The following is a 115,343-nucleotide window of genomic DNA, read 5'->3' on the forward strand; positions in this document are numbered from 1 at the left end:
AATACCGGAGGACCAGATCACATTTACAGTTTATTACGCTTACCTTAAATCAGCTACACCGTCATCAGAAGTACAAGATTTATTTAATTTTATTAAATCATACAAACAAAAAGAACTTTAGCTCGCATCCCCAATAGCTAAAGTTCTTTTTAATATAGAGAGTCTTGTCTACAAAATACAGTAATTAGAAATGAGAACTTAGAAATTCATCTTTTCAAATAATTTATACTGTTTCCAATTGTAATTATTTTTCACCAGTGTTACTTCTTCTTTTCTTCTGCAAATACCGCTTCCCCTTGTTCATATTTTAAAAGCGCTTTTCTTTTTCCGACTTATAAAGTGAAAGAATAATGATTCCTAAAACTAGACTAACTAGCCAAATGGCCATTGCCTGTATGTATTTTTCTAATAGGGCTGACAGGATTGCACCGATAATAAAGCTTGTTACTATAATCGTGTAGTTAATAGCTTGTCTGAAAAAATGAGATTCTCCTTTAATGAACTGATACCACGAAGTTAACATCTTACGATAGTTTCCAGAAGTCATCATAATGGTATAGGGGTAATTTTCAATTTTTGTATCAGAGAAAGTAAACATTAAAAGCCCTGTACAAAAAGATAAGAGAGGGACAATTAACAAAGGAATAGGTGGGAGGAAGGGGATGAGACAAGTTACATAAAATAGTGGAAGAAGATTGTGGATTTCCCAATAGCTTGAGTAAATACGATTTTTTAGAGAGTTGGCAACTAAGAAACCTATAGAAAAAAATAAAATAGACAGGATCCGTAGAACGCTAGAGGATAAATGAGAATCTCTAAAATCAGATATTAAGAGAACAATATTTCCGGTCTGAGTTGCAACTAGAGTTTTATATTGTAAATGGCAGAAGACATCAATTGCCCCGCCAGTAAATCCTAATAAAGCAGAAATAAAACGGGTATCTCTGGGTCGAATTGCATTAGATTTCATTACATTTCCACTTTCCTTATCATTTATTTTTTAAGTTATTATAACATAAATATGTATTATCTTGTATGTTGTTCATTGGATAAACTAATTATTAGATTCGGTCTAATCTCTCCCAAAATGTGTCCAAGATATTTACGGAAATCCAAGATTCAAATATTTGGGGGAAACAGAAAAAGCATCCCGTATTTTTGATACGAAATGCTTTCAATAAATGTAAATAAGTTTTAACGTTTACTAAATTGTGACGCTTTACGAGCTTTCTTAAGACCTGGTTTGGAAAGTATGGATTTCAGTTGGACTAAAAACAGCGTAATATCAAGGATTTTCTGAACAATATCTACTTTTTAATTTCATAAAATCTGAATCAATATTTTTAAAATAGGGGAATAGTTTAGGTCTCTAAGCATTAAAATAATACACCTAACTTTGGTCACCGTTTTTTAGTTATTCACTCTTTTTTCGGATAGTGTTTTTAAAGTTATGATGTAAAATGCCGCAATTAAAACACTATACATCATAATCGGAGGATAGACAATTAAAGATAGAATCAATCCCACTCCTTTAATTATTAGGTCAGGTATCAATAACTTTCTATATTGTGCGGTAGCTTCAAGTAATTCTTTCTGATCTATATTGGGTTTATCAATTACTTTATGTAAAAACCAGTTTGCTACCGTTGAAACAATAACGATCAGTCCATAAAAGAGCTGTGCCGTGTGATTCATGAAATGACTACTAACTATTCCAGTAGCATAGGGCATAAATGAAACAAAAAATAAAAGATACAAATTCTTTCAAATTCCTCCCTTTTCAACTTGGCTAACTTGACCTGCATTACCTAGGTCGCTTTGCTTTAAATTATACTTTTTTCTTAAACATTTGATACGAGCAGGTATTTCTTGTGAGTAATTTTCATCAAAAAATTTCATATATAATCTCCCTATAATCATGGAAAAGTAGTAAAAATAGTTGTTATCCTAGTTGATTAAAAAAATCTCTGATTTCCTCATCTTTTATAAAATAATATATAATTTTCCCCTCTCTTCTAGTGTCCAAGATGTTTTGATTGGCTAGTTTACGAAGATGGTGGGAGGCAGATGCCATACTGAGATTTAATAAACAGGCTATATCGCAGACACAGAGTTCTTCGACGGCAAGGAGATAAAAGATGATATTTATCTGTTTATTATCGGTAAATTTTGATAAAATGCGAAGTGATTTTTGGACTTTTTCCTTTTCAAGGTAGTTCGTTGCGGTTGTAACATTTTGTTGATTTATAACATCCACTTGACAGATACTATCTTTTTTCATAATTTTTTCTCCTAGCCTAACACAGCCCATAGCATGTCAAAGCTGTTGTTTTCAATCAGGATATACATCCCCAATCCTAAATAGACAACGGCAATAAACCATCTGCTATATTTTTCCAAAGTTTCTCCAACAGAAGGGACTTGTGCTAATTTTTGGGCAGAAAAAACCAAGAGATAAATCATGACTAGAAAAGTAAGTAAAGTCACTATCATATTCGCTAAATTTAAGGTGGTAAAATATGGGACAAAGACACCAATATTGTCAGCGCCACAACTTGCAAAAGTAATCATAGCGACTAGAAAAATCAGGTTTTTATTGTCTTTTCGCAAACCATCTTTTGCAATAGCTTCTCCATCAGAATCTCCTAAAAGCAAAACTTTGACGCCTAGGAAAATTGGAATCAAACCGAGTAAACCTAAAATCTCTTTACTAGGAATATAATTTAAGACAAATGCAAAAAGCAAACTTAGGAATATTAGACTAACAGAGCCTAGAAATTGTCCTAAATAGATGTTAATGATGTCCTTTCTGCTTTTTCTTTTGGCAAAAAATAACATTAGGATAATAAGTAAGTCTACGGCTGTCCCAGAATACAGGATTATTGAAGTAACAATATTTTGAATCATAAAACACCTCATTCAAATATATTTTTGAATGTATTCTAACATTAACCTTTGTAGATGTCAACTTAAAATCCACCAATTAATAATTGCATGTCAATATTTGTATTGTGAAACTAGTTTCAGAAATATATAGTCTTAAAGTATGTCCACTGCGAATGGTTTTTTCAATATTTAAGAGGAGATTTATAATGGTTCATTTCTATAAATTTATAAACGAGTTATATATTTTGTTTAACCAATTATTAACTATTTTTATCAATAATCACTTCATTAATTTGTACTTTTTAATTTTGATTTATTTTTCGTGCATATTTTATATGAATTTAATTCTAATACATTTTAAATAAAAAATACGCAATTTTAATTGGCACTGACCCCCGTAAATGAGAATTAAATAAAAACACCTCCAAGTTGGATTTGGTACAATATAATCAAATGCTCATGGAGGTGGCTTTTTATGGTTTAAAAACGTGTGGAGACGGTGGTATTATTGTCAAGAAAATAGAATAACAAGCTATAAAACTGTCGAAATAGGTGGCTTTTAGGATTTTAAAAGAAATCAGTTCTATAATAAATTAAAAATCGTGTTGGTAGAAAAATCCTCTACTTCTACCAACACGATTTTACAAAGAACCAGTACTTACATCTCTTTTTCTCCTGTAAAACTATTGTATCTTGATACTTTATGGAGTTTCAATCATTCGATCTGTTAACCGTTATTTTTTGGATCTAAACTTAATAACATAGCATTAATGGCGACGATGACTGTTGACACAGACATTAGGATTGCTCCTAATGCAGGGCTTAATGTGATACCAATAGGAGCCAAAATTCCTGCAGCTAGAGGGATAGCTATAAAGTTATAACCAGCTCCCCAAAATAGGTTTTGTTTCATTTTACGAGTTGTTTTGTGTGCTAATTCAATGAATGATTCAATATCTCCTGGATCGGATTGAGTCAATATGACATCAGCTGAATCCAATGCAACTTGAGTTCCAGCACCTATAGCTATACCAACATCTGCTAAGGCAAGAGAAGGAGCATCATTTACACCATCACCTACCATGATAACTTTCTTTCCTTCATCTTTAAGTGTTTTAACTAACTCATATTTGTCTTGTGGAGATTGATTTGATCTATATTCAATCCCTAAATCTACTGCCGCGCCTTGAGCCGCTTTTTCATTATCACCTGTTGCCATAATTGGTTGAATATTGTTCTTTTTAAGAGCTTTAATTAACTCTTTACTCGTTGGTTTTAATTCGTCCCCTAAAGCTACAGCACCAATGGCATCATCGTTTTCTACTAAGACACTAAGAGTTGCTCCTTTTGGAATATCCATATCAAGATTACGTCCATAGGCTTTTTGACTGATTAATTGGTAACGGTGCCCACCTGCTTTACCCTCTACTCCAGCACCGGAAATCACATCAATCGAATCAAAAGATGCTGGACGTATATTTTGCTGCTCGGCGAAACTTATAATTGATTGAGCAATTGGGTGGCTAGATCCTCCTTCAATACCTGCCAATAAGGCAATGATTTCCTCTTTTGTATATTTGTCATTAAGAAGTTTTACATCTAATACTTTAAATTCACCAGTTGTTAAAGTACCCGTTTTATCTAAAATCATCACATCTGCATCTTGAGCTATTTCTAAGGCTTGGCGGTCTTTTACTAGTAAGCCACGGCTAGCTCCTAAGCTTGTGCTACGGGCGGTTACCAATGGAATAGCCAGACCCAATGCGTGCGGACAAGCAATAACTAATGTAGTAATAGTAAATATAACTGCCGTTGGGATATCTCCAATAATCATCCACACTACAAAAGCAATTAGCGCGACAATAACAGCAATATAGAAGAGCCACCCTGCAACCTTTTGCGCAATACTTTCTGCCCTGGAAGGCTGACTTTGAGCTTGGCTAATTAAAGTCTGTACTTGAGAGATAAAGGATTGATCACCTGTCTCAAGCACTTTAATATAAAGTACCCCTTCTCCATTTGTTGAGCCCCCGATTACTTCATCGCCAGGGCCTTTTTTAACTGCTTTTGATTCTCCAGTCAAAAGAGCTTCATTTAAACGTGATTCGCCACGCTCGATAATCCCGTCTGCTGGCACATTTTCTCCGGCTTGAACACGAATTAAATCACCTACCTTTAAGTCAGCAACTGGTCGTGTTTCAATTGAATCGTCTTCTAATACAACGTGAGCATCTTTCGGCACTAACTTAGCCAATTCTGCTTGTGCGTCTCCTGCTTCTCCAATAGCTTTCATCTCAATCCAGTGACCTAATAGCATGATTAATAGTAATGAAGCAAATTCAAAGAAAAAGTCCATCACGTGTTCACCCGTTACGTAGGTAATGATCACAGCATAAATACTGTATAAATATGAAACACTTAAACCTAAAGAAACGAGTGCCATCATTCCAGGTTTTTTTTGTTTAAATTCGTCAACTGCACCTTGATAGAATGGACGTCCACCATAAATAATTAATATAGTAGATAAAATAGCTACTACAATATCATAATATGGAAAAGTAAACTGGAATGGTAGTTTAAATCCATGTATAGGGGATAAGAGCATAATAATGATTCCTAGTGGCAATGACTTTAAGAAAAGTTCCTTAAAGCTTCCGTGATGATGGTGGTCATGCCCACTGTGCCCGCAGTGATCATGCCCAGCATGATGTACTTGATGTTGATCCTTATGGTATCCATGTTCATCTGTGATTCCATGCTCGTGTTTTAACTTATCCATGTCGTCATAATCATGGTGATTATGGGACGAATATTTGTTGTCATTATTCATTTTAAATTCCTCCTTATGCTTAATGATGATGTAAATGACATTCGCATTGTCCTTCTGGACAATTGCAATCCACTTCTTCTACTGCGAAAGATTTTTTCATCTCTAATATTTTTTCTAGTCGATCTATATCATCGAAGCTTAAAACATGATCTTCAATGATGCTTCCTATTACATTTCCGACTTTCTTATTGCAAATACGGTTAAAAATATCTTCTGCATAATCCCTTACGGCTTCTGTCTCTTCAATATTGGCAGTGTAAATAAACTTTCTACCTTCATGCTCTGTATTTAGTACGCCTTTTCCAACTAATCGACCTAAGATCGTTTTGATAGTGGATTGTGTCCAGTCCATTTTTTCTTGCAATACGGAAATGACTTTTTTACTAGTTACTCGATCATTTGCCCAAACTACACGCATGACTTCCCATTCTGCATCTGTGATATAAGTATTAAATTCTATTGTGCTCATTCTCCTTCCCCCTAGTTGTCTACAGATGTAAACAAATATATTTAAAATAAGTTTACCATTGTAAACGAATTATGTCAAGTCTTTTTATTAAATTCTCACTTTTTGGGGTCAGTCCCTTAAAACATGCTATTTTTATCATTGATAAATATTAATAGCTAACTTTCCGAAAAATAAGTATTTTGCGACTAAAGTCGTTAGAGCTAGCCTAATTGTGTACCGCCAGTTCTCATACAAAAAATACCTTGCAAGTTGCAAAGTATTTTCGTTTGTATTGTGCTTCCCAGCAACGAATTAACGTTTTGAGAATTGTGAAGCTTTACGAGCTTTCTTAAGACCTGGTTTCTTACGTTCTACCATACGGGCATCACGAGTAAGAAGGCCTGCGCGTTTCAATGAATCGCGGAAGTCTGGGTCTACTTGAAGAAGGGCACGAGCGATACCGTGACGGATAGCGCCTGATTGACCAGCGTAGCCACCACCATCAACGTTTACGAAAACGTCGTATTGACCAACAGTTGAAGTAACTGCGAATGGTTGGTTGATAACCAAACGAAGGTCAGCGTGTGGGATGTACTCTTCAACATCTTTTTTGTTTACAGTGATTTTACCAGTTCCTGGAACAAGGCGAACGCGTGCAACAGCGTTTTTACGACGTCCAGTACCTGCATATTGTGCTTGTGACATAGCTTATTTGTTCCTTTCCTTAGATAAGTCCTGAAATATCAAGAACTTCTGGTTGTTGTGCAGCGTGAGTGTGCTCAGCGCCTACAAATACTTTCAATTTCATACCTTGAGCACGGCCAAGAGTATTGTGTGGAAGCATACCTTTAACTGATTTTTCGATCAAACGAACAGCGTTCTTAGAGCGAAGTTCACCTGCTGAGATTTGTTTCAATCCACCTGGGTACATAGAGTGAGTGTAGTAGATCTTATCAGTAGCTTTTTTACCAGTCAATTTTACTTTTTCAGCGTTGATAACGATTACGAAGTCACCTGTATCAGTGTGTGGTGTAAAGGTTGGTTTGTTTTTTCCGCGAAGTACGCTTGCTACAACAGCAGAAAGGCGTCCAAGAGGGACATCAGTAGCGTCCACTACATACCATTTGCGTTCAACTTCACCTGGCTTAGCCATGTATGTTGTTTTGTTCATGATTTCTCCTATGAATATCGTTTTTGTTTACAGGGCGGATGTTCCGGTCCGCGAGTTATTTGAAAGGTTCCGGGGCCTTACAAATGGGGTAAACAATACCGCCTACTATCATATCAAAAATAGTAGGCAAAAGCAATAGATTTGAAGCAATTATTTATGAAATAGCGATTTCATGTTTTCTTAGTCTTGAATGTCTTGGGCGATACTAAAGAGTCCCAAAGTTCCAGGACCGGTATGGGTAGAAATGACAGGTCCCAAAGGCATGAGGAGAACTTCCTCCACTTGGTCGCTTTCCAGCAGCTGGGCTTTTAGACTCTCAGCCACTTCTTCAGCTCCTGCATAGGCGATAACCACCCGCGGGTCAGCAACTCCCTCCAAAGTCATACGGACTACTTCTGCCTGCGCCTTTTTCTTGCCGCGAACCTTAGCGACCGAGTCCAGAGTCCCATCTCCCTTGACAGCGATAATCGGCTTGATATTGACCAAGCTCCCCATAAGCGCAGCAGTTTTGGAAATCCGACCGCCCCGCATGAGGTGATTGAGGTCATCAACCAGAAAATATGTCTTGACCTTAGGCACCAAGCTCTCAATCAAGTCTGCTGTCTGCTCCAAGGTCTGGCCAGCCGCTCTAGCCTCTGCCGCCTTCATGACTAAAAGTCCTTCACCCATAGAAGCTGCTTTGGTATCAATGATGTGAATCAGTGCATCTGGAAAATCTTCCAAGACTATCTCCCGCGCCATGACAGCACTCTGATAAGTACCTGATAGGGCCGAAGCAAAGGCTACATAGAGAACTGGCGTCCCTTCCTTGGCATAGGTTCGAAAAACATCTTCAAACTGGCCGACATTGATCTGACTAGTAGTCGGCTTGCTGCCGGACTCCATCTTATCCAAAAGTTCTTGGCTGGTCAGCTTGCCTGCGCCAACTGTCTCATAAGTTTGGCCATCTAGCTGAATGGTAAGGCCTAGGACCTGCACATCATTTTCCTGAGTCCAGTTTTCTGGCAGGTCTGCTGTTGAATCGGTTAAAATTTTAAAGGTCATCTTTTTTCTCCATCATTTTTTGTAAATCGCGCAAAGATTGGCTGTCCATCGGTCGCAAGGGCGGTCTTTGCAGGTTGATTTGTCCGCTCAGTTTATTGAGGTCTGATTTGGTAATAGCCACTCGCTTCTCTAGCTCTCTAGCGGATACTCTCAAAGCCCCTTGGGCAAAGACAGTCCACTGCTCATTGAGATCGCTAGTCGCAACCGACACCTGATTTTTGGGTGTGTTAAGTTCAGCTGCCAAGCGCTCGATATAGTCATCCGCCGTTTCCTCCTCCTCGGTGAAAACGACTTTTACATTAAACTCTTCATAGGTCTGCCGAACTCCCGGCATATACTGGGCATCAAAGACGCAGATAACTTCCAGTCCTTCAAAGCTGGCATAATTACTGAGTTTCTGGAGCAGAATCGTTCGTGCAGCATCTAACTCTCCGCGGTTAAAGTAAGGACGAGTCTCCCGCCAAAAGGCTGTCATATTGTAGCCGTCCACCAGTAAGATTTTTCTTTTCATAGGCGATTGCGAAAGACTTCATACATGAGAATAGCCGCTGCGACACTGGCATTGAGGCTCTGGACATGGCCATTCATGGGAATGGAAATCATCTCGTCCACTTGTTTTTTAATATTGCTGGAGATTCCCTTACCTTCGTTGCCGATAATGAGGGCCAGCTTGCCTGCTGTATTCCACTTATGAGAAGGCGTCCCCTGCATATCCGTCCCGAAAATCCAGAAACCAGCTTCCTTGAGCTTATCTAGAGTCTGGCTGAGATTGGTCACACGCGCAATTGGAATATGCTCAATGGCACCCGTTGAGGTCTTGGCTACGACTGGTGTCACACCGACTGCCCTGTGCTTGGGAATGATGACTCCAGTCACATTGGTCGCGTCAGCCGTCCTCAAGATAGAACCCAGATTGTGCGGATCAGTCAGTCCGTCCAAAATCAATAAGAGCGGATTGTCTTCCTGCTCTGCTTTTTTCAAAAGCACCTCGAAGTCAGTATAGGCAAACTCCGCCACTCGCAGAACAAATCCCTGGTGAACTGCCCCGTCGGTCATCTCCTGCAAGGTCTTCTTAGGTGTCCAAGATATGGAGACCTTTTTTTCCGCTGCTAAATCTTTGATTTTATCGACCTTTTTACCACGCAGGTCGTCTTGAATGTAGAGTTTATTTCCAGTGTTAGCTGCGAGAGCCTCTGTCACCGCATGCACACCGTAGACAATATCGTTTTTTCCATAGGACTAGTATAACACAAAGGCGAAAAAATGGCGGCAGGATTTACTCGGGCGAGACAGAATTCTGCTCTGATAAAAAGCAATCAGCAGGCCCTAAGATTCCCCGCTAGTCATGCTATAATAGAAAGAAGTCTAAAAAAGGAAACTCTTACTCATGTCTCTCCTCCAACGCACCATCAAGCTAGTATTAGCTACCTGTCTCGCTGCTTGGCTGGCTGACTTTTTAGGTCTGACCTACTCAACTTCAGCCGGAATTATTGCCATCCTCAGCGTGACTGATACCCGCCGCAGCACTGCAAAGCTAGCAGGCAATCGCTTTTTATCTACCCTGCTGGCTCTTGCTATCGGAAGCCTGGCCTTTCACTTTCTAGGTTTTCATCTCGGAGCATTGGCCATCTATATCGCACTCTATGTGCCTCTGGCCTTTCGCCTTGGCTGGGAAATAGGCATTACACCCAGCACCGTCCTGGTCACCCATCTGCTCTTAGAAAAATCTACTTCCTGGTCTCTGCTTGGAAATGAGCTAGCTCTATTTCTTATTGGAACTAGCTTTGCACTCCTAGCCAATCTCTATATGCCCTCGCGTCAGCAAGAGATTGACAGCTACCACGAGCAAGTGGAAGAACAGCTGAAAAAAATTCTCCTGCGCTTTGAGTATTTCTTAAAAGCTGGAGACGGCCGAAATGATGCAGCTCTGATCAAGGAGCTGGACAAGATTTTGCAGCAGGCCTTGCAGCTGGTCTATCTGGACCACTCCAACCACCTCTTTCACCAGACCAACTACCATATCCACTATTTTGAAATGCGGCAGGCCCAAAATCGTATCCTGCAAGACATGGCCAGCAATATCAACAACTGCCAGCTAGCAGCCAGTGAAAGCTTGATTTTAGCCCGCCTCTTCTCCCAGACCGCTAAGCAACTGAGCCAAGAAAATCCCGCCCGAGACCTCTTGGACGAGATTGAAAACTATCTAGCCGTTTTTCGCGAGCGACCACTCCCTAAGACCCGCCAAGAATTTGAAACCCGCGCCATGCTCCTGCAGCTCCTGCGAGACTTGGAAAACTTTATTAGAATTAAGGTAGAATTTTACGAAAATTACCAAAAGGTGCAAGCAAATTAGCTCTGCGCTATTTCCAATAAATAATAAAAGGAGTTGAAAAATCTTCAACTCTTTTTCTCATTAATCAAAAGCGATCGCTCATTCTTTTAAGTGATAAGAATAGCTTGCAACCACAACATCCTCATACCATTTCAGATAGTATTTCAATTTCAAGCTCATCTGGTTATGCAGGACATTTTGCCATCTCTTTTTAGGTATAAATTGAGGTACTAGGACCGTCACTGTTCGGCCTTCTTTTTTGGCTCGCTTGGCCACCTTAATCACATACTGAACTGTCGGACTGATAATATTGCGGTAGCTAGTCGTGACTGTCTCAAAGCGAATATCTGGGAAGTACTCAGCAAATTCCTTGGCGACTTCAGCATCTTTTTCAGCAGTTTCTGCTGTTGAAACATGCATTGCTACGACTTCATCTCCGATACTACGAGCATAGCTCATCGCACCAACACTGACTCGGGTGACATTCCCGACCAGGACAATTACTGTATTACCAGTGTAGTTCTGACGCTCGATATGGTCATGCAATCTCAACTGTTTAGCGACTCTATTATAATGCTGCTTGATAGATAAAAACAGCCAAGTCAAGACAATGATAATAGGGAAGAAAGGCCAAATATCTTGAAGGCGGAACAAGAGTAAGATAAGGACAATCCCGTAACAAATAATCGCTCCAAGGATATTCGCAATCGAATGCTTCAAGAAATTATTTCCATATTTTTTCTTCCAATGGACAACCATACCGGTCTGGGAGAGAGCAAAGGGTACGAACACACCAATCGTGTACAGGGGAATCAAGCGTTCTGTATTTCCCTTAAAGATGAACAAAAGAGCAATGGCACCAAAAGCCAAAGTGAAAATGCCATTAGAATAGCTGAGACGATCTCCTTTTTCCATGTACATATGTGGCATGTATTTATTCTTAGCCATATTGTAGGAGAGCATAGGAAAGGCTGAAAAGCCTGTATTGGCTGCCACTGCTAAGATCAAAGCTGTTGACAATTGGAAAACATAGAACAAGATGCGACCAAGGGGAGTGCTTCCCAAAATCGCTTGTGCCATCTGAGCCAATATCGTTACACCTTTGACAGGCACGATGCCAATCCAATAATTCAAGAAGGTAATGCCCGCAAACATGATGCCTAGGATTAAAGCCATAATCGATAGGGTGGTTGCAGCATTATGGGCTTTTGGTTTCTTGAAAAAGGGAACCGAATTGGAAATAGCTTCCACTCCTGTCAAGGAAGCAGAGCCGCTGGTGAAAGCACGAAGCAGTAAGATCAAACTTACTCCAGCAATCGGACTACCAATCCGCGCGGTTGCGTGATAGTCTAAATTTCCTGTCAGGATTTGCACAAAACCAAAACCAATCAACAATAAGGTGCTGACAATAAAAAGATAGACAGGAATCATCAAGGAAGTGGCCGATTCTTTTAATCCTCGGAGATTCATTAGCATCAACAAGAGAACTAAGAAAATGGAAATATGTAAATTGTAAGGATGTAAGACGGGAATTGCAGAGGTAATTGCGTCCGCTCCAGAAGCGACTGAAACGGCTACTGTCAACATGTAATCTACCAGCAAGCTTCCCCCAGCGATCAAACCTGCCGTTGGAGATAGATTTTCTGTCGTCACCATATAAGCTCCTCCTCCTTGAGGGTAAGCATGGATAACCTGACGGTAAGAAATCGTTAAACTCGCTAATAGAATCAATACGACAATTCCTATGGGAAGCGACCACCAAATGGCACCAATAGAAATAGACGTCAAGACCAAAACAACCTGCTCTGGTCCATAAGCAATAGAAGATAAAGCGTCACTGGAGAGCATAGCCAAGGCTTGCATCTTGGTCAATAAATGACCATCATCGCCCTCTTTCCCAGATTTTAATGGGCGTCCAATAAAAAAGCCTTTTAACTTGGAAAACATAAGTTCCTCCTTTAAAAATATGAGCCATTCTACTCCTTTTTGGAAAACATGTCAATACTTTTCTGAAAATAAATTTTCATAAATTTAAACTTCCTGCTTTTTATCCAAGTGCTTGATGAAAACCATCTCAGTAGATATCAACATCATTCCCCAATCTCACTAGCAAAAATTAAGTTGAAGTCTGGGTGCTCATAGCCTTAACTCAGCATCTATTGAATGCTTTCCCAAAATCGAGCAGAATACCATGCATGATTTAACTAGCAGGTCAGGAACCACGAAAACGGAGATGAGCTAATCCCGAGCAAGGTAGCTGGAAAGAACTCAAACAATATATTTAAAGTTTTAAACACACTCTTCTACAAAATTTACCTGTTTTCTGGAGACATCGTGCTTGTTTATATGGGAATTACCAAGCCAATATACGTATCAAAAAACGGCTCTATAATTCCTACAATGGTTTTACCCACTACAGAGATTATAGAGCCCTTCTTACTATCTGTAATTTATATATTTATAAGGAAACTTTACTCAGATGATGGTTTCGTGAAATTTATAGTAGGTAAAACAACCGCATTTTCATTATCCAATGATGTGATTATAGATACAACGCTTCGTACATAAGGAAAAAGAATAGCTACTCCATTTACGCTCAAGAACTCTTCGGCACGTTCTATATCATGAACAGTAAAAAATCCTGACAATTCTATTATCAATTTTCTGTTATTATTCTCATCATTTACTGTTGTTTTTATAATTAATTGTGCATTTTTTCTATCTTCTGTCAACAAAGACTTAACTTGTAACTTCCCCTTATCTTTGTCTTCACTTAACCCTTCTTCATATATAGAATAATCAATACTATTAATTCTATATCCTTCAAATTCGATAGGTACCCGTTCCATTATTAATCCCTTCATTTTCTATTACTATGCGGCCAAACCAGTATTATGATCTCTCATTTCACAATGTGTCTCAAATTCAGTAACTTGAACAAATTCCGCTTCTAATTTACGATGATTAATTTGGATAGAATTTTCGTACTCTAGAACAGAACCCCTAAGCTCAACAAATGATTTATCAAAAGTATAATCTTGACCAGTGGATGTTTTAAATGTAAGATTTTCTTCAAAACATTCAATTTCTTCATACTGCTCCTCAGAGTATTCCTTAATAAGGCCATCAACGTACTCTTCCGTTATTAAGTCATCCAAGAAGCTTTTATAAGTCTCTTTATCTATAATTTTACTCAATTTTATCATCTTTACCTCTCCACTACATCAACGAGACCGTCTTTAATACCTGATTGTCTCTAATACAATATTCAAAACCATTTGCAACATATGAACGATTTGATCCTTTTATTTGCGAAACAGTCATTGCTTTAACCAATATAGCATGTTGCGAAGTGCTTTGCGCATTGATAACATCCTTAATAAAATGTTCAACAAGCGCCCCTTCTAAGGAAGACTGATTATCATTACGAAAAACTTTTTCTAAATCTTTATAATTAGGCTGAGAAACTATTCTCTCCTTATATTCTAAAAAATAGTCAAGTGTTTCTTCATCAGTTAAATCAAGAATGTACTTTTCCTGATTATCATCCAATACCAAAGAAACGGTCAATATACAAGAACCCTCTGCCGACATTTTTTCTTTTCTATATAATTCTGCAAGAACTTTTGAAGAAAAAAAATAGGAACCATAGCCTAAGCTTCCGGGCTTCTTTTTAACCCTAGAAATCATTCTTGAATTTGCACCTTCTCTTTTTACCAATGGAAATCGAATTTCTGGCTTAGGACAAAATCCCTCATCCTTTATTTTATCAGCATTCACTTTATTTGTTGCATGATACAAAAGATACTCCATATATACTCCTAGCTAAATATAATTTTAGCGTAAAAAAACTTTTTTTACAAGTAGTACACCGTTAAGATTTAAAAATTTGCTAAATATTAAAATTTTCATAGTAATTTTTAAAAAATTTAGCATAGGAAAATTTAGAAATTATTCTTCAATCTCAATTCCTTTGGATTCAAATAAATCACGTACTTCTTTAGAAAATGGAAAGATTGTTCCGTCAATAGTTTTTAAATTCGAAAACTGCGATAGCTCCTTTTCAGTCACATTTTCCAAATCAAATTGATTATCTTCACCATCCCATAAAGGGATTAATTGCGCATAGATATCATTACCTCCATCAAAGAAGAGGCTTTCCACATTCTGCGCATACTCTTTAGGTATTTCCAATCGTTCGAAATAAGCCTCTACTTCAGGAATTGGTGTTTCATCGAAGTCTTCTGGATCTACAGATAATTTCTCAGATTCACAAAAACTGTAAACATTAAAACGTGGCTCAAGCACGTTTTGTTCATACATCAACTCCTGAATAATAGCCAACTTAAAATTAAAATTATCAAATTGTAAGAAATCACTCATAAACTAGTTCCTTTCAAAATCAGAACGAGGTCTCAATCTTCCGAATACACCAGTCAATCAGCTCTTCCAGTCGCTCAATAGATTCGGTCATATGCAGGTAGCCCATAACCGCTTCAAAGCCGGTAGACATGCGATAAGTGACGATATCTGTATTCTTAGCTTTGGTGTGGCTGTTGGCATTGCGGCCACGCTTATAGATATCCTCTTCCTTCTCCGTCAGAATCCCTTCTTCCAGCATGAGAGAGATAAGATTGGCCTGAGCCTTGGCAGAAACGTACTTGGTCGCTTCCCTGTGCAGCTGATTTGGCTTGGTCAGACCTTGAAAAATCAGGTGGCGCCGGATATACATGGAGTAGACAGCATCTCCCTCAAAGGCGAGAGCAATGCCGTTAATCAGGTTGACATCAGTCACGTGTCCACCTCACTCCGTCCTTAGTATCCAAAAGCTTGATGCCCTGAGCGGCCAATTCATCCCGAATACGGTCTGCAGTCGCAAAGTCCCGATTAGCACGCGCCACTTGGCGTTCCTCAATCAAGCGCTCAATGTCCGCATCCAAGACTTCTTCCACAAAGACGATACCAAAAACTTCTAAGAGCTTGGCAAAGGCTGCCTTGACTTCAGCGGTGTAGTTGCCAGAGTTGATCCACTTGGCTAACTCGAAGGCAACCGTGATACCGTTAGCCGCATTGAAATCTTCGTCCATAGCAGCGGTGAACTTATCTAGAAAGACCTGAAGCTGAGCAGAATCTGCCTGACCAGTGAAAGGCTGCTCATAAGTATTCTTCAAGTACTTAAGATTGGTCGCTGCATCATGAACTGCTTTTTCCGTGAAATTAATTGGCTTACGATAATGCTGGGTAGCAAAGAAGAAACGCAGCACCTGACCATCAATGGTCTTGAGGGCATCATGAACGGTTATAAAATTACCTAGAGACTTGGACATCTTAACATCGTCAATGTTGACAAAGCCATTGTGCATCCAGTAGTTGGCAAAAGTCTGACCAGTCTTGGCCTCTGACTGGGCGATTTCATTGGTATGGTGAGGAAACTCTAGGTCTGCCCCACCACCGTGGATATCAATAGTATCACCCAAAATCTCCGTTGACATGACCGAACACTCAATATGCCAGCCCGGACGGCCTGCTCCCCAAGGGCTGTCCCAGGAAATCTCACCTGGCTTAGCTGCCTTCCAGAGAGCAAAGTCCACTGGATTTTCCTTGCGGGCGGTCTCCTCGTCTGTCCGACCAGAAGCACCCAACTCCAAGTCTGCCAAGGTTTTGTTGGCTAGCTTGGCATAATTGTGAGACTTTTCCACTCGGAAATAGACATCGCCCTCTGACTCATAGGCGTAGCCTTTGTCAACCAAAGTCTGCACAAAGTCAATGATTGCCTCCATAAAGTCAATCACACGCGGATGCTGAGTAGCCAGCTTAACACCTAAGGCCGTCACATCCTCACGAAAAGCTGCGATGTACTTGTCCGCCACTTCTTTGGGAGTGATGCCTTCTTCCTTGGCGCGATTGATAATCCTATCATCTACATCTGTAAAATTGGAAATATAGTTGACTTCAAATCCCCGATACTCAAAATAACGGCGAATGGTATCAAAAGCTATTGTTGAGCGGGCATTGCCGACATGGATATAGTTGTATACAGTTGGCCCACAGACATACATCTTAACCTTTCCGCCCTCAATAGGTACAAATTCTCGCAAATCACGAGACATGGTGTCGTAAATTTTAATCATGCGGTCCACTCCCTTCTCTATTTCTGACTTTTTCGGCTGAAAACCAGCTCTGCAAAAGGGCCAAATTGTCTGAGGCTATCCAGTTGGTAAAAGCGCTGCCCTTCCTCTTGGGTAAAGAGGGGAACCCCCTTTCCCAGGATAAGGGGCGCTATCTGAATAATGAGGTGGTCGAAAAGATCCGCATCCAAGAGCGGTCCTACCAAGGAATTACCACCAATCACAAAGACATTTTTGCCTTTGTCAATCTGGTGAACAAAGTCCACCACATCCCCAGCTACTGGCTGGTAATTGCTGACAGGCAGGTGCCTATCATGCGTAAAGACATAGTTTTCCGTAGCTTGATAAAAACTTTCTACATCTTGCAAATCTTGGATTTCCTCAAAGGTCCGCTTGCCCATGATGGTGATATCCATTTGCCTGTAAAAGTCATCATAGCCTGTATCCTCTACAGAACCAAGCTGATGCAGCCAGTCTATCCTGTGCTGGCTGTCTGCCAAGTAGCCATCCATGGTGATACAGCCGTAAAAATATACTGCCATTCTTGTAGTTTCCTTTCTAGTTCTACTCAGTTCCTTTCTAGTTCCTTTGCTATTGTCAAAGCGATAGTGAAAAAAGTCATGGCATCAGCTGTCCGCTCTTCATGGCGGGCATCCCAGATTCGATTATGATGATCCACATAGTCAGCTGTGTAGAAGAACTGATAGACTTTACTCTTGCGAAATTGACTCCAAGCCATGATAGCTGAAGCTTCCATGTCCACCACTTTGGCTCCAGCAGCCAAGCGACGCTTGACCTTATCAGGCGTTTCTCGATAAAAGGCATCAGTCGTCCAAGACTTAGCGCGGATATGCTCGATATCGTGCTTGTCAAAGATAGCTTCCAGCTCGACCAGCAGAGACTCTTCATAGGCGACTTCATCACCTGGTGGGGCATAGTGATAGCTAGTCCCTTCATCTCGCAAAGCAGCAGCTGGCAGGATGATCTTATCCGCCTCAATTGAGCGGTCCAAAACGCCACAGGAACCTAGAATAATGAAATTCTTGAAGCCTCTAGCCGCCAACTCCTCCAGCTGGCCAACTATCATGGGAGCCCCAATCGGAGCCAACATAACTGCTAGCTTACTAGGACCTTGGCGGTAAATATACCATGGATGCTGTCCGTTTATGCTTTTCAAATTGCCTCCTGGATAGACTGCTTCTGACTCAATCAAACGTTTCAGAATTTCCCCGTTAAAGGATAGGATGATGGTTTCACACACTTCACCCTTATCAATAATCTGCCTATCTGTTGGCTCAATAACTCCAGCTACATCTTCAAATTCCTCTAATAGCATAAGTTCTCTTTCTTTAAGGCTCCAGCAAATCCACCTTCATCTTTTCTATGCGGCGCAGCTTGGTCTCATCTTTTTTTGCTTCACTGATATAGCGAGCCCATTCGCGCTGGTGGCTAGGCGGCAGTTTGGTAAAACGCTCCTTGGCAGGGCCGTTCAAACCTTCTTTTAGTTCAAGGACTACCTGGTTCAAAATAGCATCTGATAAATCTGACATGTCGGTTCCTCCTGTCATATTTCACTTCGATAGCTTTGCCAACCTTTTCTATAGACTTGATGAATGGTGGCTGGCTTCACGGGCATGCTCTAGCTTGTCTAGATAATATTCCCGTTTCTCCTCTACCTCATGAATGGTTGGTTCGTCCTTCTCACCGTGAACACGGACAATCTTGGCTGGAACTCCAACCACCGTCACATCACTTGGCACATCAGCCACTACAACTGCACCAGCTCCGACCTTGGCCTTCTCGCCAATCTCAATTGGTCCGATAACTTGGGCATGGGCAGAGACCAAGGCACCCCGACGGACGGTCGGATGGCGTTTGCCTGTATCCTTGCCCGTACCGCCTAGGGTCACACCGTGGTAAAGCATGGCTCCCTTCTCCACAATGGCCGTTTCTCCAATCACCAGTCCACTGCCATGGTCAATGAAGACACCTGACTCAATCTGAGCGCCGGGATGAATCTCAATCTGGGTCCAGAAACGCCAGAATTGACTATGCATGCGCGCCAGCAGCTTAAAGCCGTGCCGCCACAAAAAATGCGAGAGGCGGTGGGCCGCCAAAGCTTTAATACCTGGATAGGTTAGCAAGACTTCCAGCGACGTTCGTGCCGCCGGATCATTTTCCTTTACAATATCAATGGATTCCTTCCACCAACCCATGCTAGCCTCCTTCCTTCTCTAAACAAGGAGAGACGAGAACTAGGCTCGCCTCTGCCGATTTCTGATGAGGTCTACAGGGATAAGCGACCTCTTATTCTTCTGTTTTAGCGCTTTCTTGATGGTCCTTATGACCCTTGTGCTCCTTGCGCGGATGATGCCCCTTGTCATGATGATGTTTTGGCTTATCAGACTTTGGTGGACGAGGCAGCAATACTTTCATAGAAGCATCTACCCGACCTTTGGCATCAATCTTAATCACCTTGACATCCACTTCATCACCGATTTGTACAACATCTTCGACATTATTAGTCCGAGTCCAAGCCAGCTCTGAAATGTGAACCAGGGCATCTGTCTTGTCAAAGAGATTGACAAAGGCACCGAATTTCTCAATTCGAACAACCTTGGCATGGTAAACTTCATCCACTTTTGCTTCGCGGACCAAGCCAGCAATGATTTCCTTAGCACGATTAATCGCATCTTGGTCGCTGGAGTAGATGGATACATTGCCCTCTTCATCAATATCAATCTTAACACCGGTCTCAGCGATGATCTTGTCGATGGTTTCTCCACCTTTTCCGATAACAATCTTAATCTTATCCACATCAATCTTGATGGTGTCGATTTTCGGAGCAGTTGGAGCCAGCTCAGGACGCGGAGCTGGAATCGTCGCTTCAATCAAGTCCAAAATTTCAAAGCGGGCCTTCTTAGCCTGAGCCAGAGCTTCTGTCAGGATTTCTGCTGTAATTCCTTCAATCTTGATATCCATCTGCAGGGCGGTAATCCCTTCACGGGTACCAGCTACCTTAAAGTCCATATCGCCAAAATGGTCTTCCAAACCTTGAATATCGGTCAGAACTGTGTAGTTGCTGCCATCTGAAATCAAGCCCATGGCAATTCCAGCAACCGGCGCCTTGATTGGCACACCACCGGCCATCAGAGCCAAAGTGCCCGCACAGATAGAGGCCTGGGAGGAAGAACCGTTTGACTCCAAGACTTCCGCTACCAGACGAATTGCATACGGAAACTCTTCCAGACTAGGCAAGACTTGCTCCAGAGCACGTTCCCCAAGAGCACCATGTCCGATTTCACGACGGCCAGGAGCCCCATAACGGCCTGTCTCACCGACAGAATATTGCGGGAAGTTATAGTGGTGCATGAAGCGTTTCTTGTATTCTGGATCCAAGCCGTCAATGATTTGCGTTTCTCCCATTGGTGCCAGGGTCAGGACAGACAAGGCTTGGGTTTGCCCGCGAGTAAAGAGACCGGATCCATGCACGCGTGGCAGATAATCCACTTCTGCATCCAGCGGACGGATTTCATCAATCTTACGGCCATCAGGACGGACCTTATCTTCGGTAATCAAACGGCGCACTTCTGCATGCTCCATTTGCTCCAAGATTTCAGCTACATCACGCATGATACGGTCGAATTCTTCGTGGTCCGTATATTTCTCTTCATAAACTGCTGTGACTTGGTCTTTGACAGCCTGAGTTGCGGCTTCACGCGCCAGCTTTTCTTCTACCTGAACAGCCTTTTGCAAGTCGCTGTTGTAGGCTGCGACAATCTCTGCCTGCAGCTCTTCATCAACATGCAGCAATTCCACTTCAGCTTTTTCCTTGCCGACTGCTGCGACAATTTCTTCCTGGAAGGCGATCAATTCTTTAACCGCTTCGTGCCCTTTGAGAAGAGCTTCCAGCATGATATCTTCAGAAAGTTCCTTGGCTCCAGACTCTACCATGTTGATAGCATCTTTGGTACCAGCCACTGTCAGTTCCAAAAGTGAAACTTCTTTTTGTTCCTTGCTAGGGTTGATAATGAATTCACCATCTACATAGCCGACCTGAACTCCTGCGATAGGGCCGTTAAAAGGAATGTCAGAGATAGAGAGAGCCAGAGAGCTACCGAACATAGCAGCCATTTGAGGCGAAGCATCTTCATCATAAGAAAGAACAGTATTGATAACCTGAACTTCATTGCGGAAGCCTTCCGCAAACATAGGACGAATCGGACGATCAATCAAGCGGGCAGTCAAAGTCGCATCTGTTGAAGGACGGCCTTCACGCTTGTTAAAGCCACCAGGGTATTTCCCAGCCGCATACATTTTTTCCTCATAGTTGACCTGCAATGGGAAAAAGTCCCCAGTAGCCATCTTTTTGGACATGGTGGCCGCAGTTAAAACGGTACTTTCTCCATATCGAACAACGGCGCTGCCATTTGCCTGCTTTGCAACCTGACCGGTTTCAACTACCAGCTCACGACCTGCAAAAACGGTTTTAAAAACTTGTTTTGTCATAAAGACTCCTTGCCGAGCACATGCTCAAATTTTTTCATACGCCTTGGCTACAAAGATCAAGATATTAAGACCGTCAAAAGCAAAGTAAAAATAGGAAACTGGTGAAGTCTTCGATGAAGACAAGACAGTTTATCTTTTTTACACAGCTTTTAGGTCGTATTCAGTTCATCAAGATATTAAGCCCTTAAGCAACTCATAGGACGTGTTCAGTTAGCACTTTGACTTTAATATCATGGTCTTAGCAGCTTATTATATCCTCATCTTTGTATCAAGCACGTATAGACCTTATTTTACCACAATTTCAAGCAAAAGAAAAAGGCTGGAAATGGCTTTTTTCTATAAAAGTACTGAAAATCTATTTTTCTTTTCTATAGCTGATTATAGTTGGCTGTCAGAGTTCGTTTTTTCCCTTTCGATTCGTCAAATAGGATGGCGATATAGCCACTATTCACTTTTCAAAGAGGGATTCTTGCTTTATAATAAATACAGTGACTCATTTCAAACATGTAAAGGAGATAATCGTGCCAAATCATCAAACAGTTGAAAAGAAAGATTTTTTCTCACTCCTTGCGACAGCCTTAGTCAGCTTTGCAGGCATCTTATCTGAAACCAGTATGAATGTAACCTTCCCGCATCTAAGCAAGGTCTTTGGATTAGGATTGGGAACGCTGCAATGGATTACGACAGGGTATTTGTTAGCAGTGGCCATTACGATTACTTTAGGAGCAACCTTAGCCCACAATTGGAAAGAAAGAACCATCCTCTTTACCGCTTTGGCCAACTTTTGCTTGGGAACTCTGATTGCCATGTTGGCATCAAGCTTTCCCATCTTGATGATAGGGAGAATCCTGCAAGGAGGAGCTACTGGATTAGCCATTCCTTTGCTCTTTAACTTGATTGTTGAGCGTGTTCCTGAGCAAAAAATTGGAACCTACATGGGCTTGTCTGGGATGGTGGTCAGCCTAGCACCAGCAATTGGGCCGACTTACGGTGGTTTTATGATTAGTCGTTTTGACTGGCATATGATTTATACCTTTATTCTTCCTGTCCCAATCATTTCCTTTATTCTTGGCTTTTTCTTTTTAAAAAATTCCGAGAAGTCTAGGAAACGCGCCTTTGATCTCCTCTCATTTCTCCTCCTAGCAAGCTCACTCGTCTTTGCCATTGTAGCCATCTCCAGCTTAGAAGAAGGACATATCGATTGGCTCTATCTTGTTCTCTGCCTACTACCACTAGCTTGCTTCATCTATCGGAGCTTGAAAATCGATCATCCATTCCTAGATATTCGGATTTTAAAGCAACCAACGGTCTTATTGGCTATTTTACCCTTCTTTATTTTTCAATTTATCAACCTATCGGCTAATTTTCTGATTCCCAACTTCCTGGTCATAGAAAAAGACATTTCAACCGCTCAGGCAGGCTTTGCACTGCTTCCAGGAACCATGCTAGGAGCCTTCCTCTCTCCTCTCTTTGGCAAACTCTATGATAGAAAAGGCCCGAAACCAACCCTATTTACAGGAAATTCTCTTCTTTTCCTTGCTGTACTTTTGCTCCTTATCTTTACAAAAGAACTCACCTTAACAGCTGTTATTGCGATTTATATTTGCTTTACCTTGGGGCGAAACATGGCCTTTAATAATACACTAGCTCTAGCCACGACTCAAGTTGATAAAGGAAAGACTGCAGATACGACTGCGCTGTTTCAGCTGGCCCAGACCTTTGCGGGTGCTATAGGTACCGCAGTAACGGCCGTCATCGCTAATCAAGCTCCCAATATGACAAAAGGAACTCAAAACGTCTTCACCCTGCTATTAGGCCTGGTTATCTTCGTATTCTTGTCTTATTTACTGCTTTTTAAAAGGATTGCAGCAAAGAAACATTGACTTTTATCCTCGATCTGATAAACAGCTAAAAATTACTGACTTATCCTTCTCCCCCAATTAGAAATAGTGGGAATATATTAAAAAAGCCCGTCTAGATGCAAGACATACTCAAAGAGGAATTAAAGAAATTTATTAGTTCGTATGAAGTTGGTTTGAAAAAATAAAATTGGCAGCTCTTTGGTAGCTAAACAGACCAAATCTCTAGTTTTTCTCAAAGAAGTAAAAAAAGAATGTTGATTTATCAGCATTCTTTTTTATTTCAAATGTATTCTTGTAATTAGAATATTTAGGGAATATGAATTAGTTATTTCTATTTATATTCTTTGATAAAATAGCTAAAATTGTATCACTATCATTTGAGGCATCTGTCTTTACTAGTCCTGTTTCAACTTTACCAAATAATGAGTTAATAATTATTAATCGTTCATCTTTAGCAATGTTAGTTCCAGCTTTGGTAAGAGCTTGATAGAATCTTGTCAAAGCAGCTTTTTGTTTATATTCGGTAGCTAAATGATGATTTGACATAACGATTTTTATCAATACTCTAATAATGTAGATAAAAAATGAAATAACTGAAATAAGTATAAACGACTCGGATATAAACGGGAGGTCTTTTTTAATAATATTTAAAGAATAATCATGGATAACGATAACTAATAATACCAAAGCAAATATTAAAGCTAAGACTGCACCAATAAGGAATCGTGTCCATTTTGCAGCTTGTTTTTGATGTTCTTCAGCACGTTCTCTCCAAAGTAGTTCAGGAGCTTCTAAAGAAAGCTTATTTTTATAGGTCTCCTCTAAATCTCTAAAATTGTTGTACTTTTCTTCTTGCCAGTTTTCGATAGATTTTTGAAATTCGGCAAACTCAGAAACTTTTTTATCATATTGTTTCTGTATTTCATTATGCTTATCTTCGACGAAAGACGTAATTTCTCTAAATTGCTTATCTGAGTCTTCCGAAATATCTTTTAACTTGCTAGCTAGAGGAGCGACTATATTTGTTTCAAAATCATCCACATTATCCGTAATGTTTGAAAGTTTTTTTCTAAGTAGATATAGTGCTGGATAAAACATAAATTGAGATGAGCTTGAAAAATAGTTACCAATATCATTGTTGTTCTTATAGAGATAGATAAAATTTTTGATAGCATCATCAAGACTGCTTTGAGACTGTTTAATATAGAAAGAAACAAAGTCCCTTATTTTAATAAAATTTTTATCTTTGTCAATAGGAGATGGTACTGCTAATATGTAAACCATCTTATCTTGTTCTTTTGTTTCACGATTACTTGATAGATCATAATAAATCTTGCTATTTATATCGTCAATATCTAATTCTTTAAATTCAAAAATATAATTTTTAATTGTATTAAACTTATCATTTAAGCCTTTCCAAATTGAACTAAAATTATTTGGAGAGTCATCATAAATTGAATTCCAATAGGCATAGTTACTTTCTATAATTTTTTCAAGCTCTTCAAATGTAAAAATCTCTTCGTAGTCTCTAAAATCAATTATAAATTCGCTAGAAATAGAGAATCTAAAGAGAATCTTATCATTTAGAAAATTTGATACCTGACTTTTAGTTAAACCCATTAAATCCCCCTATTTTAAAAGCAATTATTTATCACTAACTATTATACCACAGAAAGGTTATATAAAATAAATCGTATAAATGTAAAATTGTTGGTAGCATTATTTAATTTGTCAGAAACTCGGTAATAAGATATATCACTATCAATCATATTAAAAATAATTACAAATTTATTGGTAGCCTTTTGGTAGCTAAACAGACAAATTGTTTTATTATTCTTACAGTGAACATAAAAAAATGTTGATTTATCAGCTTTCTTTTTCATTTCAAATCAATTCTCAGAAAGACATTTTAGGGGATTTTTTGCTATACTATTTCTATATACGACAAAAGGAGTAGACTATGGAACAAAAACATCGTTCTGAATTTCCGGAAAATGAACTCTGGGACCTAACGGCCCTTTACCAAGACCAAGAGGACTTCCTGCGGGCCATCGAAAAGGCCAGAGAGGACATCCAGAAATTCGTCCGTGATTACCAAGGCAAGCTCAGCACTTTCGAAGATTTTGAACGGGCTTTTGCTGAGTTAGAGCAGATTTATATCCAAATCAGCCACATCGGTAACTACGGTTTTATGCCACAGACCACTGACTTTGGTGATGAGATCTTTGCGCAGATTGCCCAAGCAGCTATGGAGTTTGAGACGGAAGCCAATGTCGCACTCAGCTTCTTTGACGACGCCCTAGTCGGTGCAGATGAAGCTGTCTTAGAAAAACTAGGTCAAGAGCCCCATCTGACTTCAGCCATTCGCCAGGCTAAAATCAAAAAAGCCCACTATCTGGGAGCGGATGTCGAAAAAGCCTTGACCAATCTGGGCGAGGTCTTTTACAGTCCACAAGATATTTACACCAAGATGCGGGCCGGCGACTTTGCTATGGCTGACTTTGAAGTAGACGGCAAAGTTTACAAAAACAGCTTTGTCACCTATGAGAATTTCTACCAAAACCATGAGAATGCAGAAATCCGCGAAAAAGCTTTCCGCTCTTTCTCTGAAGGGCTTCGTCAGCATCAAAATACTGCTGCAGCTGCCTATCTGGCTCAGGTCAAGTCTGAAAAATTACTGGCTGACATGAAAGGCTATGACTCTGTCTTTGACTACTTACTAGCAGAACAAGAAGTCGATCGCTCTATGTTTGACCGGCAGATTGACTTAATTATGAGCGAATTTGCCCCAGTAGCTCAGAAATATCTCAAGCATGTTGCCAAGGTAAACGGACTTGAAAAAATGACCTTTGCCGACTGGAAGCTGGACTTGGACAGCGAGCTCAATCCTGAAGTCGGCATTGATGATGCCTATGACCTGGTCATGAAGTCAGTCGAGCCACTCGGACAAGAGTATTGTCAAGAAGTTGCCCGCTATAAGGAAGAACGCTGGGTCGACTTTGCCGCCAATGCCGGAAAGGACTCTGGAGGCTATGCCGCTGATCCTTATCGGGTCCACCCTTACGTCCTCATGAGCTGGACCGGTCGCATGAGCGATGTCTACACTCTGATTCACGAGATCGGTCACTCCGGTCAGTTTATCTTCTCAGACAATCACCAAAGCTATTTCAACGCCCACATGTCCACCTACTATGTGGAAGCACCGTCGACCTTTAACGAGCTCTTGCTCAGCGACTATCTGGAACGCCAGTTCGACAATCCACGCCAGAAACGCTTTGCCCTGGCTCACCGTCTGACGGATACTTACTTCCACAACTTCATCACTCACTTGCTGGAAGCTGCCTTCCAACGCAAGGTCTATACTTTGATTGAAGAAGGCGGAACCTTCGGTGCAAGCAAACTCAACGCTATTATGAAAGAAGTCTTGACAGAATTCTGGGGCGATGCCGTTGAGATTGAGGACGACGCTGCCCTGACTTGGATGCGCCAAGCTCACTACTACATGGGGCTTTACAGCTACACTTACTCCGCAGGCTTGGTCATTTCTACCGCCGGCTACCTACATTTGAAAAATGACGAAAATGGTGCCCAGGACTGGCTAGAACTACTCAAATCCGGCGGCAGCAAGACTCCGCTTGAATCAGCCCTCATCATCGGTGCCGACATTTCCACCGACAAACCACTGCGCGACACCATTCAGTTCTTGTCAGACACAGTTGATCAGATTATTGCTTACAGCGAGGAGTTGGGGGAGTAAAGAAGAAACAAAATCAGCTTGAAGATTTACTTCAAGCTGATTTTTAAGTTTAATAAAAATCAAGCGATCCAAAAAAGCGGAGATAAAGTAAAATATAGGCACTAAAACAAGCGATAAATATAAGCCATCTTGTCCAGTACTGTAACTTAGTATAATTCTTCATTCGCAGCAACCCGATGAAAAACCAAATCAGACTCCAAAAAACCAGACCTAGTATCTGAGGAGCACAATAGGAAATTAAAAGCAAAACAGGGATCAACAAGGCTAATACTAGTATGATTCTTTTTTGCGTTATCTGCTCTCTAGGAATCATCCACCCCACAAAGAAACAAAAAACAGCTGGAGCAACAAATGGTGTAAAAATCATAAAAACAAATAAAAGATGTTTTAGCAACTCAATAATAATCATTACCTCATTCCCATCATTTTTAAATAACCCGGCTCCCTAACGAGACCCATTGAAAAAAAGACTTCTACTTATTATACCTTAAAATGTGAATTTTCGAACAAATTTTTTAAATTGACTTCTTATTGTTACAATCGCAATAAAAAAGACCACTCTATAACCAGAGCAGCCTCAATTTTAAATAGGTCTAATTTAATCTTCCACTCACCTTATCCCAATTCTGCCACAATCGCTTTAATCTGCTGGGCAGTATGAACGCCCGCTAGCTGCTTGACGACTTGTCCGTCTTTTTTAAAGAGCAGGGTCGGGATAGACATGATGCCAAAGGCGCGTGCTGTAGCTGGATTTTCATCCACATCCATCTTGACAATCTTGAGCTCATCTTCTGACAACTCTTCAGACAGTTTGTCCAAGATTGGTCCTTGCATCCGACAAGGTCCGCACCAAGTCGCCCAAAAATCAATCAGCACCAAGCCGCCTTTTGTTTCTTGCTCAAATGTTGCATCTGTGATTGCTTTTACCATTATTTTTCTCCTTTATTCTTAGTCAAACTTTGTCAAATCCTGCTTCATCAGGAAAAAGAAGACATCTCCGTAAGTACCCTGGTAGTTCAAATCATGGCCTTTATAAGTCAATTTTTTAACTGGGTAATAATCCGCCACTCCAATCAGGCAGGCTTGCTGGGACTGCTCAAACTCCTGATAAGACTCAAAGCTCATCTTCCGCTCCTGCTTGACAGCATCCAAATATGTAATTTCAATCATAATTTCTCCTTTTTCAAATTACTCTTGTAATTTTTATTTTATGATTATATTGTAATAGCTTATGTTACATCTGTCAAATAAAACGACTTGGAGAAATCACTTCGCTTTTCAAGCAACTCACCGATTTCCTGACAAACAAAAAAGCCTTCCATCGGAAGACTTTCCCATATAAATAAGAAAAGCCAGGCTCAATGCCCCTTGTGCTTTTTCAACCGTTTTTGCTGTTTGAGTTCAAATTTCCTTTGCTTAGCCAGTTCTTTCTGCTGCTTGCGCTTGACTCGCGCGATTTGCTTTTGCTCTTCAAATTGCAGCTTCAGGGCTTCCTGAGACTTTGAAGACCGTGAAGCCAGCTGCTCTTTTTTAGCCTGTCTCTGCAGGCGTTTAGGACTGACCGACTTAGTCTTTTCCTTCACTCTGATGCTAGGACTAAACTGCAACCGATGATAATAACGGTTTAGAAAATCCAACAATTCCTGCGTACTAGGCTCTGCACCAAAGGTGACTCGGCAAACTCTATAAGATTGAGCATGTTCCTGCTCGAAAAGACCGTGCCAAAATCCCTCTTCAAAATAAACTGTCAGCGTCATTGAAATCTTATCCATGACAGCCCCTCCTTTAAAAATTCCTAAGAATGGACAACCAAGGAGGAAGGTTACTGACAAAAAATGGATTTTTTGCGTCTGGACTACCAACCAGAACTGTGTTTTTATCTTAGTAGCTACAGTTTAGCAAGATTTTCTAAAAAACTCAAGGTTATCGGGATCTCGCTTAGATGACTGAATTAGATTTTCTTGTATGAAATCCAGAAAAATTAAAAAAAGAAAGCTCTCGTATTGTAAAACGCCTTCGTTTTCGCAATAATACTGCAAATAATAAAAGGAGAGAGCTTTGAAATACATTTAGGCATTTTTAGCAGTCCTGAGTTTAGCTACTCTAGCTACTTTCTTCTGGCATTCCCAAAACAGATCTAATCCTACTCTTCCTAGACCAGAAAACACTCAGATAACTTCTAGCGAGAAATCCGTCAATCAGCTGACTCCGACAGAAGACGTTGTATCCGAGGAATCCAGTGTTTCATACGACGGCAAAGTGTTCTACGGTGTGATTACCGCTCCTCGTGACTACAAAAACAAAACATTGCCAACCATTGTCATCGAAGATGGTTTCAACAATACCCTTGAGCAATATGAAAAGTGCAGCCGTCCATGTCACGCAAGAGCAACAGTCCAGACAACATCATGATGGAGTCTTTCTTTGACATTTTGAACTCCGAAATATTTTATGTTTTTGAAAAGGGGTTTCAGTATCTTAAAGAACTTAAGAAGGCGATTGTCAACTACATTAATTACTACAACAAACGAATTAAAGTCAAAATCAAAGGACTTAGCCTATACTTACAGTAGCAAATCCTTTGATGAATGATTTTACAATTTTTTTAAATCTGGAGTTCTTCTGACTACAAAGGTCTCTATTACTTTTTGTCTCTATATTGTGAGATGGTCTGTCCGGTCCACTTTTTAAAGGCCCGTGAGAAGGAAGAGACTTCCGAATACCCTAGTAAATAGCTGACTTCTTCCGTTGTGATTTCTGGGTTTTTAAAATAGCTGAATGCTAGAATCTTTTGGACATTTTGCAATTCTTGATTAAATTTGGTTCCTTCTGCAGTTAGGTTTCGTTGCAAGGTACGACTGCTAATCCCTAATGATGCTGCTATATCTTCAATGGTAAAGAAACCACTTGGAATAGCCTGGTAGAGTTTTTTCTGGACAATACCTGTGAAACTTTCACTGGTCATTACTTCTGCTAAACGTTCCTTGAGCTGAGGCTCTAAGTAGTCTAGCATGACATTATTGGCAGTGAGGAAAGGCTTCTCTAAGTCAGCTTTTTTAAAGACCAGTTCATTCCCTTCCATTACTTCCACTTGGCATCCAAAAATACGAACACTATCTTCCTCATAAGAATAAGGAGTCCCGACATGCACTGGAACAATTTCTTGACCTGTTCCCATCCGAATCAAATCAAGCAACAACAACTGTTCATTGAGGACAGCAAAGCGAGGCAGGTCTAAACCTGGATAATCATAACGGTAACTAACACGGACAAGGTCATCAAAGACTTCCATATTCACAACAATCGGACCTGTAATCTTCTTGTATTTGGCAAAATGCTCTATCGCAGCTAAACCATTTTTAGAGGATAAGGCCGCGAAAAATGGAGGCATAAACATTTGAATATCCTTGATGCGGCTCATGGCTATGATTTGCTCATCATTGGCTGCCTGATCAAAAGCTGTTAAGAGATGATAATAGTCCAGAGTTGAGAGGTTCATCTCCTCTTTCCAGGTGCTATCTGGTAGATTGGCCAATTGTAGGATCATTTTCAGATCCAGCCCCATAAGGCTTAAATTTTCAATATACTGTTGACTGAGACTAAGACGCATAAGCTTTCTCCATTCTATTAACGGAAAGTCATCAACATCATGCGATCAAAGAATTTATCGCCAAAGATGCGACGAATTCCTACCAAGAGCTTGGCTCCACGGCCAACAAGATAGCGAGTTTTAGGGTTACGTGCATTGATGATTTTGAGAACTGTACGTGAGATGACTTCTGGCTTAGACCCTGGTGTTGGGTTGTTCTCCATAGCTTTGATATAAGCGTTCACCAAACGACTATATGCTCCATTTTTAGATTCATGAGAGAAGTTTTGACCAACTGCTGCGTTAAAACCAGTATTGATCGCTCCAGGTTCTAAAACAACCACCTTGATGCCAAACTCCTTGACTTCCATACGGAGACAGTCACTAAAACCTTCAATGGCGTGTTTTGAAGCATGGTACCAAGCACCAAGTGGTGTGTAGATTTTACCACCCATTGATGACGTATTAATGATAAGACCATCCTTTTGCTTACGCATATATGGCAATACTTTTTTAGTCAAGCGGGCTACACCGTAGACATTGACTTCGAACTGTTGTTGCGCTTTTTCCATTGAAAGGTCTTCGACAGGACCATAGAGTCCGTAGCCAGCATTGTTCCAAAGAACATCGATACGACCTTGTTCTTCAATCACTTTTGCAACAACTTTTTCAATATCCTCTTCGTTTGTTACGTCCATTTTCATGATATGGCCACCAAGTGCTTCAAGGTCTTTCATTTTATCGACACTACGAGCAACAGCGTAAACGGTGTGACCAGCTTTGATAAGGTCTTGGGCTGAAAGTTTCCCCATACCTGATGAAGCGCCTGTGACTAAGATAACTTTTTTGTTTGACATGATGATTTCCTCTTTATTTCATTTAATTTATGAGACTATTATACAAGACAGAAGCCGACAAGTACATGACAAAAGAAGACAAGACATTGACAATTTCCGCCACATAAAGGCATTAAAGAATATCCTTCTCTTTCATTGCTATTTTCTGTTATAATAAATTGTACATCTTAACTAGAAGGAACCTACTATGACAAACCTTATCAAACACAAACGGGTAGAATTTTCAGAGCTATTTTATGACCTGGTTCTTGTTTTTGCCATTTCAAAAACAACTGCCCTCATCCACCATCTTCATAATGGTATTTTGACTTGGAATTCTCTCTTTGATTTTTTCATGTCTCTCTTGGTGCTTGTCAATTCCTGGATGATCCAGACCGTTTATACCAATCGCTATGGGAAGAACTCTTTATTTAACATGGTGATCATGTTTATCAATATGGGTCTCTTGTTCTTTATATCTAATATGATTGGCCATGATTGGCAAGTATATTTCCACTCTTTTTGTTGGGCCGTTGGTACCTTAACCCTCACCCTTTTCTTCCAATATCTAGTTGAATATTATCGAAAATCAACAGATGCTAGCAATCGAAAAAGTATCAAGGGTTTTCTCCGGATGACAGGGCTTCGCACATTTGGTGTCTACCTAGCAGCCCTGCTTCCCATTAATTTTGGTATCTATGCCTTCGTTCTTAGTATCCTACTTACCTTTATTATGCCCATTATCATGACTCGTAGGACCAAGCACTTCCAAATTAATCTACCCCATTTAATCGAACGCATCTCACTTCTAGTCATTATTACTTTTGGGGAGATGATTATGGGGCTAGCTGACTTCTTTACCGTCGAGAATTTCTCGATTTATTCCCTTCTTTATTTTATCATCATGCTTTCTCTATTCATGTTTTATTTTGGTCAATTCGACCATGCTATTGATGAAGCATCTAATCAAAAGGGAATTTTTCTGATTTACAGTCACTATCCTATTTTCATTGGACTGATTATGATCACTGTTTCGATGAGTTTTCTTCTAAGTCCTGAAGCCAATCATCTCTTTGTGACCAGCTTCTTTTATATCGGACTTGGCCTCTTCCAAGCAGCTGTACTAGCAAATGGCCCCTATAACAAACACTATCTTCGCTTTTCGAAACGTTTCTACTTCATCCAGGCTGCACTCTATCTGACCGCCTTAATTCTCTCTTTAATCTTTGCTTCTAATCCTATGAAAGTAGTGAGTATTGCAACCATTTTGACCCTAGCTATAGAAATTCATTTTGCTTATTTTTATATTAAACAGACTAAAAAGTTTTCAACAGTTGACTGGGATTTATTCTAAGCGACAAAAAGACTCCTTTCCCGAAAGAGAAAGGAGTCTTTCTTTTATAAGATTGAGACCTTTATTGCCAATCTTTCTCCTTGTAAAACAGTTTCGTTTCCGCTATAATACTACAAATACTGAAAGGAGAGAACGATGAAATATATTTGGGCTTTTCTAGCCATCCTGAGTTTGTCTGCTCTAGCTATTTTCTTCTGGTATTCCCAAAACAGAGCCAATTCTACCCCTCCTAAGCCAGAAACCACACAGACAGCTTCTAGCGAGAAGAGCGATAAGCAGCCGACTCCGACAGAAGACATCGTATCCGAAGAGTACAGAATTTCATACGATGACAAACAGCTTTATGGAAAGATTACTGCTCCTCGTGACTACAAGAGTAAAAAATTGCCGACTATTGTTATCGCGCATGGATTGAACAACACCCTTGAGCAATATGAAATGTACAGCCAGCTGCTGGCAAAGCAAGGTTATCTGGTTTACAGCTTTGATTTCTACGGTGGCAGCCGCCAATCGAAAAGCGGTGGACAAGATATGCTGAATATGTCGGTCAAGACCGAACTCACAGACTTGACTCAAGTCATGGAAAAGCTTAGTTCTGAGGCCTTTGTAGATAAGAGCAAAATGAGTTTATTCGGTGCTAGCCAAGGTGGGGTTGTGGCCAGTCTCTATGCTGCTGCTTATCCGGACCGCGTGCACAAACTCATGCTTATCTTTCCAGCTTTCGTTCTTTTTGACGATGCCCAGGAGACCTACCGCGAGCTGGGAAGTCCCGACTTCGATCAACTTCCAGACAGCCTGACACACCACAATACTACTCTGGGCAAGATTTATCTGATCGATGCCTTAAACATTGACATCCAAGCAGAGCAGGCCAAAATCACGGCTCCAACCCTCATTATCCACGGCACTGATGATGCAGTCGTGCCCTACCAGTATGCGGTCGAAGCCAGCCAGATTATTCCAAATGCAAAGCTGGTCACTGTAGAAGGTGGGGAACATCGCATTGACGAAAGATTTGCTATCACTGCCGCTCCTGCCATCCAAAAATTCTTGAAAGAGTAAAGCCTCTGATAGAAAAAAGTTCTTCCAAAATCATAGAAGAGCTTTTTATTTGGAAAAATTAGAAGAATTAGACTAGGAAACGATATTTGAATATCTTGAAATATACTAAGAGGAGCGATGAATAAAAATGCCTCCAAAACCAGAGAGCTAACTTGAGCTCGGACTAAAATTCTCGTAAAAAATTAAAAATCTCCCCGAAGGGAGAAGATCTGGTTTGTTTTACCTTACAGTACTAGGTACCGTAACCGAATATAATACTTGAGTATATCGAGGTAAGGTGACGGAACAGAAAAAGCTCCCTGAAGTCAGAGAGCCGATTTGAGCTCAGGCTAAAATCCTAGCAAAAAAGATGAAACTCCTTGTGTTCATCGAACACGGTGTCGTTTCCTTATTTTCATACGGATTTTTGACGCCCTTAGCATCATGATTCTTGCTGGATAAAACGTTTATAAACTAGGCGACGAGGCGAAGATTGTACTAATGGTACATCGAGGCGAAGTCAACGAAGTATAGAAACGTTTTAGACACAAGATTAACGACGAAGTCCAAGAGAGTTAATCAACTCACGGTAACGGTTAACGTCATTCTTACGAAGGTAAGCCAAAAGGTTACGACGGCGACCGATTTTCTTCATCAAACCACGGTAAGTAGCGTGGTCTTTTTTGTGTTGTTTGATGTGTTCGTTGAGGTGGTTGATTTCCCAAGTAAGGACAGCAACTTGTACCTCTACTGAACCAGTGTCACCTTCGTGACGTGCATATTGTGCAATGATTTCATTTTTTTTCTCTTTTGAGATTGCCATGATATACTCCTTTTCTTTACGCTTCATCCGAGTGGCAGGTTTGGCATGGCCTGCAACCAAGAAGAAGTTATTTGTCTTTTAGACATTCTTATTCTACCAAGAAGGGCTACCTTTGTCAAATGATTCTGTTTCAACTCTTTTGTATGAGGAATTCAGGCTCTTTCATTTACAATTCAACCCCAAAAATTTCTAAAGAAAGTATTTCTGCCTCGGTCAGCCTCCGCCATTCTCCAAGAGATAGTGCGGAATCCAACTGTAGGGGACCCATCCTGAGGCGCTGAAGATCTGTAACTTCTTTTCCGCAGGAAGCCACCATGCGCTTGACCTGGTGGAACTTTCCCTCAGCTAGGGTAATTTCTACAAGAGAAGTCTCTTTTGCTTCATCCAGCTCTACAATCTTGAGCTGAGCTGGCTGGCAGATGAAGTCTTTCAGTTCTATTCCTGCAGCAAATCGCTCTACATCTGCTTGGTTCATCAGTCCTGCCACTTGAGCTCGGTAAATTTTTTCTACGTGCTTTTTGGGTGACAGCATGGCATGGGCCAGCTTGCCATTATTGGTCAGAAGGAGCAGGCCATGGGTATCAATATCCAAGCGGCCGACAGGAAAGACTTCTTTCTGACGGGCAGTCTCGTCCAGCAAGTCCAGAACCGTCTTATGACGGTCATCCTCTGTCACCGAAATGACTCCCTGCGGCTTGTTGAGAAGGTAGTAAACGAATTTTTCATAGATCAGCCTTTGGCCAGAAACAATAATCTCATCTGCTGTCTCATCAATCTGGGTCTTAGGTGATTTCTCTGCTCTGCCATTGACCAAAACCAGCCCTTTCTTTAGGAGCTGCTTGACCTGAGCTCGTGAGCCCAGACCATTTTCTGCTAAAAATTTATCCAGACGCATCGTATAACCTCCTAGCTTTTTGGAGCCAATCCGCTCTTTTCTTTGCTAAATCTTAGAACAAAGAGCGAGGTCAGAATCATAGCCAGCCCCAAAACGCTGAAGATAAAGGCTGGAGCGTTAGAGAATCTCCCAATGAAACTGAGGACAAATGTAGTGGCAGTTGCTCCGATACTGCAGCCTAAAATCACGATAGAAGTGGCTTGATTGAGGAGGTGGGCGGAAATGCGCTCGGACAGGGTGTAAAAAATGGTCGTCAGACCGACACTATAGACAAAGCCAGCGCTAATAGTAGCCATGCTGAGTGACAAGAGATTAGGTGAGAAGCCAATGATAATCTGAGTCAGGCCAAAAACCAGACCAGAAAGCATCAGCAGTTTATCTCTAAAATGACGGGTCAAACTAGCAAAGCTGATACCCGCTGCAATCCCAATCAACTGCATCAAGGAAAGAATCATACCTGCAGTCTGGGCCGTCCCCATGCCAGACTTCTCTACAATCCCCGGCACGCGCACATTGATGGCAATATAGGTCAGCACAATGACCCCCGCCACAAAGGCAAAAGCTAGACTCAGCTGCCAATCATGACTGCTTAGCTTAGGAGTCAATTCAGACTGCTCGTGCTGCTTTTCAGAGGCCTTGTCATAAGGGACAAAAAGCAAATAAAGCGCCAAAACCACCAGTCCAAAGGTGTAGACCAGAAAAGCGGCCTGCCAGCCGAGAGGAAGAAGCCGACTGACGCCAAAAGTCAAGAGGGCTGTCCCGACTACTTCTGCTGATCCCCTCAGTCCTAAAAGCCGAACGCGTTCCTGTCCCTTGTAGCGCTCGCTAACAATCGAAATCGCCTTGGCATTGAGCAGACCGATTCCCATTCCAAAGACAAGCCGAGAGGCAAACATAAGCCAGTAAGACTGATTAAGAAGAGGAAGAAGCCCGCAAAGTGAAAAAATCAGAAGCCCGCTCACAATCATCTGACGCTCTGTCAGGTATTTTTCAATGACCCTATTAAACAGCAACATGAGCATAATCCCAGCCGAAGGCAAAGAAACCAGAAGTTCTACCCAACTTTCTGGAATGCCTTTATAAAAAGCAAACATGGCCGACTGGGCACTGGAAATCGAAAAAGCCGTAGTCAGAATCAAAGAAAGCGAGAGGATACTCACCTTTTCCATCAATTTTTTCATTCTATTTTCCTTTAAAATTCACACTACCTCTATCATACAGTTTTTTGGGTCAAGACGCAATTTCTTTGCCAGGAATATTATGGGTCGCTGTGGCTCCATTCAAAAAGCAGGCACCCCCAGCCAGTCAAAACCGCTCCCGCCTTTATTTCTTGGAGGTTTTATGTTATGATGAAGGATAGAAAAAGGAGAGAATCATGTCTGTGAGTGAAAAAAAATCTGTTATTGAACGATTAACCAAACCAGCCCATTTAATTGATATGAAGGACATTATACGCGAAGGCAATCCGACCCTGCGCGCTATCGCTGAGGAAGTCAGCTTCCCTCTGTCTGATCAGGACATCATTCTGGGTGAGAAGATGATGCAATTTCTCAAGCATTCCCAAGATCCAGTCATGGCAGAAAAAATGGGGCTGCGCGGTGGTGTTGGTCTAGCTGCTCCCCAGCTGGATATTTCCAAACGGCTCATCGCTGTTTTAGTTCCCAACCCTGAGGACGAAGAGGGCAATCCGCCTAAGGAAGCTTATAGTTTGCAAACACTGATGTACAATCCTAAGATTGTAGCTCATTCCGTTCAGGATGCAGCCTTAGCTGATGGTGAAGGCTGCCTATCAGTCGATCGAGAAGTACCGGGCTACGTGGTTCGGCATGCGCGAGTCACCGTGGATTACTTTGATAAGGACGGTCAAAAGCATCGTATCAAGCTCAAGGGCTATAACGCCATTGTTGTTCAGCATGAAATCGACCATATCAACGGCATCATGTTCTACGACCGAATCAATGAAAAAGACCCATTTGCAGTCAAAGACGGCATGTTGGTGATTGAGTAAATAACTTGCATATCATTATCAAAAATACCTAGATAGAAACTATCTAGGTATTTTTTCTATTCTAACTATCCCGTCTCCAGAAAATAGCCAAGAGGATAACTGCTCCTAGCACTGATGGAACAATAGCTGTATCAGCAAGCATTGGTCCCCAATGGCCAAAGAGAAATTGACCAATCAAAGAACCAAACCAACCCAAGAGGATTTTTCCGATACAGCCCATGCGCTCCCCGCGGCTGGTAATAGCCCCGGCGATAAGGCCGATGATAAAACCGACAAACATACTACCAATCATATATTCCCCTTCTTTCTATATTTCTAGCAAGGCTTCTCAAGAAGCAAGTGGAAACTATCATTATGGAATGCGCCATTCAAGTCAGCTTGAAATCTTAGATTGCCCAGTCTCCATTTCTAAAGATTGCTACACGGCTGCCGTCTTCACGGATACCGTCAATATCCATCTGATTTGATCCAATCATAAAATCAACATGGACATCCGAGCGGTTGAGACCAGCTGCTTCCAACTCTTCTTCGGATAAATTCTCGCCGCCGACCACACTAGTCGCATAAGCTGCACCGATAGCCAAGTGGTTAGAGGCATTTTCATCAAATAGGGTATTAAAGAAGGTAATGCCTGACTGAGAAATCGGGCTTGGATCTGGTACCAAGGCACACTCACCCAAAGCACGCGCACCAGCATTTTCAAAAACAAGATCCTTCATAACCTGGTCGCCCTTTTCAGCAGTAATGTCCACAATCTGTCCATCCTTGAAGGTCACCTTGATGCCTTCAATGATGTTGCCATTGTAGCTGAGAGGCTTGGTGCTGGTCACATAACCTTCAGCTCGGCGGAAGTCCGGTGCTGTAAAGACTTCTTCTGTCGGCATGTTAGCAATGAAATACTCGCCTTGAGCGTTAAGACTGCCAGCCGACTCCCAGTGGTGGTTCTTGGGCAAGCCCAGTGTCAGGTCTGTTCCCGGAGCTGTGTAGTGCAGGGCAGTAAATTGCTCCTCATTTAGAACCTTAGCTTTTGAGCTGAGCTTTTCTTCATGCGCCTGCCAAGCGGCTACTGGATCATTCTCATAGACACGGCAGGTTTTGAAAATCTGATCCCAAAGCAAGTCTACCGCTTCCTCATCACTGGCTGCGTTTGGAAAGACCTTCTTAGCCCACTCTGTACCGGCTGCTGCAGCGACTGTCCAGCTGACTTTATTGGATTGGGTTGCAATCCGCATCGGCTTCATGGCTATCCCCATAGCCTTAGCAGAAGCCGATAATTTCTCGGCATCCACGCCATTTAAAGCTCCTGGGTCAGATGAACGAACGCCCAAGCGGCTGGCTTTCTTTTCGAGGAGATAGTTCATCTCAGCCACCTTATAGTCTGGAACATTGTCCAAGCGCTCCATCGGTGCATGGAGGAATTTCTCCCGCGTAGTCAAATCATCCGCCCACTGGACGATGACCTCGTGAGCACCCAGAGCATAGGCTTCCTTGACAATCAAGTGAGCCAGCTCACGCTGCTCCACATCAATATTGAGCGCCACCGTGTGACCCGGCTGCACATTAATACCATTGGCAACCAATAGTTTAGCGTATTTTTCTAAGTTTTCTTTAAAATTTGGCAGAACCATGCTGCTTCTCCTTTTCTTTTGTTATTTCTCTTTAAATAAGGACAGCAGGCTAACCGCTGCTACCGTACCACAAATCAAAGCGGTCATTTTCAAAATCGTATCTGGATCAAGATCCAGCTGGTAATCAAACACTTTTTGCGCTGGCTTATCTTCGGCATTTATTCTAAGTTTCATGAGAGAGTCCTTTCCTTTGTTAACCATCTATTGGTTTATGATGCCAGATGACTTTCATATTCCAACCATCCTGAATTAATTTACAGCCTGGCAGCAACTTCCCATAAATCTCTTCATATCCTTTTTTAGAAAGGTAGCGATCTGTTGCTAAATGATTGAGCCAAGATTTGGAGGTGCTATGTTTGAAGATTCTTCTGGCATTTTTCAAGCCGAATCTTTTCCAGTGTCGAGGAAAATCTAAATAGGCACCTACAACATAGGTCCAAGTTGAAGGAGTGGGCTTTTCTGATACATTGTCCATAACAAACAGGATGCCACCTGGCTTTAGTAATTTCTTACATTTTTCCAAAGCTTCAGGGATGTCCAAATGATGAAATGTCGTTCGACTGAAAATAAAATCAAATTGTTTCTCAAAAACAGCGGTTAAAAAATCATCCTGCAGTAATTCTACATTCTGTAAATCTTCTTTTTCTACTTTATCTTTTGCTATCTGCAGAAAATCCACAGAAAGATCTATTCCTGTCACATGTTGAAAATATGAAGACAGAAAAATGCAGGTATTCCCTCCGCCACAACCAATATCCAAAGCGGAAACTCTACGGTCAGGCAAATTATCCAGTAGATAATCGGGCTTGCCTTCCAAAAGAGTAGTTACCCAATCATATTCTAAAGCAACCGCATTAAATTGTTCCGTAATATTTTCCATAAACATCCTTCTTAAAAAAACTCATCAAACAGACTCAACTGGTTATCCTCGGGCATATTTCCTAGAATACCCATGTCGTCCATTTTTTCGACTAGGGTGCTAGAGAGGCCGCCGCGTTTGCGGAGTTCTGTCTTAGAGAGAAATTCGCCTTCTTCCCGCGCTCTGACCACTTGGCGGGCAACGTTATCCCCCAGACCGTCCATGGCAGAGAATGGCGGGATAAGGGTGTCCCCTTCGATGAGAAACTCGGTCGCATGACTCTTGTAGAGATCTAGCTTTCCGAATTTGAAGCCTCGCTCCAGCATTTCATTGACGATTTCCAGAGTCGTATAAAGGTCAATTTCTACATTGGAAGCTTCGTTGTTCTTGCGCTTTTCAGCGATTTCGCTCATCCGGCGTTTGACGGCATCAAGTCCGCCACTCATGGTCTTAATATCAAATGCCTTGGCCCGAATAGAGAAGTAGGCACAGTAGTAATAAATCGGATGATGTACCTTGAAGTAGGCCACCCGCAGGGCCATCATAACGTAGGCTGCCGCATGGGCCTTGGGAAACATGTACTTGATCTTTCCACAGGACTCGATGTACCACTCTGGCACATTGTTTTCCTTCATGGCTGCGATGTAGCCGTTGCGCTCTTCTTCAGAAATCTTCAGCCAAAGGCCCTTCCGCACGCGCTCCATGATCGTAAAGGCCATCTTAGGATCCAAGCCCTTGTGCATGAGGTAAACCATGATGTCGTCCCGACAGCCGATAACGGTAGACAGGTCGGCAATCCCTTGCTTGATCAAGTCCTGAGCATTACCCAGCCAAACATCCGTACCATGAGAGAGACCAGATAGCTGTAAGAGCTCGGCAAATGTCGTCGGATGGGTCTCATCAACCATACCCCGTACAAAGTTGGTCCCAAACTCCGGAATTCCCAGCATACCAGTCGGTGTGCCGATTTGCTCCTGAGTCACACCCAAAATGTCTGTACCAGAAAAGAGGGCCATGACGCCAGCATCATCCATAGGAATGTCATTGGGATCAATGCCAGACAAGTCCTGAAGCTTCCGAATCATGGTCGGATCATCGTGTCCCAGAACGTCTAGCTTGAGGACATTTTCATCGATATCATGGAAGTTAAAGTGGGTGGTTTGCCACTCGGCCGTCACATCGTCAGCTGGATATTGGACTGGTGTAAAGTCATAAACATCCATGTAGTTAGGGATAACAACGATTCCGCCCGGGTGTTGTCCAGTCGTCCGCTTGACTCCGGCAGCTCCCTGCGCCAGACGCTCAACTTCCGCGTCTCGGTAGAATTTCCCGTAGTCGCGCTCATAGCCCTTGACAAATCCATAGGCCGTCTTAGCCGCAACGGTACCAACGGTCCCAGCCCGAAAGGCGTATTCTGAACCAAAGATATCCCGCACGTCCAAATGGGCGCTTGGCTGATCTTCTCCGGAGAAGTTCAAGTCAATATCAGGTACCTTGTCTCCGTCAAATCCAAGGAAGGTCTCAAAAGGAATATCCTGACCGTTCTTACTCAGCTTGTGGCCGCACTCTGGACAGTCCTTATCCGGCATATCAAAGCCAGAACCATAGGAGCCGTCCGTGATGAACTCGCTGTATTGGCATTTGCCACAGACATAGTGGGGCGACAGGGGATTAACCTCGGTAATTCCAATCATGGTCGCGACAAAGCTGGATCCAACAGACCCCCGTGAACCTACAAGATAGCCCCGCTCATTGGAGCGCTGCACCAACATCTGCGAAGCCAGATAAATCACGGCAAAACCATTACCCAAGATGGAGGTCAACTCTTTTTCGATCCGCAAGTCCACGATATCTGGCAGCGGATTGCCATAAATCTCAAAGGCTTTTTGATAGGTCAGCTCAGCAACTGTCTCCTCAGCCTTGTCAATGAAAGGCGTATAGAGGTCGCCCTTGACCACCTCTACCGGCTCAAAGGTCTCCGCCAGCTGATTCGGATTGGTGATAACCAGCTTCTTAGCCAAATCCTCGCCTAGGAAGGCAAATTCGTCCAACATTTCATTGGTGGTCCGGAAGTGAGCCTTAGGGAGCGGCGCAGGCTGGGCATTTTCACCGTGACCAATAGTCCGGTTAATCATGGCTCCCTGACCGAGACTCCGTACGATAATCTCACGATAGATTTCTTCTTCCGGCTCGATATAGTGGACGTTTCCCGTCGCAAGGACAGGCTTGCCCAAGCGATCTCCGACCTCAATCAGATTGCGAATAATGGTCTGCAGTTCTTCCTGGTCCTTGATTTGTTCCTTGGCAATCAGCGGTTCATAGATAGCCGGCGGCATGACCTCGATAAAGTCATAATACTTGGCTACTTCGACAGCCGCATCTACCCCCTGAGAGACAACAGCGTCATAAACTTCGCCCTCTGAGCAGGCCGAGCCTAAAATCAAGCCTTCACGATGGGCATCCAGCACAGTCCGTGGAATCCGCGGGACACCTTCAAAATATTTGGTATTGGACAGACTGACTAACTTGAAAATATTCTTTAGTCCCGTCTGATTTTTCACATAAATAGTCGCATGCTTGACCCGAGCTTTCTTGTAGGAATTCTCATCGACCAGATCCGTATTCAAATCCTTGAGATTGGTCACACCATGCTTTTCAGCCACATCCTTGATAAAGATAAAGAGGAGGCGGCCCGTCGCTTCCGCGTCATAGTTGGCCATGTGGTGGTGCTCCAGAGCAATCTGGAAACGCTTGGTCAAAGGCCCCAGACCATGACGCTTGTACTCTGGATAGAGGTTGCGGGCAAATTCCAGTGTGTCAATGACTGGCTGAGTAATCTTCGGCAAGCCATGACGCTCATAGTTGACATTCATAAAGCCTACGTCAAAGGTAGCATTATGGGCCACGAGCACACTGTCCTTGCAAAATTCCTGAAACTCTTTCAGCACTTGCTCTAGCGGTTTGGCATTGCGGACATGCTCATCTGTAATCCCGGTTAGATCCGTCGTAAAGACCGAAAGAGGATGCCCAGGATTGATAAACTCATCAAACTCAGCGATGATATTGCCCTTGTGCATCTTGCTGGCAGCGACTTGAATCAAGTCATTGTAGACCGCTGAAAGCCCTGTTGTTTCCACGTCAAAGACTACATAGGTCGCATCGCTCAGCTCCATATCTACTTCATTGTAGACGATGGGCACCCGGTCTTCTACAATATTGGCCTCCATGCCGTAAATCAGCTGAATACCAGCCTTCTTGGCAGCCTTATAGCCATGGGGAAAGCTCTGCACATTGCCATGGTCGGTAATGGCGACAGCCTTGTGGCCCCACTTGGCGGCCGTTGCCACGATTTCCTCCACCTCAGGTAGGGCATCCATAGTAGACATATTAGTATGAGCGTGAAACTCAACCCGCTTCTGCCCCTCAGGCATCAAGTCCTTGCGCTCATAGTGGGTGACGGCCTGCACATCCTGCACATTCATGGTCAGGTCGCGGGTGAAGTTGTTCATCTCCACATTTCCCCGCACGCGCAGCCAGGCGCCCTTCTTAATCATGTCAAACTTCTTGGCTTCTTCTTCGTTTTTCATCCATTTTTGCAAGGAGAAGCTGGAAGTATAGTCTGTCATCTTGAAATTGAGCAAGACTCGGCCAGTCCGAGTGACCTTCTGCTCCAGGTCAAAGACCATTCCCTCAAAGACCAGACGGTTTTCCTCAGTCTGAACTTCAATCATAGGGGTAATCTCTGTTTTGTCCAGCTTTGGTTTAGCCACAGCCTTGCGAGCTTGGAAGTCATAGGTCGGCTTTTCCTCTGGCGGTGGTGCCATCTGCTGCAGGGATTCCATGGCTTTGAGTGCTTCTTCATTGGCCGCCTGAACAATCTTGTCATTCTCCGCCTGGAAATTCTCCGCTTGTTGCTGGGTCAGTTCATCGCTGTGCTGAACCTGACAGGTCAGCTGAGGAAAGCCGTACTTGACTAGCTGCTGGCTGAGATTGGGCAGGTGGTTCTTGCGAAAATGCTCCGTATCAATGGTCGAAGCCCCCTCAATCAGCAGCTTGTCTCCATCCAAATGAACCTGCAATTCCTGATAAAGACTCTTAAATCCATGACTGGCACAAGGTCCCTCTTCAAAAGCCTGCTGGTAATAAGCCTGCAAGAGCTCATCCGATAGCTGAGGAGCCTGACAGTGAATTTCAAAAACAGCTTGATTGCCCGTCTTAGAAAACTCTTGAGCTAGGCGCTTCTGCAATTCCCGAAAAATCTCAATAGGCAGAATATTCGCAAAAGAAAAATGAAACTCCCAGACCCGACTGACCTTGTGGACCAGAACCTTCTCTATTTCTGCATTCAAAAAGGCCTCTGAATTTCTCATTTCCAGTGGCATATCCAGCTGATTCATTAAAATTTCAAACTTGTTTGACATGACATTTCCTCGTACAGTAGTGACCCTATTTTACCATAAATCAACACTTTTTTCGACAGAAAAAGAGTAGGGCAAAGCGCGACTCCTACACAATTGTCAATGCATTCTCTTGATACTAAGTTATGATATAATAGAACAGAACATTTATCAAAAGGAGTCTTAATTGTGAAGAAAATTCTATTAGCCAGCGCTTGTCTGCTGACCCTGACTGCCTGCAGTATGCCTAATCAGCATAAGCAAGAAAACAAGCCCAAGCAAAATCAGAGTCAAAACAAAGCCAAAAAAGAAAAGACTGAAAGAAAGACTTTTTCTTACAATATTCCTAACGGTTACAGTAATAAAATTGTTGTTTATTATCAGAAAAATAAGATTCTAGCCTTCGATTTTATGGCTGGTAAACCAACACAAGAGGACGAGCAAAACAAGAGTACTGAAGAAATCAACAACATTTATCAAGAAGAATTGAAAACTGGTGATTTTTATGATAAATTTAGCAAGTTAGACGGAGTCACAGTTGAAGTCAAAGTTTCAGCAGACAGGAAAACTGTTGAACAAATTGCCCACTTTGACCTCAGCAAAGCAAATAAAAAACAAGTGATGGCTGCTTTAGGAGAAACATCTGAAGACAATCTGTTCAAAAAGCTTAAGGAAAAGCCCGAAGATTTCTTCTCTTATCTGCTATCTCAAGGATTCACAGAAGAATAAAAAAGGCTTTCTGAGTGATTTAACTTTACAGTTAATGCTCAGAAGGCTTTTTCTGTCTATCTTAACACTGCTTCTGCCAAAGCCTTTTGAATGGCTATAACGCTGCGGTCGCTGGTAAATTGAAGGACTTCTGCTGGCTCTTGAGCGCTGGAAACCCAGATTTTCAGTTCAGCATCTAGGTCGAAATGACCCGCAGTTTCAACTGAGAAGCGACTGATAGAGCGATAAGGAAAGGACTTATAAGAAGTCTTTTTGCCAGTCATTCCCTGCTTGTCGACCAAGATTAAACGCTTATCTGTAAAAACAATCAAGTCACGAATGAGGCTAAAAGCCAGTTCCACATTCTCTGTTGATGTCAGAATATCCTCCAATTGTCTTTCTGTTTTTTCAATATCTTTCTGAGAGGCATTGCCTAATAAACCGCTGAATAATCCCATCATTCGGTCCTCCAATCTATTTTTTCCTACTATAGCATTTTCAAGACCAATAAGCAAAAGAAAACTGCCAGACAAAACTGGCAGTTTGTTTTATTTTGTCAAAATAGACAAGGTTTCTAGCAGATTATCGGAGTGGACTTCAATGGTATCGCCAGTAGCCTTAATCTTGACTTCGACAATGCCTTCTGCAGCTTTCTTACCAACTGTCACACGGATTGGGAGACCAATCAAATCACTGTCGCTGAACTTAACACCAGCTCGCTCATTGCGATCATCCACCAAGACCTCATAACCAGCACTTAGCAAGTTAGCCTCGATTTGGTCAGTTAGAGCCAAGGCTTCCTCGTCCTTGACATTGACCGGAATCAAGTGCACATCAAATGGTGCCAGCTCTTTCGGGAAGTTGATGCCCCAAGCATAGCGGAATTCACCCTTAGGAGTTTTATTGACAAAGAGACGGGCATGCTGCTCCATAACAGCAGACAAGAGACGGCTGACGCCGATACCGTAACAACCCATAATCATCGGTACTGCTCGGCCATTCTCGTCTAAGACATTGGCGTTCATGCTTTCAGAGTAGCGAGTTCCCAGCTTGAAGATGTGCCCAATCTCAATCCCACGAGCAAACTTGAGAACACCTTGACCGTCCGGCGAAATTTCACCCTCACGAACCTCACGGATATCCACATACTCAGCGGTAAAGTCACGACCTGGATTGACACCAGTCAGGTGGTAACCATCTTCGTTAGCACCAACTACTGCATTAGCTAGATCTTGCACCTTACGGTCAGCAATGATTCTCACACCTTCAGGCAGATTGACTGGCCCTAGTGAGCCAAAACCTGCTCCTAGGAGCTGACGGACTTGATCTTCACTCGCCACATCAAAGAAATCCGCTGCCAAATGATTTTTCAGCTTGACTTCATTAAGCTGGTCATTGCCGACCAGAAGAGCTACGACAGGAGACTCGTCAGCCATGTAAACCAAGGTCTTGATTGTCTGGCTTTCATCCAGTCCAAGGAAGGCAGCAACTTCGTCAATTGTCTTGCAGTCAGGCGTTGAAACGCGGGCTACTTCTTCCTCAGTCACGACACGTCCTGCTGGCTTGTATTCATCTGTCGCCATTTCAAGGTTGGCAGCATAGCTGGACTCACTGGAGTAGGCAATGGTATCCTCACCAGATACCATCCAGCTGGTCAATTCTGTCCGAATAGCTTCCTGAACATCCTCAGGAATTTCATCAAAGCTGGCTACAGACTTGTCCAAGACCACCCAGCGGTTCAAATCCGTCCGGTCCGGCGTAATGGCCATGAATTCTTGGCTGTCCTTACCCCCCATAGCACCGCCATCACCGATAATAGCTTTGAAATCCAGCTCGCTGCGGGTAAAGATTTTCTCATAGGCAGACTTGTATTCATCATAAGCTACATCCAAGCTGTCATAGTTAGCGTGGAAACTGTAGGCATCTTTCATGATAAACTCACGCGTCCGCAAGAGCCCGTTACGAGGACGTTTTTCATCGCGGTATTTAGGCTGAATCTGATAGAGATTGAGCGGCAGCTGTTTGTAGGATTTAACCGAATCATGGACGATAGCCGTAAAGGTTTCCTCATGGGTTGGCCCTAGGATAAAGTCTGATTTCTCACGATTTTTAAGCTTGTAGAGGTCTTCACCATAGGTCTCATAACGGCCAGACTCGCGCCAGAGGTCTGCACTGAGCAGGGCAGGCGCCAGCATCTCAACCGCACCAATCTTGTCAAACTCTTCCCGCATGATTTTTTTTGCTTTTTCAATCACGCGATTGGCCAGCGGCAGATAAGAATAAACTCCGGCTGAAACCTGACGGACATAGCCAGCCCGCAGCATGAGAGCGTGGCTGATAACTTGAGCATCGCTAGGCATCTCACGCAGGGTTGGAATTAACATTTTACTTTGTTTCATAAAAACAAAACTCCTTGACTTTCATTGAATAATTTCTTTTTCATAGTTCTAAGAACTTTAGTTTCCTAGAAGAATAATTTCATAATATCGTTCCAGGTAACGGCAATCATCAAGATGACCATAATAGCCACTCCAGACAGAGTGATATAGGTCTCCGTTTCTCTTTTCAACGGTTTTCTGCGGATAGCCTCCAGAATATTGAGGACGATTTTTCCACCATCCAAGGCTGGAATGGGAATCAGGTTGAAAATACCGATATTGAGCGACAGCATGGCCAAAAGGCTGAGTACTGCTGGCAATCCTTGCTCTGCAGCTTGGCTGCTGAAATTGTAAATAGCGACCGGACCGCCCAGCTTATTGATATTGAAGTTGAAGACGATATCTTTCAGAGCTGACAAAATGCGAACCGTGGTAGACCAAGCTGCAGTAAAACCGCCAATCACCTTGTCCCAGAAGCCTGTCTTGACCGTCGGGGATACACCCAGCAGATAACGATTTCCGTCTTTTTTAGGCTGTACAGTAATCTCTTTCGTTTCGCTGCCGTGTTTGTAGGTAACAGACAAGGTCGGTGCTTCCTTGCTCTTGGCAGTGATTTTTGCCAGAGCGCTGGTTAGATCCGCCCAGTTGCCAATCTCATAGTCATTAATCTTAAGGATTTGGTCATTATTTTGAACCCCAGCAGCTGCTATGGCACTACCATCCATGACTTGAAAATGATTGCTGTTCTCATCGCGAACGCCACCCTGAACAAAGGCCAGCAGCATAAATACCAGCACGCTCAGGATGAAGTTATTCATAGGCCCAGCAAAGTTGGTGATGAGGCGACCCCAGATACTAGCATTCTGATATTGAACATCCAGCGGTGCAATCCGCACCTCAGTGCCATCTTCTTCAACAATCGTTGCATCATGATCTACTGCACAAGTCTTGAACTCGTCAAGGACCAGACCTGTGATTTCCAGCTTTTCCTCAAAGTCAAAGCCGGTCACATTCATAGGCAGAGCTGTCTGGTCAACCTTTTTGCCAGAGAGATTGATGCGAACCACCTTGCCCTCTGCATCCAAGGTCAGACTAGCCGGTGTCCCCACCTTAATGTCAGTGGAATCTTCCCCCCAGCCGGCCATGCGTACATAGCCCCCCAAGGGTAAAATCCGAATCGTATAGGCCGTCCCGTCCTTGCCAATATGGGAGAAAATCTTGGGTCCCATACCGATAGCGAACTCTCTGACCAAAATGCCGGACTTCTTCGCAAAGTAGAAGTGTCCGAACTCATGGACCACCACAATGATCCCAAAAATAATAATAAAGGTTATAAACTGCATGGACTTCTAATTTTACCTTTCCTAGAAATCTTGTTTTTTTCTTTAAATCAAAGAAGGAGCAGAAAACGGCCAAATACCGAGCTTCCCGCCCCTGCATAGCTGACACTTTTGAAAATAGGTTACAAGCTCAACTCAAAATTTTGAACTCTAAATCCTAGTTCCTTCTCAGATTTTGCGGTCTTTGGACAAACTTGCCATCCCCTGCTTTCAGCCATGCACAACTGTCTTAGAACAAGCCGAAGAAATGCATCAGCGGAAAAACGAAGAGAAGGCTGTCAAAACGATCCAAGACACCGCCGTGGCCAGGAATGAATTTACCAGAATCCTTGACCCCGAAATGACGCTTGACTGAGCTTTCGACCAAATCACCTAGCTGGCCTGCAATACTAAAGAGCACTGCCAGAATCAAAAAGACAAAGGCATTATAAGGTGCGTACACTTGCGGTCGAACCAACATGAAGATTCCAGTCACTAGAACGGCTGATAGAATGCCGCCCAAGCTTCCTTCAATAGTCTTATTAGGAGAAACTCTCGGCGCCAGCTTTCTTTTACCGAAACGCACCCCGACCAGATAAGCTCCGCTGTCCGTAGCCCAAACGATAAAGAGAGCTAACAGGACCTTGTCAATATTCATCAAGCGGGCATCAATCAAGGCATTAAAACCAAGACCGACATAAAAACTAGCTGCAATCGGATAGGCCGCATCTTCAAAAGTGTAGTTAGAACCTAGAACAGTCGAAATCAACAGAAGGAAGACGACCAAGCCATAGGCCAAGACATTGCCATCGACCGGCAGAAACTTCAGATAGTTCTCTAGAGGCAGGGTTAGGACAAAGGCTGCCAGCATGGCCAAGACACCCTCGATTGTCGCCGTCGGCAGACCTTTCATTTGGAGAAATTCATGCACCGCCAGCATAGCCAGCAGCCCCACAAAAATCTGAAAGATGACGCCTCCTGTCAATACCAGAGGAATAAAAATAGCAAGAGCGATTCCTCCAAAGATTAGACGTTTTTGTAAATTTTTACTCATACTCTTTTACTTTCTCCCTTAAACACCGCCAAAGCGTCGATTCCGACGGCTGTATTCTGCAATTGCAGCCTTCAAAGCCTTCTCATCAAAGTCAGGCCAGAGGATATCCGTAAAATACAGCTCACTGTAGGCTGACTGCCAAGGCAGAAAATTGCTGAGACGTAGCTCTCCACTAGTCCGAATCACCAGATCCGGGTCACGCAGCATCTTAGGCAAATTGCTGGTATAGAGGTAGTTGCCAATGATGTCCTCAGTAATGTCACCGGGACTGAGTTTGGCATCCAGAACATCCTGAGCAATCTCTTTAACAGCCTGATTGATCTCATATCGGCCACCGTAGTTTAGAGCAAAATTGAGAATCAAGCCTGTATTGAGCTTGGTTAGGCTTTCAGCCTTTTCCAGAGCTTCAAATGTCGCCTTAGGAAGCTTAGCCGTATCACCAATCATCTGGATTTTAACATTGTTTTTGTGCAGCTCCGGCACATAGCGGTCGTAAAATTCAACCGGCAGATTCATGATAAAGGAAACTTCCTTTTCCGGACGAGACCAATTTTCCGTTGAAAAGGCATAGACAGTCAAGACCTGAACACCCATTTCCTTGGCAGCAATCGTCACCTTTTGCAAGGTTTCCATGCCAGCCTTATGGCCGAACACGCGCGGCTGCATCCTTTTTTTGGCCCAACGGCCGTTGCCGTCCATAATAACAGCAATGTGCTTTGGAACATTCAGCGGTGCGTTCAGCTTTTCTTTTTTCTTAAAACTAAACATACTTTTTATCCTATTTAAAGTTTTATCAGTTCATTATATCATAAATCCTTGGAATGTGGGCAATTCATCCGCTTTTTCAAGCCTGAGAGCATAAAATAAGGACAGAATGTCAACCAGAGAATCCAAACTCACCCATCTTGTCCAAACTGCGAGGCAGATAAGGTTGCAATCAAACACCCCTAGCTACATGAACCAAAACAAAAAAAACAGCCCGCAAGCTGTTTCTTTCTTTACTCTTCAATCGCTGATTCTTCCTCGGGAAGGTCAACGCTTCCCTCACCGCCAGCAACAGCAGGAATCCCCTCAGTCAATGGCAGTACAGTCTTAATAGCTGTCAGTTCAAAAGTCAGGTAAACACCGTCCACATCCAGAACGACTGTCTTTTTATCTGTGTCCACTTCATCTACCGTTCCATACAAACCACCGATGGTAATAACTTCATAACCCTTTTGCAGCTTGTTAAGACTTTCCATACGCTGTTGAGCCTGTTTCTTTTGGGCACGCATTTGGAAATAGGTCATCCCTATCAGTACAACTGCAAAGACAATAAGCATAGTTGGATTCATATATTTTCTCCTTCGAATGTCATATATGAACTACTATAGCAGATTTCCCTTATTTTTACAAGACGATTCTGACTTTTCAGGCAAAGTCCGTCTCAAGTCGGAGGAAGCGTGACTGACCTAACGACATTTTCTAAAAAAGCAAAAATCAGGATGACCGACACCCTGATTTTATGTCTTTTTATTTAAGATTTTTAACAACTTCTGCTACGTGCTCAACTGTAAAGCCGTATTCTTCCAGAACCTTGCCTGCTGGAGCAGATGCACCGAACTGGTCGATTCCGATAACTGCACCATCCAGACCCACATACTTGTACCAAGGCTGGCTAGCTGCCATCTCGATCGCTACGCGGCGACGAACTGCATTTGGCAGAATTTCTTCTTTGTAGACTGAATCTTGAGCATCAAAAAGTTCTGTTGATGGCACGCTGACCACGCGGATTTTAGCACCTTCTGCTGCAAGTGCTTTAGCAGCTGCAACAGCCAAATTAACCTCAGAACCAGAAGCCAGCAAGATGGTATCGAAATCTGCTCCTGTTTCGTAAACGACATAAGCACCTTTAGCTACCTTGTCAAAGTCTGTGCCTTCTTCAACTGTCAGATTCTGACGGGTCAAGACCAGAGCAGTCGGAGTAGATTGGCTCTTAAGGGCCAGGTACCAAGCTGCCTGAGTTTCACGCGCATCTGCTGGGCGGAAAACAGTCAGGTTTGGAATGGCACGCAGACCAGCCAAGTGCTCAATCGGCTCATGAGTTGGGCCGTCTTCACCTACTGCAATAGAGTCGTGAGTAAATACATAAGTCACTGGTAAACCTTGTAGGGCAGACAAACGGACAGCTGCCTTGACATAGTCTGAGAAGACGAAGAAGGTACCACCGTAAACGCGAAGACCACCATGAAGCGCCATACCGTTGAGAATTGTTCCCATAGCAAACTCGCGCACACCAAATTGGATATTGCGGTTGAGACGGTGGGCATCATCCTGCAAGCCGTCTTCCTTGATGTAGGTCATATTGGAATGAGCCAAGTCAGCAGAACCACCGAGGAAAGTTGGAAGGACCTTAGCTGCTGCATTAAGGGCATCCTGACTAGAATTACGGGTTGCTTGAGAGAAGCCATTTTCAAGCACTGGGAAGTCTTCTGGTTTGATTTCTACTGGATCCTGACCAGCAATGATAGCTGCTACTTCTGTCGCCAAATCTGGATGGGCTTGCTTGTAGTCCTCTACTAACTGTTTCCAATCATCATATGCTGCTGCACCACGCTCTGCTACATTTGTGCGGTAGTCAGCATAGACTTCCTCAGGAATCTCAAACGGCGCATAGTCCCAGCCCAAGGCTTGACGAGTAGCTTCTGCTTCTTCTGCTCCAAGAGGGGCGCCGTGAACTGCATTAGTTCCTTGCTTGTTTGGAGAACCGTAACCGATAACCGTCTTAACTTCAATCAAAGATGGCTTGCCGGAAGATTTAGCTTCATTGATAGCTGCATCAATCGCTGCAAGATCTGTCCCATCTTCTACCAAGGCAGTATGCCAGCCATAAGCTTCATAGCGGGCACGAACATCTTCTGTAAAGGAATCCTTGGTCTCTCCATCTAGGTTGATATCATTTGAATCATAGAGAACAACCAGCTTGTCCAGCTTTTGCAGACCAGCGTAAGAAGCAGCTTCAGCTGAAACACCCTCCATCAAATCGCCATCACCACAGATGACATAAGTGTAATGGTCAAAAATTGGGAAGCCATCACGGTTGTACTTAGCAGCCAAGAAACGCTCTGCCTGAGCAAATCCAGTAGCTGTAGAAATACCCTGTCCCAGTGGGCCAGTAGTGGCATCAACACCAGCTGTGTGCCCAAACTCTGGGTGACCTGGTGTCTTAGAACCCCATTGGCGGAAGTTTTTAATTTCCTCTATGCTGACATCTTCAAAGCCAGACAGATGAAGCAAGGCATAAAGCAACATAGAGCCATGTCCTGCAGACAGGACGAAGCGGTCGCGGTTAATCCAGTTTGGCTGTTCTGGATTAATACGCAGTTGTTTAGTAAATAAGTCGTAAGCCATCGGCGCAGCGCCCATGACTACACCTGGGTGACCTGACTTAGACTTTTCAATCGCGTCAATCCCTAAAAAGCGAATGGCATTAACTGATAATTGTGACATTGGATACTCCTTATTTTTACTATGACCTGTTCTGACATCAGAACAGGATAAACAACGGTCGTAGAAACGAAAAATTGTCTCATATCTATTATATGAAAATTATCCCTATATCGCAAGATAGGGATAATCTCATCGGATACTTTCTGAAGCCTTTATTCATCTGAACTCATGCCTCATCAAGTAGAAAAAAACATTTTATAATCAATGAAAATCTAAAAGCAAACTAGAAAGCTAACCAAGGACTGAATTTGATCACAGCATGGCAGGGCTGACAAGGTTTAAAGATTTTCAAAGAATTTTAAAGGAGGGCTTTAAATTGAATATTGGACTCTTGCTCGAAACAGTCATCAAAGCCACGAGGATGGTGGTATTCGATTCTATCTTTGTCCAGAGGATAGGTATACTTGCCGCCCACTTCCCAGATGAATGGATGGAACTGATATTGAAGACGCTCTTTGCGCATCTTCCACAAGGCTAAAATCTCATCCGTTGAAGCCATAAAGTTGGACCAGATATCATAATGAACTGGGATGATGACCTTAGCCCGCAGGTTTTCAGCCATACGCAGTAAGTCGATAGACGTCATCTTATCCTGAATACCGACAGGATTGTCACCATAGTTATTGATAGCTACATCAATCTGGAAGTCCTTACCGTGCTTAGCAAAGTAGTTAGAGAAGTGAGAGTCTGCACCGTGATAGATGGTTCCGCCTGGTGTTTCAAAGACATAGTTAACGGCCTTGCGTGCCATTTCTTCATCGGTCACAGCCAGTCCAGCCAGTTCCCCATCTTGAGCTTCAGCACCTTCGACTGGCAGAGTCACCAGACAGGTACGGTCAAATGATTCAACAGCTGTCACCTTGATGTCCTTAAACTCAAAGCTTTCACCTGGCTTGATAACGATGATGCGTTCTTCAGGCACACCCCATTTTTTCCAAATCTCGCCGCACTCATAAGGTCCGACAAACTTAACATGGTCTAAGTTAGGATTGTTCACAATAGCCGCTGCGGTATTGATGTCAATGTGATCGCTATGGAAATGAGAAACCAAATAATAATCTAGTTCATTGATAGCAAAAGGATCAATCACCATAGGCTGCACACGCAGATTGGGCTGAAGCTTGCGGACACCGGCCATATTAGCCATTTGATGCCCTCTGACCATATCTTTGACCTTTTTGGTTGATTTTCCTCGGTTAGACCACAGATCCATGACGACATTGGCACCGCCCGGCGTCTTAATCCAGACACCGCAGTTGCCCAGCCACCACATAGCAAAGTTGCCTTCTGGCACCACTTCTTCTTCAATTTCTTCATTGAGCCAAGTGCCCCATTCTGGAAAAGTTGACAAAATCCAAGATTCTCTGGTAATGTCTTTCACGTTCGGCATATTCCATTCCTCCTCAAAAAATGATTGATTTCTATGCTTCTAGTATAGTCTGCCCCAGGGGATAAAAAAAGACCAAATAAAACACAGGTCTGTGTTCAAAACTGGACTATGAAGCAAGACTTGCTCTTATCCCTTTTTTAGAAAATATTCCTTTTTCAGCTAAAAAGCTAGGACCTATTTCCTAGCTAATATTTTTCATCCAGTCTTCTGTGTCCTCAGCGGAGCTAGTCAGCAGCTTTTCATGGACTAATTTTTGAATTTTTTCTTTTAACTCCTGTGAACGACTGACATCTTTGACATAGCTTGATAGCAGTTTTTCCAAATCATGATTAAAAGTGTTGGCCTGTTCAGGACTCTGAGCCTTGACAAAATGACTGATATTGAGAATATCCTCATGATCCAAAATCGGATGAACTTGAATGACTGGTAGGTCTGTTTCTAGATCTTCATTGGTGGTGATAAGCAGGTCAGCAGTGAGCACATCCTCAACACTTTTGAACTGTTCTGTTGTAAAGACAGCTTCCAAACGCTCATTGGGTAAGTAATAACGGCACTGTTTCAGCAGTAGCTTTGAAAGTCCCACTCCTTCATCACAAACCAGATAGATTTGTCGATTATCCTGCTGCTCTGCTTGGCTATTTTTCAAAGAGCCTCCGATATGGATAGTCAGATAAGCAATATCGTCGTCTGTCAGCGTTACAAACCACGCCTCTCCTAGAATCACAGCAGAGGATTTTGTAAAAGCAAACAAGTCAGCATACTTGGTCTTTATCAGACGCGTGAGCGGATTTTTAGACATAATCCCATAGGTCTTGCGAAAGAGCAGAGCCTTACAATGGGTCAGAAGATTGCGCAGCAAATCATCCCAATTTTCAATCTCATAGGACGAAGCTTCAAAGCGCCAGAGAAAGGCCTCCAGAGCTTCCTGCAGCTGGGCAAAATCCTGACTGGTCGCATGAATATCCTTATCCTTACGATAAGACAGTAAAAGTACGGCTAGAAGTGAGATTTCAATATCACTCAGCCGAATGGCTAGCTTATGCTCCATGCGCTCACTTAAGAGCTTGGCCACCCGATACTCGATCCGCTTGCGAATGAGGCTAAATTCCTGAGAGATGCTGTTCTCTTCTTTCGCTTCCAGCTCCATATTGCGACAGCTGAGCAGCAGATAAGGCAGCACCTCCAGCATAAAGCCAATCTCATGACTGTTGATTTTCTTGCCCAAGTCCTGCTCTACTAAAGGGACTTGCTGACTGAGAAAGCTCTGCAGTTGATGAGACAGGAGCACCTCTCCAGCAAAGAGCTCCTTGAATTTCTTCACTAAAACATCTACGAAAGCTTGGCTACCCTCAATAAAAATATGATAGAGCAACGAGTGTACATACTGAATCTTATTGAGAGGATGACAGTCCAGATAATAGCCTCTGGCCTTGGTAGAGTAAAGATTAACCAGATACTGCTCCGTCGCCAGTTGATTGCGGATATCGTTTAGGTCATTGAGCACGGTATTGCGCGAGACATCTGTCAAATCCATCAGCTTTTCGATGGTTACTCGCTCCTTGGCCGTACAGATATAGAGGGATACGAGCTGCATGCGCTCATTTGCACTCAGGATATAGCTGTGGGTATCCACATGCAGCAACAACTCCCAGCACAGATTCTTCTGCTGCTCAGTCAGCAAAATCCCCACCCGCGGCCGGCTAACGATTTCTTCTTCATAGTCCGCCAGAGCATCATTGATTTTTTCCAAATGATAGTAAACTTTTCTACGCGACTGGCCTAGCTCTCGGGAAATAGTCATAATAGTGGCTGCTTCTTGCAGCCTAATCAGGTAGCGCAAGAGTTCACAACTTGTTTTATCCAGTAAAATCATGATTCCTCCTTTAAAAAAATTTACAGGACATTATAACATTAGGATATTACAATATGATGAACGAGACGTGACAAGCCAACCGAATCCCCTCCCCAGATGACCTACTGCTCAAACGACAAAAGGAGAGAGCATCTGTTCTCTCCAACTTGCCGTAAAAGCATTTCTAGTAAACTTTGCTTAGCCTTTCTGTCCATAATAGGCATTAGGACCGTGTTTGCGCAAATAGTGCTTGTCCATCAGATATTTAGGTGCTGGCTCGACGCGTGGATTAATCTGCTCTGTAAAGCGTGCCATCTTAGCCACTTCTTCCAGCACAACGCTATGATAGACTGCTTCTTCCGGCGACTTACCCCAAGTGAAAGGACCGTGGTTGCGCACGGTGACGCCAGGCACTGCCATTGGGTCAATGTCGCGCTCGCGGAAGGTCTCGATAATCACACTGCCTGTTTCCAACTCATAGGCGCGGTTGATTTCATCCTCAGTCAGAGAACGAGCCGCTGGAATGGGACCATAGAAATAGTCCGCATGAGTCGTCCCGTAAAAAGGAATATCCCGACCAGCCTGAGCCCAGCCAACAGCTTCTGTCGAGTGCGTATGAACAACCCCGCCAATCTTAGGGAAGGCCTTATAGAGTTCCACATGGGTTGGAAGATCAGAGGAAGGATTAAGCTCTCCCTCTACGACACGGCCGTCCAAATCTGTAACTACCATATTTTCTGGCGACAGCTTTTCATAAGGGACTCCGCTAGGCTTAATCACGATGTAGCCTGCCTCTCGGTCAATCGCAGAGACATTGCCCCAGGTAAATTTGACCAAACCATGCTGAGGCAAGGCTAGATTGGCATCATAGACACGTTTTTTCAGTTCTGGTAAGAGCATTACATCAACCCCGCTTTCTCAATGAGTGGATAGAGGAAGTCTTTGGCTTCCTGAATGGCTGCTTTTGTTTCTTCTACTGTCTCACAGTTTTCAGACCACATTTCGATAAGGAAAGGCCCCTGATAATTGGTCTGCTTGAGGACAGCAAACATTTCTTCCCAGTCAACACAGCCCTTGCCAAAAGGCACATCTCTAAACTGGCCTTTGGACTGCTCGGTCACGGCATAGGTATCTTTCAAATGCAGGGCTGCAATGGCTTGATGGCCCAGCAGAAACTCGCTGTAAAGGTCATTGTGCCAGGCAGAGACATTTCCTGTATCCGGATAGACAAAGAGATAAGGCGAATTGATTTCTTTCGCGACAGCCAGATATTTCTCAATGCTGTTGATAAAAGGATCATCCATAATCTCAATCGCCAGCATGACCTGAGCCTGCTCCGCCCAATCACAAGCCAGCCGGAGGTTTTTCAGGAAGCGGGCACGAGTTGCAGGAGATTTCTCCTCATAATAAACATCGTAGCCTGCTAGCTGAATGACCCGTACTCCCAAGTCCTGAGCCAGCTCGATACACTGCTTCATAGTTTCCAGTGACTTAGCTTCCAGCTCTGGATCATTGGAGCCCAGCGGGTAGCGGCGATGCCCGCTAAAGCATATGGTCGGAATGCGGACTCCGCTTTCATAAATGGCCTTTACTAACTCTAGCCTCTGCTCCTTAGACCAGGAAAGGCGAGCTAGACGTTCATCCGACTCATCCACTGACATTTCGACAAAGTCAAATCCTAGTTCTTTGGCAAAAGCTAAACGCTCAGGCCAAGAAAAATGCTTGGGTGTCGCCTTTTCATAAATTCCAATTGGACGTGCCATGGCCTACCCCCAAATTCGCTTGATTTCATCTTTAAAGGCCCGCGCAGCAGCAGCTGGATCTTCAGCTTCAGTAATACCGCGTCCAGCAATGAAGGTGAAGACATCAACTCCTTCAAAGAGTTTGAGCGTATCAATATTCAGACCGCCTGTCACTGATACACGGAAGCCCATCTCAATCAGTTTCTTGACCTTATTAAGATCCTTTTCTCCCCAAGTTTCCCCAGCCAAAAGAGCGTCGCGGGATTGGTGGTAAATAGCCTGCGAAATACCTGCATCCAGCCAAGTCTGAGCCTGTTCATAGGTCCAGTCTCCATAGAGTTCGACCTGAATTTCCCCACGTTGGCCACGCTCTTCCTGAATAGCTTTCAAGGCTGCCTTCATGGTTGGAATGGTGGCTGAGCAAATACAGGTCATCCAGTCTGCACCACGCACTGCATTGTTTTTAGCTACGGTTCCGCCAGCATCCGCACACTTGGTATCCGCCACGATGACTTTCTCTGGAAAGAGACTGCGGAGCACTTCGACGAGCTCGCTTCCCACTTGCAGGAGACAAACCGTTCCTGCCTCAATCACATCCACTTCATGACCGACAGAGACAGCAGCCTTGATAGCTCCCTGCAAATCTGAATGGTCCAACGCCACCTGTAAATTTGGAATCTGTTTTGACATCTTTTTACCTCATTTCTTAGTTTCAGTTGCAATCAATTATCTCTAAGCATGCATTAGGAATCTAAATCCAGACCCTGCAAGTAAGGGCTGTCCTTGGATTCCTCTATCAGAGCCAGCACTTCTTCTTCTGATTGGCAAGCCTTGAGGCGCTCAATGGAATTTTCCAACTCAAACAGAGCAATAATCTGCGGAATGGCCACGCTGGTATGAATCTTGGAACTGGTAGCCGCCAAAGAAAGCAGAATACTAACCTCCTTGCCATCTGAAAAAGTGACTGGTTCTGTCAGTGTAATCAGGGAGAAGGCGTCGCGATTAACCCCTGCTTCTGGTCTGGCATGAGGCATAGCCATGCCTGGCATGAGAATGTAATAAGGTCCATATTCTTCTGTCGACTCGACGATGGCATCGTAGTACTGAGGCTGAACAGCACCGCTCTCAATCAAAGGCTCTACGGCCAGTTTGACTGCTTCCTGCCAAGTTGCGGCTGAAAGACCCAAACGAATAGACTTGTTATCTGTCAATGCTTGTTTTAAATTCATTTCTCTTCCTTTCATTAGATACAAGGGTCATCTTCAATCCTTTCCAGAATTTTATCCCCTGCTCAATCTCACAATAGACAATAATAGGAAGGTGGGGCAGCCTAACCACCCCACCCTAACTGAGAACCCATCTTCATAGATAGAAGTTCTTACAATACCTGACTTAATTTTTCAGTGATTTCCTTATCATCCATCAGGTTGTCCAAGCCGATTAATTTTCCATTGGTTCGGCCTTCCAATTCATTGATTAAATGCAGAGAAGCAATGACAATATCGTAGCCCGAAGCTAAGCTTTTAGCTTCTCCGACACTGCAAGAATTGACTGTAAAGTCTGTTTGTCCCAAATTACGAAGTGCATTTTCCACTTTCATTTTAATCACCATAGATGATCCCATTCCATTTCCACATGCTGTTAATACTTTAACCATTTTAGTTTCCTCCGAAATCTTATTTTATAATCATAGAAGTTTAGTCTTCTGCTTGTACTTGTCCCTTATAGTAGGCTTCCTTATCCTTAGCTCTAGCGAATTGCAGCTGAGGAATGAGTAAGAAGAAGAAGCAAACCAGAGCATAACCGATAATACCCAGATATTTGAAGATGTAGCCAAAACCTAACCATGGAATTTCAAAGTCGATATTACCGTGATAGCCGCCGTAAGATGCCAAGCCCAGCAGAGCCACACAGAGAGCACCAAGAGCTACCTGAAGCACACCTGAAATGAAGGATAGGACAAGGGCTGCTTTCCAACCACCACGTTTATCGGCATAGACTGCAATCGCTGCATTGTCAAAGAAAACAGGAACGAAACCAGTGATAATCAGGATTGGATTTTTGAAAACAATGAGCAACACAATGGTAATCAACTGACCAATTAAACCAAAGGCAAAGCCAGAAAGAACGGCATTTGGTGAGCCAAATCCATAAGAGGCTGCCACATCCACCGCGGGGAAGGAACCTGGCAAGAGCTTGCTTGAAATACCCTGAAAGGCATTAGTCAACTCAGCGACGAACATGCGCACCCCTTGCATGAGGATGAAGAGATAGACAGAGAAGGTAAAGGCTGTCTGAATGATATACATATAGAAGTCTTGCTTGGCAGGGTCAAATGGTGTACCAGTCGTGATAACTTCTTTGTTGGCCATAACATCTGGCCCCAAGACTAAGAGTATGGCACCGAAAAAGACTAGCATCAAAGTTGCAGAAGCAACAACTGTATCATGGAAGATAGACAGGAACTTAGGCAGCTTCAGATTGTCCAGATTTTCTTCTTTTTTACCAAAGAAAGGCGCAACCTTATCAACGAACCAGATGGCAAATTGCTGCTGGTGACCAATGGCGAAACCACCACCACCAGTCAAACGCTGAGTAGCTTCAACAGTCATATTGGAGCTGACAGCCCAATAGAGACCACAGATGAGGCCGATAGCCAAAGTTCCCCAGCTATTGCGCAGCTGCGGTACCAGCAAGAGCACCATCAGTGATACAGTAGCAGCCTGCTGAACCATGATATGACCAGTGATGAAGAGAGTCCGAATCTTAGTGACTTTACGGAAAGCTACTAGTAGGATGTTGAAGCCAAAGCCAATCAAGAGCGCTGTTGTAGCTGTTCCGACAAAGTTTGGAAACTCTTCCGCAATCTTTGTATTCGCCGCTGTCAATCCAAAGTAAGGATCAATCACCGCCGCCCCGATTTTGAACTTAAAGTTCAGGGCCGCTAGAATTGGCCGGAAAGTATTCACCAGACCGGCTGCTCCGGCGTTAAGAATCAAATAGCCGACCGTTGCTTTAATGAAGCCGGCGAACACATCGTGGGCCGGTTTCTTAAGCAATGCATAACCGATTAGCACTAAAAGGCCAACGAAGAAAGCTGGATTTTGCAGAATGTTCTGCGAGAACCAATTTAGAATATTAAGAAGGATATTCATGGTAACTCCCCTTTATTTTTTATTTTTCTTATTCTTATAGATTTATTATAAATCTTGAAAGCGGTAACAAAAAGACCAAGAATTACACAGGTGACTGTTCACTCTTGGACTGTCAAAAAAATCTGCCCCTAAGGACAGAAAAAAGTAAGAAAGTGAGCATCGCTACTCCTAAATTCGACGGCGCCTCTGGCTTCTCTCATCAAGAGGCATAGAAAAACCCAGCTATCCAAATGGTTAGCTGGGTTAGGGTTGAGCTACATCATAGTTTTAGACTATCCTGCGGCCTTGTGATGAATGGTGATGCCATATTTTTCATGGTTTTCTTCATACCAATTAATTAAGGCCATCGCAGTTTGATAAGTAATGTTCTTAATCTTACTGGTCCCTTTAGTTAAGGTCAGGATACTCATCTTGCTGATGTTTGCATCCGTCGCAATCCGATAACTAGTTAAGGTTCCATTAACTAACAACTGAACAACAGCCTCGACTTTCCTGTAGTCAGGCATTGTTGTAATATCCAACTTTTTCATAATTAAATCCTCTCCTAAAATTTAATTTACTAATCCATTATACACTTTTTTTTGACATTTACATATATAAAAACTTGAAAATTACAAAAAAATTAGAACATAATTCATTGAAATGTCAACTTTTCAAATTTTATAGACTTTTGAGAGTCTTTTGCCTCTATTTAATAGAAAAATAAATCAACATTATCGTCTTATATTACTCTGTTAGCTCGACTTTCCATACTCCTGTTTTTTCTCCATTTTCGTATCACTAGACCAACTGTTAAATAAAGAATAGTCGGAATCATCCCCACTGAAAGCGAGAAGAGGAAAGCCTGATTTTTTTCTACCGAGACAAATCCTAGTAATAGTAAAGGACTTATAACTGCATCCTCCATAGTGTGCATAATAACTAGAGGCCAAACAGATTTGGTAATTCTAAAAATCTCTGTATACATGACCGTCCAACATGCAACAGTTATCATCCCTATAAGGAAGAATGTAAACCTTCCAACCGGCAAGGTATTTTGGATTTCTCTCTCAGACAGAAACTTCATAATGTAAGGCAGATGCCAAATCCACCAGATAAAGCCAACAAGTAGATATAATTTTAAGTCGGATAATTTTAATTTGATTAATTGATTGGTAAGATATGCCCTCCAAACAGATTCTTCAAAAATATTTTTTATGAATTGAGTTCCTATCTGTGTGAGCAAGATTCCAAGATAGGCTGTGAACTCAACCTTCACATCTGTCACTCTGATGCCTTGTGTCATCAATCCCAAGAATATCACTATCATCGTAACAAGAGGGTAGACTAAAAAACTAATCAGGTATAATTTTTTGTTATTTTTAAAATTAATGGAGAACCCTGCCTCTTTCCAGCCGTCTCTGCCAAAGCTTCTAAGAAAGATGGTACAGATTAAGGGAGTTACCAGCCAAATCAGCATCCCTAAAGAGCCGCTTCCTATCTCTGTTCCGATATTTTCGTAATGAGCTTGGCCGGTTACTTTATCAACAACATAACCAATCCAGCCACATAGGGTACTGAAGAATGCAAAGATAATGACATTGCGCTTAATTGTAGTTATGGACTGTTTCATAGCAGTCTCCTTTCGTCAAAAAATTATTCATCTCTCTTGTTTTAAATCCTTCTGTCTCTTGACACCGGCCGCAATAGCCCGAAAAATAGTAGGGTAGGGACGTTTTTTTGTCTGGTTGAAGGTACCTGTGACAAAGACATCCTTTTCTGGACAATGAAAGGCAAAACTTCCTGTTATCCCACTATGGCCACGAATTTCATGCGCGCCACCGAAAAAGAGAGACATGAAGGAGCTGATTGTCAGCTGCATCATACCGCTGCCATACTTGAGAGGGCGGAATTGAATAGGGCGAAAAGCCAGCTGCTGAATATGGGACTTTGCAAACAATCTGCCAGTAAAGAAAGCACGGATAAAGGTCATTAACTCCCTGTTAGTCGCCACAATACCGCCTTGGTAGACTTGACTGGAAAGATAGGCTTGAAAAGCTATAGACTGCTTGCCATTGTATAGGGGAGCAAGTTTCTCATAGCCTGTCCCCCAATGGGTCTGACTAAGCTGAAGCGGCTGGCAAATGATGTGCTCTAACAGTTCCTCAGCGGTCTGGCCAGTCACTGTTTCAGCCATTTTACCTAAGAGCATAGCATTGATATCAGCGTAGTAGGCTTTATCTCCGTCCAGACATGATTTAGCAGGTAATTCTGCTATCATTTCCAGGGCTTCTTCAAAAGGTACCCGCCGATCGGCTTTGTACAAGTCATCTATCAAAACCTTTCCATTTATTTGACGGTCCATTTCATAATTCGGAAAGCCGGATATTTGATCCAGCAGATGTCGTACAGTAACCTTCTCCGCTTGAGACAAATGCTTGGTCACTTCTGGCGGTAAAATATCCGTCAATCCTGTATCATAGGTCAGCTTTCCTTGGTCAATCAGCTGGAAAACAATCGCATCAGTATATAACTTGGAAATACTGGCAGTGACAAAAGGCGTGTCACTCGTCATCTGTCCCTTGTTTTCTTCCAAATAGAGTTGTTCCCCCTGATAGGCTAATATACTGGCTTCATAAAGTTGCCTGCTTTTTAGAAAAGTTGTCATTGCTGCTTTCCTCCAAATTGTCTAAATTTTTCCTTGAAAATCCTAAAGCATGCGAGCCTAATATCTTATTTGAGAAAAGCTAGGTTGATTCGAGTCATCGACTGCTTAGGAAATATCAATAGTTTGTTTCATTTTACCAATACTTCCTAATCAATCCTAGCTTTTCATCAGCATCAGATTCCAATGTTTTTATATACCTAATAGTGACATTTCTTTTAGGTGCTGTCAAGAAGGATTAAGTTGAGATTTTGGGATAAATGCTAATTTATTTCCAGAAAGGGGAGATATTTGAATTCCTACTCAACAAAAAAGACCTGCCTTCATCTAAGAAGGAGGTCTTTGAAAACTTAATTAACTTAGTAAGCTTTATTCTGCCTGCTTGTCTTCTTCAGATGCGGCAGCGCCTTTTTCCCGGATAACCAAGACACCATCTTCCAAATCGGCCGTCAAGTGCTTAGCATCTAGATTATCTAAGTGGAAATCAGTCACCTTGTCACGAATTTGCTGCTCGATGACCCGGCGGAGTGGACGAACACCCATGACTTGGTCATAACCAGCATCGCGCAGGAATTCCTTAGCTGCATCAGATACTACCAGATCAATTTCTTTCTTGCTCAAGGTTTGATTTACTTCAATCAGCATGAGATTCACAATCTCCATCAAATCTTCTTTCTTGAGATGAGAGAACTCAATAACTGCATTGAAACGATTGAGGAACTCTGGACGGAAATAAGCTTTGAGTCGATCCATCAGATCAGGCTTTTCTGCATCCTCTTCCAAGCCTGCTTCATAGCCAAATCCGGCATTGGAAGTCGCAATGATAACCGTGTTCTTAAAGTTGACTGTATTCCCTTGACCATCTGTCAAACGACCATCATCCAGAACTTGAAGGAGAAGGGTAATCACCTGTGGATCCGCCTTTTCAATCTCATCCAAGAGGATGATAGAGTAAGGATTGCGGCGCACACGCTCAGTCAAGGTATTGCTGTTATCATCATAGCCGACATAGCCCGCAGTGGTACCAATCAGCTTGGAAACGGCAGTCCGGTCGGAGTATTCTGACATATCCAAACGGATGATGGCTTCCTTGGTACCGAACATATCTAGAGCCAGTTGCTTAGCCAGCTCAGTCTTGCCGACACCTGTCGGACCAACAAATAGGAAGCTTCCGATTGGACGGTTGCCTTCATCAAAGCCCGCACGGTTTCGGCGGATAGCCCTAGCCACAGCTGCTACAGCCTTGTCTTGGCCGATAACTTTGGCTTTGAGACGGTCATTCATGCCCTTGAGGCGCTCAATGTCGCTGGCACCCATCTGAGATACCGGCACTCCCGTCATCCGCTCAACAGACTCTGCTACGTCATTGACCGTAGCAGTCACCTTCATATCCTCGGTGTGGTTTTGAATTTTCTTTTCCAGCTCTTCAATGCGGGTCTTGGCATTCAGAGCTGCTTCATAATCTTCTTTTTCAACAGCTGCTTCCTGCTTGTCTTTCTGTTCAGCAATCTCATGTTCAACCGCATGAACATCGGTTACTGGATGCTGGGCTGCCAGGTGGGCAGCAGTCACGTCGACCAGATCAATGGCCTTGTCTGGCAAGCTCCGCTGTGGAATATACTGGACAGAGTAGTCCACAGCTGCTTTCAGCACTTCATCCGGCAGGATGACATTGTGGTGCTTTTCGTACAGGTCCCGAATACCTCGAAGGATCTGATAAGTATCTTCAGCAGATGGTGCATTGACCTTGACTTCATTGAACCGGCGAGCCAGAGCTGCATTTTTGAGAATGGTGTTACGGTACTCGTCCTGAGTAGTAGCCCCGATAACGGTCAACTCTCCACGAGAAAGTGCTGGTTTGAGAATATCCGCCATGCCCTTAGAGCCACTATCTCCACCGATAGATCCTGCTCCTAGGATTTGATGGATTTCATCAAAGAAGAGGATAATGTTGCCGGCTTCCTTGACTTCATTGACCAAGTTTTGGATATTTTCTTCAAAGCTACCACGATATTGAGTACCAGCTTCCAGACCAGAAATATCAACAGAAATAATTTCCTTGTTCTTGATGGCCGCTGGCACGTCACCATTGACGATAGCCTGAGCCAATCCTTCTACGACAGCGGTCTTTCCGACACCTGCATCTCCGACCAGAACTGGATTATTCTTAGTCCGGCGGGAAAGGATTTCAGCAGTTTCTTGGATTTCCTTATTGCGCCCAATGACTGGATCTAACTTACCATCACGAGCGTCCTGAGTCAGATTGCGACCTAGCTTAGCCAGGATACCATCCTGCTTAGGTCCCTGAGCAGCAGTCTGGCTAGTCTGCTCACCCGCTCCTTGACCGGGGAGCTTGCCAGTAGCACGGTACTGAGCAAACTCTTCCGGTGTGACCTCTCTACCATTAATCAAGTAGCGCCGGTGTTCACTGTTGTAGCCGCCCATGCGCCCCATGAGTTGGTTGAAAAGGTCGTCCATATTGTTAAAATTGTTGTAGTTGTTGTTCATAGCATTGCCTCACTTTTTTATATTTTATTTTACATAATTTTTTATTTTGCTAAAATTTCAGATAAGAAATCTTTTCCTTATCTACTATAAATATTCATTTGGGAGATCTTCTCCTATCTATTATCTTACATAACTTATTTCATTTCCAAAAATTAAGACAAAATTAGTCTTTGTTTTTATGAGTGAATTAGATTTCTTTCAGAAGAAGATGATTTTACATAATTTTTAATCCTCCCAAAAATAAGTGCCTTCCGGCTGTATTCATACCTTCTGATTAAATTTACGTAAACTTTTTTGTTTACAGTTGTAATTTTATCATGACAGAATTTATTTGTCAATATATTTTACATAATTTTTTAAAATAAATTTACAGTTGTAATCAGAATTGCCATCAAGTCCTTTCTCATTCTTATAAAAAAAGCCCTGCAAGCTAGAGTCATGCAGAGCCTTGTTTGTTTCAGCAGAATTTTTTCGTTCTTAGAAGAGTTCTCTATATAAAGCAATCGTTTCTTCTAGAGTCGGCATGAATGGATTGCCTGGCGCGCAAGCATCAATCAAAGCGTTTTTAGATAGGTAGTCAAAGTCAAAGTCTTTTTCTTCGATACCAAGTTCAGTGAGTTTCTTCGGAATACCAACCGTTTCAGACAGTTTTTCGATTTCAGAAATGGCATAAGCTGCACATTCTTCATCAATCTTTCCTTCGATTTGCAGGCCAAGAGCTTTGGCAACATTGCGGAAAGCTTCTGGTACCCGTTTAGCATTTTCACGCTCTACAACTGGCAGGAGCATGGCACAGCAGACACCGTGCGGCAGATTGTAAACTGCCCCAAGCTGGTGAGCCATGGAGTGAACATAACCTAGACCAGCATTGTTAAAGGACATACCGCCAAGGAAGATGGCATTCACCATGCCTTCACGCGCTTCAATATCCTGGCCATTGGCAACCGCACGAGGAAGGTATTCCTTGATAAGTTCAATAGCTCCGATAGATAATTTCTTGGTTACACCGTATGCTCCTGGTGTGACGAGAGCTTCGACTGCGTGAGTCAAAGCATCCATCCCTGTTGCTGCTGTGAGGGCAGCTGGTTTGGATACCATGAGTTCGGGGTCATTGACTGAGATTAGGGCCAAGCTATTCTTGTCCACCATAACCATCTTAACCTTGCGTTCTTCATCTGTGATGACATAGTTAATGGTAATTTCAGCTGAAGTTCCCGCTGTAGTATTGATTGCCACTACTGGCAGACCTTTCTTAGCAGACTTGTGTAAGCCTTCGTAGTCTTGTGGTTTGCCACCATTTGTCGCAATAACTGAAATACAGCTAGCCGCATCCTGTGGTGAACCTCCGCCGACACTGATGATGAAATCACAGTTGTGTTCCTTGAGAGCAGCCACACCATCCATGACATTCTCACAAGTCGGATTTGGCTCAACATCGCTGAAGATCACATACTGGATACCTTCCGCATCTAGTGGTCCTAGGATTTGGGGCAGGATATCACTGCCTTCGATAAATTTATCCGTCACCAGCAAGGCCTTACTATAACCCAGCTCTTTAACATAAGGACCAACTTCCTTGACAACACCTTTGCCAATAAGATTGACAGCGGGTACGTAAAATGTAGACATATATTTTCTCCTTTTGATTTATGTTGTTAATATAATGATACTGCAAAAATCTGCTTTTTGCAAGAATTTTTGTGATTTTTTTAACAAGCAGATTGATAAAAAAAGCAAAGAAAGTCCCAGATAAGGATGAGGAACAAGGACACTCCTTTCCAGAAGCAACCTTGCCCATCTCTTACCTGTTTTTTCATTAGCTGGCAATAACACCTTTTTTCAAAATGATGTTGCCGTACAGAGCTCCCTCACCCGTTTGGATAACCAAATAAGCTTTTTCCGCCTGCTCATAGAAATCAAAGCGTTCAAATTCTTTAATGGCTGTACCTGGATAGTGCTTTTCTAACAAAGCCTTGTAGTCATCCCAGATGACTGGTACGGTCGGATCTCCCGGCACTACCTGCATCAGGCCTGCTTGGTAATCACTATAAGCATCCAAGGGCAGGACAGTCAAGATAGCATCTAGCAGCGCTGGAACTCCGTGACCGTCACAGCGAACAACCCGCTGACCAATCCGATGGGCAGGGAAGTTTGCATCGGCAATGACCACTTCATCTCCGTGCCCCATCTCCATCAGATACTTGACCAATTCTGGACTCAAAATAGTTGGAATATGCTTTAACATCTAGCTTCCTACTTTCATACTTGCTTGAAATTCTTGATAGGACTGAGCCAAGTCTGAACCTTCTTGAGCTTGGTATTGCTTGGTCTTTTCTGAATCCTTGATGAGCTTTTGGGCAGTCTGTCGATCTTGAATCTCACCCAAGGTCAAAAGCTGTGCCAAGATATTTCCCAAAGCGCTGGCTTCAATCGGCCCTGTTAGGACTGGTTTCTGGCTTACATCGGCTGTCAGCTGGCAGAGTAGTTCATTTTGAATACCGCCGCCGACCATGTGAATTTGCTCGATTTTCTGACCGGTCAGGCTCTCAATTTGCTCCACGGTTTGACGGTAGGCAAAAGCGAGACTTTCCAAGATCACTCGGACGACCTCTCCTTTGCTTTGAGGGACAGGCTGGTTGGTCATATGACAACGCTCCTTGACCTTCGCCTCCATGTCTCCCGGAGCTGCAAAAATAGGGTCATTGGGGTTAATCCAAGAGCGATTATTCGTGACGTTTCTTGCCAGATTCACCATTTCAGCAAAGCTGATGTCCTCTCCTTGCAAGCGCCAGTCCCGCTGCAGTTCTTGGATAATCCAGAGACCTGTCGTATTCTTCAAAATCCGATAGCGTCCGTCAAAGCAGCCTTCATTGGTCAGATTGGCCTCTAAAGCTGACTGGCTGGTTACAGGATTCTGAGATTCTAGACCGACCAGAGACCAAGTACCGCAAGAGATAAAAGCTGTTGGCTGCTCACTCGCATAAGGAATAGCCAGAACAGCTGCCGCTGTATCATGACCAGCCCCAGCAATGACATCAAAAGGCTCAATTTTCAGCTCTTGTGTGATCCGTGGCGACAGGCTTCTCAGGACTTTTCCTCCCTGTATCACCTCACCAAACCACTTTTTAGGAATCCCTAGCGTCTCAAAAACGCTGTCAGACCATGTCTGAGAATTGATATTGAGCAGACCGCTACTGCTGGCAATGGTATACTCGCTGGATAAAACACCTGACAAAAGATAGTTAATCAAATCCGGCATGAAGAGCACGCGCTCTGCAACTCTTGCCAAATGGGGCTTTTCCTGCAAATCAGCGAATATTTGTAGAACAGTATTAATGCAGGCAGGCTGTACGCCTGTCTCCTCAAAAAGCGCCTCTTTACTGATTTTCTTATAAAAAGTTTCTTCGTATTGGCCCATACGATTGTCACGATAACAATGCGGCTGGTAGAGCAGATCTCCGTTTTGGTCTAGGTAGGCATAGTCCACACCCCATGTATCAACGGATATGGATCGAATATGAATCCCATCTGCTGAAGCTTTCTTGATCCCAATCTTGATTTCTCCAAACAGATGCAAAATATTCCAATAAAGACCGTCATTCACGTTCATCGGCTCGTTTTTGAAGCGATGAACTTCTGATAGCTGGATACTATGGCCATTGTAAATTGCTTGCATGACACGACCTGAACTAGCACCTAGGTCAATGGCCAGTAATTTCATCAATGTCATTCTCATCTCCTCCAATACACCAATCTTTACAAACAATTTTGATTATTGGTAAAGCAATGGTTTAATTTCATCAGAGTCGATGTTCTTGGCATCATACCATTTTGAGCCTGTGTCTACATCTTTGACTTCTTTCCCTTGAGCCGCTTCAATAGCTAATTTTACAGATTGATAGCCGATTTGAATCGGGTCTTGCGTAACAGATCCTACAAAGAGACCGTTGCGAATCGCATCTTGCTGCAAGGCACCTGAGTCAAAACCGACAGCCAAAATCTTGTCTGCACCGAGCTTAGATTCCTTGAAACTGCCATTTGCGTTGATGATAGCTTTGGCTGCAAATTCATTTGAACCGTAAATAGCGACTGTATCTGATTTTTCAAGCACAGTGGATGCTTCTGTCTTACCAGCTGCATCGTCTACCTGTGCTGGTACACGAACTTCAATGATAGCTTTGGCATCTGATTCAGAGACATTGTTTTTGAATTTATCATGACCAACAACCGCAGTCTTAATGCCTTTCTTTTCTAGCAACTCAACCATCTTATCAATGAAACCGGAAGTCCGTTGTGTGATAGACAGTGAGTTTGCTTCTTGGGAAACTACCCCGATACGAACCGGCTTGTCGCCCAATTTCTTTTCTAACAATGGGAACAAGTGTTCTGCTGCATTGGCTCCAGCAGCATGGTTGTCTGTAGAGGCGGTTGCTTTGATTGCTCCGTCTGGTGCACCTGGAACCCCTGAGTCAAAACCAATCAGTGGGATATTCTTCGCTTGGGCTTGTTTAATAGCATCTAACTCTGATTCGGTATCAAGCGCTGCTAGGGCAATCGCATCTGGATTTTTGTTAATGGCATTGTTCAACTGTTCCAATTGTTCTGCGATAGCGGTTTCATTTTGAGGGCCGACAAAAGTAATCTTAGCGCCAAATTCATCTGCAGCTTGTTCAGCACCCTTATTAACGGCTTTCCAGAAGTCATGTTGGAAACCTTTGGCAATTACTTCCACCCGATAGTCTCCACCCTTGCTGTTTGTAGCTTTATTACTGTCTTTCTTAGAAGAACAAGCAACTAGTCCAATCGCAGCAGCAGCAAGAAGTGCCGCAGTAGCAAATTTAAATGATTTTCTCATGATAAAAGCTCCTATTATGTTTTATACACTCATATATATGATAGCGAGGGCCGTACTTATTTTTTCTTATTCTTGCGAATGAAAATATCAAAGTAAACAGCAATGATAACAACAAAACCAGTAATAAAGAGTTGATAGTGGGGCTGTAGGTCGATATATGGCAAACCAATTTTCAGGACTGACATGATGAAGACCCCGATAATGGTACCAATAACAGATCCGACACCACCAGCTAGAGAAGTTCCCCCTACTACGACACCGGCAATCGCATCCAGCTCCATACCGTTACCAGTACCTGGCAGAATCGTAGAGTAGGTGGCCGCATAAGCAACGGCAGCAAGCCCTGCTGACAGACCGCCTATGACATAGGCCATGCCTTCCCATTTGACAACATTGACCCCAGACAGACGAGTAGCTTCTTTATTGGAGCCAATCGCGAAGATATAGCGGCCAATTTTTGTCTTGTTCAATACTACCGCAGCAAGGACAGCCACAAGCACCAGCACGATTAAGCCTGTCGGGAAATTATCCTGGGTTCGGAATAAATCTTTGTACCAACCTTCACCTGTTCCACGAAGAGGGAAGGTCACACTTTGGACATTTGAGACAATAGAGCTTAAACCGCGGGAAATCATCATCGTACCCAATGTCGCGATAAAAGGCGGCAAACCGAATTTTGCGACCATGATTCCATTTAGCAGGCCGAATAAGCCTCCAATGACTAGAATAGCCAGCAAAGACAGCCAGAGCGGCCAGCCCATCTTGGTATGAAGTACACCCCCGATAATAGCCGAGCACATCATCACTGTACCAATAGAGAGGTCAATACCACCTGTAATGATGACAAATGTGACCCCAATGGCAAGGAAACCAATATAATATGACGCATCTAAGATACTGACTACCGTATCAAACGAACGAAATGATTCGCTGGAGATGGCAAAGAAGGCAAAGATTACCACCAAGGCAATCAAGGCAATCAGCTTTTGTAAACCAACTGTTTTTTCTAATTTCATCCATAAGGATTGTTTCTCTTCCATACGTAAACACCTCTGTTTTCACTTTTAACGGTCAGTCGCTAGCGCCAAGATTCTCTCTTGCGTTGCTTGGCTAATATCCAGCTCACCCGTTTTTCTACCTTCACACATGACTACGATTCGATCGCTCATCCGTAAGATTTCTGTCAGTTCTGACGAAATCATAATAATGGATTTGCCTTGAGCAACCAGATCATTCATCAGTGTGTATATTTCACTTTTTGCTCCGACATCAATCCCTCGTGTCGGCTCATCAAAGATTAAAATATCACTATTTTGTTCAAGCCATTTGGCGATGACCACTTTCTGCTGGTTTCCTCCCGAAAGATTGCGAACCAGCTGTTTGGATGACGGTGTCTTGGTATGTAAAGATTGAACAAACTGATCACTCGCCTTGACAATAGCACCATCATCAATCAAGCCAGCCTTGATATACTTATCAAGATTGGTTATGACCGTATTGTTGGCAATGGTCATGTCCACGATACAGCCAAAGCGCTTGCGGTCTTCAGATAAGTAACCAATCCCTTCCCGAATGGCATCCTGAGGAGAATTGATGCTTACTTCTTTCCCATTTATAACAATGGAACCGCTTTCTTTTTTGTCTGCACCAAACAGCAAACGGGCAACTTCTGTCCGACCGGCTCCCATCAATCCTGAGAAACCTAAAATTTCTCCCTTATGGAGTTTGAAACTCACATCTTTAACGGCCGTTCCTGCACAGAGGTTTTTCACCTCCAGCACCACAGGGGCATCTTCTGCTACTGTTGACGCAGCCTTAGGATCTTCATAAATCGTCCGTCCAACCATCATCGAGATGATTTCATCTTTGGTGGTGTCTTTGGTATTGACTGTGCCTACATACTCGCCGTCCCGCATAACAGTCACGCGGTCTGTGATTCGGGCAATCTCATCCATCCGGTGAGAAATGTAGATAATACCGACACCTTTTGCACGCAGGTCGTCAATGATGACAAAGAGCTCATTGATTTCCGATTCAGTCAGAGCTGCTGTCGGTTCGTCAAAGACTATCACTTTGGCATCCATTGAGAGGGCCTTGGCGATTTCGACCATTTGTTGTTTCCCAACCGTCAGATTTCCTACTTTTTCAGTTGGGTTGATGTCTAGTTTTAAGAGACTAAAGAGTTCTTTGGCTTTCTTAATACTGGATGCATCGTTAATAAAGAAGCTGCCTTGAACTTCTTCCCGTCCAATAAAGATATTTTGAGCCACTGTTAGATGGTTCATCATATTCAATTCTTGGTGAACGATAACGATCCCTGCATCCATTGCTTCCTTGGGCTTGGAATAGACCACCTCTTCTTGATTGTAATGAATGGTACCCTCATTTGCTCCGTAGATACCAGTCAAGACCTTCATCAAAGTGGATTTACCAGCCCCATTTTCACCCATTAGAGCATGCACTTCACCAGCCCGCAAGTCAAAATTGACCCCTTTTAAGGCTCGGACTGGACCGAAACTTTTAACAATGCCCTTCATTTCTAATATGACAGGATGATCCATGCTACTCACCTACCTGTTCCAGTTTTGCAATTCTTGCTTTTAAATCTTCGATTTCTTCTATTTGATTGAGAAATACGGCGGCCAATTCGAGTAATAAATGGCTATTCATAAAATGGTCCTGAGCATGGACCGCCAGCAGGCTTGGAGGATTGGCTTGACCACTCTGTTCAGACTGGATAAGGCTGGTCTGTAAGTTGTGAGCCTCCACGCTGAGTTTTCTCGCTTGTTCCAACTCAGCATTTGCTTCTTCCTTCTGACCTGACTGAGCCAACTCCAAACTCTGCATGACTTGCGCAGTCACTTTACTACTCTTGATAATCAGTCGCATCAGCTCTTGGCTTGAGCCTTTGTCTTGTCCTGTCATAGGCCTAGTCCATCAATACTTCAGCCTGACGAAGCACTTCTTCGCCTCTCATTAATTCGAAATCTTCATCACTAATGACTGCGACCGGCACCTGTAGGCTTGCTTTAGCCTTTTCTTCTAAATAGGCTAATTGCGGGCTGAGCAATAAGACATCGATATTCTTCAAGTTATTCATACCCGTAATCCCAATGGAATAAAAGGAATAATCCAATTGGTCACGATGAATAACTTCATTGATTCGCTCTACCAACATACTGGTTGTTAAGCCACCTACACAGGCTAGAATAATTGTCTTGGTCATCTAAGCTACTCTCTTTCTATTGGGTAGGCTGCGTGCCCAGAAAGAGGCACGCCCACCCAAAATCTTTATTTATGAATTGGCCCTAATAATTGGCAAGCGCGATAGTCGGCTGATTCCAGATCTTCTGTACCAAACAATGACCAGTTTTTCGGACGGAAGACGTCTTCTTCTGGTACATTGTGCATATTGACTGGGATACGCAGCATAGAAGCCAGCGTAATCAAATCCGCTCCGATATGGCCATAGGTAATGGCACCGTGGTTGGCTCCCCAATTATTCATAACATCATAGACAGACTTAAAGGCACCTTTTCCTGTCAAACGCGGTGCAAACCAAGTGGTTGGCCAGCCCGGATCTGTCCGATTATCCAAGGTATGATGCACTTCATCTGGCAATTCCAAGGTATAACCTTCAGCGATTTGTAAGACCGGACCTACGCCTTTCAGGATGTTCAAGCGCACCATGGTCACAGGCATATGACCCTTGGTCAAGAAGCGAGTAGAGAAGCCGCCGCCACGGAAGTATTCGCGATTGGCTGGTGGGAAGTCTGTATTTTCAAGCATCGCATCTACTTCACTCTGCTTCAATTCCCAGAATGGCTTGATGACTGGCTTGCCATCTCGACTGGCTTGCCCCGTTCCATCCAGAGTACAAGAGCCAGAGTTAATCAAGTGCAAGAAGCCATCAGCTGCCTGGCCTTCTAACTTGTGTCCTGTTACACGTTCTACCGCTTCTGGACTCCAATAAGTCCGGACATCTGCGAAGATTTGCGGTGTATTTGTCAAGAGATAGTTAAAGAGCATGGACACACCGTTGAGCGAGTCATTTTCTGTTGCAAAGACATAAGGCTTACGGATACCATTCCAATCAAACTGAGTATTGAGGAAGGTTTCCATGAAGTCCCCGTTCGGGAAGTGGTCAGTCCATTGACGCTGACCTTGGAAGCCAGCAACTAAGGCATGATGCCCAACAGCTTCTTCCTCAAAGCCAAGCTCAGCCAAGCGAGGATTGCCTTGCATGAGGTCCCGGCCAATCATGAACATCTTGACTACAAATTCCCATTGTTTTGCTTTTTCTTCAGGAGAAAGAACCAAGTCTTCGCGGTTGCGATCCACACCCTCTTTGATGTGCTCTTTGACCCAAACCATGGCCCGTTCAAATTCTTCGTGGTCATAAATGCCTCGGTCAATCCGACGAGTAAACTCCGTCATATCAACTGATTCATTGCGCATGCCCAGGTATTCTTGGAAGAAGTCTGGGTTGACAATGGAACCACCAATTCCCATGGAGACGCTGCCCATAGACAAGTAAGCTGTGTCACGCATCAGTCCTGTTGCCAAAGCAGCCCGACTATAACGGAGAATTTTTTCTTTTACATCTTCTGGAATTTCAGTGTCGCTAGCTTCCTGGACATCTCTGCCATAAATACCAAAAGCTGGAATACCTTTTTGAGCATGTGAAGCCAGTACTGCAGCGAGATAAACAGCTCCTGGCCGTTCAGTGCCATTGAAGCCCCAGATTGCATGCGGAATATCTGGTGACATATCCATGGTTTCACTGCCATAGCACCAGCATGGTGTCACTGTGATAGTCGCGCAGACATTTGATTTTTTGAATAATTCATGCGATGCAGCTGCCTCAGGGACACGACCGATGGTAGATGGCGAAATAACACATTCAACAGGCTGACCGTCAGGATATTTCAAGGTTGAGCTAATCAAGTCCGCCACACTTTTAGCCATATTCATGGTTTGTACTTCTAGTGATTCCCGAACACCTTGGCGACGTCCGTCAATGGTTGGACGAATTCCAATACGTGGATGTTGAGTCATAATCATTTCCTCCGATGTTTCTTATTCTTTGATGCTTCCGTCACCATTATATTTACGATAACCAGGGTGACGGCCTGTGACTTTGTAATTGGCCCGCATTGCAAACAAGCGTTCCAAGGTTGGACGAGAAATCTCTTCCTCCTCAACTCCCTTAGTGGAAAGCAACATGCGTCCGTGGAAGGTGGTCTTAGCAACCAGCTCCAAGGTTTCCATCCGATAGTAAGCTGTAATCACATCGCTTCCTACAGTCAAGGCACCATGATTTTCAAGTAACATGACATCATGTTCTGGCAAGTATGGGGTGATGGCATCTGGCACTTCCATGGTAGATGGCACACCAAAGGGAGTGATTGGAATGGCTCCTACTACAATGGCACTCTCAATCAAGGAATAGGTATCAAGCGGAATGTGAGCCAGTGCAAAGCCAGTCGCAATTGGCGGATGCGCGTGGACGACAGCATTCACATCCTCCCGTTCTTCATAGCAGCGAATGTGCATCTTGATTTCACTGGATGGACGATAGCCGTCCTGAGCCTCAATAATCTCCCCTTTTAGATTGAGCTTGACGAGTTTTTCAGGCGTGATAAAGCTCTTACTGATACCTGTTGGCGTTGCAATAATGGTATCTTGGTCTAGACGGACTGAGACATTGCCGTCATTAGCGGCTACCCAGCCTAATTGCCACATCTTGTGGCATACATCACATATTTGTTCGCGGATTATTTCTTCTTGATGATCCATAATCTCACTCCTTTCTGGATTCATCATAATCTTTTTTGTAAACGCATTCAATACCTATACCTCTAATTGATAAATAGCCAACTTTTATATAACAATATAGCCAAAACTGTTCATAATCGTTCAATTTAATGGTTACTATATTGATTTTTTTTCGTTTATTGTGTTATAATGTGACCATAAATGTTCAGCTTTGTTCATCAGTGGAGGTCCCTATGGTTTCTTTGGAACGAATGAGTCGAATTATAGACATTCTCAGCAAGCGAAAGATTATTGCTACCGCCCAACTTGAAGAACTTTTGTACTGTTCTACATCAACACTTCGACGGGACTTGATTGAGCTAGAAAAAGAGGGGAAAATCATCCGCTCTCATGGTGAGGTCATGCTGATTACGACCAACAATGTAGAATATGTGTATTCTGCTCGCGCCCGTGAAGAAGAAAAAAGCAAGCAGCAAATTGCTGAAATTGCTTCAACTTTTATCACTCATAACCAGTCTATCTTCATTGACAGCTCTACGACTGCAGCCATGCTCATTCCGCATTTGGCACCTTTCCAGAACCTACGTGTCATAACCAATGGTATTGAAGCAGCCCGCCAGCTAAATAACTTTGAAAACGTCACCCTCTTCTTATCAGGCGGACACATTGGCTGCGGAACCAATTCCGCGCTGGGCGATTTTGCTGCCAACTTCATCAACAATTTCCATGCAGACTTACTCTTCTTTAGCTGCCGCGGATTGGATCGCTACGCTGCTTACGAAGCCAACCATAATCAGGCACACATCAAGCGGGAAATGATAGCTAATAGTGACAAGGCAATTCTATTGGCCGACCACTCTAAGTTTAACACCAGTCATTATTTCAAACTTTCCAACTACTCTAGTCTGGATTGCATTATCACCGACCAGCCACCAGTTGAATCCTTCCAAAATGCTGTCGGCAGCCAATGCGAAATCCTCTGGTAAGCAACTTTCTTTAAACACAAACTAGACCGAAATAGGCGTATCTCGGTCTAGTTTTTTACTATCTACTCATGCATCCATTATCAAGTCAAAGAATAACAGCTATCTATCAAAAATAAAAATCTGGACACAATCCAGATTTTAAATCATATACTCTACACTATAACTGGCATCCGACAGAATGCGGGACAGAAACTGTTTGGTCCGCTCTTCCTTTGGACTGCTGAAGAATTCCTGAGGAGGATTTTCTTCGACGATATGACCTCCGTCCATAAAGATGACATGGTTGGCCACATCTCGGGCAAAGCTCATCTCGTGGGTCACAACGACCATGGTCACTCCCTCTTGAGCCAGCTGTTTCATGACACTGAGAACTTCCCCGACCAGTTCCGGATCTAGAGCCGAAGTTGGCTCATCCAGCAGGATGACATCTGGCTTGACAGCAATGGCACGGGCAATTCCAATCCGCTGCTGCTGGCCGCCTGATAGCTGAGAAGGATAATAGTCCTTGTAGGCCAAGAGGCCCACGCGCTTCAAGGACTCTTCTGCAATCTCAAGCGCTTCTTCTCTCGGTATCTTACGAGCGATCACTAAGCCCTCTAAGATATTTTCAAGGGCTGTTTTATTGGCAAAGAGATTATAATGCTGAAAGACAAAGGCTGTCTTTCTACGAATTTCCAAAATCTCCTTTTTGCTAAGTTTAGCCAAATCATAGTCCTTACCAGACAAAGTCAGCTGGCCGCCATCCGCTTTTTCTAAGTGATTCAGACAGCGCAGAAATGTTGTTTTCCCAGAGCCTGAGGGTCCCAGAATAACCACAACGTCACCTTGATTGACCTTGAGACTGACATCTGCCAGCACCTGGTGCTCTCCAAATCGTTTGGAGATATGTTTTACTTCTAACATAATCTTTCCTTCCTAAGCAAGAGCGGAGCGCTTTTCCAAGTCCCTAAAAATCCACTGAATCAAGCCACAAATAATGAGATAAATAACAAAAATCACCAGGTAAGACTCTGAATACTGGTAAGAATGGGAGGCCTCTATCTTAGCCAAGGCTGTGATATCCTTGACCGTCATGACAAACACCAGCGAGGTTCCCTTGACTAGATTGATAACCAGATTGGCCAGATTGGGCAGGGCAGAGCGCAATGCCTGAGGAAAAACAATCCTCCGATAAGCTTGAAAATTCGTTAAACCAATCGCTTGAGCCGCCTCCAACTGCCCTTTATCCACTGTCAAAATGGCAGAGCGCAGTATTTCCGACAAACTACCTGTCGTCATTAGGCTATAGATGATGAAAGCATAGTAAAGCGGATTGAACTTAAAGACGTCTACCTGACTACCCAGACTTTTGAATATTTGATTCAGTAAGCTAGGAAAAAGACTGTAGAAAAAGAGAATGAGCAAAATGGGCGGCGTTGCCCGAATAAAGGCCAGATAAACCACCGAAAAGGTCCGCACACCTCGAACTTTATAAATCTGCCCCAGAGCTAGAAGAAGAGCCGGAATAAAGCTGAGCAGAATAGCCACCACCATAATGATCAGGGTTACTGGAATTCCTTTCAACGTTACCAGAAAGGTATTTACAATATAATTCAAATCCATGCTTTACCTCTCCTTGACTGTCAGACTTTTTTCCAGAAGCTGGGAAGCCAGCGAAACCACTAGGGCAATCCCCCAGTAAATCAAGGCCACCGCTGTATAGGTTTCGAGGGAATAATTTCCCAGATTCCGGCTGATGAGATTTTGTCCTGCTCCCATGACATCAACTGCCCCAATCGTATAAGCCAGAGCAGCATCCCGCATGAGATTAAGAAGGGCAGTCGTGAGATTGGGCAGGGCGATGCGAAAAGCCTGTGGCAGGACGATGCGCAGAAAAGTCTGTACCGGTGTCAAGCCAATACTGAGACCTGCCTCGGTCTGTCCCTTGGGAACAGCAAGATAAGCTGCCTTGAAGACTTCCGCAATCATGGCCGCAAAGAGCAAAATCATGGTGATGATGACAAAAACAGTCCGCGACCAATTATTGATATCCAGCCCCAGCCACCATTCTAAAAACTCTGGAATACCATAAAAAACCAAGAAAAGTAAGACAATAGGCGGTGTACATCTAAGAATAAATATATATCCTCTAGCCAGACCAGCAAAAGACTGCTCCTCAGCAATCTGAGCCCAAGCCAACAGACCACCCAGCAAGGAGCCAATCAATGCTGTCACAAACATAATCCATAAAGTGGTCGGCAGAGCCTGCAGCAGACTAGGCAGCAGGCCAAAGACACGGGATAAGTCATACGAGACCATAATTTTCTTCTCCTTCAACAGTGATTAGATAGAATAAGCTTCTCTTGGACGGACACTTTCAGATTGGAGCAGCCTTGCTCTCTCTTTGAAAATTCCTTCAAACAGCATCAAGGTCAGCTTAGAAGCCACCAGCTCTGTATTTAGCTAGTTTCTCAGTCAGCCTTTGATTTTCCATGATCAGCAGACAACAGCCACTAATCCTTGTCCACATAAGAGAAGACATCTTCTCCGAAATACTTCTCCGATAGTTTAGCCAAGGTTCCGTCTTTTTCCAGTTCCTTAATTGCCTTCTCGTATGCCTTGGCAAATTTTTCATTTTTTTCGTTTTTATGAAGCAGGGGATAGGTCGGAATCCCCTTGTAAGGGAACCAAGTTAGTTGATCCGCATACTGATGGTAAGAACCTTCCTTGTCTGTCACAGCTTTTTCAAACGACAGCTTGATGTCAAAAAAAGCATCGTAGCGCCCTTCCAGAACCCAAGCATAAGCATCAGCAACCTTGAAGGTCTCTGCTGCAGTCAAATCAATGGGAGCACCGCTATGCTTTTTGTTATATTCTTCGATAACGGCCCATTGAGCATTCTGCGGAGAGATAGGTACCAGCTTACCCTTTTCCTTGGCAAAATCATCAATGGTCTTAAATTTTGCAGCGTCTTCCTTGCGGATAGTGAAACCGATAATGCTAGCACCGATTGGGCTTTCTGGAATGATGAACTTCTTCGCCCGCTCTTCGGTGTACCATGCTCCCTTGGTTCCAATATCATATTTCCCAGATTCCAGACCGACTAAAAGATCCTCGTCACTAGTACCAGTATATTCAAACTGATAGTCTGGCAGCTTTTCATCAATAGCCTTGAGAACAGCAACCTCATAGCCATCTGATTCTCCCTTTTCATCCACAAAGTCATAAGGAACATAGTTCTGTGTATGTGCCACTTTTAAAGTCGTGACCTTGCCACTGCCAGATGCAGAGCTGCTCGTCTTGCTAGATGAAGCACCTGTCAAGGTCCGCCCCAAATAAGTCGCTGCTACAATAGCAATCACTGCTGCTCCACCAATAATCCATTTTTTCTTGCTCATTCTTTCGTCTCCTTCTTATGCTAAGTTTGCTGCTTGGCGAACCCACTGAATCCGCTCTGTCTTAATATCGCTTGGAATAGTACAGTCAGCCCCGATAATCAAAGCGTCCTTGCCAGCCTCTGCTATCAGCCGCTTGGTCTCGTCTTTAATAGCCGCTTGACTGCCCGTGTAGAGCAGGCCGTCCTTGCCATTTTCAAAACCACCTAGGACAGTGCGGCCGCCAAATAATTTTCGTCCCTCCGCTAGGCTGATGCCTTCTGGCCCCACTGCCCAGTTGATGACTTGAGCTGGATAATCTGTGAAAAGATGAACATCGTTTCGCGCGCCTTCGTAACCGCAAATGTGCAGGATATTCACTCCGCCAGCCGCGTTGGCTGCTTCCAGCACCGCCAATTCACTAGGAGCAATAAAAGTCTTATAGTCTTCAGCTGACACCCGCGCATCCTGAATGCTCTGAACGCTGAGGTAGATTCCATCCGCACCAGCTTCCTTGATAATCCGCTCCGTCAGAGCCGCAATATCTTTAGCAATCACATCCAGCACCCGCTTCGTGAGCACCGCATCCTCTGCCAGGAAATCTGCAATGATATCGTCTCCTCCGGCAACCTTGCCGACCAACCATTTGAAATAGGTCACTGGCGCAAAAATATTGTAAATAGCGACCAAGTCCTCTGTAAAGCTAGCCCTAATCTTCTGAACCAGCTCTACCTGCTCACTAATCCAAGGGTGGTCAGCACCTAGCGGATCAATATCTGCCAACTCCTTGATAGATTGAACTTTTTTCAAGCGCTCGTTAGGATAGGCAAAATAACCATCACTCATCAGCTTGATAAAGTCTGGCTCGACTTCTGCCAGAAAATCTTGATGACCAGCCAGATTTTTATCAATAATGGCCTGATTTCCAAAACCAGCCAGCCACTCATCCTCGCTGGTAAAATGATGCCAGAAGCCAACTGGCACTCGGTCAACAGGCTCTCCTCTGAAAGCCTTCAGTACTAATTCTCTTTTTGAAGTCATCTTCTCTCCTTTTTTATTGTTCCTATCTAGCCAATGAGTTGTTTATTAGCTTTTTAATTAGGCTAATTCATCTTTTTAAGTACAATTCTAATCCGACAAGAGCAGGGCAGCGATATCATTGGGCTGCATCAAGCCAGTTGATTGCTCTGGCAGTTTCTTGAGCACCTGCAAATCATCTTCTTTTTTGTCTGAAGACTGGTGAGCATAAATCTGACTGATGCTCAGAAAGGTGCCTATTATCAAGAATATCAGAGCAAGAGCAGCAAGCCTTTTTTGATACCGATTCATCTATCTTCCTCCTTGAAAGAGTTGAAAATTGCTCTTTAGGGCTTTGGCAAGTCCGTCAGAACTGACTAGCTGCCTGACGAATCCAGTCCAGTCTTTCTATTTCGAAATCATCTGGTACTGTGCAGTCAGCCCCTAGAATCACTCCCTGGCTGCCAGCTGCAGCCAGCAGCCGCTTGGTCTCAGCCTCTAACTCTGCACGACTGCCTGTATTTAGAAGAGCTGCTCTGCCATTTTCAAAGCCTCCTAGGACAGTCTGACCGCCAAAGAGCTTGCGCCCTTCCGCTAAGCTGAGCCCCTCATGATGGGTTGCCCAGTTAAAGACTTGAGCCGGATAGTCTTTGAAAAGCTCCAAATCATTGCTAGCCCCTTCAAAGCCGCAGATGTGGAGAATATTCTGACCGCCAGCCGCATTTGCCGCTTCCAGGACCTTAACCGTACTAGGCTCAATATAACGACGATAACTGGCCGCATCTACCCGACCGTCTTGGACTTGCTGGGTACTGAGATAAATCCCCTCAATGCCCGCTTCCTCAATGATGCGTCTAGTCAAAATAGCAATATCACCGGCAATAACATCTAAAACATGTCCTGTCAGCTCGGGATCCTCTGCCAGAAAATCTGCAATTTCTCTATCTCCTCGTGACCCTTCCCGGCGGAACCAGCGCTTGAGATAGGAGACCGGCGCAAAGATATTGTAGAAGGAAGCGAGGTCCTCTGGATAGCTTTCTTTCACAGCCTTCACCATCTCAATCTGCTGCTCAATCCAAGGATGATGCTCTCCGATAGACTGGATAGCAGCCAAGTCCCGAATGGACTCAATATGATTCGAATAAAGCGTGCTGGGATACTTAAAGAAGCCATCGCTCATAATCTTGACAAAGTCTGGCCGTGCAGCTCGAACATAAGCAGCATGCCCCTCAACACTTTTATTGAAAATCACTGGATTGTCCAGGCCCAGCATCTTTTCCTCTTGGCTTACAAAGTGAAACCAGAATCCAACAGGCACTCGGTCAACTTCTTCACCCCGAAAAGCTCTCAGCACTAATTCTTTCTTGCTGACCATTACTTCCTCCTTCTTTGAATTTGTAATATATCTTACCATCCTCTCCTTCTCCTGGGAAATATATTTTCCCTATCAGCCTGATTAAAAATATTTATCAAAGCAAAATAAAAAAGCTAGACTAAGCTAGCTTTTTCAAGGCTTTTCAGACTCTGCTGAACAACCTTATTTTTTGTACCCTTTTTAGATAATGAGCATATATATTTTCTATGGACGAGATAGGTAATTTTTATAGGCAAATCCTGCTGAGCTTATTCTACAGTGACAGACTTAGCCAGATTACGCGGTTTGTCTACATCCAGACCACGGTGCAAGGTTGCAAAGTAAGCAATGAGCTGTGTCGGTACCACCATAGAGATTGGTGACAGATATGGGTGAACCTGATTGAGTACGATATCGTCACCTTCTTTGGCTACATTCTCTTCAGCAATAGTCAGCACCTTGGCACCCCGAGCTACGACTTCTGAAATATTGCCTCGTGTATGACTAGCCAAGACTTCATCAGAAAGCAGGGCCAAAACTGGTGTTCCGTCTTCAATCAGAGAGATTGTACCGTGTTTGAGCTCACCAGCCGCGAAGCCTTCACACTGGATATAAGAAATTTCTTTGAGTTTTAAGCTAGCTTCCATCGCCACATAGTAGTCTTGACCACGGCCGATATAGAAAGCATTGCGGGTTGTTTCCAGAAGGCCACGGACCTTATTGTCAATCAACTCTTTTTCTGACAAAGTGGACTCAATAGACTGCGCAACTAAGGACAGCTCGTGAACCAAGTCAAAGGCTGCCGCTTTTTCAGAAGCATTGGCATCGCCAACAGCTTTAGCCAAGAAAGCCAAGGTTGCAATTTGAGCTGTATAGGCCTTAGTAGAAGCAACCGCAATCTCAGGACCTGCATGCAACAGCATGGTATGATTGGCTTCCCGAGAAAGCGTAGAACCTGGAACATTGGTCACGGTCAAACTTGGAATACCCATCTGATTCGCCTTGACTAAGACCTGACGGCTATCAGCTGTTTCACCAGATTGGCTGATAAAGATAAAGAGAGGCTTCTTGCTAAGGAGCGGCATAGCATAGCCCCACTCAGAGGCAATTCCCAGCTCAACCGGTGTATCCGTCAGCTCTTCCAGCATACGCTTAGAAGCATAGCCAGCATGGTAAGAAGTTCCAGCTGCAAGGATATAGATACGGTCAGCTTCCTGAACAGCCTTGACAATATCCGCATCAACCGATATTTGCCCCTTATCATCTGTATAAGCGCTGATTAGCTTACGCATCACAGTTGGCTGCTCATCGATTTCTTTGAGCATATAGTATGGATAAGTCCCCTTACCGATATCGGACAGATCTAGCTCAGCAGTATAGCTTTCACGCTCCAGAGTATGCCCGTCATAATCCTGCACTTCCACACTGTCTTTACGGACAATAACCAGCTCTTGATCATGAATTTCCATAAACTGACTTGTCTCACGAATCATGGCCATGGCATCTGAGCAGACCATATTGTATCCCTCACCCAGTCCGACTAAAAGCGGAGATTTATTTTTAGCAACATAGATAACATCAGCATCTTCTGAGTCTACCAAAGCAAAGGCATAAGAACCACGGATAATGTGAAGAGCTTTTTTAAAAGCTTCTAAAACAGACAAGCCTTCTTCTTCAGCAAATTTGCCAATCAGATGCACAGCAATCTCTGTATCTGTCTGCCCCTTGAAGTCATGGCCAGCTAGATAAGTATTCTTAATATCAAGGTAGTTCTCAATCACACCGTTGTGAACCAAGACAAAACGGCCTGTCTGTGAAGTATGAGGATGGGCATTGTTTTCACTTGGTTTTCCATGAGTAGCCCAACGAGTATGTCCGATACCAGTAGTCCCAGAAACATCGATGCCAATTTTAGCATGTAGGTCAGCGATACGACCGACCGACTTGATCAGACTAGAAGTTTTCCCTGTTGTTACAAAAATTCCAGCTGAGTCATAACCTCGGTATTCCAGCTTTTCCAAGCCCTGCATCAAAATATCTGTTGCGTTGCGATTACCGACAACTCCGACAATTCCACACATAACGTTACTTCTGATTTCTAGCCTTAGAAACCAGCCCTTCTTATTAAAAATTGGTATAGTCTTCTTGGAGTCCAAAAACTCCAACAAAGCTAGTATACACACAGTTTTTCACTTTGTCAAGCATTAAATTGGTATAGTTTTCTTTAAGGAAAGTATGCTTGGATTCTCTCCTCACTAAACAGCCCCTTGAAGCATTTAGAAAAATGGACAAATGCAGTAAAAATGACTTTCTATATGACTAAAAATTTGGAAAATAGAAGAACAACATACCACAGCTCTGTCTTTGATGATTCTCACAAAGCAAGGTACAGAAAAAGAGACTCAAATGAGCCTCTTTCTTTTACCATTGAATTATTTAGCGATTTTCGCGAAGTATTCAAGAGTACGTACAAGTTGTGCAGTGTAAGACATTTCGTTGTCGTACCATGATACAACTTTAACCAATTGTTTGCCGTCAACATCAAGAACTTTAGTTTGAGTTGCGTCGAACAATGAACCGTAAGACATACCTACGATATCTGAAGATACGATTGGATCTTCTGTGTAACCGTATGATTCGTTAGCTGCTGCTTTCATAGCTGCGTTTACTTCATCAACTGTTACGTTCTTTTCAAGAACAGCAACCAATTCAGTAACTGATCCAGTTGGAGTTGGAACGCGTTGTGCAGATCCGTCCAATTTACCGTTCAATTCTGGGATAACCAAACCGATAGCTTTAGCAGCACCAGTTGAGTTAGGAACGATGTTTGCAGCACCAGCACGAGCACGACGAAGGTCACCACCACGGTGTGGTCCGTCAAGGATCATTTGGTCACCAGTGTAAGCGTGGATAGTAGTCATCAATCCTTCAACAACACCGAAGTTGTCTTGAAGTGCTTTAGCCATTGGAGCCAAGCAGTTTGTAGTACATGAAGCACCTGAGATAACTGTTTCAGTACCGTCAAGAACGTCGTGGTTAGTGTTAAATACAACTGTCTTAACGTCATTTCCACCAGGAGCAGTGATAACAACTTTCTTAGCACCACCTTTAAGGTGTTTTTCAGCAGCATCTTTCTTAGCAAAGAAACCAGTTGCTTCAAGAACGATTTCTACACCGTCAGTAGCCCAGTCAATTTGTTCTGGGTCACGTTCAGCAGAAACTTTAACGAATTTACCGTTAACTTCGAATCCACCTTCTTTAACTTCAACAGTACCATCGAAACGACCTTGAGTTGTGTCATATTTCAACAGATGTGCAAGCATTACTGGATCTGTAAGGTCGTTGATGCGAGTAACTTCAACACCTTCTACGTTTTGGATACGACGGAAAGCAAGACGACCGATACGACCGAAACCGTTAATACCAACTTTAACTACCATTCGTGATTTCCTCCTTATGAAAATCAAAAAATTTTTATGTGAAAAGAGTAACTTGAGTTGCTACAAATCACCTTTCAACATTTCTATTATATACTTAATTGAGGTAAAATGCAACTGATTTCATTGTTATTAACAAGTATTATGAATTCTTTCACTAACTTTCATTTCGACTTTCATTGATTTGAAAAAGCAAAGCAGTATCTTTTGAAAATGTAGAAATACAACTTACAAAATCAATCATTTCCCCTTTTTATTGAGGGGACAGTTCTCCAAAAATAGAAAAAGCACCCGCAAACGCGAGTGCCTAGGTTCAGCTCAAAGCTTAAGCTTCACCTTTATTTTTCTTAATGATTTCTTCTTGTACTGACTTAGGTACATCTTCGTAGTGGTCAAATACCATCATGAAGGTACCGCGTCCTTGTGATGCTGAACGAAGAACTGTCGCATAACCGAACATTTCAGCAAGTGGAACATAAGCACGAACGATTTGGCTGTTACCATGCGCTTCCATACCATCAACACGTCCACGACGAGCTGTTACGTGCCCCATAACGTCACCAAGGTTTTCTTCAGGAACAGTGATTGTTACCAACATCATTGGCTCAAGGATAGCAGGCTGAGCAGTCTTAGCAGCTTCTTTCAAAGCAAGTGAAGCCGCAACCTTGAAGGCTGTTTCAGATGAGTCGACATCGTGGTATGAACCATCGTAAAGTTTAGCTTTCACGTCAACGATTGGGTAACCAGCAAGGACACCATTTGCCATTGACTCAACCAAACCTTTTTCTACCGCTGGAATGAATTCACGTGGAACCACACCACCGACGATAGCATTTTCAAACTCAAAGCCTTTTCCTTCTTCGTTTGGTGTAAATTCAATCCAAACGTCACCGAACTGACCTTTACCACCAGATTGGCGCTTGAAGAATCCACGAGCTTGAGTAGAAGCGCGGAAAGTTTCACGGTAAGATACTTGAGGTGCACCTACGTTTGCTTCAACCTTGAACTCACGACGCATACGGTCAACAAGGACATCCAAGTGAAGCTCACCCATACCAGAGATAACTGTTTCACCAGTTTCAACGTTTGTTTCAACACGGAATGTTGGATCTTCTTCAGCCAGTTTTTGCAGGGCAACACCCATCTTGTCTTGGTCAGCCTTAGACTTAGGCTCAACCATCAATTGGATAACTGGTTCTGGAACATTGATAGACTCAAGGATGATTTTAGCTTTTTCATCTGTCAATGAGTCACCAGTAGTTGTATCTTTCAAACCTACGGCAGCAGCGATATCACCAGCGTATACTGTTTCGATTTCGTTACGGCTGTTGGCGTGCATTTGCAGGATACGTCCGATACGCTCACGTTTACCTTTAGAAGTGTTCAATACGTATGAACCGCTGTTCAAGACACCTGAGTAGACACGGAAGAAAGTCAAACGACCTACGAATGGGTCAGTCATAATCTTGAAGGCAAGAGCTGCAAATGGCTCTTCATCAGATGCAGGACGAGTTTCTTCTTCATCTGTATCTGGGTTGATACCTTTGATTGCTGGGATATCAAGTGGGCTTGGCAAGTAATCGATAACTGCATCAAGCATCAATTGAACACCCTTGTTCTTGAAGGCTGAACCACACAATACTGGGAAGAATTCAACATTGATAGTTGCTTTACGGATACCAGCTTTCAATTCTTCGTTAGTGATTTCTTCACCTTCAAGGTATTTCATCATCAAGTCTTCATCAGTTTCCGCAACTGCTTCCACCAATTTTTCACGGTATTCTTGAGCTTGCTCAAGGTATTCAGCTGGGATATCTTCTTCCAAAATATCTGTACCAAGGTCGTTAGTATAGATTTCAGCCTTCATCTTGATCAAGTCGATAATTCCGCGGAAGTCATCTTCTGAACCAATTGGCAATTGGATTGGATGAGCGTTTGCTTGAAGACGATCATGCAAAGTGCTTACTGAGTAGAGGAAGTCAGCACCAATCTTGTCCATCTTGTTAGCAAATACGATACGAGGAACTCCGTACTCAGTTGCTTGGCGCCAAACTGTTTCAGTTTGAGGCTCAACACCTGATTGTGAGTCAAGAACGGTTACCGCACCGTCCAAGACACGAAGAGAACGTTGTACTTCGATTGTGAAGTCCACGTGTCCCGGTGTGTCGATGATGTTTACACGGTGGTTGTTCCATTGAGCAGTTGTCGCAGCAGATGTGATAGTGATACCACGCTCTTGCTCTTGCTCCATCCAGTCCATTTGTGACGCACCTTCGTGAGTTTCACCGATTTTGTGGATTTTACCAGTGTAGTAAAGAATACGCTCAGTTGTTGTTGTTTTACCAGCATCGACGTGGGCCATGATACCGATATTACGAGTTTTTTCAAGTGAAAATTCGCGAGCCATTTGGTTATTTCTCCTATTAATTTATTTTACAGTTTATTATAACATTATTTAGCAAAAACGGATAGGCAGGACCTACCCGTTCTCAATGCTTATCTTGTTTTTGTTGGTCTCAACTTGTGAGATGATCAGTTGAATGATAGCTAAGAGCTGACCGAGCTCAATTGAACTCGGGCTAAAAGTCTGGAGAAAAAGATGAATCTCATTGGTTGCAATTGCAACCTGCTTCGATTCCCTATTTTCTCTGGGACTTTCTTAACGCTTTCGCCTCCTATATTACCAACGGAAGTGTGCGAAGGCACGGTTAGCTTCTGCCATACGGTGAGTGTCTTCACGTTTCTTAACAGCTGCACCAGTGTTGTTAGATGCATCCAAGATTTCTTTTGCAAGGCGGTCAACCATTGTGTGCTCACCACGTTGACGAGCAATAGTTACCAACCAGCGAAGGCCAAGTGTTGTGCGGCGTTCTGGACGAACTTCAACCGGAACTTGGTAGTTTGAACCACCGACACGGCGAGCACGAACTTCAAGTACAGGCATGATGTTTTCCATAGCTGTTTCAAATACTTCCAACGCATCGTTTCCAGTTGCTTCTTTGATTTGGTCAAAAGCTCCGTAAACGATAGAAGCCGCTGTACCACGCTTACCATCAAGCATAACGCGGTTGATAAGACGAGTAACTAATTTTGAATTGTAAAGCGGATCTGGCAATACTTCGCGCTTAGGCGCTTGGTTTTTACGACTCATTTATCTTTCTCCCCTTTCCTTATGCTTTTGGTTTTTTAGTACCGTATTTAGAACGGCCTTGTTTACGATCAGTAACACCTGCTGTATCAAGTGCACCGCGGACGATATGGTAACGTACCCCTGGAAGGTCTTTTACACGTCCACCACGAAGAAGCACCACACTGTGCTCTTGCAGGTTGTGTCCGATACCTGGGATGTAAGCTGTAACTTCAATCAGGTTACTCAGACGTACACGGGCAAACTTACGAAGGGCAGAGTTCGGTTTCTTAGGTGTCATAGTTCCGACACGGGTTGCAACTCCACGTTTTTGTGGTGAAGATACGTTTGTTTGAACTTTTTTATGGCTGTTGTAACCAACGTTCAAAGCTGGTGATTTAGATTTTTCTACTTTTGATTTACGCGGTTTGCGAACCAATTGGTTAATTGTAGGCATCTACATTCTCCTGTATTTTTTTAATTTTGGTGATGATACACTTGGTGACAGCTACCATCTACGTGTACTTTTGCAACATTTGTCAGCACGTCTCTGTACACTTTTGAGAGACCAAAAGTAAAAAGTACCGTCTATCATTATAGCACGACGATACTTTTCTGTCAATACATTTTTTCTATTTTAAGCTTATCTCTGCCTCTGAGATTAGCACTAGGTTACTGCTGCGGCTGAGCCACTGCTTCTTCTGATGCAGCAGCTGGATTTTCATAAACACCAGTCTGAGCCCCTTCTGGGTCAATCAGGACAGCTATTGCATGAATACGGCTTTGGAATCTAGCCTTAGTAGCTGCATCCTTGACCTTCTCTGCTGCAGTCTTAGCTAGCTGCAAATCTTCCAAAGTTTGCATGGTTTCAAGCTGTTTAACTGCTTCTTCTGCGGCCTGAACTGCTTTCTCCTCTTCCTGAATTTCTTTTTCCTGTGCTTCTTTTTGCGCAGAAGACAGTTGTAAGGAAGAGCTGCTTGATGCGATGCTCGCAGCTGAACTAACTGAATTCCTATTGGAATTAGACTGTCGCTGCACCAAAATCATGCCAGTAATCAGAATCCCAAATAAAATCGACAATACTCCTAAACGAATCCACAGCGGACTGTGGTCAAACTTTTCTAAAACTGTTTTCATCTATAATCTCCGCCCTTTTCCCTAATCAAATATATTTCCAATTTCCACATCAATGGTATTCGCCTTGACATCAATATTGGTTACTTTCAAGAGCGATTTATAGTCCAGATAATCGCGGTTGGCCTGCGCATTGTCCGCAAAGACAGCTACACCTGCCAACTCAGAGTCAAACTCAGATAAGAGGCTAATCATCCCTGTAATGGTTCCCCCGCCTTTGAGGAAGTCATCCACAATCAAGACGCGACTACCGGCCTTGAGACTTCGCTTGGACAAGAACATCTTTTCGATACGATCTCCGCTGGAGCCCGATACGTAGTTGACACTGACCGTTGATCCTTCTGTAATCTTTAAATCCCGACGAACGATGACAAAAGGTACATTAAGTACGTTGGCTACGGCATTGGCCAAAGGAACCCCCTTAGTCGCAACTGTCATGACTGCATCAATCTGTTGATCTTTAAAGCTTTTGGCAATAATCCGTCCGATATTATTCAAAATGGATGGAGTACTGAGTAGGTCCGATAGGTAAATGTAGCCCCCCGGAAGAATCCGATTGCTTTCAGACAGCTGATCACAAAGACCTTGCACAATGGTCTTAGCTTCTGCATCTGAGATGGACGGGCTGAAAATCACTCCTCCACCGGCACCAGTAATCGTTTCGATGGTCCCAATTTCAATCTCTTCAAAGGCTCGCTTAATAATGACAATATCTTCTGAAATAGAAGATTTGGCAGATTCGTATTTTTCTGCAAATGTATTTAAGCTCGTTAATTCATAAGGATGGTTAATCAAATAATTAGAAATAACCACCATACGCTCACTTCTTCTTAATTTCATTTTTTCACCAATTAAAGTTATTTTATTCATTATACCACAACAGAAACAAAAAAACGAACATTCTTTTCCAAGTAATGTCCATTTTTCGTATTTTACTATTCAAGTTTTGGTTTGTAGAAGGAACGGCCTTCAAGAGCGAATATTTTATTGCTCATTTCACCTGGATCTACAAGTCCTAAGGCAGCAGTCATCATCATCATCTCCGCATCCAGATTATCAATCATGTGCAGAATCTCCGCCTCCATAATCTTAGGCCGGACAGGACTGCCATATTCCAAGAGACCGTGGTGGCTGAGAAGCACATGCCGCAGGACGATTACTTCTTCTTTGCTGTCATCAATTTTCAGCTCCATCAGGGTCTTGGTCAATTCTTCATCAATCAAAGCGATGTGCCCAATCAGATTGCCTCGCACGGTGTACTCGGTATTTTCTGGACCACTGAGCTCAATGACCTTGGCCAAGTCATGAAGCATAATCCCCGCAAAAAGCAAGCTTTTATTAAGCTGAGGATAAATGTCTCCTATAGCATCTGCCAGCTTGACCATAGTAGCTGTATGAAAAGCTAGACCAGACTCAAAAGCATGGTGATTGGTCTTAGCTGCTGGATAAGAATAAAACTCCTTGTCATACTTGCTATAAAGCGAGCGCACCACGCGCTGCCAGACCGAATTCTCAATCTTGAAAATCATTTGAGATAAATAGTCTCGGATTTCTTTCTGGTCTACTGGCGGTTTTTCCTTGAAATCCGCTGGATCATTGGGCTCTCCAGCCTTAGGAAGGCGCAGGGTCAGTTGATTTACCTGAGGCGTGTTATTGTAGACTTCCCGCCGGCCTTGCATGTGTACGACCTTACCAGCTGTGAATTCTTCAACATTATGTGGCTGAGCATCCCAAAGTTTACCCTCGATCACTCCTGTATCGTCTTGGAAAGTGAAGGCCAGATAATTTTTCCCAGCCCTTGTCTGACGGACTTCTGCTGACTTGATCAGATAGAAACCTTCAAACAGTTCATCTTTTTTCATTTGATTAATCTTCATTGTTTTCCCTTTCTTCTGAAAAATCAAGTAAGTTCAAATCGAGGTCTTGGTCAGACAGCTCAATATGGCGTAAGGTTCTTTCGATAGCTCCTGTCCTACGGGTTAAGAGTTCATCAATATTGCCCGAAGCATGCTGCAAGTGCTTTTGTGCCTTGGTCAGAATGCCACCGAACTTGTTAAACTCGGATTTGACAGAACCCAGAACCTTGCTGATGTCGTCCGCACTTTTTTGGATATTGAGCGTTTTAAAGCCGACAGACAGTGAATTGAGCAAGGCAGATAGGGTTGATGGTCCCGCTACCACAATCTGCTCCTCACGTCGCAAACTGTCAAAAAAGGCTGGGTTGCGGACCACTTCCGAATAGAGACCTTCCGTTGGCAGAAACATAATTCCAAAATTGGTCGTAGCTGGTGGTGCCAGATATTTACTCTTAATATCCTTGGCAAAGCGTTTAACACTTGCTAAGAGAGACTTGCGGTAGAGCTCAATCTCTTCCTTGCTGCCAGACTCATAAGCATCTTCCAAACGGTAGTAATCAGCCAGAGGAAACTTAGAATCAATGGGCAGATAGACATATTCATCCTCTGTCTGTCCCGGCAGTTTAATAGCATATTCAACACGCTCACTGGAGCCGGCCACCGTCACAAACTCTCGCTCATACTGACTGGCCGTCATGATGTCCTCGATAATCTGGCCTAGCTGCAACTCCCCAAGAATCCCCCGAGTCTTGGTGTTGGATAAGACCTTATTCAGTGTACCGACATCTCGAGCAACACTCTGCATTTCTCCCAGGCCACGATTGACAGACTCCAACTGCTTAGAGACGGTCTCAAAAGAAGTCTGAAGACGAGTCTGAAGTGTTTTCTCCAGTTTTTCTTCAACAGTCTGTCGCATCTGTTCTAGACGGGTTTCATTTGACTCTTGGATTTGCCGCATACGCTCGTCAGTTTTATCCCGATTCTTGGTCAGGTTGTCACTGATTTCCAAGCGCAGCTCTGTCAAGTTGCGGTGCAAATCTGTCCTGACCTCGCTCAAACGATCTCCCAGAGCTAATTCCAGCTCTTTCTGAGCCGTTTGCTTTTTCTGGCTTTCCTGCTCCAAGCGATAGTCCAACTGATCCGATAGATAATCTGCCTGATTTTCCAAGACTTGCTTTAGCGTCTCAGTCTGCTGACTGAGCTTTTGCCATAGGAGAAAGGTCAGCACTAGGTTTCCTAAAAGAATGAGGATAATTATAAACTCCATATCAGCTCCTGTCTTTGCTGTAAATGACGACTGTATAGCCGCTATCAAAGTTCAAATAAATGGGCTTATCTATAAATTCGTTAGAAGCATACACTTTTTTGAAAAAAAAGTTATCTTTATTGAGCGGATATTTGGCGCCCTCAATCGTTAAGGCAGCATCATCCGACGGCAGAAAGGCCAGATAGCGCATACCAGCTACCGGTTTGATTTCATGGCGACCCTTGGGAACATAGGTCAGCAGATTCTGTTCGTCTTCCAGAAAAATCTTCTCCATATATGGTGCAATTTTTTCATTACTGGGCAGGAAGACATTAGCCAAGGCATGATCCAGACGGCCGCCAAAGGCGCCGAAAATGGTCAAACGGGCATCTGGATACCGTTCAAAACAAGCCAGAACAGCTAACTCCAGGTCTGTATCATCCTTTTCAGGATGGGCCTGAACGACTTCCTTGACACTATCTTTTATGCGCAGCAACTCCTCCTTGGTCACAGAGTCAAAATCCCCGACAGCCAAATCAGGACAAACTCCCTGCTCAAGCAGAAAAAGGCTTCCACGGTCTACTCCGACCAACACATCAAAATCTAAGCTAAAATGCTCCAAGTTTCCGCCAGCAAACAGCGCAACCTTAGTCATGTAGGGCATCCCGTAAGGTTTGGACTTGATGATTGACATCACCTTTGAAGACATAGCTGCCTGCTACGAAGACATTGGCACCAGCTTCCTTAGCAATTCCTATCGTCTTATCGTCAATACCGCCATCCACTTCAATATCAAAATTCAGCTGATTAACTTCGCGCAGAACGACCAATTCGCGAATCTTATCCATGGTTTCTGGCAGAAAGGCCTGGCCGCCAAAGCCTGGATTAACTGTCATCACAAGGACTTGGTCAACCAGATTTAAAACATTTTTGACTGCTTCGACTGGAGTTCCCGGGTTAATCACAACACTAGGCTTGACTCCCGCTGCTCGAATCTTCTGTAGCGCTCCGTGGATATGTGGCGTCGCTTCGGCATGGATGCTAATGATATCTGCACCAGCACGAGCGAATTCTTCGATATGGTGCTCAGGATTGGAAACCATCAGATGGCAGTCAAAGACTAGCTTGCTGTGAGGACGCATACTGGCAACAACCCCAGCTCCAAAGCTGATATTGGGTACAAAATGACCATCCATAATATCAATATGGGCATACTCAGCACCTGTCGCTTCTAACTTTTTCAATTCAGATTCAAAATTAGCATAGTCCGCACTTAAGATTGAAGGGGCGATTTTGAATGATATCATAGTTCTTCTCCTTATTTAGAATTTTTTTTGGCAACTTTTTTATAGGTTTCCCGACGATTCTCGATCTCGCTGAGAAACTGTAGGTAATTATCAAAGCGGAATGAAGCTATCTGGCCGGACTCAACTGCTGGCTTGACAGCACAAGCCGGTTCATGGGTATGGGTACAGGTACGAAACTTACAGGACTGGCTGAACTCAACAATCTCTGGAAAAGCTTGATTGAGATCTTCAGCTGTACTCACCTCGTAATCCAAAGACGAAAATCCTGGCGTATCGGCAATCTTCCCACCGTTTAGATTGTAAAAGCTGACAGCCCGTGTCGTATGGCGACCTCGACCCAGACTTTCAGAAATCTCTCCTGTTTCTAACTCTAAGTCTGGGGCGATTTTATTGAGCAGGGTGGACTTTCCGACCCCAGTCTGTCCCATAAAAACAGTGATTTTTCCTGTCAAAAGCGGCAGCAACTGCTCGGGACTCCTAAGAACTTCATAGCCGATAGCCTGATAGACATCCACATAACTATCCAAGCTCCGCTCGTCCTCTAGCAGGTCTAACTTGCTGATGTAGATAATAGGATGAATCCGCTTATGCTCTAAAAGTACCAGAAAACGATCTAACAGATTGGTATTGAAATCCGGCTCTTTCGCGCTCATGATTACAACCGCCTGGTCAATATTGACAATCGGAGGGCGTACAAGACTGTTCTTTCGCTCTGCTATTTTTAAAATATAGCCTTCCGAGTCTTTTTCAGCTGAAAATTCGACTTCATCACCAACATAAGGCGTCTGTCCTTTTTTGCGAAAATTACCCCGCGCTCTGGTTTGATAAACCTGTCCGTCCGACTCCACATAATAGAAACCAGCCAGAGCCTTAATGATTTTTCCTTGCAAGATTGCTCCTTAAAAGTTAATACACTCATTATAACAAAAAAAGCGAGATTTAGCTTGCTTGTTTTGCATAGAAGACATTTCTTAAGGTTAGGTTCATTTTTCATAGAAAGCAGTTGTTTTAAAATACTTGAGATGAAACTGACATGATAAAAGCGAACAAGCTCAAAAGAACCTGTTCGCTTTTTCATATCGAATGAGATATTTACTGTGCCTTTCAGTAAGTCACAAAACTGATTAGCTGCGTTTCGCCTTAGCCATCAGCATTCCTCCTGCGAGAAGCGCTGCTAGGAAGCCAAGAATAGTAACAAGAAGACTTTCTTCCTGTCCAGTACGAGGAAGAGCTTTTCCTCCGACTTTCGGAGCTTGACCGCCTGGCTTATTAGGTAAAACCTCTCCTTCAACTGCCACTTTCTTAGTAGGGATATGACTGAAGGTCAGCTGAGTACCGTTGATCTCAAGCTTGTAGTCATCTACTGGATCAGCCGCAACGCTATAGACAATTTCCTTACCGTCCTTGTACTTAGGAAGGTTGCTAAAGTTATACTGCCAACCATTTTCTCCTGACACAACCTCTTCTTTGATTGGTTTGCCATCTGCCAAGAGTCGAACAGTAATCTTAGAAGGTCGAACCTTATCTTGATTTTCAGCATCTGACCATACCGCAGTTCCCTTAACAGCAATCTGGGTTGGTTTATAGCTATTAGTCAAAGTGAAGCTGCCATCTGTTGCTTGTTCTTGGCTGCTGCTATAACCCTCAACTGTCACTTCTTCAAGGACTGTATAGTTGATTTTCTTGCCCTTCTTATTCTTAGGCAGATCCTTAGACTCAAACTTCCAGTCAGTAGCAGCTGTTACTTCCAGCTCATCTACCACCTTATCTCCGTCCAAAATCTTGACCTTGATAGATGCTGGGCGCTTGCCATCTTGGTTATTTGCATCATCCCAAACCTTTTGACCAGAGACTTTAACGGTTTCTGGAGTGTAGGAGTTGGTAACGGTGAACTTATCAATCTTAGTTTCATACTGAGCAACGGCATCTTCAGTAAGTGTGTAGACAATCTCTTGACCATTTCTATATTTAGGCAGGTCTTTAGATTCAAACTTCCATCCATTAGCAGCTGTTACTTCAAGTCTATCAACAACTGTGCTTCCATCCATTACTTTAACTGTAATAGATGTTGGGCGTTTGCCGTCTTGATCGTCTGCATCATCCCAGACTTTCTGACCAGAAACTTTAACCTGCTCAGGAGTATGAGAGTTAGTGATTGTCTGACCTTCTACTTTCGGACTATAACCTTTTTCTTTCAAAGCGGCTACTGTTGCATCATCCTCTTTGACAGAGTAGGTGATCTCCTGTCCCTTGTCAAACTGAGGCAGATTGGTGAAGCTTGCTTTCCAAGTGTTAGCAGCTGTCTCATTATCAGCCGTCAAGGTTAATGTCTTACCTGCGACAGCAACTGGCTCTTTACCATTTACTGAGCTATACAGTTGCACTGTGATAGAAGCTGGACGCTTACCGTCTTGGTTATTAGCATCATCCCAGACCTTCGTAACAGCATACTCCGTACTTTGAGGAGTGTAAGAATTAGTAATGGTGAACTTATCAATCTTAGTTTGATATTCCGCAACTGCTTCTTCAGTAACAGTATAGGCAATCTCTTGACCTGCTGCATACTTAGGAAGAGCTTTAGACTCAAACTTCCAATCGTTAGCAGCTGTTACTTCCAGCTCATCTACGACAGTATCGCCATTTTTCACCTTAACCTTAACAGAAGCCGGGCGCTTGCCATCTTGGTTATCAGCGTCATCCCAGACTTTTTGACCGGAAATCTTGATCATCTCTGGAGTGTAAGAGTTGGTAACTGTGAAATCTTTGATTTCTTTAGTGTAGCCAGCCACATCATCTTCCTCGATAGAGTAATCAATCTTCTGACCATTTTCATAGACTGGCAGATTTTCAAATTTGGTTTGCCATTGATCAGCAGCGGTCACTTCCTTGCTAGCGACTTCTGTCTTGACACCGCCGACGGTCTTCATCAGCTTAATGCTAATCTTAGTTGGACGCTTGCCGTCTTGATTGTCGCTGTCATTCCAAGTCTTGCTGGCAGTGATTTCTGTCTTTTCTGGTGTATAAGAGTTAGTGATATTGTAGCCATTGAGACTGGTTGAATAACCTGGTACAGCTTCTTCCGTTACTGTATAGGTAATTCGTTGGCCATCCTTGTAGACTGGCAAGCCAGTAAAGTTGTAAGACCAGCCTTCTGCCTCTCCGACTGTTTGAGTATTGACTTTTTGACCGTCAGCTAGCAGATTAACTGTGATAGAAGCTGGACGTTTGCCATCTTGGTTATCGCCATCTTCCCAAGTCTTGCTTCCAGACACAGTCGTTGTCTCTGGAGTGTAAGAATTAGTGATGTTGTAACCATCTACTTTACTAGTATAACCTGGTACAGCTTCCTCACTTACGGTATAAGTGATTTCTTGACCTGCTGCATACTTAGGCAGAGCCTTGGACTCATACTTCCATTCGTTAGCAGAAGTCACATTTTGCTCATCAACAACCGTATCACCATTCAGAATTTTAACCTTAACAGAAGTTGGACGCTTACCATCTTGGTTGTCCGCATCATCCCACTTCTTCTGACCAGAAATCTTGACCGTTTCTGGAGTGTAAGAGTTGGTGATGTTGTAGCCATCCACTTTGCTTGTGTAGCCTGAGACAGCTTCTTCTGCAACAGTATAAGCAATTTCTTGGCCTGCTGCATATTTAGGAAGAGGATTGGATTCATATTTCCAACCATTAGCAGCCGTCACTTCCTGCACATCGACAACATCTTGGCCTTTCAAGATCTTGACTCTAACAGCATTTGGACGCTTGCCATCTTGGTTTTCCGCATCATCCCACTTCTTCTGACCGGAAATCTTGATGGTTTCTGGCTTGTAAGTGTTGGTCACTACAAAGCCGTCAGCAGCATTGCCAGTTACCTGAGATTGATAGTGAGGGACCGCGTCTTCTTCCAGAGAATAAACAACTTCTTGTCCCTTTTCATATTTGTTCAAGTTGGTGAACTCGGTTGCCCACTGGTCAGCTTCGGTCAGAGTTCGATTCGCAACTTCTGATTTCTGACCGCCGACTTCTTTATAAAGTTTGACAACAACATTGGCAGGACGTTTGCCGTCTTGATTTTCAGCGTCATCCCATTTCTTGCTGGCTTTGATAGCGATTTTCTCTGGCGTACGACTATTGGTAACAGTGAGATTTTCCTGATCTACTTCTGGAGCATCGTAGCCATCAAGCTGATCTTCACCGATTGTATAGGTGATTTTTTGACCGCTTGCATCAAAGATTGGTAAATCAGTTGTCTGAGCTGTCCACTCCGCATCTGTACTGCCACCAGTTACGGTCACTGTCTTATCAGCCAGCTTTTGACCGTTAGCGTAGACATCTACAGCAATAGAAGCTGGACGCTTGCCGTCCTGATTGTTTTCATCTTTCCAAATTTTCTTGACTGTCAGCTTTTTGCTGGCATTTGGATCAACCGTGTTCTTGACTGTCTTAACCGCTCCATCAGCCTTGATAGTCACCTTCATCGGATTGCTGTCCAGTACATAGCCTTCCGGAGCTGTTACTTCTTCTACTGTGAATTGACCTTTCTTGATTTCTTCACTTGAGAAAGGTTGTGTAGAAACCCGACCGTTAGCATCTGTCGGCGGCAGAGTAATCTCTTCACCGCTAGGAGTTGTCACCTTAAAGACAGCACCTTCCAGCATTTTGCCAGTCTTAGAATCTTGCTTGTAGAGAACCAGACTGTTGCTGATATCAGCTGTGATGACACCGCCCTCTGTAATCCGGCTGCTGCGCTCTATCGTAGAACTCGTCTGACTAGGACGATCGTCTCTGAATGGCAGTTTTGTATTATCAACTTCCATCTCAGCCGTATTGGATACTAAAGAACCATCAGCTGGTGAAGTTGTCATATAGTTCAACATAAAGGCACGATTGCCTGGGTTATTGATGGTTAGAGTAAACTCAGTATAAGTGTCATTATAGGCAACCGTATAATCTTGACCTTCTTTCAAGATAACAGAATTCGCAATACTTGATAAACTCTGCGTGTACTCCCCTTGGCGAAGGACAAATTGCTCCGGAACGAATTGCATTGGTGCACTGCTATCTGGAATGACATCCTTGATAACAATCGGAGAGTTATAGGTCTTTTGCTGAGTATTGATACGCACAGTCCAGTTGTGCGAGTAGTCACCGCTCTTACCAAGAATAGCCGAATTATATGGCTTCTTAGCAATGACTCCTCCAATCTTAGCGTAGTTTTCACCGGCTGTTGAAAAACTGCTCTGTTTGCGCTCGTTAATGGTTACCTTATGGCTCATCGCGCCTTGAGTTTCCTCAGGCTTATAATTCCAGTCCTGATCAGCGCCTACTGTCGTCGCCTGAAAGTCAAAGAAGAAACTTCCTCTTACTCCACTGGCAGTCGTCTTCGATCTATAATCTGCCAAATTCTGAATAGTAACCGTGATCAGACCGCCCTTACCTGAACCATTCGATGTCATCTTAGCAGCTCCGAGCTGGACCTGCGTTTCATTATCTGTCAGGGTAAAGGTTGTACCATCAGCAATGGTTGCACCGTTCGGTACTGTAAAGGTAAAGGTATCCCCATCCTTGAGCTTGTTATCGTAAGCAGACAAATCAAAAACTAGCTCATAACGATAATTTCCCCCTTGAACCAAATTGTAAGCACCGTTAACCTTGGTTGCTTCGCGGCCATTAGAGTGGTCCCAGATTTTAATATCTGTGATTGCATTCTTCAAAGCATCCGCTTGAGCAGTTGCTGTAAACAGCTTCAAATCCAGCAAAAACAGAAGGGGCAGCATCAAAAATAGCAGCCATTTTTTCAGTTTCATAACATTCTCCTTTTTTATTTCGTTACCTAAATAAGTAATTAATTTTATTGTAACAAATACTTACTATAATGGCAATATTATAGAACTATTTTAGTAAAGAAAAAATAGAAGCTTTTTCGTAGTATGAAAAAATTTCACATTCTCTATTGGCATTTTCACAAAAATAAGTTATAATAGAGTCTCAAGCGGAGGTGGTGGAACGGCAGACACGCATGCTTCAGGCGCATGTGCCCGTACGGGTGTGAGGGTTCAAATCCCTTCCTCCGCATAAAAAGCAATCCTATCATGATTGATAGGATTTTTTGTTATTATGAAGTAGAATTACACTGCAGAGAAAAGCCAGAAATTTCACTTTCATATGTACCTCATTAGCAAAATAGAAGACCAGCTATATAGAGCAGATCTTCTATTTTTTATAATCCCTCAGACTTCAAAGCGTCTGCCAAGCGAGCAAATTCTTCTAAACTAAGAGCTTCTCCCCGAACACTTGGAGATAAGTCAGCTCGTTCTAAGGCTGCTGACAGTTTGCCTTTAGTCTCCTCTGACTTCCCAAAATAACTGGTTAGGTTATTCCAGAGAGTCTTCCGGCGGTGGACAAAGCTGGCCTTGGAGACCTTGAAAAAGAATTTCTCGTCCTGTACCGCAACTGCAGGCTGGTCTCTGCGAACCATCTTGAGAATAGCTGAATCCACATTTGGCGCTGGCACAAAGACTGTCCGCGGCACGATAAAGGCAACCTTGGCCGTCATGTAATACTGGACCGCAATCGACAAACTACCATAGGCCTTGGTATTCGGCTGAGCCGAAATCCGATCCGCTACTTCTCTCTGCATCATCACGACAAACTCACTAAAAGGAATCCCGCTCTCAATCAAATGCATAAGAATCGGCGTCGTGATGTAGTACGGAAGATTCGCCACTACCTTGATAGGCAGGTCTGGATTTTTAAACTCTGCTATGTACTGGGCCAAATCAACCTTGAGAATATCCTGATTGACCACTGTCACATTGTCAAAATCGCGGAGAGTATCCGCCAAAATGGGCACCAGCCGATCATCAATCTCAAAGGCCATGACTTCAGCGGCACTTTCCGCCAAAAATTCTGTCAAAGCCCCAATACCGGGCCCAATCTCGATGACATTGACCTTTTTGTCAATCTCAGCTGTGTCCACAATCTTCTGGAGGATGTTGGTATCAGTCAGGAAATTCTGACCGAAAGATTTTTTAAAAGTGAAACCGTGACGCTCCAGAATGGCACGGGTCACACTATGGTCTGCAATTCGCATTTTATCTCTTTTCTAATTCGTTATTCATTATCTTTTAAGGAGGTCATTTGCCCTAGCAAGGTGTAAAGTTTTTTCTGCTCCTCTTCCTCGTAAGCAAATGCATTAGCCTTAACTTCTTTGCATTTCTCGTCATACAAAAAGCCCTCATAGCCATCTTCTGTAGATAAAGCTATATAGACTTTCGCCATTTTTCCAGGACTAATCGAAAATCTTGACTTAATTTTATAAAGATTTTTCATAAAAGCGCTGAGGTAATCATAGCGCCGCATATCTACTTTGACATTGGTCACACGGATCGCCTGAACCTTGATACCTTTCCAATGTTTCCGCATATAAAGTGACAACATCAACAAGGCCAGCTTATTCTGATAATAGGTCTTAGCAGGACTGTAATGTTTTTGACCGGATAAATTTTCAAAATCAAGCTTCATGAAAGGATAAAGCACCAGCCCTTGGGAAGAAATATTAATAATCCGACCACTTTCTGACTTTTCCAACAAGCCCTTCAACAAGATAGAAAGTAAAAAGGGAGCAACCACGTTGGTCGCAAACTGCTTTTCTAATCCATCTTTGGTTATCACAGGACTTTTGACCGATAAATCAAAATCGGCTGCATTGTTAATTAAAACATCTAAAGTCTCTTCTTTTTGGATATACTGCTCCACTGCTTTCCTGACACTCTTCATCTCAGATAAATCAGCCAAGATATAATCCACATGCAGATTTCCTGTTTGTTGACGGATTTTCTCACAGGCTTGCTCAGCAGCTTCTTTTCGCCGGCAAAATAAGGTCACTGACCAGCCCTTTTCAGCTAAGTGTTTTGCAGCCTGATAGCCAATACCACTATTTCCGCCCGTAATAATTACTTTTTTCATTTCTTACTCCGTTAGACTGAATATTTGAGCATGGCTTCTTCCACTTCCGCCAAAGTCACCCCAAACAACTCTAAGCGCTTAAGGAGTTGCTTGCCATTACAATAGCCAATACGGAGCTCTTCCCCCAGATACTCTCGGCGCTGACGGCTGTCACTTCCCATAAGTAGTCCCAGTCGTACAAGATCGCTTTTGGTGATGTCAAAATTATCCTCATCATCAAAATATCCGACTAGACCAGCCAATGCCTGTTGTAAATCCTCAAATGATGCATGCTCTACTCCAAGCGATTTACCTTTGTTTTTAGACTTGGGAACCGCCTCATCTCGACGGAGAAAGGCATGCTGAGCAGTAGGCACAGCCTCCATAATCATTCGACGGATACGCTCGCCATTGTAGTCTGGATCAGTAAAGACAATAACACCACGCAGCTGGTGTAGTTTCTCAATCCGCTCTAGGTCTTCTTCATTGATAGCGGAACCTCTCGTCTCGTAAGTGTCAACTTGGTAAAATCGCTGCAGGTTGGCTGTATCATCCTTGCCCTCAACGACGATCACCTGAGGGATTTTTATCTTCTCAGTCAAGCCCAAACACCTTCTTTGCATTATCATAGGTCGCCTGCGCTACTTCGTCGACAGTCAGTCCACGTAGCTCAGCAATTTTCTCTACCACATAGCGAGTATAGGCTGTTTTGTTTTCTCGACCACGCTTGGGAACAGGCGCTAGGTAAGGCGCATCAGTCTCGACGAGAATTTTGTCCAAGGGCAAGTTCTGCGCAGCTTCTTGAATATCCGTCGCTTTTTTAAAGGTAACAACTCCAGAAAAGGAAATCATCATCCCTAGCTCGATAAAGCGCTCTGCCATTTCCAAAGAACCGGAATAAGAGTGCATGATACCGCCCCGAGAACCAACTCCCTCACTCTTGATAATCTCATAGGTATCCTCCAATGCGTCACGTGTGTGAACGACAAAGGGGAGGTTCAGTTCTTTGGAGAGCTGGATTTGGCATCGAAACACCCGCTCCTGAACATCCTTGGGCGCAGTCATCCAGTGATAGTCCAGCCCAATCTCGCCCAGAGCCACCACCTTGGGGTGATGAAGCTTGTCCAGCAGATAGGCTTCCACCGCCTCATCATAAGTCCCAGCCTCAGTCGGATGCCAGCCGATCGTAGCATAAAGCTGATCATAGCTGTCTGCTAACTCCAAGGCGCGCTCAATAGTCGGTCGATCAAAACCGACAATATTTATTTTGCTGATGCCCATTTCTGCAGCCAGCTGCAGCTCCTCTGCTTCTCGACCAGCAAATTCTTCCACATTTAAATGCGTGTGTGTATCAAAAATTTTCATGGTTTACTTCCTTGTATTTCCTGTCCTTTATTATACCAAAAATGACCTGAAAAATCAGAAGTCTCTTCAAAGTAGATAAAATAAGACGACTGCCATTCAACAGCTATCCGAATCCGCCTTCAAGTTCTCCATTGGAATAATTAAGTAGAAAGACAGTGCCAGCATTAACACAAGCGGGAGGAGAATATAAATAACCCCCAAACTGCTAGCAAGAGCTATTAACAGCATGGATAAAACACTCGGAACAGCCATGCTAAATAGATTAATAGCCGACTGGATGGCTCCCATTGCTTCTTCTGGTATTAGGCTGAAGACAGATTTCTGTAATCTAGGACTTAGCAGACCGACTGTAACTGAGCAAGCAAAGCTTGCTATCAGTACAAGTAAAAAGTTTTGCCAGAAAAAACCGCAAAGAATAAAACCTTCACATACTTGGCTTGCATACATAGCAAGCTTAGTCGAAAAGTTTTTCAGCAAACTGCCACTCAAAATGTTCCCTAAGATCAGACCAGCGGAACTTAGAATAATTAAAACGGCAATGGACTGACCGATCTGCAGATTCCAAAAAGGCCTTTTCAGCAATAAAAGAGTCGCTACCGGCGTCAGAATGTTCAGAGTGACTTGCCCAAAGGTTAAAACCAATAATAACCTCACAACGTTTTTCAATCCCAGTAAGACCTTAAGAGAATCCAATAAATGCTGCCAATAATTCTCTTTATTTAGCTCCTTGGCACTGCTAAACTCCGGTTCTAAGTTCTGTAAGCTCTTACTAATATGCCAAAAACCAAGGTAAGCTAGCAAGAATGTCAGAGCATTTAGACCTGCCAAAGCTCCGATACTCATCCAAGCGATGAGAAAACCGCCAGCTAGATTCCCCAAAATATGAACCAGACTCATACTAGCCTGCCGAAAGCCCATAGCAGAGGTCATATCTTGCTCAATAACCTTTACATAAACCGGTGTCAGCATGGCACCTGAAAAATAACTCAGACTATCCGACAGAAAGTTAATCAAGCAAATCACAAGCAGAATCAAGAAAGAGGAATCTTGTCCAAGCAGCAAAAACGTTACCAAGCTATATAAGAGCACCTTACTAAACTGTATAAGCAGGTATTTATGAATGCGATTCTTCTGAAAGTCCGCCGCGACTCCAGTAAAAACTTGAATTAACTGGGGCAGCGTTTCAGAAAGAGAAATCAATAAAACCGCAAGTGGAGCAAAAGAATAAGCGGAGACATAGTTCATCAATGCCAAATAAAAAACAATGTCCCCAAAACCTGAAATCCATTGATTGATGAGCAACTGGCGAAAATTTTTGTTTTTTGTAAAAACAATCATACGACATCTCCTTTACTCTTGTTAGATTTTTGTTTAACAAATCATAACAATAAATTAGATGTTTGTCAATTTTTTGTTAGATTATTGTTGTACAAAAAAGAAGACCTAGAATGAATCTAGGTCTTCTGAAACTATGTTAGGTCTTGTTTGAACTTCTCTATAATCTTTCGAATCAGTTCTTTATTGACCGTGTATTTAACCGAATCATCATCCATCACAAGCTCCAGCAAGCCAGAATTTAGTAGCTTTTGTGTATGGAATGAGATAGAGGCTCTTGTAAGCCCCAGTTTTTTAGCTATATCTTTATTCTTGGCATGCGGTTGAATCAATTCAATCAAGACTTTATAGCGGGTTTCATCTCCAAGAGTTTTTAAGGTCAGAGCTAATGTTTCATCGTTAAGCTCAGATTCCGCCTCTGATAACTGGGAACTTCTCGTCGAAAGGACTAAAGAATAGGAAGTGAAATCAGGGACCTTTTCGAGAAAAGAGTCAATAAACATGGGTGACAGAACAAAGACTTGTGTGTCTTTTTCAAGAAGCTTGGCATTCTGCTCATCATCATTCATCACATCAGATAGGCTAAATTCTTGTTCAAAAGCTAGAACTTCCTTCTCAAACTGCTCATAAATAGGCTGATAGAGCTCGAACACTCTTTCCAGCAAGGAAACTAATTGGTCCCGAAGCTTCTCTGGATGCTGAATAGCTTGGTAGCAGTACCATTTATTTTCCGGAGACTTGTCACTATTTTCTATAAAAGCCAGCAGATCTTCAGGATGTCCCTTGATGATTTCCCCTTTAGAAAGCTTAAGTGATAAACAATAGATGATTTGCTCTGCATCTAGTTTTTTCAGACATTCTAACAAGTCATGCGGATTGGCCGGATCTTCTCCTTTTTCTAGCAAGTAGAGGTAGAGGAGCGGAGCCAGTCCCACCGTAGCTCCTTCAAATAAACTAACCGCAACAAGCTCGTTTTTCAAAGGAAGTAAATCCTGATAGAGCTTATCATAATGCGGCTGTACATCAAGAAGCAGCTCCTTTTGATTCTGCCGTAAATCTTTCCACATATGTTTATCATCCCTTGAAACGATGGCAGGCACCATGAGAAATTCATATAACTTACTACGATAATGAACAAGCTTTACACCCATAGATTCTTCCCTCCTTACACATACTCCGCTTCTAACCAAAAAGAGTATACAATTCCTGTTTTTCATTATACCAAAAATCAGGCGAAATATTCATCGTCTTCTGCTTTGTTCATCTCCAGACAAGAAATCCATCTCTATAAAATAAGAGATTTTTATAAAATTTCATCTAGTTCTTAAGACTGATTTTATCTTTTTTCGATAGTTTTTTATTGGTTATCGATAATATCCGTGTTATAGTTACTAAGAAATGAAACGTTAGTCGGAGGAAATTATGACAGACAAAATGAAAAAGACTGCTGAAGATATGAGCATTACTCTTACAAAAATCAGTATCAGCCTTTTATTTATTGCTTCCATTATCCTGATAGCCCTAGGACCTTGGGTCGTCAATCTAGTTATCGAATTTCCCTCTCCTTTCTTTCAAGGGGAGACGCGCTTTTGGATCTTGCTGCTTCTCGGCTATGTCCTCGGCTGCTTGGCTCTAGCCTGCATTGTCCATCTCTATCAACTTCTTAGCCGCATCGGTAAAAATCAGGTCTTTATCACACAAAATGTTCAGTACATGCGCTATCTCGGCTGGGAAGTCGGCACTGTCGCTCTTATCTCCCTCTTTATGGGGCTGACAGCCTATTTGCCCATGCTCTTAGTCACTGTTTCCTGTAGCATCTTGACCCTGATTATCCGTGTCATCCGTAATGCCTTTGGCAAGGCCATTGAGCTGCAGGATCAAGTGGACTACACTATTTAGGAGGTCTTATGATTCAGATAAATTTAGACCTTGTCATGGCGCAAAAGCGCATCAGTGCTGGCCGTTTAGCAGAGTTGATTGACCTAACACCAGCCAATCTATCTATCTTAAAAAATAATCGAGCCAAAGCCGTCCGCTTTTCAACACTCAACGCTCTCTGCCGTGAACTAGACTGCCAGCCTGGCGATATTTTGGAGTATATCCCTGATGAGGAGGAGAAATAATTATGGAATATCCAGCACAAGAAGAGATGAATGTCCAGCCTTGTCTGCCCGCAGAAGCAGAACGACAGACCATCTTCACAGGTCTAGAGGATAAGCAACTGCGATTCTTTAAAATCAGCTATCTAATCCTCTATCTTTTAACCTATTTTTACTCTGCTGTATTTTTTAATTATCAAACTGCGCCCTTTTTCCCTTTTGCAATCGGTCTTATATTATTAAGCGAAGCCCTAATCAGGAAATTGGCCTATCCATCACTGCAGATAAAAAATCTTGACAGCAAGTTAGAGGCTAGAAGCTTTCTGATCATGACGCTAGCTCAAGCCCTAGCTTTAAGTCTCTGGGGACTTCATCGCCAGCTAGAATTGTTCCAATTTCTAGCCATCCACATCTCATTCGCTTTCTATATTCTGTCCCGCACCGGCTGGTTAAGCCAGGGACGTTTGGGTATCCTGGTCTGGTTTGATGCAATTCAAGCCTTCTGCATCCTGCCCTTTAAAAATTTCATTGCTGCTATTCTAGTCTTTATAGAAGGCAAGCAGCAGGACTCTTCTGACAGCTCTGACAGTATATCTTCAAAGAAAGCCCAACAGCTCGCTATTATTGTCAGTAGCTTCTTTGTCGCGGGAATCTTGGTCTACTTTGTCTGGTCCCAGCTGAGTCAGGTTTCAGACAGCTTTGCCTCTTTCTTCAGCAATACCGCTGATTTCATTGAGAATCTACTTGACTCGCTCTTTTCAAGTCTTGATAGCAGCATGATTCTCTTCAAGACCTGCCTGGCTGTCCCTGTTAGTCTCTACTTGTATGGGCTCCTTGCCGGCAGTCTGTTAGGCAAAAAAGATACTAAACTTAACTACAAAAAATTTCAAGCAAGTATCCGCCCTTTGCGAGTAGCACCCGCTTTCGCAGCCTACATTATCATCGGCAGCCTCTGCCTGACCTATGCTCTCTTCTTCCTGACGGGGCTAGGTGAACTCGGTCAGCTCCTGAGCGACGGAACAGTAGCTCAGTCTATTTCTCCCCAGAATGCTTCAACTGTTGCCGTAGCTGGCTTCTGGCAGCTGGTTAGGGTATCTATTCTTAACTTTGCAGTCCTAGGTATCTTCTATCTGATTGCCAAAAAGCCGCTCTGGGATCAGAAAGGGACGCGATTCGCAGCCACTATCCTCTTTATCTTTACTGGTCTACTGGCCTTGCTAGCTGGCTGGAAATTATTTGGCATCTACATCTACCTTTACGGACCAACACCGCTGCGCTTGATTTCAGCATGGTTCATCCTAGTCCTCTTGTTTTGGTGCCTACTAACCCTGATTCGTTTCTACAAACCTATCCAAGCCATTCGTATCGGTATCTTTTACGCCCTGATAAGCTTTACCTTGCTCTGCTATCTTTATCCAATACTTTTACCAGTGGCAAAATAAGCAACTGTGCTTAACTATACACAAAAAACCAGAAAGAAAATCAGTTTCTTTCTGGTTTTATTCTCTTTTTATATCATTTACCGGCATTCGATAATAGACCGTTCGCCTTTCTCATTCAAAGAAAAATAATTATATTCTAAAATCACAGGTCAGCAAATGATCATTGACCATGCCAATTGACTGCATAAAGGCATATATAGTCGTAGAACCGACAAAAGAAAAACCTTTCTTTTTGAGTTCTTTGCTAATTTTATCGGATAGATCTGTTCGAGCGGGCACCTCTTCAATACTGGACCATGAATTGACAATCGGTTCATTATCTACAAAAGACCAAATATAAGAATCCAAACTACCATATTCTTCTTTTAGCTTTAAATAGGCGTTAGCATTTTTTATAACTGCCTTTATTTTCAGCCTATTTCTTATAACTCTTTCATCCGTCAGCAATTCTTCAATCTTCTGCTCGTCATAATTGGAGAGTCTTTCAGGATTAAAGTTTTCATAAGCCTCTGTCATAGCGTCCATTTTTGACAAAATAGTTTGCCAGCTCAAGCCCGCCTGCTGACCTTCCAAAATCAACATTTTAAAGAGTTTATGCTCGTCATGCACAGGTCGCCCCCATTCATGGTCATGATAATTTCTCTCAAGCTCACTATTTTCAGCCCAACCGCATCTTTTTATCTCCATCTATTTTCTCCTTATAGTTTGATTTTCTCAACTTGATTATTATCTAAGACCAAGAAAGCATCAGAAAAAGAGACTTCAAAAAGTTGCAAAGAGTTTATGTGTTGCTCAACAATATCTTGATAATAAGGATACTTCTGGATAAAAACGCTTCTTATATCCTCAATAGAAAGTTGGCTTTCTTTGACTCTTCCTTGAATCCGGACATACCTCCCATCACCTTTCGGGACTGTTGTAAGAGCAATACGATTATTGATTGCCAACTCTTGGATTTTTTGACTATTTTTAAATGAAATAAAGAACAATTTCTTTGTCTCCTCATCATAATAAAAATTTACAATTCTTACATTTGGGATATCTTTTACAGAAGTAGCTAGAGCCATTTCTGTCTGTTCTGCCAATAAGGCCTTAAAATATTGATTCATATTTGACTCCTTTATTATTTTCTCTAAAACTAGTATAATATAAAAAGGTGTCATTTTTTGAAACCATTTAATAAAAATATGGAGTTTCTCATGAATAAATCTCAAAGAATTAACGATATGCTTATTTTTCTCAATAAGAAAAGACAATTCAACCTAAAAGATATTATAAATCGATATCACATTTCAAAAAGCACTGCCCTTCGTGATATTGCCAGCCTTGAAACGCTAGGCATTCCAATTTATTCTGACTTAGGTCGGAATGGCAGTTATAAAATTCTTAGCAACGACTTATTATCTCCTATTATTTTCTCAATAGATGAAATTTCTGCCTTGTATTTTTCCATGCTGACTCTGGAAAACTACAATATGTGTCCTTTTGATATAGACCTGCAAAAATTAAAAGAAAAATTTGAAAACTCAATTTCAGAACAGCAGTTAAGCAAGATTGCAAAAATTGAAAAAATCCTTCAACCAGAAGTCAGAAAGACAATCAACAACTCTCAGTTGCGAATAATTCTCGATATTCTATTGCACAGGCAGGAAGAATTTTTTCCAATTAAGTATGAAGAGCAGTCTCTTCAAGTTCGATTTATCAAACTATTTAGCCACAAAGGGGATTGGTATGCAGAGGTCATAAATAAAGACACTGGCCAAAAAGAGGAACTTTCCTGCCAGTCTATTAAATTTCACCCATAAATTTAAGACAAAAAAACCAGCGGTCTCGAGTCTCCGCTGGTTTCTTGATAAATCGTTTGGATTAAGCAGCCAAAACTTTGCGTCCTTTACGACGGCGAGCTGCCAATACACGACGACCGTTTTTAGTTGACATACGGTGGCGGAAACCATGTTTACGCGCACGACGGATTTTACTTGGTTGATAAGTACGTTTCACGATGAATACCTCCTCTTAGATTCTTGTATTCGTTTAGCCGGCTAGTTGTGATCAGTTACTAAACATACTTTACTATTCTATATGATTCCGAGGCTTTTGTCAATACTTACTTAAATAACTTTCTCTTTGTAAACGTAATCATAAAGCCCGAGTCGCTTCATAAAAGGGAATCAAGGCTGTCATGGCCTCCTGTAGCTGGGACAGCAACTGCTCTCTTGAAACAGCCTGAGAAAGGGAAACATCGTATTTGACCAAGACCTTACGAACTTGACCGGCCGCTAGCTGCTGAGTAAGAAGCTGACGATTTTCCTCAGTGCCTTCAAAGCGCTGACTCACACCATCTATCTGAGCAAAATAATAAGCTGGCGACTGAATGGGCAACTCCAAGACCCGATTTTGCTTGCTGAGGCTGTACTCATCTTTCTTGCGCTCCATGAAGCTCACTTCCAGCGACACTCCGAAATCTTCTGCACTTCCATACAAGCGCAGAGCAAACATTGGCTCAGTGATTTCCCCATAACCTTTAAGATAATTCCAAAAATGGGGCCTCAGTATCTGCGCCTGATTCATCCACTGGCTGGTTCGCTCCAAGGTCAGCTTAGGATAGAGGCTCTGAAAATCCTTGACCAAGTCAGCAAACTCCTTGCGTGCCGCCTGGCCTTTAGCTCTCAACTCCAACATAGACTCACGCAACTGCCCTGCCTTGTCTGGAGATATATACTTAGCCCCTTGATGAGGCAGATAACTTTCAATAGCTGGAAAAAGTGACATAAAAAATCCTTTCTATATGCAAAAACCAGCATCTCTGCCGGCTTTCTTTTTATTCGCTGTCAATATCCACAACGACATAGCGGTTAGGCTCGTCGCCTTCGGAATAGCTAGTCACGCCATCGATGCGAGAGATGATGCGGTGGATAATTTTGCGCTCGCTGTTAGACATAGGGTCTGTGTGCTGACCGCGTCGGTCTTCCAAGGCCCGCTGAGCCAGTTTCTGCGCATAGCTTTGCAGCACTTCAGCCCGATGCTCAACATAGTCATTGACATTAATGGAAATATAGAAGCTCTTAGAATATTGGTTATAAAGATAGTTTTGTGCCAATAGCTGCAGAGCTTTCAAGACTTTTCCGTGGTAGCCAATCACGCGCCCCGGTTCATTGGTATCAATCTGCATGTTGATAGTTCGGCGGTTGTGACTGCTGGAAATACCCGCTTCAACATCCATCTCATCAACGATTTTCTGAACATAGTTCGTTACGTTTTCAACTACTTCTTCAATATCGTAGTCTGCTTCAACTTGGATGCCTAAATCAGCAAAAGAGCTTTCTTCTGTTTCTGTCGGCTCAGCTTTGTCTTTAGCCGCTTGTTCAAAAGAGATAACCTTGCTATCGTCCGCTTCTGCTTGAGCAACTGCTTCATCAATAGCTTGGTTGGTCTTGAGAAGATCAATGGTGCCAGTCTCTTCTAAAATCGTATTGGCTTGCTTGTCATTTTTGAGAATTTCAGCCTTGACCTCATCTGAGATAACTTCGCCTTCTCCTTCGACCTTCTTGATGGCAGCTACCACACGGCCCAAATCAACCGTCGCTTCACTGACAGACTGCACAGGCTCATTCTGAGCGTTAATCTCTTCGGGAACACCTTTTACAGCCTTTTGATTGGCCTTGACAACTGTCGTCTCAGCAATCGGCTCGACATCCACCTGAGCTGGCTTCTTGCCAAACAGTCCTAAAAAGCCTTTTTTCTCACGTGAAATAACAGTGATATGCGCTCTCATACGTGGAATATCCAACGTTTTCAAACCATTTTGAATGGCTTCTTCAACACTTGCTCCTGTAAAAATAACCATTGCAAGAGTCCTCCTTCTTACTTACTTTTTCTTTTTCTGTGCTTTTTTCAGGGCACGTTTCTTTTTCTGTTCCAATTGACGCTCTGACCGTTCCTTGGCTTCCCGCTCAGCAATGATCTTAAAAGGATTGCTCAGCAGTAAGGTCTGAACCACCTGATAAGCATTTGAGACCGCCCAGTAGAGGGCTACCCCGCTCGCCGCATAAAGGGCAAAAAAGAAAATCACCACTGGCATCAGATACATCATGACTGTCATACCGCCATTTCTCTCAGGCAAGGCCTTGTTTGAAAGCCAAGTACTGAAGAAAGTGAAGAGAGCCGCCAACAGCGGAAGGATAAAGGTCGGATCTGTCGCTCCTAGATTGAGCCAGAGGAAGTGACCTGTTTTCATAAATTCAACCCGAGTCAGGGCTTGAAACAGAGCCAAGAGAACCGGCATCTGGATAAGGAGCGGAATGAATGAGGCGTAGGGATTGACACCCATTTCTTTGTAGAGCTTTTGAGTTTCCTCAGCCAAGGCTGTTCTGCTCTCCATATCCTTACCAGGATACTTTTCCTGCAGGCGCTTGATATGTGGCTGTACTTCCTGCAGCTTGCGCGAAGAAGTCGTCTGGAATTGGAAGACCGGCAGGAGAACTGTCCGGATAATCAAGGTAAAGAGAATAATCCCAATCCCCTTGCTTCCACCAAAGGATAGAAAACGAATGGTGTCGGCAAAGAAATAGACCAGCTTCTCCCAGAAGCCATTTGAATCGGCCGTTACTTGACTGGTGCCACAGGCTGTGAGAAAGAGCAGCGAGGCAACCAGCAAAATCCCTAATTTACTTTTCTGTTTCACAAATGAATCCTTCCTGATAAAGTTTAGCAATTTTTAACACATGTAATAAATTTTGTTCAACTTGGTGGTAGTCCAGCTCTTCCACTCCTTTACGAGCGATAACTACGAAGTCTGCCTGGACTAACTGTTTTTGATGCTGCATCAAGACATGGCGGATTTTTCTTTTAATACGATTACGAACCACTGCATTCCCCAGCTTTTTACTGACTGAAATTCCTACCCGAAAATGCTTTTGCTCTTTTTCTAACATGTAAACGACAAATTTTCGATTAGCAAAACTCTGCCCTTTTTTAAAAATCGCATTAAAATCTTTTTCGCTCTTGACGCGATAGTTTTTTCTCAAAACTCAACTCCATCCACCAAAATTATATCTATTATACCA

At 43.1% G+C, this 115,343-nt stretch carries 113 protein-coding genes, 1 tRNA gene and 2 pseudogenes; 15 read left to right on the forward strand and 101 right to left on the reverse strand.

The window, feature by feature from the left end; translation table 11 throughout:
• Nucleotides 1-307: 307 nt before the first annotated feature.
• The 12 genes from HMPREF9389_RS10215 to rlmB form a co-directional block, all read right to left on the reverse strand.
• Nucleotides 308-970 carry a YoaK family protein gene (locus tag HMPREF9389_RS10215; RefSeq protein ID WP_002927828.1) on the reverse strand — a complete coding sequence of 221 codons (663 nt, stop codon included), beginning with the start codon at nt 968-970 and terminating at the stop codon, nt 308-310.
• Nucleotides 971-1,410: 440 nt separating this feature from the next.
• A complete protein-coding gene (locus HMPREF9389_RS10210) occupies nt 1,411-1,695 on the reverse strand; it encodes a hypothetical protein (RefSeq protein ID WP_225915803.1) in 285 nt (94 codons plus the stop codon).
• A gap of 69 nt (nt 1,696-1,764) precedes the next feature.
• On the reverse strand, nt 1,765-1,899 hold the full coding sequence (locus HMPREF9389_RS12295; RefSeq protein WP_268869284.1) for a hypothetical protein: 135 nt from the start codon (nt 1,897-1,899) through the stop codon (nt 1,765-1,767).
• A 43-nt stretch (nt 1,900-1,942) separates the two neighbouring features.
• A complete protein-coding gene (gene cadX, locus HMPREF9389_RS10205) occupies nt 1,943-2,281 on the reverse strand; it encodes a Cd(II)/Zn(II)-sensing metalloregulatory transcriptional regulator CadX (protein WP_000711078.1) in 339 nt (112 codons plus the stop codon).
• Between the two features lie 11 nt (nt 2,282-2,292).
• A complete protein-coding gene (locus HMPREF9389_RS10200; RefSeq protein ID WP_002927835.1) occupies nt 2,293-2,907 on the reverse strand; it encodes a CadD family cadmium resistance transporter in 615 nt (204 codons plus the stop codon).
• Nucleotides 2,908-3,613: 706 nt separating this feature from the next.
• A complete protein-coding gene (locus tag HMPREF9389_RS10195; RefSeq protein WP_002927837.1) occupies nt 3,614-5,716 on the reverse strand; it encodes a heavy metal translocating P-type ATPase in 2,103 nt (700 codons plus the stop codon).
• Nucleotides 5,717-5,735: 19 nt separating this feature from the next.
• Entirely contained in the window at nt 5,736-6,185 is a 450-nt protein-coding gene (locus tag HMPREF9389_RS10190; protein ID WP_002908710.1) for a CopY/TcrY family copper transport repressor, read from the reverse strand.
• 291 nt (nt 6,186-6,476) lie between these two features.
• A complete protein-coding gene (gene rpsI / locus HMPREF9389_RS10185; RefSeq protein ID WP_002902303.1) occupies nt 6,477-6,869 on the reverse strand; it encodes a 30S ribosomal protein S9 in 393 nt (130 codons plus the stop codon).
• A 19-nt stretch (nt 6,870-6,888) separates the two neighbouring features.
• Nucleotides 6,889-7,335 (reverse strand): 50S ribosomal protein L13, encoded by a 447-nt coding sequence (gene rplM / locus HMPREF9389_RS10180; RefSeq protein ID WP_002893769.1) that lies wholly within the window; start codon nt 7,333-7,335, stop codon nt 6,889-6,891.
• 180 nt (nt 7,336-7,515) lie between these two features.
• Nucleotides 7,516-8,379, reverse strand: a complete 864-nt coding sequence (locus HMPREF9389_RS10175; protein ID WP_002927850.1) for a DegV family protein — start codon at nt 8,377-8,379, stop codon at nt 7,516-7,518.
• Nucleotides 8,369-8,890: an NYN domain-containing protein gene (locus HMPREF9389_RS10170; RefSeq protein WP_002927852.1), complete on the reverse strand. Its 522-nt coding sequence runs from the start codon at nt 8,888-8,890 to the stop codon at nt 8,369-8,371. The genes HMPREF9389_RS10175 and HMPREF9389_RS10170 overlap by 11 nt, the downstream gene beginning before the upstream one ends.
• Entirely contained in the window at nt 8,887-9,600 is a 714-nt protein-coding gene (rlmB, locus tag HMPREF9389_RS10165; RefSeq protein WP_032906152.1) for a 23S rRNA (guanosine(2251)-2'-O)-methyltransferase RlmB, read from the reverse strand. Before rlmB ends, HMPREF9389_RS10170 begins: the two co-directional genes overlap by 4 nt.
• A gap of 166 nt (nt 9,601-9,766) precedes the next feature.
• On the opposite strand from rlmB, the gene HMPREF9389_RS10160 reads away from it, so the two are divergent.
• Entirely contained in the window at nt 9,767-10,732 is a 966-nt protein-coding gene (locus HMPREF9389_RS10160; RefSeq protein ID WP_002927861.1) for an aromatic acid exporter family protein, read from the forward strand.
• 78 nt (nt 10,733-10,810) lie between these two features.
• Here HMPREF9389_RS10160 and HMPREF9389_RS10155 read toward each other — a convergent pair whose 3' ends face one another.
• The 12 genes from HMPREF9389_RS10155 to pnp all read right to left on the reverse strand — a co-directional run bounded on the left by HMPREF9389_RS10155 (nt 10,811) and on the right by pnp (nt 21,348).
• Entirely contained in the window at nt 10,811-12,658 is a 1,848-nt protein-coding gene (locus HMPREF9389_RS10155; RefSeq protein ID WP_002927864.1) for an APC family permease, read from the reverse strand.
• A 524-nt stretch (nt 12,659-13,182) separates the two neighbouring features.
• Nucleotides 13,183-13,575, reverse strand: a complete 393-nt coding sequence (locus HMPREF9389_RS10150; RefSeq protein ID WP_002927867.1) for a protein-export chaperone SecB — start codon at nt 13,573-13,575, stop codon at nt 13,183-13,185.
• 9 nt (nt 13,576-13,584) lie between these two features.
• Nucleotides 13,585-13,917: a hypothetical protein gene (locus tag HMPREF9389_RS10145; RefSeq protein ID WP_002927870.1), complete on the reverse strand. Its 333-nt coding sequence runs from the start codon at nt 13,915-13,917 to the stop codon at nt 13,585-13,587.
• Between the two features lie 13 nt (nt 13,918-13,930).
• Nucleotides 13,931-14,524: a hypothetical protein gene (locus HMPREF9389_RS10140; protein WP_002927872.1), complete on the reverse strand. Its 594-nt coding sequence runs from the start codon at nt 14,522-14,524 to the stop codon at nt 13,931-13,933.
• A gap of 138 nt (nt 14,525-14,662) precedes the next feature.
• Entirely contained in the window at nt 14,663-15,094 is a 432-nt protein-coding gene (locus HMPREF9389_RS10135) for a DUF6892 domain-containing protein (RefSeq protein ID WP_002927875.1), read from the reverse strand.
• Between the two features lie 19 nt (nt 15,095-15,113).
• On the reverse strand, nt 15,114-15,506 hold the full coding sequence (locus HMPREF9389_RS10130; protein WP_002927877.1) for a Mini-ribonuclease 3: 393 nt from the start codon (nt 15,504-15,506) through the stop codon (nt 15,114-15,116).
• Nucleotides 15,499-16,842, reverse strand: coding sequence for a cysteine--tRNA ligase (gene cysS, locus HMPREF9389_RS10125; protein ID WP_002927880.1), 1,344 nt, complete (start codon nt 16,840-16,842; stop codon nt 15,499-15,501). Before cysS ends, HMPREF9389_RS10130 begins: the two co-directional genes overlap by 8 nt.
• A 17-nt stretch (nt 16,843-16,859) precedes the next feature.
• Nucleotides 16,860-17,381, reverse strand: a complete 522-nt coding sequence (locus tag HMPREF9389_RS10120; RefSeq protein WP_000301974.1) for a dihydrofolate reductase family protein — start codon at nt 17,379-17,381, stop codon at nt 16,860-16,862.
• Between the two features lie 26 nt (nt 17,382-17,407).
• Nucleotides 17,408-18,175: a nucleoside phosphorylase gene (locus HMPREF9389_RS10115; protein WP_002927883.1), complete on the reverse strand. Its 768-nt coding sequence runs from the start codon at nt 18,173-18,175 to the stop codon at nt 17,408-17,410.
• Nucleotides 18,176-18,188: 13 nt separating this feature from the next.
• Entirely contained in the window at nt 18,189-18,407 is a 219-nt protein-coding gene (locus HMPREF9389_RS10110; RefSeq protein WP_002927886.1) for a YdeI/OmpD-associated family protein, read from the reverse strand.
• A gap of 30 nt (nt 18,408-18,437) precedes the next feature.
• A complete protein-coding gene (cysE, locus tag HMPREF9389_RS10105) occupies nt 18,438-19,055 on the reverse strand; it encodes a serine O-acetyltransferase (RefSeq protein ID WP_002899011.1) in 618 nt (205 codons plus the stop codon).
• Nucleotides 19,056-19,146: 91 nt separating this feature from the next.
• On the reverse strand, nt 19,147-21,348 hold the full coding sequence (gene pnp / locus HMPREF9389_RS10100; protein WP_002927888.1) for a polyribonucleotide nucleotidyltransferase: 2,202 nt from the start codon (nt 21,346-21,348) through the stop codon (nt 19,147-19,149).
• Nucleotides 21,349-21,869: 521 nt separating this feature from the next.
• Here pnp and HMPREF9389_RS10095 point away from each other — a divergent pair.
• The gene (locus HMPREF9389_RS10095; protein WP_002927889.1) at nt 21,870-23,231 is read left to right on the forward strand and encodes an MFS transporter; all 1,362 of its coding nucleotides are present in this window, start codon (nt 21,870-21,872) and stop codon (nt 23,229-23,231) included.
• A 300-nt stretch (nt 23,232-23,531) separates the two neighbouring features.
• Here HMPREF9389_RS10095 and HMPREF9389_RS10090 read toward each other — a convergent pair whose 3' ends face one another.
• Complete coding sequence (locus HMPREF9389_RS10090) at nt 23,532-24,830, reverse strand: DUF6161 domain-containing protein (RefSeq protein ID WP_002927890.1); 1,299 nt, start codon at nt 24,828-24,830, stop codon at nt 23,532-23,534.
• Between the two features lie 340 nt (nt 24,831-25,170).
• On the opposite strand from HMPREF9389_RS10090, the gene pepF reads away from it, so the two are divergent.
• A complete protein-coding gene (gene pepF, locus HMPREF9389_RS10085; protein WP_002927891.1) occupies nt 25,171-26,967 on the forward strand; it encodes an oligoendopeptidase F in 1,797 nt (598 codons plus the stop codon).
• Between the two features lie 49 nt (nt 26,968-27,016).
• Here the strand turns inward: pepF and HMPREF9389_RS10080 are convergent, their stop codons facing one another.
• The 4 genes from HMPREF9389_RS10080 to HMPREF9389_RS10065 all read right to left on the reverse strand — a co-directional run bounded on the left by HMPREF9389_RS10080 (nt 27,017) and on the right by HMPREF9389_RS10065 (nt 28,739).
• Nucleotides 27,017-27,376, reverse strand: coding sequence for a hypothetical protein (locus HMPREF9389_RS10080; RefSeq protein ID WP_002927892.1), 360 nt, complete (start codon nt 27,374-27,376; stop codon nt 27,017-27,019).
• 206 nt (nt 27,377-27,582) lie between these two features.
• Nucleotides 27,583-27,897 carry a thioredoxin gene (gene trxA, locus HMPREF9389_RS10075; RefSeq protein WP_002927893.1) on the reverse strand — a complete coding sequence of 105 codons (315 nt, stop codon included), beginning with the start codon at nt 27,895-27,897 and terminating at the stop codon, nt 27,583-27,585.
• A gap of 18 nt (nt 27,898-27,915) precedes the next feature.
• On the reverse strand, nt 27,916-28,137 hold the full coding sequence (locus HMPREF9389_RS10070; protein ID WP_002927894.1) for a DUF4649 family protein: 222 nt from the start codon (nt 28,135-28,137) through the stop codon (nt 27,916-27,918).
• A gap of 188 nt (nt 28,138-28,325) precedes the next feature.
• Complete coding sequence (locus HMPREF9389_RS10065; protein WP_032906156.1) at nt 28,326-28,739, reverse strand: YjdF family protein; 414 nt, start codon at nt 28,737-28,739, stop codon at nt 28,326-28,328.
• A 316-nt stretch (nt 28,740-29,055) separates the two neighbouring features.
• On the opposite strand from HMPREF9389_RS10065, the pseudogene HMPREF9389_RS12200 reads away from it, so the two are divergent.
• Both HMPREF9389_RS12200 and HMPREF9389_RS10060 read left to right on the forward strand, forming a co-directional pair.
• Nucleotides 29,056-29,340: pseudogene (locus tag HMPREF9389_RS12200) on the forward strand (cinnamoyl ester hydrolase); the annotation flags it as partial.
• A pseudogene (locus HMPREF9389_RS10060) lies at nt 29,331-29,559 on the forward strand (IS3 family transposase); the annotation flags it as partial. The pseudogenes HMPREF9389_RS12200 and HMPREF9389_RS10060, both read left to right, overlap by 10 nt.
• A 49-nt stretch (nt 29,560-29,608) precedes the next feature.
• Here HMPREF9389_RS10060 and HMPREF9389_RS10055 read toward each other — a convergent pair.
• Complete coding sequence (locus HMPREF9389_RS10055) at nt 29,609-30,577, reverse strand: helix-turn-helix domain-containing protein (protein ID WP_002927900.1); 969 nt, start codon at nt 30,575-30,577, stop codon at nt 29,609-29,611.
• Nucleotides 30,578-30,594: 17 nt separating this feature from the next.
• Complete coding sequence (locus HMPREF9389_RS10050) at nt 30,595-31,413, reverse strand: oxidoreductase (protein ID WP_002927902.1); 819 nt, start codon at nt 31,411-31,413, stop codon at nt 30,595-30,597.
• Between the two features lie 187 nt (nt 31,414-31,600).
• Here HMPREF9389_RS10050 and HMPREF9389_RS10045 point away from each other — a divergent pair, with 187 nt between their 5' ends.
• Together HMPREF9389_RS10045 and HMPREF9389_RS10040 are read left to right on the forward strand one after the other, a co-directional pair.
• Nucleotides 31,601-32,746, forward strand: a complete 1,146-nt coding sequence (locus HMPREF9389_RS10045; protein ID WP_002927904.1) for a low temperature requirement protein A — start codon at nt 31,601-31,603, stop codon at nt 32,744-32,746.
• A 135-nt stretch (nt 32,747-32,881) separates the two neighbouring features.
• On the forward strand, nt 32,882-33,808 hold the full coding sequence (locus tag HMPREF9389_RS10040) for an alpha/beta hydrolase family protein (protein WP_002927906.1): 927 nt from the start codon (nt 32,882-32,884) through the stop codon (nt 33,806-33,808).
• 532 nt (nt 33,809-34,340) lie between these two features.
• On the opposite strand, the gene rpsO is transcribed toward HMPREF9389_RS10040, so the two are convergent.
• The 3 genes from rpsO to HMPREF9389_RS10025 all read right to left on the reverse strand — a co-directional run bounded on the left by rpsO (nt 34,341) and on the right by HMPREF9389_RS10025 (nt 36,686).
• Nucleotides 34,341-34,610: a 30S ribosomal protein S15 gene (rpsO, locus tag HMPREF9389_RS10035; RefSeq protein ID WP_001018251.1), complete on the reverse strand. Its 270-nt coding sequence runs from the start codon at nt 34,608-34,610 to the stop codon at nt 34,341-34,343.
• A gap of 166 nt (nt 34,611-34,776) precedes the next feature.
• On the reverse strand, nt 34,777-35,505 hold the full coding sequence (locus HMPREF9389_RS10030; RefSeq protein ID WP_002927910.1) for a pseudouridine synthase: 729 nt from the start codon (nt 35,503-35,505) through the stop codon (nt 34,777-34,779).
• Between the two features lie 11 nt (nt 35,506-35,516).
• The gene (locus HMPREF9389_RS10025; RefSeq protein ID WP_002927911.1) at nt 35,517-36,686 is read right to left on the reverse strand and encodes an MFS transporter; all 1,170 of its coding nucleotides are present in this window, start codon (nt 36,684-36,686) and stop codon (nt 35,517-35,519) included.
• 194 nt (nt 36,687-36,880) lie between these two features.
• On the opposite strand from HMPREF9389_RS10025, the gene def reads away from it, so the two are divergent.
• Nucleotides 36,881-37,513, forward strand: a complete 633-nt coding sequence (gene def / locus HMPREF9389_RS10020) for a peptide deformylase (RefSeq protein WP_002927912.1) — start codon at nt 36,881-36,883, stop codon at nt 37,511-37,513.
• Between the two features lie 61 nt (nt 37,514-37,574).
• Here def and HMPREF9389_RS10015 read toward each other — a convergent pair whose 3' ends face one another.
• From HMPREF9389_RS10015 to HMPREF9389_RS09995, 5 genes are all read right to left on the reverse strand, one after another.
• Nucleotides 37,575-37,805 (reverse strand): GlsB/YeaQ/YmgE family stress response membrane protein, encoded by a 231-nt coding sequence (locus tag HMPREF9389_RS10015; protein ID WP_002893807.1) that lies wholly within the window; start codon nt 37,803-37,805, stop codon nt 37,575-37,577.
• Between the two features lie 94 nt (nt 37,806-37,899).
• Nucleotides 37,900-39,141 (reverse strand): aminopeptidase, encoded by a 1,242-nt coding sequence (locus HMPREF9389_RS10010; protein WP_002927915.1) that lies wholly within the window; start codon nt 39,139-39,141, stop codon nt 37,900-37,902.
• A gap of 21 nt (nt 39,142-39,162) precedes the next feature.
• Nucleotides 39,163-39,315 carry a hypothetical protein gene (locus tag HMPREF9389_RS12110; RefSeq protein ID WP_002893811.1) on the reverse strand — a complete coding sequence of 51 codons (153 nt, stop codon included), beginning with the start codon at nt 39,313-39,315 and terminating at the stop codon, nt 39,163-39,165.
• A gap of 19 nt (nt 39,316-39,334) precedes the next feature.
• Nucleotides 39,335-40,021 (reverse strand): class I SAM-dependent methyltransferase, encoded by a 687-nt coding sequence (locus HMPREF9389_RS10000; protein ID WP_032906159.1) that lies wholly within the window; start codon nt 40,019-40,021, stop codon nt 39,335-39,337.
• 11 nt (nt 40,022-40,032) lie between these two features.
• Nucleotides 40,033-44,421 (reverse strand): PolC-type DNA polymerase III, encoded by a 4,389-nt coding sequence (locus HMPREF9389_RS09995; RefSeq protein WP_002927917.1) that lies wholly within the window; start codon nt 44,419-44,421, stop codon nt 40,033-40,035.
• 165 nt (nt 44,422-44,586) lie between these two features.
• On the opposite strand from HMPREF9389_RS09995, the gene HMPREF9389_RS09990 reads away from it, so the two are divergent.
• Complete coding sequence (locus HMPREF9389_RS09990; RefSeq protein WP_002927920.1) at nt 44,587-45,126, forward strand: hypothetical protein; 540 nt, start codon at nt 44,587-44,589, stop codon at nt 45,124-45,126.
• A 56-nt stretch (nt 45,127-45,182) separates the two neighbouring features.
• On the opposite strand, the gene HMPREF9389_RS09985 is transcribed toward HMPREF9389_RS09990, so the two are convergent.
• From HMPREF9389_RS09985 to HMPREF9389_RS09845, 29 genes are all read right to left on the reverse strand, one after another.
• Nucleotides 45,183-45,563 carry a PH domain-containing protein gene (locus HMPREF9389_RS09985; RefSeq protein WP_023916976.1) on the reverse strand — a complete coding sequence of 127 codons (381 nt, stop codon included), beginning with the start codon at nt 45,561-45,563 and terminating at the stop codon, nt 45,183-45,185.
• A gap of 90 nt (nt 45,564-45,653) precedes the next feature.
• Nucleotides 45,654-47,504: a proline--tRNA ligase gene (locus tag HMPREF9389_RS09980; protein WP_002927922.1), complete on the reverse strand. Its 1,851-nt coding sequence runs from the start codon at nt 47,502-47,504 to the stop codon at nt 45,654-45,656.
• Nucleotides 47,505-47,569: 65 nt separating this feature from the next.
• Nucleotides 47,570-48,826, reverse strand: coding sequence for an RIP metalloprotease RseP (rseP, locus tag HMPREF9389_RS09975; protein WP_002927926.1), 1,257 nt, complete (start codon nt 48,824-48,826; stop codon nt 47,570-47,572).
• A gap of 226 nt (nt 48,827-49,052) precedes the next feature.
• Entirely contained in the window at nt 49,053-49,856 is an 804-nt protein-coding gene (locus HMPREF9389_RS09970) for a phosphatidate cytidylyltransferase (protein WP_002927931.1), read from the reverse strand.
• An 18-nt stretch (nt 49,857-49,874) separates the two neighbouring features.
• On the reverse strand, nt 49,875-50,624 hold the full coding sequence (locus HMPREF9389_RS09965) for an isoprenyl transferase (RefSeq protein WP_002927938.1): 750 nt from the start codon (nt 50,622-50,624) through the stop codon (nt 49,875-49,877).
• A 230-nt stretch (nt 50,625-50,854) separates the two neighbouring features.
• Nucleotides 50,855-51,190, reverse strand: a complete 336-nt coding sequence (gene yajC, locus HMPREF9389_RS09960) for a preprotein translocase subunit YajC (protein ID WP_002927941.1) — start codon at nt 51,188-51,190, stop codon at nt 50,855-50,857.
• Nucleotides 51,191-51,368: 178 nt separating this feature from the next.
• On the reverse strand, nt 51,369-53,345 hold the full coding sequence (tkt, locus tag HMPREF9389_RS09955; protein ID WP_002927945.1) for a transketolase: 1,977 nt from the start codon (nt 53,343-53,345) through the stop codon (nt 51,369-51,371).
• 298 nt (nt 53,346-53,643) lie between these two features.
• On the reverse strand, nt 53,644-54,735 hold the full coding sequence (gene ulaG, locus HMPREF9389_RS09950; protein WP_002902226.1) for an L-ascorbate 6-phosphate lactonase: 1,092 nt from the start codon (nt 54,733-54,735) through the stop codon (nt 53,644-53,646).
• Nucleotides 54,736-54,916: 181 nt separating this feature from the next.
• On the reverse strand, nt 54,917-56,608 hold the full coding sequence (locus HMPREF9389_RS09945; RefSeq protein ID WP_002927947.1) for a BglG family transcription antiterminator: 1,692 nt from the start codon (nt 56,606-56,608) through the stop codon (nt 54,917-54,919).
• A 177-nt stretch (nt 56,609-56,785) separates the two neighbouring features.
• A complete protein-coding gene (locus HMPREF9389_RS09940) occupies nt 56,786-57,487 on the reverse strand; it encodes an L-ribulose-5-phosphate 4-epimerase (protein ID WP_002927950.1) in 702 nt (233 codons plus the stop codon).
• Nucleotides 57,487-58,350 carry an L-ribulose-5-phosphate 3-epimerase gene (locus HMPREF9389_RS09935; RefSeq protein WP_002927957.1) on the reverse strand — a complete coding sequence of 288 codons (864 nt, stop codon included), beginning with the start codon at nt 58,348-58,350 and terminating at the stop codon, nt 57,487-57,489. Before HMPREF9389_RS09935 ends, HMPREF9389_RS09940 begins: the two co-directional genes overlap by 1 nt.
• Before the next feature lie 3 nt (nt 58,351-58,353).
• The gene (locus HMPREF9389_RS09930) at nt 58,354-59,019 is read right to left on the reverse strand and encodes a 3-keto-L-gulonate-6-phosphate decarboxylase UlaD (RefSeq protein WP_002927959.1); all 666 of its coding nucleotides are present in this window, start codon (nt 59,017-59,019) and stop codon (nt 58,354-58,356) included.
• A gap of 53 nt (nt 59,020-59,072) precedes the next feature.
• On the reverse strand, nt 59,073-59,558 hold the full coding sequence (locus HMPREF9389_RS09925; protein WP_032906161.1) for a PTS sugar transporter subunit IIA: 486 nt from the start codon (nt 59,556-59,558) through the stop codon (nt 59,073-59,075).
• Nucleotides 59,559-59,707: 149 nt separating this feature from the next.
• Complete coding sequence (locus HMPREF9389_RS09920) at nt 59,708-59,986, reverse strand: PTS sugar transporter subunit IIB (RefSeq protein ID WP_002899074.1); 279 nt, start codon at nt 59,984-59,986, stop codon at nt 59,708-59,710.
• A 40-nt stretch (nt 59,987-60,026) separates the two neighbouring features.
• Complete coding sequence (locus tag HMPREF9389_RS09915) at nt 60,027-61,484, reverse strand: PTS ascorbate transporter subunit IIC (RefSeq protein WP_002927963.1); 1,458 nt, start codon at nt 61,482-61,484, stop codon at nt 60,027-60,029.
• Between the two features lie 272 nt (nt 61,485-61,756).
• Nucleotides 61,757-62,014 (reverse strand): hypothetical protein, encoded by a 258-nt coding sequence (locus HMPREF9389_RS09910; protein ID WP_002927965.1) that lies wholly within the window; start codon nt 62,012-62,014, stop codon nt 61,757-61,759.
• A 191-nt stretch (nt 62,015-62,205) separates the two neighbouring features.
• Nucleotides 62,206-63,096, reverse strand: coding sequence for a type II CAAX prenyl endopeptidase Rce1 family protein (locus tag HMPREF9389_RS09905; protein ID WP_002927969.1), 891 nt, complete (start codon nt 63,094-63,096; stop codon nt 62,206-62,208).
• A 27-nt stretch (nt 63,097-63,123) separates the two neighbouring features.
• The gene (locus tag HMPREF9389_RS09900; protein ID WP_002927972.1) at nt 63,124-64,131 is read right to left on the reverse strand and encodes a serine hydrolase domain-containing protein; all 1,008 of its coding nucleotides are present in this window, start codon (nt 64,129-64,131) and stop codon (nt 63,124-63,126) included.
• 366 nt (nt 64,132-64,497) lie between these two features.
• Nucleotides 64,498-66,636, reverse strand: coding sequence for an AAA family ATPase (locus tag HMPREF9389_RS09895; protein ID WP_002927975.1), 2,139 nt, complete (start codon nt 66,634-66,636; stop codon nt 64,498-64,500).
• A 477-nt stretch (nt 66,637-67,113) separates the two neighbouring features.
• Nucleotides 67,114-68,265 (reverse strand): iron-containing alcohol dehydrogenase, encoded by a 1,152-nt coding sequence (locus HMPREF9389_RS09890; protein ID WP_002927978.1) that lies wholly within the window; start codon nt 68,263-68,265, stop codon nt 67,114-67,116.
• A gap of 187 nt (nt 68,266-68,452) precedes the next feature.
• Complete coding sequence (locus HMPREF9389_RS09885; protein WP_002927983.1) at nt 68,453-68,881, reverse strand: RbsD/FucU family protein; 429 nt, start codon at nt 68,879-68,881, stop codon at nt 68,453-68,455.
• Nucleotides 68,882-70,366, reverse strand: coding sequence for a rhamnulokinase (locus HMPREF9389_RS09880; protein ID WP_032906165.1), 1,485 nt, complete (start codon nt 70,364-70,366; stop codon nt 68,882-68,884).
• A gap of 42 nt (nt 70,367-70,408) precedes the next feature.
• Nucleotides 70,409-71,491 carry an ABC transporter substrate-binding protein gene (locus tag HMPREF9389_RS09875; protein ID WP_002927987.1) on the reverse strand — a complete coding sequence of 361 codons (1,083 nt, stop codon included), beginning with the start codon at nt 71,489-71,491 and terminating at the stop codon, nt 70,409-70,411.
• A gap of 56 nt (nt 71,492-71,547) precedes the next feature.
• The gene (locus HMPREF9389_RS09870; RefSeq protein WP_235787851.1) at nt 71,548-72,507 is read right to left on the reverse strand and encodes an ABC transporter permease; all 960 of its coding nucleotides are present in this window, start codon (nt 72,505-72,507) and stop codon (nt 71,548-71,550) included.
• A 48-nt stretch (nt 72,508-72,555) separates the two neighbouring features.
• Nucleotides 72,556-74,052 carry a sugar ABC transporter ATP-binding protein gene (locus tag HMPREF9389_RS09865; RefSeq protein ID WP_002927994.1) on the reverse strand — a complete coding sequence of 499 codons (1,497 nt, stop codon included), beginning with the start codon at nt 74,050-74,052 and terminating at the stop codon, nt 72,556-72,558.
• Nucleotide 74,053: 1 nt separating this feature from the next.
• Nucleotides 74,054-74,416: a PTS lactose/cellobiose transporter subunit IIA gene (locus HMPREF9389_RS09860; protein WP_002927996.1), complete on the reverse strand. Its 363-nt coding sequence runs from the start codon at nt 74,414-74,416 to the stop codon at nt 74,054-74,056.
• A 4-nt stretch (nt 74,417-74,420) separates the two neighbouring features.
• Nucleotides 74,421-74,717, reverse strand: a complete 297-nt coding sequence (locus tag HMPREF9389_RS09855; RefSeq protein WP_002916544.1) for a PTS sugar transporter subunit IIB — start codon at nt 74,715-74,717, stop codon at nt 74,421-74,423.
• A gap of 65 nt (nt 74,718-74,782) precedes the next feature.
• Nucleotides 74,783-76,549, reverse strand: coding sequence for an L-fucose isomerase (locus tag HMPREF9389_RS09850; protein WP_032906168.1), 1,767 nt, complete (start codon nt 76,547-76,549; stop codon nt 74,783-74,785).
• A 21-nt stretch (nt 76,550-76,570) separates the two neighbouring features.
• Entirely contained in the window at nt 76,571-77,290 is a 720-nt protein-coding gene (locus HMPREF9389_RS09845) for a class II aldolase/adducin family protein (RefSeq protein ID WP_032906171.1), read from the reverse strand.
• 212 nt (nt 77,291-77,502) lie between these two features.
• On the opposite strand from HMPREF9389_RS09845, the gene HMPREF9389_RS09840 reads away from it, so the two are divergent.
• Nucleotides 77,503-78,255: a DeoR/GlpR family DNA-binding transcription regulator gene (locus HMPREF9389_RS09840; RefSeq protein ID WP_002928000.1), complete on the forward strand. Its 753-nt coding sequence runs from the start codon at nt 77,503-77,505 to the stop codon at nt 78,253-78,255.
• A 138-nt stretch (nt 78,256-78,393) separates the two neighbouring features.
• Here the strand turns inward: HMPREF9389_RS09840 and HMPREF9389_RS09835 are convergent, their stop codons facing one another.
• The 20 genes from HMPREF9389_RS09835 to HMPREF9389_RS09740 form a co-directional block, all read right to left on the reverse strand.
• A complete protein-coding gene (locus tag HMPREF9389_RS09835) occupies nt 78,394-79,158 on the reverse strand; it encodes an amino acid ABC transporter ATP-binding protein (RefSeq protein WP_002902206.1) in 765 nt (254 codons plus the stop codon).
• Between the two features lie 12 nt (nt 79,159-79,170).
• A complete protein-coding gene (locus HMPREF9389_RS09830; protein ID WP_002928001.1) occupies nt 79,171-79,857 on the reverse strand; it encodes an amino acid ABC transporter permease in 687 nt (228 codons plus the stop codon).
• Between the two features lie 3 nt (nt 79,858-79,860).
• Complete coding sequence (locus HMPREF9389_RS09825) at nt 79,861-80,553, reverse strand: amino acid ABC transporter permease (RefSeq protein WP_002916549.1); 693 nt, start codon at nt 80,551-80,553, stop codon at nt 79,861-79,863.
• A 194-nt stretch (nt 80,554-80,747) separates the two neighbouring features.
• Nucleotides 80,748-81,632 carry a transporter substrate-binding domain-containing protein gene (locus HMPREF9389_RS09820; RefSeq protein WP_002928009.1) on the reverse strand — a complete coding sequence of 295 codons (885 nt, stop codon included), beginning with the start codon at nt 81,630-81,632 and terminating at the stop codon, nt 80,748-80,750.
• A gap of 15 nt (nt 81,633-81,647) precedes the next feature.
• A complete protein-coding gene (locus tag HMPREF9389_RS09815) occupies nt 81,648-82,649 on the reverse strand; it encodes a uroporphyrinogen decarboxylase family protein (RefSeq protein WP_002928010.1) in 1,002 nt (333 codons plus the stop codon).
• A gap of 87 nt (nt 82,650-82,736) precedes the next feature.
• Nucleotides 82,737-82,937 carry a hypothetical protein gene (locus HMPREF9389_RS09810; protein WP_002928014.1) on the reverse strand — a complete coding sequence of 67 codons (201 nt, stop codon included), beginning with the start codon at nt 82,935-82,937 and terminating at the stop codon, nt 82,737-82,739.
• A 55-nt stretch (nt 82,938-82,992) separates the two neighbouring features.
• Complete coding sequence (locus HMPREF9389_RS09805; RefSeq protein WP_002928016.1) at nt 82,993-84,039, reverse strand: uroporphyrinogen decarboxylase family protein; 1,047 nt, start codon at nt 84,037-84,039, stop codon at nt 82,993-82,995.
• 209 nt (nt 84,040-84,248) lie between these two features.
• On the reverse strand, nt 84,249-86,060 hold the full coding sequence (glmS, locus tag HMPREF9389_RS09800; protein ID WP_032906173.1) for a glutamine--fructose-6-phosphate transaminase (isomerizing): 1,812 nt from the start codon (nt 86,058-86,060) through the stop codon (nt 84,249-84,251).
• Between the two features lie 351 nt (nt 86,061-86,411).
• Nucleotides 86,412-87,419 carry a type I glyceraldehyde-3-phosphate dehydrogenase gene (gene gap / locus HMPREF9389_RS09795; protein ID WP_002893859.1) on the reverse strand — a complete coding sequence of 336 codons (1,008 nt, stop codon included), beginning with the start codon at nt 87,417-87,419 and terminating at the stop codon, nt 86,412-86,414.
• A 322-nt stretch (nt 87,420-87,741) separates the two neighbouring features.
• Nucleotides 87,742-89,823, reverse strand: a complete 2,082-nt coding sequence (gene fusA, locus HMPREF9389_RS09790; protein ID WP_002928022.1) for an elongation factor G — start codon at nt 89,821-89,823, stop codon at nt 87,742-87,744.
• Between the two features lie 273 nt (nt 89,824-90,096).
• On the reverse strand, nt 90,097-90,567 hold the full coding sequence (gene rpsG / locus HMPREF9389_RS09785; protein WP_002893865.1) for a 30S ribosomal protein S7: 471 nt from the start codon (nt 90,565-90,567) through the stop codon (nt 90,097-90,099).
• Nucleotides 90,568-90,586: 19 nt separating this feature from the next.
• A complete protein-coding gene (gene rpsL, locus HMPREF9389_RS09780; protein ID WP_002893867.1) occupies nt 90,587-91,000 on the reverse strand; it encodes a 30S ribosomal protein S12 in 414 nt (137 codons plus the stop codon).
• Nucleotides 91,001-91,215: 215 nt separating this feature from the next.
• Nucleotides 91,216-91,680 (reverse strand): hypothetical protein, encoded by a 465-nt coding sequence (locus HMPREF9389_RS09775; protein WP_002928028.1) that lies wholly within the window; start codon nt 91,678-91,680, stop codon nt 91,216-91,218.
• 21 nt (nt 91,681-91,701) lie between these two features.
• Complete coding sequence (gene purR, locus HMPREF9389_RS09770) at nt 91,702-92,517, reverse strand: pur operon repressor (RefSeq protein WP_032906175.1); 816 nt, start codon at nt 92,515-92,517, stop codon at nt 91,702-91,704.
• A 95-nt stretch (nt 92,518-92,612) separates the two neighbouring features.
• Nucleotides 92,613-93,554: a 3'-5' exoribonuclease YhaM family protein gene (locus HMPREF9389_RS09765; RefSeq protein ID WP_002928031.1), complete on the reverse strand. Its 942-nt coding sequence runs from the start codon at nt 93,552-93,554 to the stop codon at nt 92,613-92,615.
• A complete protein-coding gene (rmuC, locus tag HMPREF9389_RS09760) occupies nt 93,544-94,800 on the reverse strand; it encodes a DNA recombination protein RmuC (protein WP_002928033.1) in 1,257 nt (418 codons plus the stop codon). Before rmuC ends, HMPREF9389_RS09765 begins: the two co-directional genes overlap by 11 nt.
• Before the next feature lies 1 nt (nt 94,801).
• The gene (locus HMPREF9389_RS09755) at nt 94,802-95,434 is read right to left on the reverse strand and encodes a thiamine diphosphokinase (RefSeq protein WP_002928038.1); all 633 of its coding nucleotides are present in this window, start codon (nt 95,432-95,434) and stop codon (nt 94,802-94,804) included.
• Entirely contained in the window at nt 95,427-96,086 is a 660-nt protein-coding gene (gene rpe / locus HMPREF9389_RS09750) for a ribulose-phosphate 3-epimerase (protein ID WP_002928040.1), read from the reverse strand. Before rpe ends, HMPREF9389_RS09755 begins: the two co-directional genes overlap by 8 nt.
• 11 nt (nt 96,087-96,097) lie before the next feature.
• The gene (gene rsgA, locus HMPREF9389_RS09745) at nt 96,098-96,976 is read right to left on the reverse strand and encodes a ribosome small subunit-dependent GTPase A (protein WP_002928042.1); all 879 of its coding nucleotides are present in this window, start codon (nt 96,974-96,976) and stop codon (nt 96,098-96,100) included.
• Nucleotides 96,977-97,210: 234 nt separating this feature from the next.
• Nucleotides 97,211-101,896 (reverse strand): Cna B-type domain-containing protein, encoded by a 4,686-nt coding sequence (locus tag HMPREF9389_RS09740; RefSeq protein ID WP_002928044.1) that lies wholly within the window; start codon nt 101,894-101,896, stop codon nt 97,211-97,213.
• 185 nt (nt 101,897-102,081) lie between these two features.
• On the opposite strand from HMPREF9389_RS09740, the gene HMPREF9389_RS09735 reads away from it, so the two are divergent.
• Nucleotides 102,082-102,164 (forward strand) — tRNA-Leu (locus HMPREF9389_RS09735).
• 145 nt (nt 102,165-102,309) lie between these two features.
• Here HMPREF9389_RS09735 and rsmA read toward each other — a convergent pair.
• The 6 genes from rsmA to HMPREF9389_RS09705 all read right to left on the reverse strand — a co-directional run bounded on the left by rsmA (nt 102,310) and on the right by HMPREF9389_RS09705 (nt 107,953).
• A complete protein-coding gene (gene rsmA, locus HMPREF9389_RS09730; protein ID WP_002928046.1) occupies nt 102,310-103,182 on the reverse strand; it encodes a 16S rRNA (adenine(1518)-N(6)/adenine(1519)-N(6))-dimethyltransferase RsmA in 873 nt (290 codons plus the stop codon).
• Between the two features lie 20 nt (nt 103,183-103,202).
• Complete coding sequence (locus HMPREF9389_RS09725) at nt 103,203-104,057, reverse strand: SDR family NAD(P)-dependent oxidoreductase (RefSeq protein WP_002928049.1); 855 nt, start codon at nt 104,055-104,057, stop codon at nt 103,203-103,205.
• An 11-nt stretch (nt 104,058-104,068) separates the two neighbouring features.
• A complete protein-coding gene (rnmV, locus tag HMPREF9389_RS09720) occupies nt 104,069-104,659 on the reverse strand; it encodes a ribonuclease M5 (RefSeq protein WP_032906178.1) in 591 nt (196 codons plus the stop codon).
• The gene (locus tag HMPREF9389_RS09715; protein WP_002928054.1) at nt 104,631-105,401 is read right to left on the reverse strand and encodes a TatD family hydrolase; all 771 of its coding nucleotides are present in this window, start codon (nt 105,399-105,401) and stop codon (nt 104,631-104,633) included. The genes rnmV and HMPREF9389_RS09715 overlap by 29 nt, the downstream gene beginning before the upstream one ends.
• A gap of 96 nt (nt 105,402-105,497) precedes the next feature.
• Complete coding sequence (locus tag HMPREF9389_RS09710) at nt 105,498-106,739, reverse strand: MFS transporter (protein WP_002928056.1); 1,242 nt, start codon at nt 106,737-106,739, stop codon at nt 105,498-105,500.
• A 131-nt stretch (nt 106,740-106,870) separates the two neighbouring features.
• A complete protein-coding gene (locus tag HMPREF9389_RS09705; RefSeq protein WP_032906180.1) occupies nt 106,871-107,953 on the reverse strand; it encodes an ArsR/SmtB family transcription factor in 1,083 nt (360 codons plus the stop codon).
• Nucleotides 107,954-108,158: 205 nt separating this feature from the next.
• Between HMPREF9389_RS09705 and HMPREF9389_RS09700 the strand changes: the two genes are divergently transcribed.
• The 3 genes from HMPREF9389_RS09700 to HMPREF9389_RS09690 are packed head-to-tail and all read left to right on the forward strand — an operon-like array spanning nt 108,159 to nt 110,277.
• Complete coding sequence (locus HMPREF9389_RS09700; protein WP_002928059.1) at nt 108,159-108,635, forward strand: DUF2975 domain-containing protein; 477 nt, start codon at nt 108,159-108,161, stop codon at nt 108,633-108,635.
• An 8-nt stretch (nt 108,636-108,643) separates the two neighbouring features.
• Entirely contained in the window at nt 108,644-108,859 is a 216-nt protein-coding gene (locus tag HMPREF9389_RS09695) for a helix-turn-helix domain-containing protein (RefSeq protein WP_002893895.1), read from the forward strand.
• Nucleotides 108,860-108,861: 2 nt separating this feature from the next.
• Entirely contained in the window at nt 108,862-110,277 is a 1,416-nt protein-coding gene (locus HMPREF9389_RS09690; RefSeq protein WP_002928062.1) for a DUF4153 domain-containing protein, read from the forward strand.
• A 129-nt stretch (nt 110,278-110,406) separates the two neighbouring features.
• On the opposite strand, the gene HMPREF9389_RS09685 is transcribed toward HMPREF9389_RS09690, so the two are convergent.
• Nucleotides 110,407-110,964: a DNA-3-methyladenine glycosylase I gene (locus tag HMPREF9389_RS09685; RefSeq protein WP_002928063.1), complete on the reverse strand. Its 558-nt coding sequence runs from the start codon at nt 110,962-110,964 to the stop codon at nt 110,407-110,409.
• A gap of 11 nt (nt 110,965-110,975) precedes the next feature.
• Complete coding sequence (locus tag HMPREF9389_RS09680; protein ID WP_032906182.1) at nt 110,976-111,440, reverse strand: pyridoxamine 5'-phosphate oxidase family protein; 465 nt, start codon at nt 111,438-111,440, stop codon at nt 110,976-110,978.
• Between the two features lie 24 nt (nt 111,441-111,464).
• Between HMPREF9389_RS09680 and HMPREF9389_RS09675 the strand changes: the two genes are divergently transcribed.
• A complete protein-coding gene (locus HMPREF9389_RS09675; RefSeq protein ID WP_032906679.1) occupies nt 111,465-112,082 on the forward strand; it encodes a helix-turn-helix transcriptional regulator in 618 nt (205 codons plus the stop codon).
• A gap of 61 nt (nt 112,083-112,143) precedes the next feature.
• Here HMPREF9389_RS09675 and rpmH read toward each other — a convergent pair whose 3' ends face one another.
• The 5 genes from rpmH to rnpA form a co-directional block, all read right to left on the reverse strand.
• Nucleotides 112,144-112,278, reverse strand: coding sequence for a 50S ribosomal protein L34 (gene rpmH, locus HMPREF9389_RS11520; protein WP_002893904.1), 135 nt, complete (start codon nt 112,276-112,278; stop codon nt 112,144-112,146).
• Nucleotides 112,279-112,416: 138 nt separating this feature from the next.
• A complete protein-coding gene (locus tag HMPREF9389_RS09670) occupies nt 112,417-113,049 on the reverse strand; it encodes a hypothetical protein (protein ID WP_002928072.1) in 633 nt (210 codons plus the stop codon).
• A 49-nt stretch (nt 113,050-113,098) separates the two neighbouring features.
• Complete coding sequence (jag, locus tag HMPREF9389_RS09665) at nt 113,099-114,124, reverse strand: RNA-binding cell elongation regulator Jag/EloR (protein ID WP_002893912.1); 1,026 nt, start codon at nt 114,122-114,124, stop codon at nt 113,099-113,101.
• A 21-nt stretch (nt 114,125-114,145) separates the two neighbouring features.
• Nucleotides 114,146-114,961: a YidC/Oxa1 family membrane protein insertase gene (locus tag HMPREF9389_RS09660; RefSeq protein WP_002928074.1), complete on the reverse strand. Its 816-nt coding sequence runs from the start codon at nt 114,959-114,961 to the stop codon at nt 114,146-114,148.
• On the reverse strand, nt 114,945-115,304 hold the full coding sequence (rnpA, locus tag HMPREF9389_RS09655) for a ribonuclease P protein component (RefSeq protein WP_002928077.1): 360 nt from the start codon (nt 115,302-115,304) through the stop codon (nt 114,945-114,947). The genes HMPREF9389_RS09660 and rnpA overlap by 17 nt, the downstream gene beginning before the upstream one ends.
• Between the last annotated feature and the right edge of the window lie 39 nt (nt 115,305-115,343).

Origin of the sequence: Streptococcus sanguinis SK355 (assembly GCF_000212855.1) — a bacterium.
GTDB lineage: Bacteria > Bacillota > Bacilli > Lactobacillales > Streptococcaceae > Streptococcus > Streptococcus sanguinis_A.

Coding starts and splice junctions, on each gene's coding strand:
- HMPREF9389_RS10215 (WP_002927828.1), bottom strand. CDS start 970: ATGAAATCTAATGCAATTCGACCCAGAGATACCCGTTTTATTTCTGCT.
- HMPREF9389_RS10210 (WP_225915803.1), bottom strand. CDS start 1,695: ATGAATCACACGGCACAGCTCTTTTATGGACTGATCGTTATTGTTTCA.
- HMPREF9389_RS12295 (WP_268869284.1), bottom strand. CDS start 1,899: ATGAAATTTTTTGATGAAAATTACTCACAAGAAATACCTGCTCGTATC.
- cadX (WP_000711078.1), bottom strand. CDS start 2,281: ATGAAAAAAGATAGTATCTGTCAAGTGGATGTTATAAATCAACAAAAT.
- HMPREF9389_RS10200 (WP_002927835.1), bottom strand. CDS start 2,907: ATGATTCAAAATATTGTTACTTCAATAATCCTGTATTCTGGGACAGCC.
- HMPREF9389_RS10195 (WP_002927837.1), bottom strand. CDS start 5,716: ATGAATAATGACAACAAATATTCGTCCCATAATCACCATGATTATGAC.
- HMPREF9389_RS10190 (WP_002908710.1), bottom strand. CDS start 6,185: ATGAGCACAATAGAATTTAATACTTATATCACAGATGCAGAATGGGAA.
- rpsI (WP_002902303.1), bottom strand. CDS start 6,869: ATGTCACAAGCACAATATGCAGGTACTGGACGTCGTAAAAACGCTGTT.
- rplM (WP_002893769.1), bottom strand. CDS start 7,335: ATGAACAAAACAACATACATGGCTAAGCCAGGTGAAGTTGAACGCAAA.
- HMPREF9389_RS10175 (WP_002927850.1), bottom strand. CDS start 8,379: ATGACCTTTAAAATTTTAACCGATTCAACAGCAGACCTGCCAGAAAAC.
- HMPREF9389_RS10170 (WP_002927852.1), bottom strand. CDS start 8,890: ATGAAAAGAAAAATCTTACTGGTGGACGGCTACAATATGACAGCCTTT.
- HMPREF9389_RS10160 (WP_002927861.1), top strand. CDS start 9,767: ATGTCTCTCCTCCAACGCACCATCAAGCTAGTATTAGCTACCTGTCTC.
- HMPREF9389_RS10155 (WP_002927864.1), bottom strand. CDS start 12,658: ATGTTTTCCAAGTTAAAAGGCTTTTTTATTGGACGCCCATTAAAATCT.
- HMPREF9389_RS10150 (WP_002927867.1), bottom strand. CDS start 13,575: ATGAAGGGATTAATAATGGAACGGGTACCTATCGAATTTGAAGGATAT.
- HMPREF9389_RS10145 (WP_002927870.1), bottom strand. CDS start 13,917: ATGATAAAATTGAGTAAAATTATAGATAAAGAGACTTATAAAAGCTTC.
- HMPREF9389_RS10140 (WP_002927872.1), bottom strand. CDS start 14,524: ATGGAGTATCTTTTGTATCATGCAACAAATAAAGTGAATGCTGATAAA.
- HMPREF9389_RS10135 (WP_002927875.1), bottom strand. CDS start 15,094: ATGAGTGATTTCTTACAATTTGATAATTTTAATTTTAAGTTGGCTATT.
- cysS (WP_002927880.1), bottom strand. CDS start 16,842: ATGATTAAAATTTACGACACCATGTCTCGTGATTTGCGAGAATTTGTA.
- HMPREF9389_RS10120 (WP_000301974.1), bottom strand. CDS start 17,381: ATGGCAGTATATTTTTACGGCTGTATCACCATGGATGGCTACTTGGCA.
- HMPREF9389_RS10115 (WP_002927883.1), bottom strand. CDS start 18,175: ATGCTATTAGAGGAATTTGAAGATGTAGCTGGAGTTATTGAGCCAACA.
- HMPREF9389_RS10110 (WP_002927886.1), bottom strand. CDS start 18,407: ATGACAGGAGGAACCGACATGTCAGATTTATCAGATGCTATTTTGAAC.
- cysE (WP_002899011.1), bottom strand. CDS start 19,055: ATGGGTTGGTGGAAGGAATCCATTGATATTGTAAAGGAAAATGATCCG.
- pnp (WP_002927888.1), bottom strand. CDS start 21,348: ATGACAAAACAAGTTTTTAAAACCGTTTTTGCAGGTCGTGAGCTGGTA.
- HMPREF9389_RS10090 (WP_002927890.1), bottom strand. CDS start 24,830: ATGGGTTTAACTAAAAGTCAGGTATCAAATTTTCTAAATGATAAGATT.
- pepF (WP_002927891.1), top strand. CDS start 25,171: ATGGAACAAAAACATCGTTCTGAATTTCCGGAAAATGAACTCTGGGAC.
- HMPREF9389_RS10080 (WP_002927892.1), bottom strand. CDS start 27,376: ATGATTATTATTGAGTTGCTAAAACATCTTTTATTTGTTTTTATGATT.
- trxA (WP_002927893.1), bottom strand. CDS start 27,897: ATGGTAAAAGCAATCACAGATGCAACATTTGAGCAAGAAACAAAAGGC.
- HMPREF9389_RS10070 (WP_002927894.1), bottom strand. CDS start 28,137: ATGATTGAAATTACATATTTGGATGCTGTCAAGCAGGAGCGGAAGATG.
- HMPREF9389_RS10065 (WP_032906156.1), bottom strand. CDS start 28,739: ATGGATAAGATTTCAATGACGCTGACAGTTTATTTTGAAGAGGGATTT.
- HMPREF9389_RS10055 (WP_002927900.1), bottom strand. CDS start 30,577: ATGCGTCTTAGTCTCAGTCAACAGTATATTGAAAATTTAAGCCTTATG.
- HMPREF9389_RS10050 (WP_002927902.1), bottom strand. CDS start 31,413: ATGTCAAACAAAAAAGTTATCTTAGTCACAGGCGCTTCATCAGGTATG.
- HMPREF9389_RS10045 (WP_002927904.1), top strand. CDS start 31,601: ATGACAAACCTTATCAAACACAAACGGGTAGAATTTTCAGAGCTATTT.
- HMPREF9389_RS10040 (WP_002927906.1), top strand. CDS start 32,882: ATGAAATATATTTGGGCTTTTCTAGCCATCCTGAGTTTGTCTGCTCTA.
- rpsO (WP_001018251.1), bottom strand. CDS start 34,610: ATGGCAATCTCAAAAGAGAAAAAAAATGAAATCATTGCACAATATGCA.
- HMPREF9389_RS10030 (WP_002927910.1), bottom strand. CDS start 35,505: ATGCGTCTGGATAAATTTTTAGCAGAAAATGGTCTGGGCTCACGAGCT.
- HMPREF9389_RS10025 (WP_002927911.1), bottom strand. CDS start 36,686: ATGAAAAAATTGATGGAAAAGGTGAGTATCCTCTCGCTTTCTTTGATT.
- def (WP_002927912.1), top strand. CDS start 36,881: ATGTCTGTGAGTGAAAAAAAATCTGTTATTGAACGATTAACCAAACCA.
- HMPREF9389_RS10015 (WP_002893807.1), bottom strand. CDS start 37,805: ATGATTGGTAGTATGTTTGTCGGTTTTATCATCGGCCTTATCGCCGGG.
- HMPREF9389_RS10010 (WP_002927915.1), bottom strand. CDS start 39,141: ATGGTTCTGCCAAATTTTAAAGAAAACTTAGAAAAATACGCTAAACTA.
- HMPREF9389_RS12110 (WP_002893811.1), bottom strand. CDS start 39,315: ATGAAACTTAGAATAAATGCCGAAGATAAGCCAGCGCAAAAAGTGTTT.
- HMPREF9389_RS10000 (WP_032906159.1), bottom strand. CDS start 40,021: ATGGAAAATATTACGGAACAATTTAATGCGGTTGCTTTAGAATATGAT.
- HMPREF9389_RS09995 (WP_002927917.1), bottom strand. CDS start 44,421: ATGTCAAACAAGTTTGAAATTTTAATGAATCAGCTGGATATGCCACTG.
- HMPREF9389_RS09985 (WP_023916976.1), bottom strand. CDS start 45,563: ATGGGATTATTCAGCGGTTTATTAGGCAATGCCTCTCAGAAAGATATT.
- HMPREF9389_RS09980 (WP_002927922.1), bottom strand. CDS start 47,504: ATGAAACAAAGTAAAATGTTAATTCCAACCCTGCGTGAGATGCCTAGC.
- rseP (WP_002927926.1), bottom strand. CDS start 48,826: ATGCAGTTTATAACCTTTATTATTATTTTTGGGATCATTGTGGTGGTC.
- HMPREF9389_RS09970 (WP_002927931.1), bottom strand. CDS start 49,856: ATGAGTAAAAATTTACAAAAACGTCTAATCTTTGGAGGAATCGCTCTT.
- HMPREF9389_RS09965 (WP_002927938.1), bottom strand. CDS start 50,624: ATGTTTAGTTTTAAGAAAAAAGAAAAGCTGAACGCACCGCTGAATGTT.
- yajC (WP_002927941.1), bottom strand. CDS start 51,190: ATGAATCCAACTATGCTTATTGTCTTTGCAGTTGTACTGATAGGGATG.
- tkt (WP_002927945.1), bottom strand. CDS start 53,345: ATGTCACAATTATCAGTTAATGCCATTCGCTTTTTAGGGATTGACGCG.
- ulaG (WP_002902226.1), bottom strand. CDS start 54,735: ATGCCGAACGTGAAAGACATTACCAGAGAATCTTGGATTTTGTCAACT.
- HMPREF9389_RS09945 (WP_002927947.1), bottom strand. CDS start 56,608: ATGATTTTACTGGATAAAACAAGTTGTGAACTCTTGCGCTACCTGATT.
- HMPREF9389_RS09940 (WP_002927950.1), bottom strand. CDS start 57,487: ATGCTCTTACCAGAACTGAAAAAACGTGTCTATGATGCCAATCTAGCC.
- HMPREF9389_RS09935 (WP_002927957.1), bottom strand. CDS start 58,350: ATGGCACGTCCAATTGGAATTTATGAAAAGGCGACACCCAAGCATTTT.
- HMPREF9389_RS09930 (WP_002927959.1), bottom strand. CDS start 59,019: ATGTCAAAACAGATTCCAAATTTACAGGTGGCGTTGGACCATTCAGAT.
- HMPREF9389_RS09925 (WP_032906161.1), bottom strand. CDS start 59,558: ATGAATTTAAAACAAGCATTGACAGATAACAAGTCTATTCGTTTGGGT.
- HMPREF9389_RS09920 (WP_002899074.1), bottom strand. CDS start 59,986: ATGGTTAAAGTATTAACAGCATGTGGAAATGGAATGGGATCATCTATG.
- HMPREF9389_RS09915 (WP_002927963.1), bottom strand. CDS start 61,484: ATGAATATCCTTCTTAATATTCTAAATTGGTTCTCGCAGAACATTCTG.
- HMPREF9389_RS09910 (WP_002927965.1), bottom strand. CDS start 62,014: ATGAAAAAGTTGGATATTACAACAATGCCTGACTACAGGAAAGTCGAG.
- HMPREF9389_RS09905 (WP_002927969.1), bottom strand. CDS start 63,096: ATGAAACAGTCCATAACTACAATTAAGCGCAATGTCATTATCTTTGCA.
- HMPREF9389_RS09900 (WP_002927972.1), bottom strand. CDS start 64,131: ATGACAACTTTTCTAAAAAGCAGGCAACTTTATGAAGCCAGTATATTA.
- HMPREF9389_RS09895 (WP_002927975.1), bottom strand. CDS start 66,636: ATGAACAACAACTACAACAATTTTAACAATATGGACGACCTTTTCAAC.
- HMPREF9389_RS09890 (WP_002927978.1), bottom strand. CDS start 68,265: ATGTCTACATTTTACGTACCCGCTGTCAATCTTATTGGCAAAGGTGTT.
- HMPREF9389_RS09885 (WP_002927983.1), bottom strand. CDS start 68,881: ATGTTAAAGCATATTCCAACTATTTTGAGTCCAGAATTGGTCAAGTAT.
- HMPREF9389_RS09880 (WP_032906165.1), bottom strand. CDS start 70,366: ATGACATTGATGAAATTACTGGCCATTGACCTAGGTGCTAGTTCAGGT.
- HMPREF9389_RS09875 (WP_002927987.1), bottom strand. CDS start 71,491: ATGAGAAAATCATTTAAATTTGCTACTGCGGCACTTCTTGCTGCTGCT.
- HMPREF9389_RS09870 (WP_235787851.1), bottom strand. CDS start 72,507: ATGAAATTAGAAAAAACAGTTGGTTTACAAAAGCTGATTGCCTTGATT.
- HMPREF9389_RS09865 (WP_002927994.1), bottom strand. CDS start 74,052: ATGGATCATCCTGTCATATTAGAAATGAAGGGCATTGTTAAAAGTTTC.
- HMPREF9389_RS09860 (WP_002927996.1), bottom strand. CDS start 74,416: ATGACAGGACAAGACAAAGGCTCAAGCCAAGAGCTGATGCGACTGATT.
- HMPREF9389_RS09855 (WP_002916544.1), bottom strand. CDS start 74,717: ATGACCAAGACAATTATTCTAGCCTGTGTAGGTGGCTTAACAACCAGT.
- HMPREF9389_RS09850 (WP_032906168.1), bottom strand. CDS start 76,549: ATGACTCAACATCCACGTATTGGAATTCGTCCAACCATTGACGGACGT.
- HMPREF9389_RS09845 (WP_032906171.1), bottom strand. CDS start 77,290: ATGGATCATCAAGAAGAAATAATCCGCGAACAAATATGTGATGTATGC.
- HMPREF9389_RS09840 (WP_002928000.1), top strand. CDS start 77,503: ATGGTTTCTTTGGAACGAATGAGTCGAATTATAGACATTCTCAGCAAG.
- HMPREF9389_RS09835 (WP_002902206.1), bottom strand. CDS start 79,158: ATGTTAGAAGTAAAACATATCTCCAAACGATTTGGAGAGCACCAGGTG.
- HMPREF9389_RS09830 (WP_002928001.1), bottom strand. CDS start 79,857: ATGGATTTGAATTATATTGTAAATACCTTTCTGGTAACGTTGAAAGGA.
- HMPREF9389_RS09825 (WP_002916549.1), bottom strand. CDS start 80,553: ATGGTCTCGTATGACTTATCCCGTGTCTTTGGCCTGCTGCCTAGTCTG.
- HMPREF9389_RS09820 (WP_002928009.1), bottom strand. CDS start 81,632: ATGAGCAAGAAAAAATGGATTATTGGTGGAGCAGCAGTGATTGCTATT.
- HMPREF9389_RS09815 (WP_002928010.1), bottom strand. CDS start 82,649: ATGACTTCAAAAAGAGAATTAGTACTGAAGGCTTTCAGAGGAGAGCCT.
- HMPREF9389_RS09810 (WP_002928014.1), bottom strand. CDS start 82,937: ATGAATCGGTATCAAAAAAGGCTTGCTGCTCTTGCTCTGATATTCTTG.
- HMPREF9389_RS09805 (WP_002928016.1), bottom strand. CDS start 84,039: ATGGTAAGATATATTACAAATTCAAAGAAGGAGGAAGTAATGGTCAGC.
- glmS (WP_032906173.1), bottom strand. CDS start 86,060: ATGTGTGGAATTGTCGGAGTTGTCGGTAATCGCAACGCAACAGATATT.
- gap (WP_002893859.1), bottom strand. CDS start 87,419: ATGGTAGTTAAAGTTGGTATTAACGGTTTCGGTCGTATCGGTCGTCTT.
- fusA (WP_002928022.1), bottom strand. CDS start 89,823: ATGGCTCGCGAATTTTCACTTGAAAAAACTCGTAATATCGGTATCATG.
- rpsG (WP_002893865.1), bottom strand. CDS start 90,567: ATGAGTCGTAAAAACCAAGCGCCTAAGCGCGAAGTATTGCCAGATCCG.
- rpsL (WP_002893867.1), bottom strand. CDS start 91,000: ATGCCTACAATTAACCAATTGGTTCGCAAACCGCGTAAATCAAAAGTA.
- HMPREF9389_RS09775 (WP_002928028.1), bottom strand. CDS start 91,680: ATGAAAACAGTTTTAGAAAAGTTTGACCACAGTCCGCTGTGGATTCGT.
- purR (WP_032906175.1), bottom strand. CDS start 92,517: ATGAAATTAAGAAGAAGTGAGCGTATGGTGGTTATTTCTAATTATTTG.
- HMPREF9389_RS09765 (WP_002928031.1), bottom strand. CDS start 93,554: ATGAAGATTAATCAAATGAAAAAAGATGAACTGTTTGAAGGTTTCTAT.
- rmuC (WP_002928033.1), bottom strand. CDS start 94,800: ATGGAGTTTATAATTATCCTCATTCTTTTAGGAAACCTAGTGCTGACC.
- HMPREF9389_RS09755 (WP_002928038.1), bottom strand. CDS start 95,434: ATGACTAAGGTTGCGCTGTTTGCTGGCGGAAACTTGGAGCATTTTAGC.
- rpe (WP_002928040.1), bottom strand. CDS start 96,086: ATGATATCATTCAAAATCGCCCCTTCAATCTTAAGTGCGGACTATGCT.
- HMPREF9389_RS09740 (WP_002928044.1), bottom strand. CDS start 101,896: ATGAAACTGAAAAAATGGCTGCTATTTTTGATGCTGCCCCTTCTGTTT.
- rsmA (WP_002928046.1), bottom strand. CDS start 103,182: ATGCGAATTGCAGACCATAGTGTGACCCGTGCCATTCTGGAGCGTCAC.
- HMPREF9389_RS09725 (WP_002928049.1), bottom strand. CDS start 104,057: ATGAAAAAAGTAATTATTACGGGCGGAAATAGTGGTATTGGCTATCAG.
- rnmV (WP_032906178.1), bottom strand. CDS start 104,659: ATGCAAAGAAGGTGTTTGGGCTTGACTGAGAAGATAAAAATCCCTCAG.
- HMPREF9389_RS09715 (WP_002928054.1), bottom strand. CDS start 105,401: ATGAAAATTTTTGATACACACACGCATTTAAATGTGGAAGAATTTGCT.
- HMPREF9389_RS09710 (WP_002928056.1), bottom strand. CDS start 106,739: ATGATTGTTTTTACAAAAAACAAAAATTTTCGCCAGTTGCTCATCAAT.
- HMPREF9389_RS09705 (WP_032906180.1), bottom strand. CDS start 107,953: ATGAAAAACAGGAATTGTATACTCTTTTTGGTTAGAAGCGGAGTATGT.
- HMPREF9389_RS09700 (WP_002928059.1), top strand. CDS start 108,159: ATGACAGACAAAATGAAAAAGACTGCTGAAGATATGAGCATTACTCTT.
- HMPREF9389_RS09695 (WP_002893895.1), top strand. CDS start 108,644: ATGATTCAGATAAATTTAGACCTTGTCATGGCGCAAAAGCGCATCAGT.
- HMPREF9389_RS09690 (WP_002928062.1), top strand. CDS start 108,862: ATGGAATATCCAGCACAAGAAGAGATGAATGTCCAGCCTTGTCTGCCC.
- HMPREF9389_RS09685 (WP_002928063.1), bottom strand. CDS start 110,964: ATGGAGATAAAAAGATGCGGTTGGGCTGAAAATAGTGAGCTTGAGAGA.
- HMPREF9389_RS09680 (WP_032906182.1), bottom strand. CDS start 111,440: ATGACACCTTTTTATATTATACTAGTTTTAGAGAAAATAATAAAGGAG.
- HMPREF9389_RS09675 (WP_032906679.1), top strand. CDS start 111,465: ATGGAGTTTCTCATGAATAAATCTCAAAGAATTAACGATATGCTTATT.
- HMPREF9389_RS09670 (WP_002928072.1), bottom strand. CDS start 113,049: ATGTCACTTTTTCCAGCTATTGAAAGTTATCTGCCTCATCAAGGGGCT.
- jag (WP_002893912.1), bottom strand. CDS start 114,124: ATGGTTATTTTTACAGGAGCAAGTGTTGAAGAAGCCATTCAAAATGGT.